The organism is Mycobacterium sp. IDUB_19 (assembly GCF_055419445.1).
In genome coordinates this window covers 1-115,343 of the sequence record NZ_JBVAXR010000002.1, presented here as the reverse complement: position 1 = coordinate 115,343, position 115,343 = coordinate 1, and the positions used below count along the sequence as shown (strand labels likewise).

At 65.8% G+C, this 115,343-nt stretch carries 100 protein-coding genes and 3 tRNA genes (1 of these 103 running past the window's edge); 44 read left to right on the top strand and 59 right to left on the bottom strand.

Features of this window, described 5'->3' with window-relative positions; genetic code table 11:
- The 8 genes from ACZY0B_RS03010 to lipQ form a co-directional block, all read right to left on the bottom strand.
- Positions 1–790, bottom strand: the 5' portion of a protein-coding gene (locus ACZY0B_RS03010) for an NAD-glutamate dehydrogenase (RefSeq protein ID WP_463762495.1). Its footprint begins 4,040 nt before the window's first position; the window shows 790 of its 4,830 coding nt (coding positions 1–790); the start codon lies at positions 788–790; its stop codon lies off the left edge, out of view.
- A 103-nt stretch (positions 791–893) separates the two neighbouring features.
- A complete protein-coding gene (gene ettA, locus ACZY0B_RS03005) occupies positions 894–2,570 on the bottom strand; it encodes an energy-dependent translational throttle protein EttA (RefSeq protein ID WP_463762493.1) in 1,677 nt (558 codons plus the stop codon).
- A gap of 91 nt (positions 2,571–2,661) precedes the next feature.
- Positions 2,662–3,141 (bottom strand): single-stranded DNA-binding protein, encoded by a 480-nt coding sequence (locus ACZY0B_RS03000; protein ID WP_463762492.1) that lies wholly within the window; start codon positions 3,139–3,141, stop codon positions 2,662–2,664.
- Between the two features lie 160 nt (positions 3,142–3,301).
- Positions 3,302–5,338, bottom strand: a complete 2,037-nt coding sequence (locus ACZY0B_RS02995; protein WP_463762490.1) for a bifunctional copper resistance protein CopD/cytochrome c oxidase assembly protein — start codon at positions 5,336–5,338, stop codon at positions 3,302–3,304.
- Between the two features lie 37 nt (positions 5,339–5,375).
- Entirely contained in the window at positions 5,376–7,730 is a 2,355-nt protein-coding gene (locus ACZY0B_RS02990; protein WP_463762489.1) for a glycerol-3-phosphate 1-O-acyltransferase, read from the bottom strand.
- Entirely contained in the window at positions 7,727–9,523 is a 1,797-nt protein-coding gene (locus tag ACZY0B_RS02985; RefSeq protein WP_463762488.1) for an HAD-IB family hydrolase, read from the bottom strand. The genes ACZY0B_RS02990 and ACZY0B_RS02985 overlap by 4 nt, the downstream gene beginning before the upstream one ends.
- Positions 9,520–10,992 (bottom strand): WS/DGAT/MGAT family O-acyltransferase, encoded by a 1,473-nt coding sequence (locus tag ACZY0B_RS02980; RefSeq protein ID WP_463762487.1) that lies wholly within the window; start codon positions 10,990–10,992, stop codon positions 9,520–9,522. The genes ACZY0B_RS02985 and ACZY0B_RS02980 overlap by 4 nt, the downstream gene beginning before the upstream one ends.
- 185 nt (positions 10,993–11,177) lie before the next feature.
- Complete coding sequence (gene lipQ, locus ACZY0B_RS02975) at positions 11,178–12,425, bottom strand: esterase LipQ (protein WP_463762486.1); 1,248 nt, start codon at positions 12,423–12,425, stop codon at positions 11,178–11,180.
- A gap of 186 nt (positions 12,426–12,611) precedes the next feature.
- On the opposite strand from lipQ, the gene ACZY0B_RS02970 reads away from it, so the two are divergent.
- Positions 12,612–12,688: transfer RNA gene (locus ACZY0B_RS02970), tRNA-Arg, on the top strand.
- A gap of 21 nt (positions 12,689–12,709) precedes the next feature.
- Here the strand turns inward: ACZY0B_RS02970 and ACZY0B_RS02965 are convergent.
- Positions 12,710–12,976 carry a hypothetical protein gene (locus tag ACZY0B_RS02965; RefSeq protein ID WP_463762484.1) on the bottom strand — a complete coding sequence of 89 codons (267 nt, stop codon included), beginning with the start codon at positions 12,974–12,976 and terminating at the stop codon, positions 12,710–12,712.
- Between the two features lie 6 nt (positions 12,977–12,982).
- Between ACZY0B_RS02965 and ACZY0B_RS02960 the strand changes: the two genes are divergently transcribed.
- From ACZY0B_RS02960 to ACZY0B_RS02945, 4 genes are all read left to right on the top strand, one after another.
- The gene (locus ACZY0B_RS02960; RefSeq protein WP_463762483.1) at positions 12,983–13,675 is read left to right on the top strand and encodes a cutinase family protein; all 693 of its coding nucleotides are present in this window, start codon (positions 12,983–12,985) and stop codon (positions 13,673–13,675) included.
- A 129-nt stretch (positions 13,676–13,804) separates the two neighbouring features.
- A complete protein-coding gene (locus ACZY0B_RS02955) occupies positions 13,805–15,424 on the top strand; it encodes a putative alpha/beta hydrolase (RefSeq protein WP_463762482.1) in 1,620 nt (539 codons plus the stop codon).
- A 97-nt stretch (positions 15,425–15,521) separates the two neighbouring features.
- Positions 15,522–15,989: a hypothetical protein gene (locus ACZY0B_RS02950; RefSeq protein ID WP_463762635.1), complete on the top strand. Its 468-nt coding sequence runs from the start codon at positions 15,522–15,524 to the stop codon at positions 15,987–15,989.
- 216 nt (positions 15,990–16,205) lie between these two features.
- Positions 16,206–17,276, top strand: coding sequence for an LmeA family phospholipid-binding protein (locus ACZY0B_RS02945; protein WP_463762481.1), 1,071 nt, complete (start codon positions 16,206–16,208; stop codon positions 17,274–17,276).
- A 3-nt stretch (positions 17,277–17,279) separates the two neighbouring features.
- Here the strand turns inward: ACZY0B_RS02945 and ACZY0B_RS02940 are convergent, their stop codons facing one another.
- The 3 genes from ACZY0B_RS02940 to ACZY0B_RS02930 form a co-directional block, all read right to left on the bottom strand.
- Complete coding sequence (locus tag ACZY0B_RS02940) at positions 17,280–17,567, bottom strand: hypothetical protein (RefSeq protein WP_463762480.1); 288 nt, start codon at positions 17,565–17,567, stop codon at positions 17,280–17,282.
- 107 nt (positions 17,568–17,674) lie between these two features.
- A complete protein-coding gene (locus ACZY0B_RS02935; RefSeq protein WP_463762479.1) occupies positions 17,675–17,944 on the bottom strand; it encodes a YdeI/OmpD-associated family protein in 270 nt (89 codons plus the stop codon).
- A 20-nt stretch (positions 17,945–17,964) separates the two neighbouring features.
- A complete protein-coding gene (locus ACZY0B_RS02930; RefSeq protein WP_463762478.1) occupies positions 17,965–18,201 on the bottom strand; it encodes a hypothetical protein in 237 nt (78 codons plus the stop codon).
- Between the two features lie 133 nt (positions 18,202–18,334).
- Here ACZY0B_RS02930 and ACZY0B_RS02925 point away from each other — a divergent pair, with 133 nt between their 5' ends.
- Positions 18,335–19,105, top strand: a complete 771-nt coding sequence (locus ACZY0B_RS02925) for an enoyl-CoA hydratase (protein ID WP_463762477.1) — start codon at positions 18,335–18,337, stop codon at positions 19,103–19,105.
- A gap of 5 nt (positions 19,106–19,110) precedes the next feature.
- Here ACZY0B_RS02925 and ACZY0B_RS02920 read toward each other — a convergent pair whose 3' ends face one another.
- From ACZY0B_RS02920 to ACZY0B_RS02890, 7 genes are all read right to left on the bottom strand, one after another.
- Positions 19,111–20,010 carry a bile acid:sodium symporter family protein gene (locus ACZY0B_RS02920; protein ID WP_463762476.1) on the bottom strand — a complete coding sequence of 300 codons (900 nt, stop codon included), beginning with the start codon at positions 20,008–20,010 and terminating at the stop codon, positions 19,111–19,113.
- 278 nt (positions 20,011–20,288) lie between these two features.
- Positions 20,289–20,714 (bottom strand): hypothetical protein, encoded by a 426-nt coding sequence (locus ACZY0B_RS02915; protein ID WP_463762475.1) that lies wholly within the window; start codon positions 20,712–20,714, stop codon positions 20,289–20,291.
- Positions 20,715–20,878: 164 nt separating this feature from the next.
- On the bottom strand, positions 20,879–21,694 hold the full coding sequence (locus ACZY0B_RS02910) for an HpcH/HpaI aldolase/citrate lyase family protein (protein ID WP_463762474.1): 816 nt from the start codon (positions 21,692–21,694) through the stop codon (positions 20,879–20,881).
- Positions 21,691–22,200: a MaoC family dehydratase gene (locus ACZY0B_RS02905; RefSeq protein ID WP_463762473.1), complete on the bottom strand. Its 510-nt coding sequence runs from the start codon at positions 22,198–22,200 to the stop codon at positions 21,691–21,693. The genes ACZY0B_RS02910 and ACZY0B_RS02905 overlap by 4 nt, the downstream gene beginning before the upstream one ends.
- On the bottom strand, positions 22,197–23,363 hold the full coding sequence (locus tag ACZY0B_RS02900) for an acyl-CoA dehydrogenase family protein (RefSeq protein ID WP_463762472.1): 1,167 nt from the start codon (positions 23,361–23,363) through the stop codon (positions 22,197–22,199). The genes ACZY0B_RS02905 and ACZY0B_RS02900 overlap by 4 nt, the downstream gene beginning before the upstream one ends.
- A 6-nt stretch (positions 23,364–23,369) precedes the next feature.
- Positions 23,370–25,355, bottom strand: a complete 1,986-nt coding sequence (locus ACZY0B_RS02895) for an acetyl/propionyl/methylcrotonyl-CoA carboxylase subunit alpha (protein ID WP_463762471.1) — start codon at positions 25,353–25,355, stop codon at positions 23,370–23,372.
- A gap of 5 nt (positions 25,356–25,360) precedes the next feature.
- The gene (locus ACZY0B_RS02890) at positions 25,361–26,947 is read right to left on the bottom strand and encodes a carboxyl transferase domain-containing protein (protein ID WP_463762470.1); all 1,587 of its coding nucleotides are present in this window, start codon (positions 26,945–26,947) and stop codon (positions 25,361–25,363) included.
- Positions 26,948–27,162: 215 nt separating this feature from the next.
- On the opposite strand from ACZY0B_RS02890, the gene ACZY0B_RS02885 reads away from it, so the two are divergent.
- Positions 27,163–27,807 (top strand): SACE_7040 family transcriptional regulator, encoded by a 645-nt coding sequence (locus tag ACZY0B_RS02885; protein WP_463762469.1) that lies wholly within the window; start codon positions 27,163–27,165, stop codon positions 27,805–27,807.
- A 69-nt stretch (positions 27,808–27,876) separates the two neighbouring features.
- Complete coding sequence (locus ACZY0B_RS02880; RefSeq protein WP_463762468.1) at positions 27,877–28,671, top strand: MmpS family transport accessory protein; 795 nt, start codon at positions 27,877–27,879, stop codon at positions 28,669–28,671.
- Here ACZY0B_RS02880 and ACZY0B_RS02875 read toward each other — a convergent pair.
- Positions 28,668–30,023: an MFS transporter gene (locus ACZY0B_RS02875; protein WP_463762467.1), complete on the bottom strand. Its 1,356-nt coding sequence runs from the start codon at positions 30,021–30,023 to the stop codon at positions 28,668–28,670. The genes ACZY0B_RS02880 and ACZY0B_RS02875 overlap by 4 nt on opposite strands.
- 100 nt (positions 30,024–30,123) lie before the next feature.
- Between ACZY0B_RS02875 and cmrA the strand changes: the two genes are divergently transcribed.
- On the top strand, positions 30,124–30,930 hold the full coding sequence (cmrA, locus tag ACZY0B_RS02870; protein WP_463762466.1) for a mycolate reductase: 807 nt from the start codon (positions 30,124–30,126) through the stop codon (positions 30,928–30,930).
- Between the two features lie 101 nt (positions 30,931–31,031).
- Here cmrA and ACZY0B_RS02865 read toward each other — a convergent pair whose 3' ends face one another.
- Positions 31,032–32,606 carry a helicase HerA-like domain-containing protein gene (locus ACZY0B_RS02865; RefSeq protein WP_463762465.1) on the bottom strand — a complete coding sequence of 525 codons (1,575 nt, stop codon included), beginning with the start codon at positions 32,604–32,606 and terminating at the stop codon, positions 31,032–31,034.
- A 96-nt stretch (positions 32,607–32,702) separates the two neighbouring features.
- Between ACZY0B_RS02865 and orn the strand changes: the two genes are divergently transcribed.
- A complete protein-coding gene (orn, locus tag ACZY0B_RS02860; protein ID WP_463762464.1) occupies positions 32,703–33,350 on the top strand; it encodes an oligoribonuclease in 648 nt (215 codons plus the stop codon).
- A gap of 37 nt (positions 33,351–33,387) precedes the next feature.
- Positions 33,388–33,463: transfer RNA gene (locus tag ACZY0B_RS02855), tRNA-His, on the top strand.
- Positions 33,464–33,927: 464 nt separating this feature from the next.
- Here ACZY0B_RS02855 and ACZY0B_RS02850 read toward each other — a convergent pair.
- A complete protein-coding gene (locus ACZY0B_RS02850; protein WP_463762463.1) occupies positions 33,928–35,124 on the bottom strand; it encodes a L,D-transpeptidase in 1,197 nt (398 codons plus the stop codon).
- A 257-nt stretch (positions 35,125–35,381) separates the two neighbouring features.
- Between ACZY0B_RS02850 and ACZY0B_RS02845 the strand changes: the two genes are divergently transcribed.
- Positions 35,382–35,457: transfer RNA gene (locus tag ACZY0B_RS02845), tRNA-Lys, on the top strand.
- Between the two features lie 5 nt (positions 35,458–35,462).
- On the opposite strand, the gene ACZY0B_RS02840 is transcribed toward ACZY0B_RS02845, so the two are convergent.
- On the bottom strand, positions 35,463–36,035 hold the full coding sequence (locus tag ACZY0B_RS02840; protein ID WP_463762462.1) for a TetR family transcriptional regulator: 573 nt from the start codon (positions 36,033–36,035) through the stop codon (positions 35,463–35,465).
- An 82-nt stretch (positions 36,036–36,117) separates the two neighbouring features.
- On the opposite strand from ACZY0B_RS02840, the gene ACZY0B_RS02835 reads away from it, so the two are divergent.
- Together ACZY0B_RS02835 and ACZY0B_RS02830 are read left to right on the top strand one after the other, a co-directional pair.
- Positions 36,118–36,972 carry a lysophospholipid acyltransferase family protein gene (locus tag ACZY0B_RS02835; protein WP_463762460.1) on the top strand — a complete coding sequence of 285 codons (855 nt, stop codon included), beginning with the start codon at positions 36,118–36,120 and terminating at the stop codon, positions 36,970–36,972.
- Between the two features lie 178 nt (positions 36,973–37,150).
- Positions 37,151–38,887, top strand: coding sequence for a DUF3556 domain-containing protein (locus tag ACZY0B_RS02830; protein ID WP_463762459.1), 1,737 nt, complete (start codon positions 37,151–37,153; stop codon positions 38,885–38,887).
- Here the strand turns inward: ACZY0B_RS02830 and ACZY0B_RS02825 are convergent.
- Positions 38,874–39,101: a DUF3618 domain-containing protein gene (locus tag ACZY0B_RS02825; RefSeq protein WP_463762458.1), complete on the bottom strand. Its 228-nt coding sequence runs from the start codon at positions 39,099–39,101 to the stop codon at positions 38,874–38,876. The genes ACZY0B_RS02830 and ACZY0B_RS02825 overlap by 14 nt on opposite strands.
- A gap of 106 nt (positions 39,102–39,207) precedes the next feature.
- Here ACZY0B_RS02825 and bcp point away from each other — a divergent pair, with 106 nt between their 5' ends.
- From bcp to ACZY0B_RS02810, 3 genes are all read left to right on the top strand, one after another.
- Positions 39,208–39,690 (top strand): thioredoxin-dependent thiol peroxidase, encoded by a 483-nt coding sequence (bcp, locus tag ACZY0B_RS02820; RefSeq protein ID WP_463762457.1) that lies wholly within the window; start codon positions 39,208–39,210, stop codon positions 39,688–39,690.
- A gap of 769 nt (positions 39,691–40,459) precedes the next feature.
- On the top strand, positions 40,460–40,927 hold the full coding sequence (locus ACZY0B_RS02815) for a cupin domain-containing protein (protein WP_463762456.1): 468 nt from the start codon (positions 40,460–40,462) through the stop codon (positions 40,925–40,927).
- Between the two features lie 161 nt (positions 40,928–41,088).
- Positions 41,089–41,532 (top strand): nitroreductase family deazaflavin-dependent oxidoreductase, encoded by a 444-nt coding sequence (locus tag ACZY0B_RS02810; RefSeq protein ID WP_463762455.1) that lies wholly within the window; start codon positions 41,089–41,091, stop codon positions 41,530–41,532.
- A gap of 157 nt (positions 41,533–41,689) precedes the next feature.
- Here ACZY0B_RS02810 and ACZY0B_RS02805 read toward each other — a convergent pair whose 3' ends face one another.
- Both ACZY0B_RS02805 and ACZY0B_RS02800 read right to left on the bottom strand, forming a co-directional pair.
- The gene (locus ACZY0B_RS02805) at positions 41,690–43,057 is read right to left on the bottom strand and encodes a cytochrome P450 (RefSeq protein WP_463762454.1); all 1,368 of its coding nucleotides are present in this window, start codon (positions 43,055–43,057) and stop codon (positions 41,690–41,692) included.
- A gap of 71 nt (positions 43,058–43,128) precedes the next feature.
- A complete protein-coding gene (locus ACZY0B_RS02800; RefSeq protein WP_463762453.1) occupies positions 43,129–43,500 on the bottom strand; it encodes an MmpS family transport accessory protein in 372 nt (123 codons plus the stop codon).
- A gap of 158 nt (positions 43,501–43,658) precedes the next feature.
- On the opposite strand from ACZY0B_RS02800, the gene ACZY0B_RS02795 reads away from it, so the two are divergent.
- Positions 43,659–44,030 carry a nuclear transport factor 2 family protein gene (locus ACZY0B_RS02795; protein ID WP_463762452.1) on the top strand — a complete coding sequence of 124 codons (372 nt, stop codon included), beginning with the start codon at positions 43,659–43,661 and terminating at the stop codon, positions 44,028–44,030.
- Between the two features lie 4 nt (positions 44,031–44,034).
- Here the strand turns inward: ACZY0B_RS02795 and ACZY0B_RS02790 are convergent, their stop codons facing one another.
- The 5 genes from ACZY0B_RS02790 to ACZY0B_RS02770 form a co-directional block, all read right to left on the bottom strand.
- Positions 44,035–45,360: a M20/M25/M40 family metallo-hydrolase gene (locus ACZY0B_RS02790; RefSeq protein ID WP_463762451.1), complete on the bottom strand. Its 1,326-nt coding sequence runs from the start codon at positions 45,358–45,360 to the stop codon at positions 44,035–44,037.
- An 18-nt stretch (positions 45,361–45,378) separates the two neighbouring features.
- On the bottom strand, positions 45,379–45,771 hold the full coding sequence (gene acpS, locus ACZY0B_RS02785) for a holo-ACP synthase AcpS (protein ID WP_463762449.1): 393 nt from the start codon (positions 45,769–45,771) through the stop codon (positions 45,379–45,381).
- A gap of 28 nt (positions 45,772–45,799) precedes the next feature.
- Positions 45,800–55,039 (bottom strand): fatty acid synthase subunit beta domain-containing protein, encoded by a 9,240-nt coding sequence (locus ACZY0B_RS02780; protein WP_463762448.1) that lies wholly within the window; start codon positions 55,037–55,039, stop codon positions 45,800–45,802.
- A gap of 572 nt (positions 55,040–55,611) precedes the next feature.
- The gene (locus ACZY0B_RS02775; protein ID WP_463762447.1) at positions 55,612–56,331 is read right to left on the bottom strand and encodes a DUF1906 domain-containing protein; all 720 of its coding nucleotides are present in this window, start codon (positions 56,329–56,331) and stop codon (positions 55,612–55,614) included.
- A 60-nt stretch (positions 56,332–56,391) separates the two neighbouring features.
- Entirely contained in the window at positions 56,392–57,276 is an 885-nt protein-coding gene (locus tag ACZY0B_RS02770; protein ID WP_463762446.1) for a MerR family transcriptional regulator, read from the bottom strand.
- A 40-nt stretch (positions 57,277–57,316) separates the two neighbouring features.
- On the opposite strand from ACZY0B_RS02770, the gene ACZY0B_RS02765 reads away from it, so the two are divergent.
- Positions 57,317–58,468: an aromatic ring-hydroxylating oxygenase subunit alpha gene (locus ACZY0B_RS02765; RefSeq protein WP_463762445.1), complete on the top strand. Its 1,152-nt coding sequence runs from the start codon at positions 57,317–57,319 to the stop codon at positions 58,466–58,468.
- Here ACZY0B_RS02765 and ACZY0B_RS02760 read toward each other — a convergent pair.
- Positions 58,451–59,803, bottom strand: coding sequence for a lipocalin-like domain-containing protein (locus ACZY0B_RS02760; RefSeq protein WP_463762444.1), 1,353 nt, complete (start codon positions 59,801–59,803; stop codon positions 58,451–58,453). The two genes, ACZY0B_RS02765 and ACZY0B_RS02760, sit on opposite strands and share 18 nt — an antisense overlap.
- Before the next feature lie 101 nt (positions 59,804–59,904).
- Between ACZY0B_RS02760 and ACZY0B_RS02755 the strand changes: the two genes are divergently transcribed.
- Positions 59,905–61,383: an aldehyde dehydrogenase gene (locus ACZY0B_RS02755; protein WP_463762443.1), complete on the top strand. Its 1,479-nt coding sequence runs from the start codon at positions 59,905–59,907 to the stop codon at positions 61,381–61,383.
- Here the strand turns inward: ACZY0B_RS02755 and ACZY0B_RS02750 are convergent.
- From ACZY0B_RS02750 to ACZY0B_RS02725, 6 genes are all read right to left on the bottom strand, one after another.
- Positions 61,378–61,917: a maleylpyruvate isomerase N-terminal domain-containing protein gene (locus ACZY0B_RS02750; RefSeq protein ID WP_463762442.1), complete on the bottom strand. Its 540-nt coding sequence runs from the start codon at positions 61,915–61,917 to the stop codon at positions 61,378–61,380. The genes ACZY0B_RS02755 and ACZY0B_RS02750 overlap by 6 nt on opposite strands.
- Entirely contained in the window at positions 61,910–62,353 is a 444-nt protein-coding gene (locus tag ACZY0B_RS02745) for a MaoC family dehydratase (protein WP_463762441.1), read from the bottom strand. Before ACZY0B_RS02745 ends, ACZY0B_RS02750 begins: the two co-directional genes overlap by 8 nt.
- Positions 62,350–62,823 carry an FAS1-like dehydratase domain-containing protein gene (locus ACZY0B_RS02740; protein WP_463762634.1) on the bottom strand — a complete coding sequence of 158 codons (474 nt, stop codon included), beginning with the start codon at positions 62,821–62,823 and terminating at the stop codon, positions 62,350–62,352. The genes ACZY0B_RS02745 and ACZY0B_RS02740 overlap by 4 nt, the downstream gene beginning before the upstream one ends.
- A 70-nt stretch (positions 62,824–62,893) precedes the next feature.
- Positions 62,894–63,319, bottom strand: coding sequence for a nuclear transport factor 2 family protein (locus ACZY0B_RS02735; RefSeq protein WP_463762440.1), 426 nt, complete (start codon positions 63,317–63,319; stop codon positions 62,894–62,896).
- Positions 63,320–63,380: 61 nt separating this feature from the next.
- Positions 63,381–64,967, bottom strand: coding sequence for an AMP-binding protein (locus tag ACZY0B_RS02730; RefSeq protein ID WP_463762439.1), 1,587 nt, complete (start codon positions 64,965–64,967; stop codon positions 63,381–63,383).
- Positions 64,968–64,977: 10 nt separating this feature from the next.
- Positions 64,978–66,087, bottom strand: a complete 1,110-nt coding sequence (locus ACZY0B_RS02725) for a Rieske 2Fe-2S domain-containing protein (RefSeq protein ID WP_463762438.1) — start codon at positions 66,085–66,087, stop codon at positions 64,978–64,980.
- A 143-nt stretch (positions 66,088–66,230) separates the two neighbouring features.
- On the opposite strand from ACZY0B_RS02725, the gene ACZY0B_RS02720 reads away from it, so the two are divergent.
- Positions 66,231–67,469, top strand: a complete 1,239-nt coding sequence (locus tag ACZY0B_RS02720; RefSeq protein ID WP_463762437.1) for a cytochrome P450 — start codon at positions 66,231–66,233, stop codon at positions 67,467–67,469.
- Position 67,470: 1 nt separating this feature from the next.
- Here the strand turns inward: ACZY0B_RS02720 and ACZY0B_RS02715 are convergent, their stop codons facing one another.
- From ACZY0B_RS02715 to ACZY0B_RS02705, 3 genes are read right to left on the bottom strand one after another with little or no spacing between them, the layout of a single operon-like run.
- Positions 67,471–67,896, bottom strand: coding sequence for a nuclear transport factor 2 family protein (locus tag ACZY0B_RS02715; RefSeq protein ID WP_463762436.1), 426 nt, complete (start codon positions 67,894–67,896; stop codon positions 67,471–67,473).
- 32 nt (positions 67,897–67,928) lie between these two features.
- Complete coding sequence (locus ACZY0B_RS02710) at positions 67,929–68,120, bottom strand: ferredoxin (protein ID WP_463762435.1); 192 nt, start codon at positions 68,118–68,120, stop codon at positions 67,929–67,931.
- 11 nt (positions 68,121–68,131) lie between these two features.
- Entirely contained in the window at positions 68,132–70,531 is a 2,400-nt protein-coding gene (locus ACZY0B_RS02705) for a CaiB/BaiF CoA-transferase family protein (protein ID WP_463762434.1), read from the bottom strand.
- Between the two features lie 124 nt (positions 70,532–70,655).
- Between ACZY0B_RS02705 and ACZY0B_RS02700 the strand changes: the two genes are divergently transcribed.
- Entirely contained in the window at positions 70,656–71,477 is an 822-nt protein-coding gene (locus ACZY0B_RS02700) for a FadR/GntR family transcriptional regulator (protein ID WP_463762433.1), read from the top strand.
- A 17-nt stretch (positions 71,478–71,494) separates the two neighbouring features.
- Positions 71,495–72,214, top strand: coding sequence for an SDR family oxidoreductase (locus tag ACZY0B_RS02695; protein ID WP_463762432.1), 720 nt, complete (start codon positions 71,495–71,497; stop codon positions 72,212–72,214).
- Here ACZY0B_RS02695 and ACZY0B_RS02690 read toward each other — a convergent pair.
- On the bottom strand, positions 72,177–73,061 hold the full coding sequence (locus tag ACZY0B_RS02690) for an LLM class flavin-dependent oxidoreductase (RefSeq protein WP_463762431.1): 885 nt from the start codon (positions 73,059–73,061) through the stop codon (positions 72,177–72,179). The genes ACZY0B_RS02695 and ACZY0B_RS02690 overlap by 38 nt on opposite strands.
- Positions 73,062–73,131: 70 nt before the next feature.
- Between ACZY0B_RS02690 and ACZY0B_RS02685 the strand changes: the two genes are divergently transcribed.
- From ACZY0B_RS02685 to ACZY0B_RS02645, 9 genes are all read left to right on the top strand, one after another.
- Positions 73,132–74,196, top strand: coding sequence for an acyl-CoA dehydrogenase family protein (locus ACZY0B_RS02685; protein ID WP_463762430.1), 1,065 nt, complete (start codon positions 73,132–73,134; stop codon positions 74,194–74,196).
- Positions 74,193–75,323, top strand: coding sequence for an acyl-CoA dehydrogenase family protein (locus ACZY0B_RS02680; RefSeq protein ID WP_463762429.1), 1,131 nt, complete (start codon positions 74,193–74,195; stop codon positions 75,321–75,323). The genes ACZY0B_RS02685 and ACZY0B_RS02680 overlap by 4 nt, the downstream gene beginning before the upstream one ends.
- A gap of 2 nt (positions 75,324–75,325) precedes the next feature.
- Positions 75,326–76,474, top strand: coding sequence for an acyl-CoA dehydrogenase family protein (locus tag ACZY0B_RS02675; RefSeq protein WP_463762428.1), 1,149 nt, complete (start codon positions 75,326–75,328; stop codon positions 76,472–76,474).
- Positions 76,471–77,412, top strand: a complete 942-nt coding sequence (locus ACZY0B_RS02670) for an acyl-CoA dehydrogenase family protein (RefSeq protein WP_463762427.1) — start codon at positions 76,471–76,473, stop codon at positions 77,410–77,412. Before ACZY0B_RS02675 ends, ACZY0B_RS02670 begins: the two co-directional genes overlap by 4 nt.
- On the top strand, positions 77,409–78,908 hold the full coding sequence (locus ACZY0B_RS02665) for a class I adenylate-forming enzyme family protein (protein WP_463762426.1): 1,500 nt from the start codon (positions 77,409–77,411) through the stop codon (positions 78,906–78,908). Before ACZY0B_RS02670 ends, ACZY0B_RS02665 begins: the two co-directional genes overlap by 4 nt.
- 174 nt (positions 78,909–79,082) lie before the next feature.
- Entirely contained in the window at positions 79,083–80,111 is a 1,029-nt protein-coding gene (locus ACZY0B_RS02660; protein WP_463762425.1) for a hotdog fold thioesterase, read from the top strand.
- Positions 80,112–80,186: 75 nt separating this feature from the next.
- Positions 80,187–81,392 (top strand): amidohydrolase family protein, encoded by a 1,206-nt coding sequence (locus ACZY0B_RS02655; RefSeq protein WP_463762424.1) that lies wholly within the window; start codon positions 80,187–80,189, stop codon positions 81,390–81,392.
- A gap of 203 nt (positions 81,393–81,595) precedes the next feature.
- A complete protein-coding gene (locus ACZY0B_RS02650; RefSeq protein WP_463762423.1) occupies positions 81,596–82,027 on the top strand; it encodes an anti-sigma factor antagonist in 432 nt (143 codons plus the stop codon).
- A gap of 174 nt (positions 82,028–82,201) precedes the next feature.
- A complete protein-coding gene (locus tag ACZY0B_RS02645) occupies positions 82,202–84,166 on the top strand; it encodes a SpoIIE family protein phosphatase (protein WP_463762422.1) in 1,965 nt (654 codons plus the stop codon).
- Here ACZY0B_RS02645 and ACZY0B_RS02640 read toward each other — a convergent pair.
- From ACZY0B_RS02640 to ACZY0B_RS02615, 6 genes are all read right to left on the bottom strand, one after another.
- Positions 84,163–85,407 carry an acyl-CoA dehydrogenase family protein gene (locus ACZY0B_RS02640; RefSeq protein WP_463762421.1) on the bottom strand — a complete coding sequence of 415 codons (1,245 nt, stop codon included), beginning with the start codon at positions 85,405–85,407 and terminating at the stop codon, positions 84,163–84,165. The two genes, ACZY0B_RS02645 and ACZY0B_RS02640, sit on opposite strands and share 4 nt — an antisense overlap.
- A complete protein-coding gene (locus ACZY0B_RS02635; RefSeq protein WP_463762419.1) occupies positions 85,404–86,561 on the bottom strand; it encodes an acyl-CoA dehydrogenase family protein in 1,158 nt (385 codons plus the stop codon). Before ACZY0B_RS02635 ends, ACZY0B_RS02640 begins: the two co-directional genes overlap by 4 nt.
- 119 nt (positions 86,562–86,680) lie before the next feature.
- Positions 86,681–87,646, bottom strand: coding sequence for an alpha/beta hydrolase (locus ACZY0B_RS02630; RefSeq protein ID WP_463762418.1), 966 nt, complete (start codon positions 87,644–87,646; stop codon positions 86,681–86,683).
- Between the two features lie 209 nt (positions 87,647–87,855).
- The gene (locus ACZY0B_RS02625; RefSeq protein ID WP_463762417.1) at positions 87,856–89,028 is read right to left on the bottom strand and encodes an amidohydrolase family protein; all 1,173 of its coding nucleotides are present in this window, start codon (positions 89,026–89,028) and stop codon (positions 87,856–87,858) included.
- A gap of 10 nt (positions 89,029–89,038) precedes the next feature.
- Entirely contained in the window at positions 89,039–90,094 is a 1,056-nt protein-coding gene (locus ACZY0B_RS02620; RefSeq protein WP_463762416.1) for an amidohydrolase family protein, read from the bottom strand.
- A complete protein-coding gene (locus ACZY0B_RS02615) occupies positions 90,091–90,450 on the bottom strand; it encodes a Rieske (2Fe-2S) protein (RefSeq protein WP_463762415.1) in 360 nt (119 codons plus the stop codon). The genes ACZY0B_RS02620 and ACZY0B_RS02615 overlap by 4 nt, the downstream gene beginning before the upstream one ends.
- A gap of 194 nt (positions 90,451–90,644) precedes the next feature.
- On the opposite strand from ACZY0B_RS02615, the gene ACZY0B_RS02610 reads away from it, so the two are divergent.
- On the top strand, positions 90,645–91,871 hold the full coding sequence (locus ACZY0B_RS02610; protein WP_463762414.1) for a cytochrome P450: 1,227 nt from the start codon (positions 90,645–90,647) through the stop codon (positions 91,869–91,871).
- Positions 91,868–93,025 (top strand): Zn-dependent alcohol dehydrogenase, encoded by a 1,158-nt coding sequence (locus ACZY0B_RS02605; RefSeq protein WP_463762413.1) that lies wholly within the window; start codon positions 91,868–91,870, stop codon positions 93,023–93,025. The genes ACZY0B_RS02610 and ACZY0B_RS02605 overlap by 4 nt, the downstream gene beginning before the upstream one ends.
- A 23-nt stretch (positions 93,026–93,048) precedes the next feature.
- Here ACZY0B_RS02605 and ACZY0B_RS02600 read toward each other — a convergent pair whose 3' ends face one another.
- The 5 genes from ACZY0B_RS02600 to ACZY0B_RS02580 all read right to left on the bottom strand — a co-directional run bounded on the left by ACZY0B_RS02600 (position 93,049) and on the right by ACZY0B_RS02580 (position 98,415).
- A complete protein-coding gene (locus ACZY0B_RS02600) occupies positions 93,049–93,795 on the bottom strand; it encodes an SDR family NAD(P)-dependent oxidoreductase (protein WP_463762412.1) in 747 nt (248 codons plus the stop codon).
- Positions 93,792–94,232, bottom strand: a complete 441-nt coding sequence (locus ACZY0B_RS02595; RefSeq protein ID WP_463762411.1) for a VOC family protein — start codon at positions 94,230–94,232, stop codon at positions 93,792–93,794. The genes ACZY0B_RS02600 and ACZY0B_RS02595 overlap by 4 nt, the downstream gene beginning before the upstream one ends.
- A 135-nt stretch (positions 94,233–94,367) precedes the next feature.
- Positions 94,368–95,981, bottom strand: a complete 1,614-nt coding sequence (gene mdlC, locus ACZY0B_RS02590) for a benzoylformate decarboxylase (RefSeq protein WP_463762410.1) — start codon at positions 95,979–95,981, stop codon at positions 94,368–94,370.
- 179 nt (positions 95,982–96,160) lie between these two features.
- Positions 96,161–97,381, bottom strand: coding sequence for a cytochrome P450 (locus ACZY0B_RS02585; RefSeq protein WP_463762633.1), 1,221 nt, complete (start codon positions 97,379–97,381; stop codon positions 96,161–96,163).
- Between the two features lie 11 nt (positions 97,382–97,392).
- The gene (locus ACZY0B_RS02580; RefSeq protein WP_463762409.1) at positions 97,393–98,415 is read right to left on the bottom strand and encodes an LLM class F420-dependent oxidoreductase; all 1,023 of its coding nucleotides are present in this window, start codon (positions 98,413–98,415) and stop codon (positions 97,393–97,395) included.
- An 86-nt stretch (positions 98,416–98,501) separates the two neighbouring features.
- On the opposite strand from ACZY0B_RS02580, the gene ACZY0B_RS02575 reads away from it, so the two are divergent.
- Positions 98,502–99,998, top strand: coding sequence for an acyl-CoA carboxylase subunit beta (locus ACZY0B_RS02575; protein ID WP_463762408.1), 1,497 nt, complete (start codon positions 98,502–98,504; stop codon positions 99,996–99,998).
- A 77-nt stretch (positions 99,999–100,075) separates the two neighbouring features.
- On the opposite strand, the gene ACZY0B_RS02570 is transcribed toward ACZY0B_RS02575, so the two are convergent.
- From ACZY0B_RS02570 to ACZY0B_RS02550, 5 genes are read right to left on the bottom strand one after another with little or no spacing between them, the layout of a single operon-like run.
- Positions 100,076–101,119 carry a TIGR03857 family LLM class F420-dependent oxidoreductase gene (locus ACZY0B_RS02570; protein WP_463762407.1) on the bottom strand — a complete coding sequence of 348 codons (1,044 nt, stop codon included), beginning with the start codon at positions 101,117–101,119 and terminating at the stop codon, positions 100,076–100,078.
- The gene (locus ACZY0B_RS02565) at positions 101,116–101,496 is read right to left on the bottom strand and encodes an ester cyclase (protein WP_463762406.1); all 381 of its coding nucleotides are present in this window, start codon (positions 101,494–101,496) and stop codon (positions 101,116–101,118) included. Before ACZY0B_RS02565 ends, ACZY0B_RS02570 begins: the two co-directional genes overlap by 4 nt.
- Positions 101,493–102,605: an alpha/beta hydrolase gene (locus tag ACZY0B_RS02560; RefSeq protein WP_463762405.1), complete on the bottom strand. Its 1,113-nt coding sequence runs from the start codon at positions 102,603–102,605 to the stop codon at positions 101,493–101,495. The genes ACZY0B_RS02565 and ACZY0B_RS02560 overlap by 4 nt, the downstream gene beginning before the upstream one ends.
- A gap of 19 nt (positions 102,606–102,624) precedes the next feature.
- The gene (locus ACZY0B_RS02555; RefSeq protein ID WP_463762404.1) at positions 102,625–104,265 is read right to left on the bottom strand and encodes a flavin-containing monooxygenase; all 1,641 of its coding nucleotides are present in this window, start codon (positions 104,263–104,265) and stop codon (positions 102,625–102,627) included.
- A complete protein-coding gene (locus tag ACZY0B_RS02550; RefSeq protein WP_463762403.1) occupies positions 104,255–104,719 on the bottom strand; it encodes a nuclear transport factor 2 family protein in 465 nt (154 codons plus the stop codon). The genes ACZY0B_RS02555 and ACZY0B_RS02550 overlap by 11 nt, the downstream gene beginning before the upstream one ends.
- A 98-nt stretch (positions 104,720–104,817) precedes the next feature.
- Between ACZY0B_RS02550 and ACZY0B_RS02545 the strand changes: the two genes are divergently transcribed.
- From ACZY0B_RS02545 to ACZY0B_RS02520, 6 genes are read left to right on the top strand one after another with little or no spacing between them, the layout of a single operon-like run.
- A complete protein-coding gene (locus tag ACZY0B_RS02545) occupies positions 104,818–105,828 on the top strand; it encodes a Rieske 2Fe-2S domain-containing protein (protein ID WP_463762402.1) in 1,011 nt (336 codons plus the stop codon).
- Positions 105,825–106,460 (top strand): cysteine hydrolase family protein, encoded by a 636-nt coding sequence (locus ACZY0B_RS02540; RefSeq protein WP_463762401.1) that lies wholly within the window; start codon positions 105,825–105,827, stop codon positions 106,458–106,460. Before ACZY0B_RS02545 ends, ACZY0B_RS02540 begins: the two co-directional genes overlap by 4 nt.
- Positions 106,457–107,086 (top strand): PaaI family thioesterase, encoded by a 630-nt coding sequence (locus ACZY0B_RS02535; protein ID WP_463762400.1) that lies wholly within the window; start codon positions 106,457–106,459, stop codon positions 107,084–107,086. The genes ACZY0B_RS02540 and ACZY0B_RS02535 overlap by 4 nt, the downstream gene beginning before the upstream one ends.
- Before the next feature lie 8 nt (positions 107,087–107,094).
- Positions 107,095–108,747 (top strand): acyl-CoA synthetase, encoded by a 1,653-nt coding sequence (locus ACZY0B_RS02530; protein WP_463762399.1) that lies wholly within the window; start codon positions 107,095–107,097, stop codon positions 108,745–108,747.
- 17 nt (positions 108,748–108,764) lie between these two features.
- Complete coding sequence (locus ACZY0B_RS02525) at positions 108,765–109,241, top strand: SRPBCC family protein (protein ID WP_463762398.1); 477 nt, start codon at positions 108,765–108,767, stop codon at positions 109,239–109,241.
- Entirely contained in the window at positions 109,238–110,065 is an 828-nt protein-coding gene (locus tag ACZY0B_RS02520) for an SDR family NAD(P)-dependent oxidoreductase (protein WP_463762397.1), read from the top strand. Before ACZY0B_RS02525 ends, ACZY0B_RS02520 begins: the two co-directional genes overlap by 4 nt.
- On the opposite strand, the gene ACZY0B_RS02515 is transcribed toward ACZY0B_RS02520, so the two are convergent.
- A complete protein-coding gene (locus ACZY0B_RS02515; RefSeq protein ID WP_463762396.1) occupies positions 110,062–111,552 on the bottom strand; it encodes a coniferyl aldehyde dehydrogenase in 1,491 nt (496 codons plus the stop codon). The genes ACZY0B_RS02520 and ACZY0B_RS02515 overlap by 4 nt on opposite strands.
- A gap of 138 nt (positions 111,553–111,690) precedes the next feature.
- Between ACZY0B_RS02515 and ACZY0B_RS02510 the strand changes: the two genes are divergently transcribed.
- The 3 genes from ACZY0B_RS02510 to ACZY0B_RS02500 all read left to right on the top strand — a co-directional run.
- Positions 111,691–112,896, top strand: a complete 1,206-nt coding sequence (locus ACZY0B_RS02510) for a cytochrome P450 (protein WP_463762394.1) — start codon at positions 111,691–111,693, stop codon at positions 112,894–112,896.
- 68 nt (positions 112,897–112,964) lie between these two features.
- A complete protein-coding gene (locus ACZY0B_RS02505; RefSeq protein ID WP_463762632.1) occupies positions 112,965–114,182 on the top strand; it encodes a CaiB/BaiF CoA transferase family protein in 1,218 nt (405 codons plus the stop codon).
- A gap of 76 nt (positions 114,183–114,258) precedes the next feature.
- Positions 114,259–115,343 (top strand): thiolase family protein (locus ACZY0B_RS02500; protein WP_463762393.1); only part of this gene is annotated, 1,085 nt, incomplete at its 3' end.

The window sequence follows — 115,343 nt, the reverse complement described above, 5'->3', positions numbered from 1 at the left end:
GGCTGCGCATCACGCCGAGATCGCTTGTCCCGTCGCCGGAGACCCGACCGTCATGCACCCGGCAACGCTGGTAGCCCAGCAGCAGGAAATTCCCGTTGCCCAGCCAGCGCAGCAGCGCCGCCACATCTTCGCGGTCGGGCGCCGAGAAGCGGCCGCCGACGTTGGTCTCGACGTCGGCGGCCAGGTTGCTCAGGGCGGCGATGATCGCTGCTGCGTCGGCGGCCACCTGCTGGACGTCGCTGAGGACTTTGGGCAGTACCCTTTCGACCTCGGCGAGCGCCTTGGTATCGACGGATGGCACGAACTGGATGTGGATCCAGGCCTCGCCCACGTATTGCGGTGTCCCGGGGGCTTTCGGCTCGATGCTGAGCAGCTCACCCGACGCGTCGCGCTGCACGTCGAACACCGGGGTCATCAGGGCCGTGTAGGAGACGCCGAGCCGGTGCAATAGCACCGTGACGGAATCCATCAGCATGCCGCCGTGGTCGGTGACGACCTGCAGCGCGGGCCCGAAGCCCGCGGGATCATCGGGCGGGTAGACGGCGACGCAGCTTTCGCCGTGCGGGCGGTGCCGGCCGAGCCGGTAGTGCGCGCCCAGCAACGCCGGGCTGACGATGGTGGCGGGGATGGTCAGGTCGACGACACCGGTTTCGAGGGTTCCGGGCTCCTTATCGTGCGGGCCGCGATAGGTCTCGATGTAGGCCTTCGGGATCCACTCGGGAATGTCCGACATTTTGGTGAATGCGGTCCACGGCGTCGTTTCCTGCTTCGGTCCGGAACCGATCGTCATGCCGTTAGCTCCCCACTCAGGACGGATGGCACTACGCCGAGTCGCCGCACTCTTCGGCGACCGAACCGGGCGCGTCGTCGCGGGGCAGCTGGCAAAGCTGACACTAGTCCCGCGTGAGCTTGCGGTGGGTTACCCGGTGCGGCCGCGCCGCGTCGGCTCCAAGTCGCTCCACCTTGTTTTCCTCATATGCGCCGAAGTTGCCTTCGAACCAGAACCACTTGGCCTCGTTGTCGTCGTCGCCCTCCCACGCCAGGATGTGCGTGCAGGTGCGGTCGAGGAACCAGCGGTCGTGCGAAATCACCACCGCGCAGCCGGGGAATTGTTCGAGCGCGTTCTCCAGCGAACCGAGTGTTTCGACGTCGAGGTCGTTGGTGGGCTCGTCGAGCAGGATCAGGTTGCCACCCTGCTTGAGCGTCAGCGCGAGGTTCAGCCGGTTGCGCTCGCCACCGGACAGCACTCCGGCGGGCTTCTGCTGATCGGGACCCTTGAATCCGAACGCCGACACGTAGGCCCGGGACGGGACTTCGGTTTGTCCGACCACGATGTAGTCCAGGCCATCCGAGACGACTTCCCAGACGTTTTTCTTCGGATCGATGCCCGCGCGGGCCTGGTCGACGTAGCTCAGCTTGACCGTCTCACCGACCTTGACCGTGCCGCTGTCCGGCTCCTCGAGCCCCACGATGGTTTTGAACAGCGTGGTCTTGCCGACGCCGTTGGGGCCGATGACGCCGACGATGCCATTGCGCGGCAAGGTGAAGGACAGGTCCTTGATCAGGGTGCGTCCGTCGAAGCCCTTGTCGAGATGTTCGACCTCGACAACCACGTTGCCCAGTCGTGGCCCGACGGGGATCTGGATCTCCTCGAAATCGAGCTTGCGCGTCTTCTCCGCCTCGGTGGCCATCTCCTCGTAGCGCTGCAGCCGGGCCTTGCTCTTCGCCTGCCGGGCCTTCGCCCCGGAGCGCACCCAGGCCAGCTCGTCTTGCAGCCGCTTTTGCAGCTTGACGTCTTTGCGCCCTTGCACCGAAAGCCGCTCGGCCTTTTTCTCCAGGTAGGTCGAGTAGTTGCCTTCGTAGGGATAAGCCCGGCCCCGGTCGAGTTCCAGGATCCATTCGGCGACGTTGTCCAGGAAGTAACGGTCGTGGGTGACGGCCAGGATCGCTCCGGCGTAGGCGGCGAGATGCGCTTCGAGCCACTGCACGCTTTCGGCGTCCAGGTGGTTGGTCGGCTCGTCGAGCAGCAGCAGGTCGGGCTTGGACAGCAGCAGCTTGCACAGCGCCACCCGGCGGCGCTCACCACCGGACAGGTTGGTCACCGGATCGTCGGGCGGCGGGCAGCGCAGCGCGTCCATCGCCTGCTCCAGCTGCGAGTCCAGGTCCCACGCGTCGGCATGGTCCAGGTCCTCTTGCAGCCGGCCCATCTCCTCCATCAACTCGTCGGAGTAGTCGGTGGCCATCAGCTCGGCAACCTCGTTGAAGCGGTCGAGCTTGACCTTGATCTCGCCCAAGCCCTCCTCCACGTTGCCGCGAACGGTCTTCTCCTCGTTGAGCGCCGGCTCCTGTTGCAGGATGCCGACCGTGGCGTCGTTGGCCAGGAATGCCTCGCCATTGTTCGGCTTGTCCAGACCGGCCATGATCCGCAAGACGCTCGACTTACCGGCGCCGTTAGGACCGACGACACCGATCTTGGCGCCCGGGAAGAAGCTCAACGTGACGTCGTCCAGGATCACTTTGTCGCCGTGCGCCTTGCGGACCTTTTTCATCGTGTAGATGAACTCAGCCATGCCGCGGTTTTGCCTTTCTGGTTCTTGAGAAGGATCTCGCGGACCATCCTAGGCATCACCGAACAGGTGGAACCGGACGCCCGACCCTCAGCTAAGCCGACAGGGATAGCGGGCTGCCGTCCGCGGCGCCGTCGCCGGACTCCGCCGAGTCGTCGTCGGCCGCCGGCTCGCCTTCGCCCACGACAGCAGCCGGCGGTTCCGCGTCGGGACCGGTGTAGCCGGGCTTCTCGATGCGCACGATCGCGCGAGACAGATCCGGGCCGACCGACGTCGCTCGCATCTCCAGCGACGAACGGCGATTGCCGTCGCGGTCCTCGTACTCGCTGGTGTAGACGTGGCCCACCACGATCACCGGTGCACCCTTGCCCAGCGCGGCACCGACCCCGGTGACCAGCTTTCCCCAGCAGTTGACGGTGATGAACAGCGAATTTCCCGGCTCCCAACTGCCGTCACCGGTGCGCCGGCGTGAATTGCTGGCCACCCGGAACTTGATGAGTTCCTGATTGCCGACCTTGCGGCGCTGCAGGTCGTTGACGATGTGACCGACGACGGTCAGCGAGGTTTCGAACATGGGCTCAATTTCCTTTCGCAGGTGTCTCAGGTAGCGCTCTTGCTTGGTGCTCATTGAGCGCCGAGGCACCGACGAGTCGTCGGCAATCCGGTCCGTTCTCAGCCGTTGCGCGGCGAGCCTGTGCAAAAAGACGCGACTGGGGATAAGCCGCTACGCGGGATCACTCCGCGGCCGGGGGACCCTGTGACGCCGGCTTCGGTCCGCCCCCGCGGGCCATTTCGGCCAGCATGGCGTTGTAAGCGGTCAGGTCGGCGTCGTCGTTTCGGTCGGCCGCCCGGTCAAGACGCCGCGCGGTTCGTGCGTCGCTGCGGGCCCACTGCACGAGCAACGCGAGCATGACGATCACGAGCGGCACTTCCCCTGCCGCCCAAGCGATTCCGCCGCCCAAGCGTTGATCACCCAGCAGATCGGTATGCCAACTCAAGCCCAGTGACCGGTAGTAGGCCTCCCCGAGCACGGTCGGGGTGCCCATCAGTTCCACACCGAAGAACGCGTGCATGGGCAGGGAGGCGAACACCACGCCCACCTTGGCGAGCGGTGGGATCGGCCGCGGGGTGGGGTCCACGCCGATCACCACCCAATAGAACAGGTAGCCGCTGACCAGGAAATGCACATTCATCGCCAGATGCCCGGCGTGACTGCCCACCGCGTTGTCGAAGATGCTTCCGAAGTACAGGCCGTAGAAGCCCGCGATGAACAACACCGTGGCCACGATCGGATTGGTCAGAACCTGCGACAGCCGGCTGTGCAGCGCGGCCAACAGCCATTCCCGCATCGCCGGCGGATCATCGCGACCGGCGGCCGGCAACGCCCGCAACGCGAGGCTGACCGGCCCGCCCAGCACCAGCAGGATCGGCACCATCATCGACAGACCCATGTGAGCGGCCATGTGCATGCTGAACATCGCCGGCATGTAGCGGCCGACCCCCGACGACGTCACGAACAGCAGGGTCAGGCAGCCCAGCAGCCACGCCGCGATGCGGCCGGACGGCCAGTGATCGCCGCGGCGGCGCAGCCGCAGCACCGCCGCCACATACAGCGCGGCCAAAACGATCGCCGCCGTGCCGAAAACCAGATCGAAGCGCCAGTCGAACAGGATGCGTGCCACCGTCGGCGGGCCGTCGAAGTCATAGCCGATCTCGGCCTCCGGAATCGACGGAAGCCGCAGCGGTGGCGGCGGCGGCGGGGTGCGGCCCAGCCCGACGGCGATACCGAACGTCACGCCGAACAGGGCAGCCTCGACGAGCGCCAGCCGTACCAGGACACTGCGCTTCTGGGGATCATCTTGCAGCGCAACGACTCCGGCGCGCCGCTGACGCCAGCCCAGGACGCCCAGTGCACACAGTGCGACGAACTTGGCCAGCACCAGCCGCCCATACGTCGTGGTCAGCAGGTCCGACGGCAACACCCGCACCAGGGCGTTCATCACACCGCTGAGCGCCATGGCGACCCAGCACCACAGGGCGATGGCCGAGAAGCGCCGGGCCGCAAGGGCGAGATGGTCGCCGCCGCGCAGCGCGTGAGCGAGCAGAGCCAGCAGCCCACCGGCCCACAGGCTGGCGGCGACGAGGTGGATCAGAAGGCTGTTGGTGGCCAGGTCGTGCGCGCCGCCGGCCGACGAGTGGCCGGTCAGCCCCAGCGGGATCAGGGTGACCACCGCCCCGGCGACCAGCAGCGGGGTCCATGACCAGCGCAGCACCGCCAAACTGGCCAGCGTCACCACCGCGGCCAGGACGGCCGTCCAGCGCCACGCCGAAGCAGTGCCGACCAGGCTGGCCAGCGACCAGAGCCGCAACGGATTGAGCTGCTCGGACAGCCGGTGACCGGATACATCGGAAATGGTCAGCGGGATCAGCAGGAAGGCGCACACGGCCCATCCGCCCGACGCGACGGTCCCCACTCGGAGGGCGCGGTAGCCGCCGGCGTCGAGCACGCCGGACTTCTGCGGCGGCACCAGGAACGCCGCGAAGAGGAACGACCCCACCGCAAGCACCGCGGCGATCTCGCCCGCCGCCCGGACGAACGGCAGGCCCAGCGTCGTCGCCGGGCCCGGATCGGGCAATCCGGTGGCGGTCAGCGCGTCGGCCAGCGATAACGCCCCGATGCCGGCCGCCGTGCAGCCGGCCAGCACCGCGACGCCGGTGAGCAGCGGCCACACCAGATCGCGGGCCTTGGCTGCGGACTGGCCAACCGTCATGCGTCCAGGGTATGGGCGGGCACCCGCACCGCCCGCGCTACCCGGCCTGGCGGGCGGTGCGCTGCTGACGCGCTTGGTATTCGCGGGCGACGAATTGGTTGCGCGCGATTTGCTCGACGTAGCTGAAATCCCGCAGAATCGCCCGCAATTCCCGCCGGAAGGCGATCCGGCGTTCGGTCAGATCCGCGGCCGGTGCGATCAGATCCTGATAGGCGACGACCTGAAGCGCGGTCGCGAACAGCAGGGTCGACACCGATTCGCTGCTGCGCACCCGGGTCTGTGCCACGTATTGCCGGCCGACCCCGAGCGCCAAATCGGTGAGTTCCTTCTGCCCGATATCCGCCGGCGCATCGCGCAACACGTCGGCGACGATCTCGTAGGCCTCGAAGAACACCCGCAGCATCGCGTCGGACATCAACGGCCGCTTGGCAAACAGCATCGCGTCGATCTCCTCGCCGCCGGCGGCGACGTGGGCTTCCCAGTCGTCATGCCACGCCATCTCTTCGGCGATGTTGTCGCGGAATGCCGCGGAATCGGCGAAGTAGAAGTCGAACTTCAGCAGATCGCGCAGCCGCATCGCCTGAGCCCAGAAAGCCTCGATGCGATCGCCTTCGGTGTGCCTGGCGTGAGCCAGGGCCAGTTCGACGATCGAGGTCTCCAAGAAGGCGTGGATGACCGAGTTCCGGTAGAACGCCGCGGCGTGCTGCTTGTCGGGCGCGATGAGCCACACCGGCTCGCGGCCACTGTCGACGCGGGTGATCGGGTGTCCGTTGGACAGTGCGTCGACGGCTGCACGCACCCCGTCGCGGGTGCGCAGCCGCAGCGCGCTCGTCGACACCGGGGTGTTCTTACGCTCGAGGTAGTCCAGTGAGTCCTGCAACGTGTGGTGCAGTTGGTCGAGGGTGAGGGCCGCGCCGCGCGTGGTGAGCAGCAACGCGCACACCAAACCCGTCGCCGTCACCGGGGTCGCGCGCAGGATCCGCCACGCGACTTCGAACGACATCTTTTGCAGCGCAAGCCGTTTAGCGTCGTTATCTTGGGCCAACGTCCCGTGCGACGGACCGAGGTACTGCCGCATCGAGACCGCTTCGGGGAAGCGGACATAGATCTTGCCGTAGTTGCGTTCGCCCTGGGCCTTGATGAAGTTGTACAGCCATAGCACGCCTTCGGGTGTCTTTTCTCCGCCGCGGGCGTAGGCGGCGTACTCGGCGGTCTCGTGCAACTGGTCGAAACCGATCGAAACCGGTTGCAGCAGAATGTCTTCGCTGCGGCCATCCAAATAGGCGTCGGCCACATAGGACATCAGACCGAGCTTGGGTGGCAGCATCTTGCCGGTGCGCGAACGAGTGCCTTCGATGGACCAGCTCAGATTGAATCGCTTCTCGACGATGTAGCCGACGTATTCGCGCAGCACGTACTTGTAGAGCGGGTTGTTGGCGATGTCGCGGCGGATGAAGATGACGCCGGAGCGCCGCAGTAACGGCCCCATCAATCCGAATGACAGGTTGATACCGGCGAACACATGCACCGGCGGCAACCGGTTTTCCTGCATCGCCACCGGCACCACCGCGCCGTCGATGTAGGACCGGTGCGAGAACAGCAGCACCGCCGGATGAACTTCCAGCCCGTTGCGCATCGCCGCGACCTGAAACGCGTCGTAGTCGATCTCCGGATCGAATCCGCGGCAAATCAGCTTGGCCAGAACGGAAACCAGGTCGACGGACACCCGGCTCCATCCGGTGGCCAATTCGTCGAGCATCTTGCCCGCTTCGTCGACGCCGGCATCCGGAATCTTCTTCAGGCCCGCGCGAAACCGGCTGGACGCCAAGATCTCCGGCTTCAGCAATCGCGGGGATTTGTACTGCGGCCCGAGGATCCGATACTCGGCGCGTTCCAACGCCAAAAGAGCACGGCGCGCGACGAACTGGGCGAAATCGCGCTCGTCCTCCCCGACGGTGGTGTCGCGCCACTGCTGGCGGAGTTCGGACACCTTGGCCGCCTCGCCGGCCACCACCCGGGCCCGGTGCCGATCCTTGCGCACGATGTGGCGCTGCCGACGTTGATTGGGGTGGTAGGGATCCCAGCCGGGAAGCAACCCTGCCAGCTTCGCGGCCCTGCCGCGATCGGGTGCCGGTAGCCAGAAGACCCTGACCGGCACAATCGATCGGTCTTCTCCGGACTCGAGCCGATCCACCAGCAGATTCAGCGCGGCCTGCGGCGCGTCGGCCGGGGGCAGTTTGAGCACGTCGAGCTTCACATCCGGATTGCGGGCTCTCTGCTGGCCGAGCCAATCCATCACCAGCTGCGTTTCGACGCCGGACTCCATGGACGCCAACACCAGCGAATCTTGCGCGGTCAGGACTGCGCTGGTAGTTGCGGCCGGTTGTGTCACGTGCGCCCTCTGGGCAGAGATGTCGACTCGGTGCTGCCGGGCTGGTCCGCGCCGGACTGCGGCGCTTCACCGTCTTTGAGCGCGACCTCGGAGTCGTTCGGATTCGGCTGGGCCGGTTGCGATTTGGCTGCGGGCTTGGACGCCGCTTTTTTGGGCCTGGCCTTCTTGGCCGCGGCCTTTTTCGCAGGGGCCTTTTTCGCCGGGGCCTTTTTCGCAGCCGGCGCCTTTTTCGCAGCCGGCGCGTTTTTCGCAGCCGGCTTGGCACGGGCTCTCTTCACCGCTTTTTCCTCGGCGTACAGGTCGACCTCGGGCAGTTCGTCGACCGGCCAATTGGCCAAAGTGTCCAGATACAGCTGGCGCACCTCCGCGATGCGATCCGGCAGCGTCTCAACTGTCCAGTCCGTCACCGGAATCGGCGGGAACACCGCGACGTCAACCGTGCCCGGGTTGATCGTGACGGAGTTTCGGGCAGCGACGATCTCCGCATTCCGAATCACGATGGGCACGATCGGGATCCCCGCCGCCATCGCGAGACGGAACGGCCCTTTCTTGAAGGGACCGACCTCGGTGGTATCGAGCCGGGTTCCTTCAGGAGCCATCAGAATCGACAGTCCGTTCTTGGCTCTCTCTTCGACGATGCGCATCGTCTCGAGCGCGGCCTCCGGATCGTCGCGGTCGATGAACACACCGTCCAACGCCTTGCCGAGCAGCGCCATGATCGGGTTCTTTTGCAGTTCCTTCTTGGCCACCGCAACCCAGTTGTCACTCACCAGCGCACCGGCGATGACGGGGTCGACCTGGTTGCGGTGGTTATAGATAAAGACGGCCGGACGTTGCGCGGTCAGATTCTCTTTCCCGACGACATTGACGTGTACTCCGGTGGTCGCGAGCACCGTCTGGGAAAAGTTGGAGGTAAAGAAGTTGGCGCCCCGCCGCCGGCTACCGGTCAGCACACCCATCGCCACTGCGCCGGCCCCGACGGGCACAATCGAGCCGAGCCCGGCAAGTGTGCGCACCTGCCGGCGGATACCGACCGGGCCGCGGCTGGAGAATCTCAGAATCGGCCAGCCGCGGCGCTTGGCGACGGCGGCCATCTTGCCTTCGGGATTGGTCGGCCGCGGATTGCCGACCAAATACATCAGCGCGACGTCCTCGTCGCCGTCAGCGTAGAAGTAGCTGTCCTTGAGATCGATGCCGTTTTCCGCTGAAAATCGTTGTACTGCAGCAGCTTTGCCCGGGCCCCAAAGGATCGGCTCCACGACACCGCCGGTGAGCAACCCGTCCTCGTTGGTCTCGAATTTGTTGGTGAGCGTGTTCGCGATTCCGAGAAAACGGGCCACCGGATTGACCTGAATGGTCAGCGCCGACGAGCTGAGCACCACGGTGTGGCCGCGCGCGACGTGCGCCCGCACCAGCTCACGCATCTCCGGGTAGATGCGTGACTCGATCCGCTGCACGAACAGCCGCTCACCGATCTCCTCCAAGTCGTCGATGAGTCGCCCGGCCAGCGCCGCGGAGGCCTTGCCGATCAGGTCTTCGAACTCGATGCGCCCGAGCGTGTGGTTCAGGCCGGCCTGAACCATGCTGAGCAGCTCCCCCACTCCCATGTCGCGCCGCCTCAACCGCTCCTGGGTGAGGATGACCGCGGTGAAGCCAGCGACCAGGGTCCCGTCCAGATCGAAAAAGGCGCCGATCTTGGAGCCGGCGGGACTGGCGAGGATCTCCGCGACCGAACCGGGCAAGCGTAAATCCTTTGCCGGCGTTGACTTCTGGCTTTCTCCGGCGCGGCTCATGAGCCCGACACCGATCGAGATGCCGCATCGGCTTGTTCGGTGAACGATGCCGGCACCGCCCGCGGCGCCGGATCACCCGCCAGCGCGAGAATCTCGTCGAAGCCCTCCAACAGACATTGGGCGAACAACGCCTCCTTCTGCACGGCCGCCCTGTCATAGCGCACGGTGATGGTGCACCACCCCCCTCGTGAAATCAGTACCACCATCATCGCCACACCAGGCAGTGGGCCAATGCCGTACTGCCGCAAAACTTTTGCACCAGCAATATAGGTATCGCCCGGATAGACCGGGACATTGCTGGCCTGCACATCGGACCCGACCACCGAGCCGGTGATCCCCTCCAGCACCGCCGACGGCAACACACTGAGCACCGGCGCCATGGATCCGATGATGTTCATCGCGGGCTCGTCACGGCGCTGGGTCATCTGGGCGCGAATCTTCTTCATCCGCGACACCGGATCGGCGGTGCCCAGCGGAGCCGCCAAGTTGACGCCGGTGAACCGATTGCCGCCGGCCGTGTCGGCATCGGCCCGCAGGCTGACCGGCACCGCCATCGGCAGCGTGCTGATCGGCACGCCGAGTGCCTGGTGGTAGCGCCGCAGGGCGCCGGACAGACCCGCCAGATACGCATCATTGATCGAACCGCCACCGGCTTTGGCCGCCCTGTGCAAATCGGAGAGCCGGATGTCGATCGCTTCGGTACGCGACGCCAGGCTGCGCCGTCGCAGCAGCGGCGAGGGCTCGGCGGCGCGGTTGATCACCCGCACACCGGAGACGGCGTAGTCCACGATCCCCGACACCGTCGACACGGGTTCCAGGATCGCCCGCCCGGCCGCGGAGACAGCCCCGGCCACCGCACCCGCGACGCCGCCGACGATCGCAAACGGCAGGCGGTTGAAGCCCTGGCGCATCAGATCGTTGGGTGACAGATCCTGCGGGATGGGCAGCGGCGGAGTCGGCCTGGCCGGCGGATCGCGCTCGAGGTCATAGATCTCGGCGAACATCTCCACACCGCCGACGCCGTCGGTGACCGCGTGGCTGACGTGCAGCAGCGTCGCGGCCTGGCCGTCGGGCAGACCCTCTACCAGTGTCGCCGTCCACAGCGGTCGCGAGATGTCCAGCGGCGACTGCAGGATCAGCTCGGCGAGATCGAACACCTCGCGCAGGGTGCCCGGCTCGGACACCTTGACCCGGCGGACGTGGAAGTCCAGGTTGAAATCGGGGTCCACCACCCAGCGCGGTGCGGCCGTCGGCAGCGTCGGCACGACGACCTTCTGCCGAAGCCGCAGCACCTTGCGCGACGCGTTCTCGAAGCGGGTCCGGAACCGGTCCCAGTCCGGGGTGGTGTCGAGCAGTTCCAGCGCCATGATCCCCGACCGGGTCCGCGGATTCGCTTCGCCTCGATGCAGCAGATAGTCGACCGGTCCGAGCTCGTCGGACAATCCGACCGCCTCAACAGACTCAGCCATGATCATCCACTCGACGCGTCAACCTCGTCACCGCCGATCAAGCCTCCTGCCTCAGCTCCGCCAACCGGATAGACACACCAACGCTAGTCGCGTTGACGCGCTGGTGAAAGGCACGATTCGGTCGCTACAGCGGGTGCACCGGCTTGGCGGACCAAAGGTTGTGGCAGGCGGTTGATCCGGGCAACTCAGCTGGCCGACGGCGCCGAGAGCGACCACAAGTCGAGCGCCGAGCTCTGCCGCCGCCCGTAAACGATGCCCAAGAAGTCGGCGACGGCGTTGGCCGCCAACCGCGATCGGGCCGTGGACAGGATGTCGAAAGCGTGGTGGGCGTTGGCGAGCTCGGCGTGCGCCACGATCGGTGCTCCGGCGGCGCGCATTGCCGTGCAGAACGTCCGGGCCTGGGTGCAGGGAACCAGCTCGTCTTTCTCACCGTGCAGCACGAAGAACGGCGGCGCCTCGTCGTGCACGTAGGAAATCGGCGATGCCGCCTCGAACCGCTCGGGTGTGTCGGCGTACCGAGCGCGCATCACGAACTGCTCGAGGAACGGCAGCATCAGTTCGTGCATGGTGTCGGCGTTGGTGAAGTCGTAGACCCCGTAGTAGGGCACCGCCGCCTGAACCGTGGTGTCGGCGTCTTCGAATCCGGGCTGAAACCGTGGGTCGTTCGGGGTCAGCGCGGCCAGCGAGGCGAGGTGTCCGCCCGCCGAGCCGCCGGTGATCGCGATGAAGCTGGGGTCGCCGCCGTAGTCGGCAATGTTTTCGCGGACCCAGGCGATCGCCTGCTTCACGTCGATGAGGTGCGCCGGAAACGTGGAGCGCGGGCTCTTGCTGTAGTCGATCGATACGCAGATCCAGCCGAGTTCCACCATCCGGCTCATCAGCGTGTAGGCCTGGCCGCGTTTGCCGTTGACGGCCCACGCCCCGCCCGGGACCTGGATCAGCACCGGCGCGCGGCGGCCCGGTGCCATGTCATGACGTCGCCAGATGTCGAGCAAATTGTCGCGACCACGCGGACCGTACGAAATGTCCGAGGTTTCAGCGGCATACCGGCGGTGTGGGCCGGGCCGGTTTAACAACCCGCTGCGCGGCGCGCCCTCCGATTCTTCGCACGCCGGATGCGAAACCTGGTCGGCGTAACCGGGCCCGAAAGAGTCCTCAAGAGCCGCGGTGAGCGTTTGCTCCGCACGCTGTCCGGCCCAGGTGGCGCCCACGCGACCGATGGACGGCGCCGAGACGCGGGACAACGCGTGCCCGGTCACCACATGCGGGGGAAATTCCGTCGTCAACCAGCCGGCAAACCAGCCCAGGGCAAATGGTGAGCCGCGCAGCAACAGGGCAGCCGCCCGGGAGGCACCCCTGGCATCAGCTACCAGGCGAAACGCTTGGGAACCCGCCCTCGCGTACCGCGCAGTCATACTCATGGCCACGCCCATTGAAACGGCACTCCTCGACGTTGTGCACACGCCTCGTTGCGGTTAACAGCCGTTTACCAGCTGATGTTGTACGTGTGTCGAGGGTCAATACACTAACTGATTTCGATAGCGGTGCAAGGCTTTTCGCGCGTGTCGTGTCGGCGAGTCGGGATGGCGCCCATTGTTGGATAGACTGACCTGCGCATTGCCTCCGTAGCTCAGGTGGATAGAGCAAGGGCCTTCTAATCCCTAGGTCGCACGTTCGAGTCGTGCCGGGGGCACCATTACCGGGCTGAGCAGCAATATCAGGCGCGCAGGGAATCGACCAGCCGGTCGATCACCGCGCCGGCGTCGTCGCGTGCTTGCTTCGGATTGTCTGCACGAGCGATGTAGAGAGTCGCCTCTCGCAGAGCTCTCAACATGGTCAATGCTGTTGCCTCGACGGGCTGCCGCGGGATGCTTCCGGACTCGATGGCGTCGGTGATCAGACTCCTCACCAACGGTGCGATGACGATCCGCCCGCGCTGTTCGCGCAACTTGGGAAGTCGGCTTCGGTTGCGATATGTCAGCATTGGAACGTGAACGCCCGCCGGCTCGTGTGTTCGTTGGGTGCCGCAGTGCTGACGATCTGCGCAACGCTGCTGGGCACACCGATCCTTGTTGCTCCCGCGTCCGCCGCGCCCTGCCCCGACGTTGAGGTGACGTTCGCCCGCGCCACCAACGAGCCAGCCGGTGTCGGTGCGGTCGGCCAGCAATTCATCGATGCACTGCACTCACAGGTCGGGGGTCGCTCCGTCGGGGTGTATCCGGTCAACTACCCCGCCGGTGAGGATTTCGCCCCGTCGGCATCCGCGGGCGGCAGCGATATACACGCCCACGTTCAGTCCATGGTCGCCAACTGCCCCAACACCAAGCTGGTGCTCGGCGGATATTCCTTGGGCGCCATGGCGATAGACCTGGCGACCATTGCCCGAATGCCGGTCGTGGGCTTGGTCCCCGACATACTCACGGCGGACGAGGCTAATCACGTTGCCGTCGTCGCCACCTTCGGGAATCCGTCGGACCGATATTTGGGGGCGCCCATGAGCGAGGTCAGCCCGTGGTACGGCGCCAAGGCGATCGACCTGTGCGCGGCCGGCGATCCCGTGTGCACGCCAGGCGGGGCCCTGGCGCTGCCTTCGCACGACGAGCTGTTTTCTCCGGTGCACCTCTCTTACGCGCAGTCCGGAATGCCCAGTCAGGCCGCGGCGTTCGCGGCAAGCCATCTCTGACGCCCGCAAGTCGATGCTGGTAGGTGGGGATCCTGTCAATGCCGGTTTGGTGCAGTCGACGATGAGCAAGTCGGCCCGCCTTGATCTGCGTGCCCAAGCCGGGGCTGACCAGCTGGCGCGAGGCCCGCGATGGACCTGAGATACATAAACATCCCGTTGCTGACTGCCCAGGCCGGTGGCGATCCTTGGGCCATCGATCGAAGTCTCCAGAGCGGTCGACCGGCCCAGATTTCTGATCTGGCCGAGGCGTTTCACGCTGCGGGGGTATGCACTGCCGAGTCCAGCAGGGCGTTCGCGGATGCCCGTGACCGCTTCGAAGCGGCCTGGAACAGGGAGAACGGCGGTCATCCGATCAATGACTCCGAGGAGGTGCAGCGGGTGAGCAAGTCCCTTGGCGCACAGTCCCTGCAGTTACCCAAGATCGGCGTCGACCTGGAAAAGATCGCTGCGGCGCTGGCCGAGGCACAAAAGGCCGCGGCCGCACGAATCGCAGCTCTTCAGACTCAGTTACACACGCTCGACGACATGATCGGCCAAGCAATAGATATGGAAAAGGATGCCCATCTCAGCGCAGCGGACAGGGACGCGCTGAATGCCTTCATCAGCACGTGTGAAGACGACGCCATCCATGACACCAAGGCCGCGCTCGGCGATCTGCAAGCGACACGCAACGGCTACTCGGCCACGCTGCACAACGCCATGGCCAGTCTGCATACCGAGGGCTACGACCTGCCGACGACCGTCGGCGACTGGGTAGAGGGCCCGTTGAACCCGGGTGATGCACGCGATCTGGGTCCAATCGCCGGCACTGGCGCCACTCCGGGCATCCCGGGGATTGGCGCAGCGGACTTGGGGGAAGTGGTTCAGCTGCCCGACGGGAGATACGTTGCGATCTTCGGGGATTCGTTCTCGGGGAGTAAGGCTTACGACGGAACGCACTACCCGTCGGTGGCCGTCCCGGTCACCTTCGACGAACAGGGTCGTCCCCATTTCGGCGAGCCACTGACTGGGCCGGACGGGAGCCCGAACGTGCTGTTCCCTGCGCCCCCGCAAGCAGCGGGGAAAAATACGCTTCCCGCTGGAAGCATCCGGATGCGCGACGGCTCCACGTACATGATGGCCACGGGTACAACCAATTTGAAGCCAGATGGCGGTTCGTGGCTAACCCGAGTCACCAATGACCCCGGTAGCGGTTGGCAACCCATCGAAGGCTCGTGGCGCGCGCCGGGAGCTGGGCCCACGCAGATCAGCGGCTTCCAGGCCGCGGACGGCAACGTGTACATCGCCGCCGACTCATTCGACCGCGGCCAAGGAGTCACGATGTACCGAGTTGACCCCGGCCATGTCGCTGACCGCTCTGCTTGGCAACCCTGGAACGGTACCGATTGGGGCAAGCCAGGAGAACTCGCCACCAGCCCCTTGACCACGCCCGGCGCCCAATTCGGTGAACTCAGTTTCCGCGAAGTCGACGGACGCCCCGTCTTATCCGGATTCAATGCGACCGCCGGCCCGGGAGCTGTACAAGTTTATGTGGGCGACGGGAATCCGACGGAGATCTTTAACAACACCCCAACCGTGGCGGCGCGCAACGACAATCTGCACACGCCCGTCTCCATCTTGCAACCTTATGGGGGCTACATCCTGCCTGGCTCAACCCTCAATGACCTCAACCTGTTCGTAAGCCAGTGGGACACTGGTGCAAATACGCCGTACGACATCCACCAGGTTCACGTCAACCCAACACGATGACCGTTCAACTCAGAGGTATTCCGTCCTCTGCCACGACTGAAGGCTATGCATGACGATCAAGACTTTGGCCGCCGGATCAGCAATGGCCGTCCTCGCCATGATCAGCGCGTGCGCGGCTCACGCCGATGGCCCATCCTTCCCCGATCTCAGCGGCTACGTACCGGTTAACGCCGCCGACTATGCCCTGACGTATCCCAACTCGGGACGACCGACGCCACTCCAGCTGGTCGCGTTCCTCACACCAGACGGCGTGACCTGTGCATTCGGAAGCCCCCCATCTGCGGGTTGCACGGGCAACAATCTTCCGGGCCTCCCCCCGGCGCCGCCATCGTCCGGTGGGGCGCCCCGACTGAACTCGATCAGTACCGGCTCGGGACCGAAACCGACGGGCACTCCCATCGACACCGATGGACAACCTCTCAAAACGCTGCCTCCGCTCCATTCGATCACTGTGGACGGTGTGATCTGCGGCGTCGACAACGCGGGTACCACCGCGTGCAAAGACCCACAAGGCCGCGGCTTCGTGCTGTCACCGCACGGGTCCGGCTGGCTGCCACACGTGTGATTGCCTGAGCTAGTTGCAGCCGCTGACCAGGCGTCTTCCACTTCGTGCAGCTGATGAGGCACAATCGCGCTGGTGACGACTCCGCAAGGGCCCCCAGGCGGCGACCCATCCGAAAGCGCTCGTCCGCCCCGACCGGGCGGCCCCGCTAATCAACCTGCACCCCCGCGGCCTCAGGGCCCTGGGCGGCCGTCCGAATCAGAGACTCGCCGGATCCCTTTGCGCGACGTTCCGCAGCAGCCACCCATCGGCAATGCGCCCCGGCCGCCGCAGCCCGGCCCTGCGCCGGGTCAGCGACCGCAGCCATCGGGGCCTCCGCCGCAACCACCGGGGCCACCGCAGGGTCGACCACCGCAACCACCGGGACGGCCACCGCAACAGCCGCCGCCCCCGCCAGGTCGACCACTGCAGCAGGGGCTTCCGCCGAACGTCCACGCGCATCTACCCGGCCCCCCGCCGCCGCAGCCCGGTTCCCCGCAGCAGGAATGGCCCACTACCCAGCTGACTACGCCGTCGCCGTCGGAGGACACACCGCCGTCGACCAAGAAGCGCGGCTTTTTCCGCAAGAAGCGGTCGATCGCCCTGATCCTGGGCATCGTGGTGGCCGTCGTGGTCGCCGCGTTGATCGGCGGCGAGTTCTATGCCCGCAACCAGGCGCGCAGCAGGGTGGCGAACGCGGTGCAATGCGAAGTACAGGACAGCGCGACCGCGTCCTTTGCCACGGCGCCGCCGGTCCTGTGGCAGTTCATCACCAAGCACTACCCCGACATCGCCGTCCAGACCGGAGGCAACCAGGTCCGGGACGCCAAGGGCATGAAGGTCAGCATCGATATTCGGAATATCCGCCTCAACCAAACGAACAACTCGGCGGGCACGATCGAGTCGTTGAACGGCACTATCACCTGGTCGTCAGACGGCATCAAGCAGTCGATCCAGGACGCCATCCCCATGATCGGCAGTTTTGTCACCGGCGAGGTGACCACCAACCCCGGCGACGGCACCGTTTCGCTGAAGGGCCTGCTGGACAGTGCCACCCTCAAGCCGCAGATCGTCAACAACGGGGTCTCGCTACAGGTGGTCAGCCTGAGCGCGCTGGGCTCCAACATGTCGACGGATAGCGTGCAAAAGAACCTGGACGACCTCACCTCGAAGGCCACCAAGAACTATCCGCTGGGCATCCACGCCGACAGCGTCAAGGTCACCGATAGCGGTATCGAAGCGACGTTCTCTACCAGCAACGCCACCATCCCGGCCGGCGGCGGCCAGGACGCCTGTTTCGCCAACTTCTGACGCCTACGGCGGCGGTGGCGGCGGGCCGGGATCCGGCGGCGGCTCGGGATAAGGCGGCGGGCCGCCCGGCACCGGGTGCGCGCAGTCGGGCAAGAAGATGAGGGTGCCCCCCACCATCGTGAAAGTAATACCGCACGCCAGCGGCACCACAGCGGGTGTATCCGCTGCCCCAATCGGGATGGCGATGATTGCGGTGATCAGCGCTGGCCGAATGAGATGGGGAACGAACTTCAACGCTCCCCCGCCCAGTATTCGGCGCATCCGGAGTCGTCTTGCGGTCGGGTCGGGCATCCCCAAGCCTGGAATAGGCCACGGCAACGCGCAACTCGAAAAAAACTCTTGGATCGCCCGCGCAGATGACTACTCGTAAACCCGTTGCCGGGCAGCCACTTTCAGACTTAGGGGCGGCCCGTGCGTTCGCGGTGCTTACACCCCGGCCAGCAGCAAGGTCGGCGCTGCCCTTCTTCCAGCTCCTCCTGAGTCCGGCGAATGCGGCGCTGTCGCGTCGCCTGTTGCTTAGCGTCCTCGACCCAGCAGATGAACTCGTTACGCGCCAGCGGCGTGATGTCCTTCCAGGCGGCCATTGCGGTCGAATTGGCGATCAGTGCCTCCCGCAGGTCTGCGGGCAGTTTGTGCACCACCCCGCCAGGTATTTGGTTGCCGCTCACCCGGCCAGATTAGCCACCGATTACGACCCCAGCGTGTATTGCCAGACCAGGCCGTGGTTCCCGTTCATCATCCGGTCGCACTTCATCATGTGCCCATCGGCGTCGCGCAAGGCCGCGTGCCGCATCGAGCATGGCTGGTCCGGCGCGGGCGGGTTGGCAGCAGCGACACCGATGCCGAGCGCCGTGAGGCCCACCGCGAACGCCGAGAATATCGCCCATCGGATCGCCTGCGATTTGGTGGAGATGGTGGTGGTCATTGGTTGCCCCCTCGTCGTGATGCCGTCCGCTGGTGTTTTCAGCATCAGCGACGGGCCTCTACGAATTCTTGGAGCGCGGCCCCCAAGTACCCTTTAGCTCGCCCGATGACGTCGCCGACCGCGGAGGTGCCCGATGGCCCAGTCCGATTTCGTCCTGTTCAGCGTGGACAATCGCGTCGCGCTCATCACCGTCAACGACCCGGATCGGCGCAACGCGCTGACGGGTGAGAGCTCGGCACAGCTGCGCGCGGCCGTCGAACGGGCCGAAGCCGATCCCGGCGTGCACGCCGTCGTGGTCACCGGGGCGGGCAAGGCGTTTTGCGCCGGCGCCGACCTGAGCGCACTGGGCGCCGCGGGTGCTGGGGCCGCGGAGTCGGGTCTGCAGCTGCTCTACGACGGCTTCATGGCAGTGGGGAGTTGCACGCTGCCCACCATCGCCGCCGTCAACGGCGCGGCGGTCGGCGCGGGCCTGAACTTGGCTCTGGCCGCCGACGTGCGCATCGCCGGGCCCGGCGCACTGTTCGACCCCCGTTTCCAGAAGCTGGGGCTACACCCCGGCGGCGGTGCGACCTGGATGCTGCAGCGGGCGGTGGGCCCGCAAGTCGCTCGCGCGGCCCTGCTGTTCGGCATGCGGTTCGACGCCGAATCCGCGGTGCGGCACGGGTTGGCGCTCAGCGTTGCCGACGACCCCGTCGCCGCGGCATTGGAGCTCGCTGCCGGACCGGCGTCGGCTCCGCGAGACGTGGTGCTGGCCACCAAGGCCAGCATGCGCGCCACGGCCAGTCCGGGGTCGCTGGACAACGAAAACCACGAATTCGCGATGCGCACCGAACTGGGGCCGCAGGTGTCCTCGATCCAGTCACCGGAGTTCGCCGACCGTCTGGCCGCTGCACGGCGCAAGTAGCGGCGCTAGACCCCCGGTTCACTCACGACGGTGTCGGGTTGGGACTTCGCACGAAACGCTGGGTCCAAGCGGCGAACTGTGACGATGAAAGTCAGGGCAATCAGAGGCGAGAGCGCACCGTAAATTGCTGGAGGAGTTGCCATTTCGGCGCTATTGAGCAGTTGTGGGCTGAGCGCCACGCTCAGCGCCACCACGGTGTTGTGCAGTCCGACCTCCAGACTGATGGCAGTCGCCTGCGGGGGACCCAGACGCATCACGCGTGGCACCAGGTAGCCGATGGTCAGGCTGACGGCGCAGAAGGACACGATCGCCCCGCTCAGCACACCGAAGTTGTGCCATAGCGTCGTTCGGCTACCGGCGATCGCGGCGACGATGGCGACGATCAGCAGCGCTGCCGCGAGTATCTTGACGGGTCTTTGTAGTCGCCGGGCCAGCCCGGGAAACCGGTGGCGTATGGCGATGCCGATCGCGGTGGGGATGAGCACCAGGGCGAAAACCGCGACGAACTTGTCCAGCTGCAGCGGGATGAACCGTCCCTCGCCGAGGAACCAGGTCATCGACGCCGCCAAGATCGCCGGCAGCGTAAAGACCGACAGCGCGGCGTTGATCGCGGAAAGCGTGAGGTTGAGCGCCAGGTCCCCGTTGAACAGGTGGCTGAGGATGTTCGCCATCGTCCCGCCCGGGGTGGCGGCCATCAGCATCAGCCCAACCGCCAGATGCGGTTCTAGATGGAAGGCTTCGGCGATCAACAAGCACAGGGTTGGCAGAACCAGGGACTGGCAGACCAGCGCAACCGCCAGCGGTCGCCGCAGGGTGACGGCCCGCTTGAAGTCGGCCACGGTGAGTGTCAGCCCGAGGGCGAGCATGATCACGGCAGCGACCAACGGGAAGTACTGGTTGCCCATAACGCTCCACGGTGTCGATGCGCGGCCGCCGTCGGAGTGAACGGCGCGTTTAGTTAGCTTGCCTTATACAGCAACCGTCCGCCCGGCGCGCAACCAGCGGGCGGACATCAAATCACCGTTTCGAGGGCGCCCGCTCGACTCCTTCCAGCGACGGTTGCGTCCGCATCGCGACAAGTCGGCTCGAATCACCGTGAGTGAATCGCGGGGCACACCCTCGAGGACAGCAGCTCAAAGCCCCTGAATCCCAAGGGTTTCAGGGGCTTTGGAGTCAGAATGCGTCAGGATGCCGATTTGATCGTGATCTGGTCGACTTGCGTGTCTCCCGGCGGCCGACCGCAGGCTCCCGTGATGTAGGTGTGTGTAGACGTGCCGGCAAGGGTGTTGGGGTCCCACGTCGTGTGAGTGCTCGTGCCGTAAAGGGTGTAACCACCGCCCACGCAACTGACGTTGCTCATGGTGTCCATGACCCATTGACCATCGACCAACCGGGCTTGGCTAGCGCCTAACCCAGCCTTTATCCAAAGGCATCCGTCACCGCAGGAGTTGACGGCCCAGCTGTTGTCGATGCTGTGGCCGCCCGGCGTCGTCACGGTCTCGGTGTAGCTGCCATTCATCGTCGGTGTGTCGGCCCACGCTGTGCCGGCCGAGCCGACAGCTAATCCGGCACAGATGACGGTTGCGGCGAAGCCCCGCGCCATGGTCATGATCTCGTTCCTTCCGTGGAGCCAGTCAGTGCAGCGAGCAGCTGTTATTGGTCAAAGATTACGACAGTTTTGCGCGCGGGGCGTTCGCAAATGTTTCTGCTCTTTTGCGATCTCGTTAAGACCCGAAAATGCGGGTAAGCAGCGCCGCAACGGCAAAAGCCGACCTAGACGGAATCTTCAGCTCGCCGGACCAGCGCAACCGCGTGCTTGAGCACCGGCGAGTCGACCATCTGCCCTTCGAACTTGAACACCCCGCGCTCGTTCTGCGCGGCCGCCAATACCCGTCGCGCCCAGTCCAGCTTCTCGTCAGTGGGCCGAAAGGCCGTGCGCACCACCGATACCTGGGTCGGATGAATACAGACCGTTCCGGCGAAGCCCAACGCCACGGCGTCTTCGGCCTCGGCCCGTAGACCATCGAGGTCGCCGATGTCCAGATGCACCGCGTCGAGCGCGACCAGGCCGAAGGCGTTTGCCGTGAGCAGTGCCGTGGACCGCACGTGATGGGCGACGTCCCGGTAGCTGCCGTCGGCCTTGCGGCTCGAGCTGCCGCCGAGCGTCGCGACGAGGTCCTCGGCGCCCCACATCAGCGCTACCGCGCCCTGCGCCGCGGCGATCTCGGTCGCGAACACCGCTCCGCGTGGCGTCTCCAGCAGCGCGATCACCTCGCGCGGCGCCAGTGCGGTCACCTGCGCCGCCGATTCGGTCTTGGACAGCATCACCGTCGTATAGGGGGTGCCGGCCAGCGCCTCGAGATCGCGGGGGTATTCCTCGGTGTCGGCCGCGTTGATCCGCACCACGGTGCGCTCCGGGTCCAGCGGGGTGTCTTGCAACGCCTTGCGGGCGGCCGGCTTGTCCGCCTCCGCAACCCCGTCCTCGAGGTCGAGGATCACCACGTCCGCAGCGGCGGCGGCCTTCGCGAAACGCTCGGGGCGATCGGCCGGGCAGAACAGCCACCCGGGGCCGGCTGCGGCCAAGTTCATCGAGGCTCCTCCCCGCTTGTTTCGGAGGCTGGTCGCTTTTGCACCAGGGTGGTGCGGACCGCGCGGGCAACGATATCGCCGTGCTGGTTGCGCCCGGTGTGCTCGAGGGTGACGATGCCTTCGCCGGGCCGGCTCTTCGACTCGCGCTTGCCGCTGCACACGGTCTCCGCGTACAGCGTGTCGCCGTGAAAGACCGGCTTGGGGAAGGACACCTCCGAGAAGCCGAGGTTGGCCACGATGGTGCCGAGCGTCAGCTGGGTAACCGACAGCCCGACCAGCGTCGAGAGGGTGAACATCGAATTCACCAGCCGCTCGCCGCGGAAGCCCGGTTGCTCGGCCGCCCAGGCCGCGTCGAGGTGCAGCGACTGGGTGTTCATGGTCAGCGTGGTGAACAACACGTTGTCCGCCTCGGTGACGGTCCGACCCGGCCGGTGCAGGTAAGTCGTGCCGATCTCGAATTCCTCAAACCACAAGCCGCGCTGGACAACCGACTTGCCTTCGGTCATGACAGCCCCAGCGACCGCGCGATGAGCATCAGCTGCACTTCGGTAGTCCCTTCGCCGATCTCGAGGATCTTGCTGTCGCGGTAGTGTCGCGCCACCGGATACTCGTTCATAAAGCCGTACCCCCCGTGGATCTGGGTGGCGTCGCGGGCGTTGTCCATCGCGGCCTCCGAGGAGATCATCTTGGCGATCGCCGCATCTTTTTTGAAAGGCTTGCCCGCCAACATCTTTGCTGCCGCATCGTAGTAGGCCGTGCGAGCGACGTGTGCCCGCGCCTCCATCCGCGCGATCTTGAAGCTGATCGCCTGGTAGGAACCGATCGGCTTGCCGAACGATTCGCGCTCCTTGGCGTACTTGACGCTCTCGTCGACACATCCCTGCGCCACCCCGGTGGCCAGTGCGGCGATCGCGATGCGGCCTTCGTCGAGGATGGACAGGAAGTTCGCGTAGCCGGTTCCGCGGGCGCCCAGCAGATTCTCCTCGGGGACGCGGGCGTCGGCGAAGGTCAGTGGGTGGGTGTCCGAGGCGTTCCAGCCGACCTTGTTGTAGACCGGCTCGACGGTGAAACCTGTTGTGCCATTGGGCACGACGATCGTGGAGATCTCTTTCTTGCTATCGCCGACGGTCCCGGTCACCGCGGTGACGGTGACCAGCGAAGTGATGTCGGTGCCGGAGTTGGTGATGAATTGCTTGGCGCCGTTGATCACCCATTCGCCGTCTTCCAGCCGGGCGGTGGTGCGCGTGCCGCCGGCGTCGGAACCCGCACCCGGCTCGGTCAGCCCGAAGCCGGCCAGCGCCCGTCCGGCCACCAGGTCAGGCAGCCACTTCTGCTTCTGCTCCTCGGTACCGAACCGGTAGATCGGCATCGCGCCCAACCCCACGCCGGCTTCCAGCGTGATCGCCACCGACTGGTCGACCTTGCCGAGCTCCTCGAGGGCCAGCGCCAGGGCGAAATAGTCGCCGCCCATGCCGCCGTACTCCTCCGGGAATGGCAGCCCGAACAGCCCCATGTCGGCCATCTTGGCGACCACTTCGTACGGAAAGCTGTGCTCCTCATCGTGTTTGGCTGACACCGGAGCCACGACCGTGCGCGCGAAATCGGCGACGGTGGCGCGAAGGTCTTCGTATTCCTTGGGTAGCGTCCCCGCGGTGATCGTTGTCGTCATGATTCTCTATTCCTTGCCTTCTTCGGAGTCTGGGACCAGGCGGGCCAGCACTTGGTCGACCGTCACCTGATCGCCGACCGACACCAGTAGTTCCACGCGACCCGAAACCGGTGCGGCCAGTGAGTGTTCCATCTTCATCGCCTCGACGACCACGACGACGTCACCCTCGGCCACCTCGGTGCCGGAGTCGACCTGTACGGCGATCACACTGCCGGGCATCGGGCTGAGGACTTCGGCCTGTCGGGCGTCGGCCGCGCGGTGAATCTTGGTCTCCTCGGCCTCGCGCAGATGCCAGGCTCCCCGCTCGTCGGCGATCCACAGGTGGCGGTCGGCCTCCGCCCAGCGGTACTCGCGGCGCAGCCCGTCCAGCGTCACGTTCATGATCTGGCGCTCGACTTCCACACTCGCCGAATGGGTTTCGCCGTCACCGACCTGCACCGTGGCGGCCGTCGGCAGGCCGGACACCGAGACCGTCTCGGTGCGCAGCGGGGTGCGCATCGCGGTGCGCACCGGCGCGGCATCTCCGCCGACGCGCCAGCCGGAGGGCTGCACCCACACGTCGCCCCGGGCGCGACGGGCCAACGCCCACTGGCGGTACAGACCGCCCGCCGCCAGCACGTCGTCGGGCGCCGGCAGCGGCGCGAAGTCGGGCAGCCGCTCCTCGAGCAGCGCGGTGTCCAGGTCACCGGCGCGCACTCGTTCGTCGGCGAGCAGAAAGCGCAGGAATTCGATGTTGGTCTGCACGCCCAGGATCGTCGTCTGCGCCAGCGCGCGGTCGAGTTCGGCGAGTGCCTCATCGCGATCCGCTCCGTGGGCGATCACCTTGCTCAGCATCGGGTCGTAGTCGCTACCCACCACGGTGCCCGCCAGCAGCGACGAGTCCACGCGCACAGCGGGACCCGAGGGTTCGAAGACGTCGAGCACCCGACCGCCGGTGGGCAGAAATCCCCGCCCCGGATCCTCCGCGTATATCCGAGCCTCGATCGCGTGCCCGCGCAGATCGATGTCGTCTTGGACGAATGCGAGCTTCTCGCCGGCGCCCACGCGCAGCTGCCACTCAACGAGGTCTAGGCCGGTGATCGCCTCGGTGACCGGGTGTTCCACCTGCAGGCGGGTGTTCATCTCCATGAAGAAGAACTCGTCGGGCCGCTCGGCGGAGACGATGAACTCGACCGTGCCGGCCCCGACGTAGTCCACGCTGCGGGCGGTGTTGCAGGCCGCGGCCCCGATCCGCGCACGCGTCTCCGGATCCAGCAATGGAGAGGGCGCTTCCTCGATGACCTTCTGATGGCGCCGCTGCAGGCTGCACTCACGCTCGCCGAGATGCACCACGTTGCCGTGGCCGTCGGCAAGCACCTGCACCTCGATATGCCTGGGCCGCAACACGAATCGCTCCAAGAACAGCGTGTCGTCGCCAAACGAGGACGCGGCCTCCCGCCGCGCGCCGACCAGCGCTTCGGGCAGCCGGGCCGGGTCCTGGACCAGCCGCATGCCCTTACCGCCCCCTCCGGCCGACGGCTTGATCAACACCGGATAGCCGACCTCGGCGGCCGCGGCGACGAGCTGGTCATCCGTCAGCCCGGATTTCGCGACACCGGGCACCACCGGCACATCGAAGGCCGCGACCGCGTTCTTGGCGGTGATCTTGTCGCCCATCACCTCGATCGCACGGGTCGGCGGACCCAGGAACACCACGCCGGCGCGCTCACACGCGGCAGCGAAATGTGCGTTCTCGGAAAGGAACCCGTAACCCGGATGGATCGCCTGTGCTCCGGTGCGCGCCGCGGCATCGAGCACCTGCGAGATATCGAGGTAGCTCTCCCGCGCGGGCGCGGGTCCCAGTCGCACCGCGGTGTCGGCCTCCTGCACGTGACGGGCGTCGGCATCGGGATCGCTGTAGACGGCCACGGATCGGATCCCCAGCCGGCGTAACGTCCGGATCACCCGGACGGCGATCTCGCCGCGGTTGGCCACCAATACGGTCTCGAACATCGCGCTCACATCCGGAAGACACCGTAGGAGACCGGCTCCAGGGGCGCCTGCGCACACACCGAAAGAGCAAGTCCGACGTACGTTCTCGTATCGGCTGGGTCGATGATGCCATCGTCCCAGAGCCGGGCCGTCGAGTAGTACGGGTTGCCCTGGTCCTCGTACTGGGCGCGAATCGGCGACTTGAACGCGTCTTCTTCGTCCGCCGACCAGGGTTTGCCCGCCGCGCTGAGCTGCTCGCCACGCACCGTCGCCAGCACGGAGGCCGCCTGCTCGCCACCCATCACCGAGATCCGGGCGTTGGGCCACATCCACAGAAAGCGTGGCGAGTAGGCCCGGCCGCACATCGAATAGTTGCCCGCGCCATAGGATCCGCCGATCACGACGGTCAGCTTGGGCACCCGGGCGCAGGCCACGGCGGTGACCATCTTGGCGCCGTGCTTGGCGATGCCGCCCGCCTCGTAGTCGCGGCCGACCATGAAGCCCGCGATATTCTGCAGGAACAACAGCGGGATCTTGCGCTTGTCGCACAACTCGATGAAATGTGCTCCCTTGAGCGCGGATTCGCTGAACAGCACACCGTTGTTGGCGATGATCCCGACAGGGTGGCCATGGATGCGCGCGAACCCGGTCACCAGCGTCTTGCCGTACTTGGCCTTGAATTCGCTGAATTCGCTGCCGTCGACCAGCCGCACGATGACCTCATGCACGTCGTAGGGCACCCGCGGGTCCGGGGGAACGACGTCGTAGAGCTCGCTCTGCGAATGCCTGGGTTCGACCGGGGCCCGCACTTCCCACGGGCTGGGCTCGCGCGGACCGAACGTCGCCGCGATCGCCCGCACGATGCGCAGTGCATGCTCGTCGTCGTCAGCGAGATGGTCGGTGACACCGGAGACGCGCGAGTGCAGGTCGCCGCCGCCGAGGTCTTCGGCCGAAACGATTTCTCCGGTAGCGGCTTTGACCAGTGGCGGGCCGCCGAGGAAGATCGTGCCCTGCTCGCGGACGATGACGGCTTCGTCGCTCATCGCCGGCACGTAGGCGCCGCCCGCGGTGCAGGAGCCGAGCACCGCGGCCACCTGAGGAATTTCCTTGGCGCTCATGGTCGCCTGGTTGTAGAAGATTCGCCCGAAGTGCTCGCGGTCGGGAAACACCTCGTCTTGGCGGGGCAAAAAGGCGCCGCCCGAGTCGACCAGATAAATGCACGGCAGGCGATTCTGCAACGCGACTTCCTGGGCGCGCAGGTGCTTCTTGACCGTGATCGGGTAGTAGGTGCCGCCCTTGACCGTGGCGTCGTTGGCGACGATCACACACTCGCGCTCCGACACCCGCCCGATGCCGGTGATGATCCCGGCGCCGGGAGATTCGTCGTCGTACATCCCGTTCGCGGCCAGCGGGGTCAGCTCCAAAAACGGACTGCCCGGGTCGAGCAGCCGGTCCACCCGTTCGCGCGGCAACAACTTGCCGCGGCTGACGTGCCGTTCCCGCGCCCGCTCATTGCCGCCCAGTGCCGCGGCCGCCAGCTTTGCGTTCAACTCTTCGACCAGCCGACGGTGCTCGTCGGCGAACGACGGCGCAGCCTGCACCGACGCACTCATGACTGCTCCCGCAGCTCGTCCATCGCCGCAGCAGCCTCCTCGTCGTCGGGGGGTAGGCACTTCAGTTAATGCTGATTAACTGGGGCAGACAATACCAGCGGGCACGTCGCCGCGTCCAGGGACGGCCGTTAGCTGGAAGTGAGTTAATCACGAATAACTCATGCTATGTTAGTGACGATTAACCGAAGCTTCCGGACACAGGTGGAGGGCCGTCTATGACAGCGTCCACTCCGGACACCTCGCCCGGTCAGTCCGAAACGCCAAATCGCCGCAGCCAGTTGAAATCCGACCGGCGATTGCAACTCCTTGCCGCTGCCGAACGGCTCTTTGCCGAGCGCGGCTTTCTCGCGGTGCGACTCGAAGACATCGGTGCCGCCACCGGGGTGAGCGGCCCGGCCATCTACCGGCACTTTCCCAACAAGGAGTCGATGCTGGTCGAGTTGCTGGTCGGGATCAGCGCCCGGCTGCTCGCCGGCGCCCGCGATGTCACCGCCGGCAGCACTGATGCGGCCGGCGCCCTGGACGGCCTGATCGATTTTCACCTCGACTTCGCGTTCGGCGAGCCCGACCTGATCCGCATCCAGGACCGCGACCTGGCACACCTGCCGGTGGCCGCGGAACGGCAGGTACGCAAGGCGCAACGCCAATACGTAGAGGTCTGGGTCGGCGTACTGCGGGAGCTGGACCCGGCGCTGGCCGAAGCCGATGCCCGGCTGGCGGCGCACGCGGCATTCGGCTTGCTGAACTCGACGCCGCACAGCATGAAGGCGGCGGAGAAGCCGGCCCGCGCGGCGCGGTCGCGCGCCGTCATGCGAGCCATGACGGTCGCCGCCCTGGGTGCCGGAGGCCGGATCAGCTGAATCGGGCGTCATCGACAGAATCCACGCCCAGCTGCTCGGCTTAGGTACCCTGCAAATTATGAGGTGGACATGAACGATCCACGTCGACCCGAGTGGTTTAGTCCCCCTCAAGCGGGATCCGAACCGACCGGGCCGATTGGCCCGCGGAACGCGCCGCTCGTTGATCCGGCCTACGCCGACCAAGCGCCCTATGTGCCTGCTTATGGCGGGTATGCACCCCAATGGGCGCCGGGTCTGAACGAGACCAACCCCACCAAACGGCTGCCGGCGTACTGGCAGCAAGACCAGCCGCCGCCGGGCGGGCTGCCTCCCGATGGCAATGCTCCCCCGCCGCCGGACGGTCCGAGATCGCCCCGATGGTTGCTCATCGGCGCCGGCGCTGCGGTGATGCTGGTCGTCGCACTGTTGATCGCGCTGATCCTCACCAACGGCGCGATCAAAACCCAGACCGCCGTGCCGCCGTTGCCCGCCATGCCGGGATCGAGTGCGCAGAGCCCGACGCCCAGCCCATCGACGCGGACGACGCCGCCGTCACGCACCTTCCTGCCGGTGCCGCCGCCCAGCGGCTCGACCGGGCCCACCGGCACCCCAGGCGCGATGCAAAACGTCGTCTACACCGTCAACGGCGACGGTCGCGCGATCAGCATCACCTACTGGGATACCGGCGACGTCATCCAGACCGAGTTCAATGTCGCGCTGCCCTGGAGCAAGCAGGTCAGCCTGTCGCAGTCGGCCACCCATCCGGCCAGCGTCACGATCATCAACATCGGCCACAACGTCACCTGCACGGTCACCGTGGACGGCGTGCAGATGCGTCAGCGCGTCGGTGCCGGCATCACCGTCTGCGACGCCGGAGGACGCTAAGACTGTTCGACCGGAGCCGGCTCGACCGCGATGGCATGCCGTGGCGGGACACGGACCACCAGCATCGCGAGCAGTCCGGCGATCAGCACCAGCGATATCCCGCCCAGCCCGGCGCGGACGGCGCCGAAGGCGTCGACAAACACCGAGAACAGCCACGGCGCCACGAATGCGACCGCCCGGCCCGTCATTGTGTACAGCCCGAACGCCACGCCTTCCCTGCCGTTGTTGGCCATCTGTAACAGCAGGGCACGCGCCGAGGACTGCGACGGCCCGATGAACAGGCACAGCATCAGCCCGCACACCCAGAAGGCCACCGGACCCGAGAGCACCATCATGGTGAGCGTGACGGCGATGATCGCCACTAGCGATGCGACGATGACCGGTTTGGATCCGATCCGGTGATCGACGAAGCCGCCCATCACCGCGCCGACGGCCGCGACCACGCTGGCCGCGACACCGAATATCAGCACGTTGGCCTGCGAAATGCCGTAGACGTTGACGCCTAACACGGCGCCGAAGGCGAATATCGCCGCAAGCCCGTCGCGAAAGAGCGCGCTGGCGCCGAGGAAGTAGACCAGGTTGCGGTCGCGCCGCCACTCCGCGGAGATTTCGGTCCACAGCTTGCGATAGCCGCCGAGCATCGTCGTCGGCTGGTACACCTCGCCGGTGTCGGGCAGCCGGTGTGCGATGAAGAGCAACGGCAACGCCAACACCGCCAGCCAGGCCGCGGCGGCCAGCATGGCCTCCCGGACATACAGCCCGTCGGCCAGGGGCACTCGCAGCAGCCCCCGCACGGCGTCCGGCCCGTCGCCGGAGCCGGCGATGAAGCCCGTGTAGATCAGCAACAGCAGCAGGACGCTGCCGAGGTAGCCAGCCGCCCAGCCCAGACCAGAAATCCGGCCCGCCGTCTGCGGGGTCGAGAGCTGACGCAGCATGGCGTTGTACGGGACGCTGGCCAGGTCGCCGCATGCGGCCGTCGCGCCCAGCAGTGCCAACCCGGCCCATAAGTAGGTGGGACGATCGTGGATCAGGAACATCGCGCAGGTCAGCGTGACCGCCATGCCGGTCAGCACGCTCAGGGCCACCCGCCGGCGATGCGGTGATTCCACCCACACGCCGACCAGCGGCGCCAGCAGCGCGACCGTCAGCCCGGCAAGCGCACCCGCGCGGCCCAGCCAACTCTCCGGCGTGGTGCTTCCGGCTATGCCGACCCCCACGCTGCTGGTCAGGTAGACGGAAAACACGAAAGTCGCCACGATCGCGTTCAGACCCGTTGACCCGCAATCCCACAGCGCCCATGCGACCACCCGGGATCGCGCGATCGTGCCCGCGCCCACTTCCGGCTGACCCATGCTCGGCACTCTATTTGTTGAGCGGACGCCCCGCCGCGCCTGGCTGCGCCGCGGTTGCGGCTGTTGTCGGAGAAATTTGGCGGCTGTCTACGATTGGCGCATGCCGGTACCCGCTCCCAGCCCCGATGCGCGCGCCGTCGTCACTGGAGCTTCGCAAAACATCGGCGAAGCGCTGGCCACGGAATTGGCCGCGCGCGGGCATCACCTGATCGTCACCGCGCGACGCGAGGAGATACTCAAGGACCTTGCCGCGCGGCTAACCGACAAGTACGGCGTCACCGTGGAGGTGCGGCCCGCCGACCTCGCCGACCCGACGGAACGGGCGAAACTGTGCGACGAGTTGGCGACCCGCAACATCTCGATCCTGTGCGCCAACGCGGGTACCGGAACGTTCGGCCCCGTTTCCGGCCTCGACCCGGCGGGCGAGAAGGCCCAGGTGCAACTGAATGCCGTGGCGGTGCACGACCTTACGTTGGCGGTGCTGCCGGGGATGGTCGAGCGCGGGGCCGGCGGCATCTTGATTTCCGGTTCGGCGGCGGGCAATTCGCCGATCCCCTACAACGCGACCTATGCCGCGTCGAAGGCGTTCGTCAACACCTTCAGCGAATCGTTGCGCGGTGAACTGCGCCGCTCGGGTGTGCACGTCACGCTGCTGGCCCCGGGACCGGTGCGCACCGACCTCCCCGACGACGCCGAAAAGTCACTGGTGGAACGGCTGGTGCCGGACTTTCTGTGGATCTCGACGGAGCACACCGCGCAAGTCTCGCTGGATGCGTTGGAGCGCAACAAGATGCGCGTCGTTCCGGGCTTGACGTCGAAGGCGATGTCGGTCGGGAGCGGGTACGCTCCCCGCGCGATCGTGGCCCCGATCGTCGGCAGCTTCTACAAGAAGCTCGGCGGCGGGTAAGCGTTACTCACGGCGGGGGCCCGCGAGCCTAACCAGGCTGCGAAAATCCGCCCGATATTTCGCAGTGCCGTTAGGCTCGCGACCAAAGGCCGCTGCCCGTGTCACTTACGGCGGCCGCGACCCGTGCCGAAGATGCTTTTCACCGCTTCGCGTATCGCGGTGTTGATGCCGCTTTTCACGGTCGGATTCTTCAGCACTTCCTCCCACATGGAGGGGCCTTGCGGCTCGGCCGGTGCGGGCATGGGCGGTATGTCGTAGGGGTCCGGATACGGCACGGGGTTGCTTTTCCCCTGCGGCGACGGGGCCTGCGGTGACGGCGGGGCCGGTTGCGGCGCTTCGGGTTCCGATGGCTGCTGGATGGTCTGACCGTATTTGGCCTGCAGCGGACTGGCTTTGGCCGCCGCGGCGATCGCGTCGGTGCCGATGGCGCCCATCAGCGACCGCGGCACCCGCATGCGTGTCCAGGCAACCGGCGTCGGCGCCCCCTTTTCCGACAGCACGGTGACGACGGCCTCGCCGATGCCCAACGACGTCAACGCCGACTCCAGGTCGTAGACATCGGTTTTGGGATAGGTACGGACGGTCTTGGACAGTGCCTTCTGGTCGTCGGGGGTGAACGCCCGCAGGGCGTGCTGGACCCGCGCGCCCAGCTGGGACAGCACATCGTTGGGCAGATCCGTGGGCAGCTGGGTGCAGAAGAACACCCCGACACCCTTGGAACGGATCAGCTTGACGGTCTGCTCGACCTGTTCGAGGAACGCTTTCGACGCGTCGGTGAACAACAGGTGCGCCTCGTCGAAGAAGAACACCAGCTTCGGTTTGTCGACGTCGCCTACCTCGGGCAGGACGGCAAACAGATCCGCCAGCACCCACATCAGGAAGGTGGAGAAGATGACCGGACGCAATGACTGGCCGCTGAATTCGAGCAGCGAGATGACGCCGTGGCCCTGGTCATCGACACGCAGCAGGTCCTGCGGGTCGAGCTTCGGCTCGCCGAAGAACGTATCGCCGCCCTCGGATTCGAGATTCAGCAGGGCCCGCAAGATGACGCCCGCCGTCGTCGACGACACCCCGCCAAGAGATTTCAGGTCGTCCTTGCCCTCGTCGCTGGCCAGGTAGCTGATGGCGGTGCGCAGATTGTTCAGCGTGACCAGCGGACGGTTACCCTCCTTCGCCCAGTGGAATATGAGCCCAAGGGTGGACTCTTGAGTCGCGTTGAGCCCCAATACCTTTGATAACAACACCGGGCCGAAGCTGGCGACCGTCGCCCGTATCGGCACCCCGACCCCGTCGGTGCCCAGCGACAAGAACTCGACGGGGAATCCGGTGGCCACCCAGTTGTCGCCGGTGTCTTTGGCGCGCGCCGCGGTCTTGTCGTTGGCTTCCCCCGGCCGGGACAGGCCCGACAGGTCGCCCTTCACGTCGGCCATCAACACCGAGACGCCTGCGGCACTGAGCTGCTCGGCGATCAGCTGCAGCGTCTTGGTCTTGCCGGTCCCGGTCGCCCCGGCCACCAGACCATGCCTGTTGACGGTGGCGAGCGGGATGCGAATCTGCGCGGTCGGGTCGACGGCGCCGTCGACGACGACGGTGCCCAATTCCAATGCCTGGCCTTCGACGGCGTAGCCGCTCGCGATCCGCCGTGCGGATCCGCCGGCCGCTGATTCGGTGGTCATCGCGCTCCGCCCCTCTCGCCTGAAAGTTGCAACGCCCAACACTACTTGCCAGGGGGAGGCAGGGGCAGGGGCTCACGTGGGCTTACGCTGAGCGCTGTGCGCGACGAACTGGTGTGGATCGACTGCGAGATGACCGGCTTGGAACTGGGCTCGGACAAGTTGATCGAAATCGCAGCCCTGGTCACCGACGCGGACCTGAACATTCTCGGGGACGGGGTCGACGTGGTGATCCACGCCGACGACGCCGCCCTGTCGTCGATGATCGACGTGGTCACCGAAATGCACACCCGCTCGGGGTTGATCGACGAAGTGCGGGCATCCACCGTCGACCTGGCGACCGCCGAGGCGATGGTGCTCGACTACATCGGCAAGCACGTCAAGCAGCCCAAGACAGCGCCGCTCGCCGGCAATTCGATCGCCACCGATCGTTCGTTCATCGCCCGCGATATGCCCGCCCTGGACGCGTTTCTGCACTACCGGATGATCGACGTCAGCTCGATCAAGGAACTCTGCCGCCGCTGGTACCCCCGCATTTACTACGGCCAGCCGGTCAAAGGCGTCACCCACCGGGCCCTGGCCGACATCCGCGAATCCATCCGCGAGCTGCAGTTCTACCGTCGTACCGCGTTCGTGCCGCTGCCGGGGCCTTCTACCAGCGAAATCGCGGCGGTGGCCGCCGATCCAGCGGGCAGGGACGGCGCGCGTGAGGAAATCGATTCGGCCGTCGAGCCACCGAACCGCTAGTATCGACAGTCGCTGCGCGTCTATGCGCGCGGCCATGGTGGGTGTAGTTCAGTTGGTAGAGCGTCAGGTTGTGATCCTGAATGTCGCGGGTTCGAGTCCCGTCACTCACCCCAACAGGTCAGAGGGCATATCTGCCCTCTGACCTTTTTGCTTACCGAGAGCTATTGCCGCTCGAGGCGCGACGGGAAACCGGCGCCCAGGGATCGCCTAGCGCGATGCTGCCGGCCGCCTATTGCGTTGTGGTGCAATGACATCACGCCGTCATCAGCTCACCTGACCGCGGGCAGCGGTTGCCGACGCCTAACCCCGCTATCGCACCGGAGTCGATATTTGCCCACGCCGCGTTTCCCAGGACGCCATGGCGTAACATCACCCCATTCGATACGTACGGAGTGGTCAATGTCCGGTCTGAAGTGCAAGGTCGTCCTCGCCCTGATCCTCGCGTTCACGGCCCCCGCAGCCTCGGGATGCACGTTTACCGTCGTCTGCGACCCACTCTTCACCTGCGCATAACCGCGTGCTACGCCAAGGCGTAGAACGACTGCGCCGCAGGGGAACTCACACGCCTCGGACGATGTCAGGTGTTGGCGTTGCCCGCTTTCCACTGCGGCCAGGGGATGTTCCAGTCGCCCAGACCCTCGGTGCCCGGAAGCGTCGACCCGACCGTGTTGACGACCTCGACGATGTCTCCGCTCTTGCTGTGGTCGTAGAACCACTCGGCGTTGCTCGGGCTCACGTTCAGGCAGCCGTGGCTGGTATTGGTGTGGCCTTGCGCACCGACCGACCACGGCGCGGAGTGCACGAAGACGCCGCTGTAGGACATCTGCGTGGCCCAGTCGACCTCGGTGCGATAACCGTTGGGCGAGTTGACCGGAACCCCGTAGGTCGACGAGTCCATGATGATGTGCCGGTATCGGCCACCGATGATGTAGAAGCCATTGGCGGTCGGGGTGCTGTCCTTACCCATCGACGTCGGCATGGTCTTCACGACTTCACCGTTGACCCGGACCGTCACGATCTTGGTGTTGTCGTCGGCGGTCGAGATGACCTCGTCGCCGATCGTGAAGTGGGTCTTGACGTTGTCCTCGCCGAACATCCCGTCGCCCAGGTCGACGCCGTAGGTGTTGACCGCCACGTCGACGCCAGTTCCAGATTTCCAGAAATGCTCTGGGCGCCAACGGACTTCCCGGTTGTTCAGCCAGTAGAACGCACCCTCGACAGGCGGGTTCGTGGTGATTTTGATGGCCTTCTGAGCCGCGGCGCGGTCCGCGATGTTCTCGTCGAACCGGATCGCCACCGGCTCGCCGATGCCCACGACCTCACCGTCGCCCGGAGCGACGTAGGGCATCGTCAGGTGCGCGGGCGAACTTGTCGCGAAGCTCATCTGACGGCTCGCCGCTCCGCCCAGCCCGAGCGCCTTCACGTTCAGCGTGTAGCGCCGGTTGTAACCGAGCTGCTCGGTGGTCGACCAGCGCAGTCCGTCGGGGCTCAGCTGGCCGTTGATCGTCCTGCCGTTGTCGTTGACCATCGTGACCGACGCCAGCACGCCATCGGCGACGTTCACCGTCACCGGCGCATCGACGGTGACGCCGACGGCACCGTCGGATACCGAGGAGGTGAGCTTGGGGACCAGCAGGTCGGCAAACGGTGTGCCCTTGTCGAAGATGACCTTCGCCGGCGCGGCAGTTGGGGTACTGCCGCAGGAAGCACCGAACACAGCAAACATGACCATGGCTACGACTAGCCACGATCGACGTCTGCGCAAAGGCGTCATCAAGTGACCTTCCAAATTATTCTGCTGATGTTCGGTCACCGATGACCTCGAATGGTTACACATATTCTAATGGGTTACGACCCGTGCTCATGGCAACTCAGCTGGTTTGGCCGGCCCGTGACCCTAAGCCAGGATCGGGCGCGTCCGCAAACGCAAAATGATCGCCCTCGATCCAGCCTCTACACTGGGACGGTCCAGGGATTTCGCTCGGCGACAGAATGCCTGTTATTGTCGCTAGCGCGGTCGCGGCCGACAAGGCGCCGTTAGCTCAGTTGGTAGAGCAGCTGACTCTTAATCAGCGGGTCCGGGGTTCGAAACCCTGACGGCGCACCAAGCTTTCACGATGCGGGGGCAACAATCCGCCGGGCCGCCTCCACGGCGGCCGCGCGGCGCGCGGCAATCACCGCACGGTCAGCCGCAGCGGCGTCGGGATGTGGCGACTGCGCCCAGGCCAAGGCGATGCCGAACAAGAGCACCAGCAAGTCCATAGGCTGCCAGACCGCGTCCACGTATCCGGCCGCCTGGGCCGCCTCGATAGTGCCGATGTCGCGGGCCGCGACGGATTCCCGACCTTCGCCGGGCGGCGGGTCCAGAACCAGCCCCTCCAATTTGGCCCAGGTCACCATTCGTACGTGCTCGGGTCGTCGACAGGCCAGATCGTAGATGTCACCCACAAATTCCGGTACCGCGTCCGCACGAAGCGTGACGGCGGCGAAGAACTCCGCCATGTCCGCGGCGACCACGCTGCGGAACAGCGCCTCCTTGTCTTTGAAGTGGGCGTAAAGCCGCTCCTTGCTGGCCTCCGCGATCCGCGCGACGCGATCGATCCGTGCCCCGGCCAGCCCGTACTGGGCGAACTCCGACCGCGCGGCCGTCAGGATCGTCTCGCGAAGTTCGGTCGTGGTTCGCATGTGAAGATCATATCCCATACGAACTAGTTCGTTTGGTACGATCACGTCATACCCCGAGTCTGAAGTTGAGGTTGCAGTGAACATGCCGATCGATATCGATGCCGTGATGAACCATCCGCGCCGCGTGCAGTTCTTGCGTAGTGCGCTGGAGAAGGTTCACGACGGCATCACGCCTCTGATAGACCTATGGCGACCATACGTCACCGGTCTCGATACGCTGCCAGCCGACGGCCGATTCCTGTTGGTAGGCAACCACACTCAATTCGTCGGCGGCGAAGTTCTGCTGATTCCGCACTTCGTGCGGCGCGCCCTGGGAGTTCGGGTGCGGCCGCTTGCGGACCGCCGGTTCGCAGAACGGCCCGGATTCGGGCACGACCTGATAAGCGCCTACGGCGGCGTTGTCGGCGCGCCGGAGACCGCACGAGAACTGATGCGGCACAACGAGACAATTCTCGTTTTCCCGGGCGGTGGCCGAGAAATCGCCAAGTTCAAGGGCGAGGAGTATCGACTCAACTGGCGCGGTCGTTCCGGGTTCGCCCGAGTCGCCGTGGAAAACGACTACCCGATCGTCCCCGTCGGCTTGGTCGGCGGTGACGACGTCTACAAGAGTTTGGTCACCCGCGCCAGCAGAATGGGCCGGCTGAGCCAGGCCATCAGCACGAAGCTGTCGGGCAACGCGGATATGGCGATGCCATTGATGCGAGGCATCGGCCCGACGCTCGTCCCCCGCCCGCAGCGAATGTATCTGAGCTTTGGTGAACCGGTCGACACCACGAAGCCGGAAACCGAACCGGCACAGAATTGGGTCGAGTCGGTACGTTCCACGACCCAGCAATCGCTCGAGGCGATACTGGAGGATCTGCTGGCGGTCCGCGCTGAGGATCCTTTCCGCGAGCTCAACCCCTTAGCCTGGCCCCATGCGGCCACGGTCGGCTGAGCCAGCCCATTCCCGTTAATCCGGCAGTGCTGCCCCGCGTTTGGTAATTGCCGTTGGCTTCGGGTTCATCGATTCCGTTGGACGGGATATCCCTACGCATTAGCGGCCAATAGCTGTACTTTCTTCGTGACGCCGGTGCCAGCACCACCGATCGGCGGCCTTTGTCGAAGGAGCTGTAATGGGGTTCATCCAGCCCAACCTGCCCGTCGTCGACGTGGCCGAGTGGAGTAAAGGCACCCGCGCGGAGCGGATCATCCCGATGACGCGCCACATCGCCGAGAACGGATTCGGTACTCCCCTGGTGATGCACGTGATGTACGGCGTGAAGATCGCGCTCTACATCTTGGGTGGCTGGTTCTTCGGGTGGTGCACGACGGGCATCGGCGGCTTCGGCGATGTCAGCGCATGGTGGTCTGAACCAATCGTGTTTCAGAAGGCCGTGCTGTTCACCATGCTGTTCGAAGTCGTCGGTCTCGGTTGTTGTTTCGGGCCGTTGGCCGGGCGCTACTTCCCGCCGATGGGATCGATCCTGTACTGGCTGCGGCCCGGCACCATCCGGTTGCCACCCTGGCCGAATCGGGTACCGCTGACCAAAGGCGTCGACCGGACCCCGTTCGACGTGTTGCTCTACGGCGCGCTGCTCCTCTTGCTCGCGACGGCGCTGGTGTCCGACGGCTCCGGCCCAATTCCGGCTCTGGGCACGGCGATCGGCGTGCTACCGCGGTGGCAGACCGTCGCGGTCCTCGCGGTCCTGGCCGCGATCAGCTTGCGCGACAAGGTGATCTTCCTGGCCGCTCGCGCCGAGGTGTACGGGCCACTGACGCTGGCGTTCCTGTTCGCCGGGGCCGACATCGTCATCGGGGCCAAACTCGTTTTCATGGTGATCTGGCTGGGCGCGGCCACGTCAAAGCTCAACCGCCACTTCCCTTTTGTGATCTCGACGATGCTGGCCAATAACCCGTTCATCCCGTCGGGGGTGCTCAAGCGGTCGCTGTTCAAGCACTATCCGGACGACCTGAGGCCCAGCGCCCTGTCGGGCTTCATCGCGCACTTCTCCACCGCGATCGAAGGTCTGGTGCCGCTGGCGCTGCTCTTCTCACACGGCGGCTGGCCGACGACGATCGCCGCGTTCGTGATGATCGTGTTTCACCTGAACATCCTGTTGGCCTTCCCGATGGGCGTCCCGCTGGAGTGGAACGTCTTCATGATCTTCGGGGTGCTGTGGCTGTTCGTGTCGCACGCCCCCATTGGGCTGTCGGATCTGACCAGCCCCTGGCCCCTCGTGCTATTCGCGGTCATCACGACCGTCGTCGTGCTGGGAAACCTCTACCCGCGCAAGGTTTCGTTCCTGCCCGGTATGCGCTACTACGCCGGCAACTGGGACACCACGGTGTGGTGCGTCAAGCCGTCGGTCGACGAGAAGTTCCGCACCGGCTCGCGTGCGCTGGGCCCGATGCAGCACCTGCAACTCGAGCGGTTGTACAAGACCAAAGAGGAAACGCTGATCCCCCTGCACCTGGCTCTGGCGTTCCGCGGCATGAACACCCATGGGCGCGCGCTGCTCACGCTGGTGCACCGCGCACTGGCCGGCTACGACGAGGACGACTACAACCTGTGCGAGGGCGAGGTCCTTTGCTCCATGGTCCTCGGGTGGAACTTCGGCGACGGGCACATGCACAACGAATGCCTCATCGAGGCATTACAAGAGCGCTGCGGGTTCGCGCCGGGCGACGTGCGGGTCGTGATTCTCGACGCGCAGCCCATCCAGAAGCAGCGGCAGGAGTATCGGCTTGTGGATGCGGCGACGGGCGAATTCGAGCGAGGTTACGTCGTCGTCGACGACATGGTTACCGCCCAGCCGTGGGCGGACGACCTGCCGGTGCACGTCGAGAGCAGTCGGGTCAGCGGTTCCTGACCCGGCGCACGACCACCACGACGACCAGGGCACCGACTCCGGCCAGCGAGGCGGCCACTGCGGGTTTCGTGACGAAGGCGATCACGTGGGCCTTGATGTCGTCGGCGAGGCGGCGCGGATTGGCACGCTCGGCAAGCGAGTCGACGGTGGCCGCGAGCTGGTCGCGGGCCGCATCGATCTCCTGCTTGATGGCGTCGGGGTCCCGGTCCACCACGTGTCTGCCCTCCAAGTCGCCCGCTATCCGGCTGATGCACCTGCCCGCACTACCCTAGATCAGCTGGCGCTCATCCCCACGCGCCGGTGAAGAGAAAGGGACCGAGTTGAGCGAGACCACGCGGCTAGCACCGGGCGACAAAGCGCCCACCTTCAGCCTTCTCGACGCCGACGGCACCAAGGTGTCGCTGGCCGACTACAAGGGCCGCCGCGTCGTCGTGTACTTCTACCCGGCGGCCTCCACGCCGGGGTGTACCAAACAGGCCTGCGACTTCCGCGACAGCCTGAGCGAGCTCAACGAGGCCGGACTCGACGTCGTCGGGATCTCCCCCGACAAGCCGGAGAAGCTGGCCAAATTCCGTGACGCGGAAGGGCTGACGTTCCCGCTGCTGTCCGATCCCGACCGCAAGGTGCTGACGGCCTACGGCGCCTACGGCGAAAAACAGATGTACGGCAAGACCGTCACCGGGGTCATCCGCTCCACGTTCGTGGTCGACGAAAAGGGCAAGATCGCCGTCGCCCAGTACAACGTCAAGGCTGCACATACGACAACAAAGATCAAGCAGATCATCGCCCAAGTGGCGTCCTAAGCGAGCTCCGAGCTAACAATCGAGGCGGTGTTGAACCCGGTCGGTCCCTGCACCAGTTTGAGATCGGTAGCCGCGAGCGAACGCCAGACTTTCGCAAGTGGTTCGCCGTAACGTGCGGCGCGCTTGGCGGAAAGGACCTTCCGATGAATACACCTCGCAACTTAGGCCGGATCATCGCGGGTGCGCTGGTTTCCGGCGGCGTAGCGATAGCCGGTCTGGGCTTGGCCGCACCCGCCGAAGCTGGCCCGTCCTATTGGCACTACTGCCCGGGGCAAAAATGGGGATACACCGTTCCAATACCACCACAATTCGACTTGAGCGTTTGCCACTGGTTTGCCGTTACCGTCACTAAAGGCCCTTCGGGCCCGGTGTACAACTTTGCGGAAGCTGATCCGTCCCAAGTACCCCCACCGGCGCCCGGCTTCCCTTGGCCATGAATCCCTCCACTTTCAGTGGTCGCGGGCCGTTGCACTGGCGATTCGCAAGCTGCGAACAACCTCGCTCTCCCGTTGGTCAGGCACAACCGAACACGAACACCCTGTGGTCAGGTGCAACGTGAAGGCTGCACATGCGACAACAAATATCCAGAAGATTCTTGCTCGGGTAGCAACAGCTACCGAGTGAATCCAACGGCTACGGCTGGAGCGTTGAAACCGTTAGCCCGCCGATACGCAATGCGCGTTATTCTCGACACCCGACATTGAAGTCACCCAACTGACCCACTCCGGAGGAAGTTGGTGCTCCCGCCGACAACGAAGAGGGATGACTCATGAGTATGGCGTACCTGGCGCAACCTGAGCAGCAGCAACAACTGGAATGGCTCGACGGCGGCACACTGGCAATCTTGCTCGACGGCAAGGCCACAGATGGCCAGTTGATGATCGGACGCTTTGATGTGAGCGAAGGCGAAGCCCCGCCGTACCACAAACACACGCGGGAAGACGAAGTGTTCATGTTGATCAAAGGAACCGCGCTGGTCTGGGTAGACGACCAAGAGACGGAGTTGGCGGAAGGCGGGATTGTGTTCTTGCCCAAGAACATTCCACACGCCTATCGCATCACGTCAAAGACCGCAGATCTACTGATGATCAACACACCGGCAGGAATTGAAGGAATGTTCCGCTACTCCGGTCGCGACAAGGCGACACCACGTCCGGAAGGCTTTGAAATTCCGCCCTCGCGTTTGGTCGAGGGAGCGGACAAGTTCGGACAGGTCATTCTCGGCCCCCCGCGCTGACCGCCGCTCATGTCGATCGCGTCTAGCCAGCGCTTCTCGCGGCGGTCACGCAGACACCTCTTGCCTGCCGCTGCGAGCGCCTTCGGCCTGAGGCAGGCACGGCGTACAACGCGGCACGCTCCGCGAGGAATAGACGGCGCGGCCAAGTAGCTTCGTCCAAAGTGACTCAAAAACCCGATTCCGAGACGCTCAAGGCAATCAACAACAACATCACGGACGAGTTCCGCGCCAACGCCGGCAAGGTCGGCGGACGATTCGAAGGCAACCAGCTGTTGCTACTCACTACGAAGGGCGCGAAGTCCGGCGAGCCGCGCGTCGCGCCGCTGGTGGTCTTCCGTATCGACGGCAAGCTGCTGATCGTCGCCGGTTACGGCGGCGCCGACGTCAACCCGGCGTGGGTGCACAACCTGCGGGTCAACCCGCGGGCGCACGTGGAAGTCGCCACCGACTCGTTCGACGTTGTCGCGCACGAGCTCGACTCGTCCGAACGTGAGGCGATCATCCCCAAGATCAACGCGACCGTACCCGCGTTCGCTTTCGCGAATTACCAGTCAAAAACTAAGCGCACCATCCCGATATTCGAGCTGCAGGCGGACGATTCATGACCGCCTGGAATGGCTCTCGTCCTGGCCGCGGTGTCAGCGGTGGTAGACCGCGGGGCAGTTAGCCGAACAACGTTGTCCGGTACCTCCGAACAACGTGAAGGCCACCGGTCACGTCGCCAAGCTGCGCCGCGACCTGCCGGTCTAGGCGCGAAACGCGTCAGGCGCCGATGACGGCGGCCTCCTTGTACTCGGTGATGGGCCGTGCGATCCCCTGTTCGTCGCAGACCCGCTGCAGCTTCTCCAGCGTCTCGTCGATCCCCGGTCCAAGCCGCCTGCCGGGGGTGAAGGTGGCCGGAAGGTGCTGCATGCCCTGGATCACCCCGATGGTCTGATAGTGCACGGTGCCCTCCGGATCGCAGCGATAGTCGGGCATCCGATCGAGCACCGCCGTGAGCATCGACTTGAACACGACGCGCGCGACATTAGAGCCGATGCAGCGGTGGATGCCGAGCCCGAAGCTGAAGTGCCGGTTGTTCTTACGGCCGAGGTCCAGTTGATTCGGATCGGGAAACACCGCGGGGTCGCGGTTGGCCATCGCCCAGGACAACCACAGGCGATCGCCCTCCTTGAACTGCGTGCCCGCGATTTCGAGGTCGGCGGCGATCGTGCGACCGTCGCCGGGAGCAGGCGTGAAGTAACGCAGGAATTCCTCGGTCGCCGAGTCGAGCAGCGTTTCCGATTCGCGCCGCAGCAGGTCGCGCTGCTCGGGATTTTCGCCGAGCCATTCGAGTGCGTGCGCCGTCAGCGCCGTCGTCGTGTCGAAACCTCCGCCGATGATCAAGCCGAGCATTCCGAGCAGTTCGCTATCGGGGGCGGGTTCGCCAGCGATCTGGAGTCTTGCCAACGCGTCCACCAAGCCGGGGCGCGGGTTCTCGCGGATCTCGACGAGGTGGTTGAACAGGTCCATGCCCATCGCCAGCGTCTGCTCCAAAACCTTTGGGGCTTCCGGGGAATCGGCGGGGGTGTAGACGCCGGCGTGGGCCGGCTCGCAATAGAGCTGCCACTTCTTCAGCGGAACGCCCATCATCGCCAGAGTCAGCACGGCGGGCACGACGTTGGCGAGATCGTCGACGAAGTCGATGCGCCCGACTTCGATTTTCTCGTCGATGCTCGCCCGCACGATCTCGTCGACAAACGGCGACCAGCGCTTGACGGCTGCCGGCGACAGGTACGGGTTGAGGATGCTGCGGTAGGCACCGTGCTCGGGTTCATCCATCTCGAGCATGCCGCCACGGACGCCGGTGCCCTGCTTCAGCGTGGGAATTGTGATGCCCTTATAGCCGGTGCCTTCGCCGGTCACGTCGTGGTCGTTGGACACGTGCGGGCATCGAGCGAGCTCGAAGACCTCCCGGCTGCCCGCGGCCACCCAGTGCCCGTCGTAGGTGTCGGTCCATGCGACCGGGCACCGAGCGTGCATCTCCTCGGTGATCGCGGTGAACCGCTCGCGGTACTCCGGGGTGTGGCGATCAAAGTGGTAACGGCTGGTCTTGCCGGCGTTGCCGGTCAGAGTGTCTTCCGTGGTCACCGCGGCGTCTCCTGCGACGAGTGGCTGCTTGTAGCAAGCAGTATGCGACGCGACGCTCGATCTACCTAGGCCTAAGGGTTACCTATTGTTGAGCACTGGACCATGTTGTCTTCACCCGCGCCGGTGCCGGACTTTGTGTCCTTGACCGTTCCATTGACGCTGACCGTGCATGTCGTCTTCTGGCCGGTCGGATTCGCGGTCACGACCAGCATCGATGTCGGACTAGCGTCCTTGTTGGTAAACGAGAAGGACCACGGAACCGCCTGATTGGTCAGCCTCTGCATGACCCCCGTTGCGTCGTAGTACGTCACCACGGCCAGCGGGGCGTCCGAGGTCACTGTGTATGTGACCGAATCGCCCACGGCGGCCGCCGCAACCGGCGCGTTGATCAGGGCCGCTCCCACTACTAGAGCAGCGGCTGCAGCAAACTGTGTCCTACCCATCGGTGCTCCTTTGTCGCCCCCGCTCATGGGTACTCTGCACCTGTTTTGGCGTTTCGACAAATCCAACGCCAGCAGTCGCGTAATGAGCGGGCAAACGGTACCTGTCGCATCAATTCGCTGACTGAAATAGAAGCGGACCATAGTCCGTTTGAACCGACATGACTACGAACGATCGCACCATCGAACTTCTCCAGCGGAACCTCCAGGAGGTCTTCGGGCAGGGCGATCCAGCCCGTCGGCGCGCGGCCATCGAAGAGCTCTACACGGACGACTGTGTGCTCTACGTTCCGGACGCCGTCCTCGTCGGGCAGGACGCGGTCGACAAATTCGCCGGCGACCTACGCGCCACCCATCCCCACTTTGTGTACACACACCAGGGCGAGCCGCAGGCACTCCATAACGGGGGCATCGTCGCGTGGGGAGCGGGCCCGAAGGGCGAGCCAGCCGAGTACACCGGGCTGGACGTCGTTCTTGTCCGCGACGGCAAGATCGCGGCCCTCTACGTCTTTCTCAATCCGAAACTCTCGTAGCCGCTCAGGCCAGGTTTGCCAGCAGCAGCGCTTCGGCAATTGCCGCACGCTCCAGCACGCCCAGATGCAGGCTCTCGTTGATGCTATGAGCCTGCGTCGCGGGATCTTCCACACCGGTGACGAGGATTTTCGCCTGCGGGAACGCCTCGGCGAACTCGGCGATGAACGGGATCGATCCGCCCATGCCCATGTCGATCGCGTCGGTCTCCCACGCCTGCCGGAATGCCGCCCGCGCGGCGTCGTAGACGCTGCCGGTGGCGTCGATGGCGTAGGGCTCGCCGACGTCGCCGCGGGTGACGCTGACCTGCGCACCCCACGGCGCATGCTTTTGCAGGTGAGCGGTCAGCGCGTCCAGGTGCGCCGCGGCATCACCGCCGGGCGCGACGCGCATGCTGATCTTGGCGCGGGCCCGCGGGATCAGCGTGTTCGATGCCTTCTCGATGGGTGTGGTGTCGATACCGATCACCGTGATCGCGGGTTTGGCCCACAGCCGCTGCGGCGCCGAACCCGACCCGATCTCGGACACCCCGTCCAGCAGCCCGGAGTCGGCCCGCACCCGCTCGGGCGGGTAATCCACTGCGGCGGCAGTACTTTCGTGCAGACCGGCGACGGCCACGTTCCCGTCGTCGTCGTGCAGGCTGGCCAGCAGTCGCACCAGCACACTCAGCGCGTCGGGCACCACGCCGCCCCAAATGCCCGAGTGCAGCCCGTGGTCGAGCGTGGCGACCTCGACGACGCAGTCGACCAGGCCGCGCAGCGTCACCGTCAGCGCCGGGATCTCGGTGCTCCAGTTGTCCGAGTCGGCGATGACGATCACGTCGGCGGCAAGCGCGTCGCGGTGGGCGGCCAGCAGCCGGCCCAGCGACGGCGACCCGGATTCCTCTTCCCCTTCGACGAAGACCGTCACTCCGACCGGCGGTTGGCCGCCGTGCGCTCGAAACGCGGCTAAATGCGTTGCGATACCGGCCTTGTCGTCGGCGCTGCCGCGCCCGTAGAGCCGTCCGTTGCGCTCGGTCGGCTCGAAGGGCGGCGACGCCCACTGATCGCGGTCGCCCTCGGGCTGTACATCGTGGTGGGCGTACAGCAGCACCGTAGGCGCGCCGGCGGGCGCTGGATGCTGCGCGATGACGGCCGGTGCGCCGCCCTCGCTGACGATGCGGACGTCGCCAAAACCGGCCTGCGACAACAGATCCGCCACGGCCTGCGCACTGCGATGCACCTCGTCGCGGCGGCCGGGGTCGGCCCACACCGATTGGATGCGCACCAGGTCCTCGAGATCGCGGCGCACCGACGGCAACACGTCGCGGACGCGCTCAACCAGATCGCTCATGTCCTCGAGGCTAGGCCTTCACGCAGTCTCGAGGATGGCCACCGCGGCCGCGGTATCCCCTTCATGAGTCAGCGACACGTGGATCGTCACGTCGGCCAGATGCTTGGCGATGTCGCCCGTCAACCGCACCCGCGGTCGTCCCCACATGTCGGTGACGACTTCGATGTCGCGGTGGATGTCCTCCGGCAGCACCGGCCGCTGGGCGAACCGTGATCCGGACCAGGCCTTGATCACGGCTTCCTTCGCGGCCCAGCGCGCCGCCAAGTGACGTGCCGCCGACGAACTCTTGTCCGAGGCGTCGCGACGCTCACCGGGCGTAAACGTCTCGGAGAAGACGGTTCCCGGCTGGTCGACCTGCTCGGCGAAATCAGGAATGGAGACGAGGTCTATCCCCACACCGACGATGCCCATGGCTGGCCAGGTTAACCGATGACCGAAGTCACCCGACGTAGGCCTCGTCATCGCCCAGTCGCGCGTCCGCATTCAGCAGCATCGCAGCCTCCTGAGGCTTCTCCGGCGAACCGTGGTCGAAGCGACGGTCCGGCGGCCGCTGGTACATCGGCTCGCCGCCGGCGATGGCCGACACCAGCCGGCGCTGACCGGCCAGCAGGCGGGCGTCGGCGCGCTGCTGGTAGTCCGCGCGCTGCTCCGGGTCCAGCGAGGCGACGAACGCCTGCGGGTGCACCAACGCGACGAGGCCGGACACGTGGCCGAACCCGAGACTGGTCAGCATCCCGGCCTTGAGTGGGAACTTCCCGGCGAGCCGCAGCGTGTCGCGCACCCAGACGAAGTGCGCGGAGCCGGCCAGTTCGTCGTCGACGCAGTCCAGACTGCGGTTGGGCGGGATGACCCCGTCGCGCAGCATCTGGCACAGCCCCATCATCTGGAAGACCGCCGCGCCGCCCTTGGCGTGTCCGGTGAGGCTCTTCTGCGACACGACGAACAGCGGAGCACCCTCGGAGCGGCCCAGCGAGTCAGCCAGCCGCTCGTGCAGCTCGGTCTCGTTGGGGTCGTTGGCCAATGTCGAGGTGTCGTGCTTGGAGATCACCGCGATGTCGTCGGCGCCGACACCCAGCTTGGCCAACGCATGAGCCAGCGCCGAATCCTTGCCGCCGCGCCCGGCTCCCAGCGCACCCAGGCCCGGGGCCGGGATCGAGGTGTGCACACCATCGGCGAACGACTGCGCGTAGGCCACCACCGCCAGCACCGGCAGACCCATCTTGAGCGCCAAGTCGCCGCGCGCCAGCAGGATGGTGCCACCACCCTGCGCTTCGACGAAGCCCAGCCGGCGTCGGTCGTTGGGCCGAGAGAACTTCGAGTCGTGGATGCCCCGGCCGCGCATCATCGAGGTGTCGGCGGTGGCCGCCATGTCACCGAAACCGATGATGGCCTCCAGCGTCAGGTCGTCCAGGCCACCGGCCACCACCAGTTCGGCCTTACCCAGCCGAATCTTGTCGACGCCCTCCTCGACCGACACCGCTGCGGTCGCGCAGGCCGCGACCGGGTGGATCATCGAGCCGTAGCTACCGACGTAGGACTGAACCACATGCGCGGCAACAACATTCGGCAGCACTTCCTGCAGGATGTCGTTCGGCTTGCTCCGGCCCAACAGGTTGCCGTGGTACATGGTCTGCATCGACGTCATGCCGCCCATACCGGTGCCCTGGGTGCTGGCGACCAGGCTCGGATGCACGTAGCGCATCACTTCGGCCGGGCTGAAGCCGGCGGACAGGAACGCGTCGACGGTCGCGACGATGTTCCATAAGGCCACCCGGTCGATCGAGGTCGCCATGTCGGGGCCGATGCCCCATACCGTCGGGTCAAACCCGGTTGGGATCTGCGCCCCGACCGTCCGCGACAGCTTGGTCTTGCGTGGCACCCGAATCTCGGTGCCGGCCTTGCGGATTACCTGCCAGTCACTGGAGTCGGGCACCGGCCGGATCACCGTGTGCTCCGGGTCGAACTCGGCGAACCCGCGGGCATCGGCCTCCGAGGACACCACGAACGCGAAGTCCTTGTCCAGGAACACCGAAACCAGCAGCGGCGACGCGTGGTCGGGGTCGATGGCGCCGTCGTCGACGAACTCACGGATGCCGACGCGCTCCACCACGGTGTCGTGGTAACGCTCCACCAGCTCGGCCTCGTCGACCAGGTCACCGGATTGCGTGTCGTACCAACCCGGTTGGGGGTCGTCCTCCCAGCGAATCAGCCCGGTGGTCCAGGCCAGCTCGAGGACACCGGCGGCCGACAGCTCGTTGTCGACCTCCATCTCGAAGCGGGTGCGCGACGAGCCGTACGGGCCGAGTTCGGCACCGCCGACGATCACCACCAGATCGGCCGGGTCGACGTCGAGGTCTGCCCATTCCGGCGGCGGTGCCGGGGTGTACCCGCGCGGCGGGGAAGGCAGCGCTGCGATGGTGCCCTCGGCCGGCTCGTCGTCCGCGTCCTCGCTCGCAGCTGCCTGCTCGCGCGCTTTGGCGGCCAACTCGGCCATGTCGAGTTCGATGTCGCCGAGGCCGCCGGTCAGGTCGGCCTTGATCGGCTCGCCGGCCGCGGCCACCTTCGACTCCACATCGCAGAGGTCCAGCAGCATGCCGGCCATCTCGTCGGTGGAGTAGGTGGTGACGCCGGCCTCCTCGACCGCGGTGACGATGGCGTCGTTGTGACCCATCAGCCCGGTGCCGCGGGTCCAGCCAATCAGCGCGTGCGCCAGGCTGACTCGAGCCGCCCACGAGGATTCGGCGTGCCAGCGACTGACCAGGGCGTCCAGCGCCGACTTGGCCTCACCGTAAGCGCCGTCACCGCCGAACATTCCACGGTTGGGCGAGCCGGGCAGCACCACGTGCAACCGCGACGCGATGTCGCGCTCGGCGCCGATCTTCGACAGACCGCCGATCAGTCGCTGCACGGCCCACAGCAAAACCTTCATCTCCATCTCGGAGCGCGAACCGGCCTCCGACAGGTCGCCGACCACGCGCGGCGCCGCGAACGGGAACAGCAGCGTCGGGGTCTGCGCGTCCTTGATGTGAATCGACTGCGGCCCAAGGCTTTCGCTCTGCTCGGCACCGACCCACTCAACCAGGGCGTCGATGTCGGAGTAGGACGCCATGTTGGCCGCGACCACCCACAGCGACGCACCGAAACGGGCGTGATCGCGGTACAGCGTGCGGTAGAACGCCAGCCGGTCATCGTCGAGCTTGGACGTCGTCGCGATGACGGTGGCACCGCCGTCGAGCAGTCGCGCCACGACCGACGCGGCGATCGAACCCTTCGAAGCCCCAGTCACCACCGCGACTTCGCTGTCGTAGGGACCCGGATCCGGGTTCTCGGCACCCGCGGCGATCCGGCCGAACAGCGATGCGTGAATCTGGCGGCCCGCCGCCAGCGCCTTGCCCTGCCACCAGGTGGCCTGAGTGGCGACAATATGGCCGGCGCCCTCGAACCGCTCGGAGAGCCGCACCCAGTCGGCGTCGATGTCGCCCTCGTCGGTCAGCCACAGCTTGACCAGGTCCTCGCGGGCGCTGGCCCAGCGGTCGTCGAACACGACGGCCTTCTTGGCCTCGAACACCGGTGCCACCAAACGTGGCCATTCCGAACCCAATTCAGCTGTGACCAAGTCGATGAGCTCGGCGTCGGTGGCCACCGGCGAGGCGCTGACGGTGTCGTCCAGACCCAGCTGGCCGAGCACCAGGCGGGCTGCCGAAGCGAGCACGCCGTCACGACCGGTGATCTGGTCGGTGAACTCGCTCAGTGCGGCCACGTCGACGGTCGCGCCGCCGCCACCGCCCGTTGAGGGCAGCGCCACCGAAACACCTTGGCGTGCGGCCACCGAAGCGACCGCGGCATCGATGGCCTTGTCGACGGAAGCGGCGTCGGCCAGCGCGCCCTCGTGCAGGTGCCCCATGGCACCGCCGCGCACGCTGGTGCCCTCGCGGGTTCCCAGCGCCACCTCGACGGTGATGTGCTTGGCCCAGCCCTCGCCGAGCTCCCAGGTCTTGGTGACCCGCTCGGTGATGGCCGCCGGCCGCTTACCGGACGGCCCGAGGACCGTGCGGAGCTGGTCGTTGATCGCGTCGGAAAGCACTGGGCCGAAAGGCTTGTAGGTGCGCGCCAGCTTGGTCACCTGGGACCGCAGTCCGGCCAGATCGGCCTCGGCGGCGCCGTCGATGGCGCCCAGGTTCAACTCCGAACCCAGGTCCACCAGCAGCTGGTTGCGCCGCGAAGACGCACCGTCGGTGATGGACTCGATGGAGTCCAGCTCCTCGATCTGGTCGATGCGCATCTTCGCCGACAGCGCGATCAGCGCGAGCGTCGCGTCGGCGGCGTCGAACCCGATGTCATCGGGACGCGGAGCGCCGGAGGGCGCTGTGGGCGCCGGTGCGGGCGCGGCGCCTTCGGGCGCTGATGCGGCTTCTTCCGGTGCGGCCGACTCAGCCGGCTCTTCGGCCTCCGGCTCGGGGTCGGTGTCGTTGGCGAACAGCACCGCAGCGTCGCGCTCGGCGTTGAGCACTTCGACTGTGCTGTGCGCATATTCGGGCAGCTTGAGGGTGTTGGCGGCCAGTCCGGCGACTGTCGGCGCGGACTTCACGCCGATCTCGACGAACCGTTCCACGCCCATACCGCCGGCGGCCTCCTCGGTGAACAGCAGGTCCTGGGTTTCGATCCAGCGCACCGGGCTGGCGAACTGCCAGGCCAGCAGTTCGATGACAACCGTGCGGGCCATCTCGCGCGGCCGCTCGGCAAGCCAGGTGTCGTAATCGGCGAGGATCTCGTCGAGCGGCTCGGCCGGCACCAGATCACGGATCTCCTGGATGAAGTCGCGGTCCAGGGTGAACGGACGCGGCACCAGGTTCGGGATGTAGCGCCCGATGATGAGGTCGGGATCCGCGTCGCGCGGCATGACCCGTTCCAGCGAACGGCGGAAGTCGGCGACCCCGACCCGCAACACCCGCGAGTGGAACGGCACGTCGATACCCGGCACCAGGATGAACGAGCGCTTGCCGCCACTGATCTCGCGGCGCCGCTCCACTTCTTCCTCGAGGGCCTCGAGACCGCGCACCGTGCCGGCGATCGCGTACTGCGAGCCGCGCAGGTTGAAGTTCACGATCTCCAGAAATTCCCCGGTGCGCTCGGCGATTTCGGCGACGAACGTCGTAACCTCGTCGTCCGGCAGATCGATCTGCGACGGCCGGATCGCCGCCAACCGGTAGTTGGAGCGGCCCATCTCGTCGCGCGGCACGATGTCGTGCATGTTCGACCCGCGATGAAACACCGTTTCCAGCAAGGCTTCCAGCTGATAGATGCCCAATACGCAGGCCAGCGCAGTGTATTCACCGACCGAGTGGCCGCAGGCGATGGCGCCCTCGACGAATGCACCCTGCTCGCGCATCTCGGCGACCTGTGCGGCCGCGACGGTTGCCATCGCGACCTGAGTGAACTGCGTCAGGTACAGCACACCGTCGGGGTGGTGGTAGTGCACGCCGCTGGCAATCAGGCTGGTCGGGTTGTCGCGCACCACGTGCAGCACCGAGAAGCCCAGGGTGTCGCGGGTGAACTTGTCCGCGTCGTCCCACACCTTGCGGGCCGCCTTGGACCGGGCGCGGACCTCCATGCCCATGCCCTTGTGCTGGATGCCCTGGCCGGGGAACGCGTAGACCGTGTTGGGTGCGGCCAGTCGCGCGGTCGCCGACATCACCAGATCCGATCCGATGCGCGCGGCTACTTCCAAAACCTCGGCGCCCTGGTCGATTCCGACGCGGTCGACACGGAAATCGACCTCGTCACCAGGACGCACCATGCCAAGGAACCGCGCGGTCCAGCCAACCAGCCGAGCCGGCGGACGGGCTTGACCATCGGCGGCGGTCACCGTGTGCTGTGCGGCAGCCGACAACCACATGCCGTGCACGATGGGCGATTCCAGTCCGGCCAGCAGCGCGGCCGCCCGGTCCGTGTGGATCGGGTTGTGGTCACCGGAGACCACCGCGAACGGACGCATGTCGACGGGCGCGGCCATGGTGACATCGCGGTGACGGCGCCGCGGAGTATCGGTCGCGTTCTCGGACACCGCACCGCCGGCCCGGGCCGGGTCGGTGAGTTCGGCGGCACCGGTGCGCCCGAGGATCGCGAAACGCTCCTTGAGGGAGGCGATCGGTGCACCGTCGGGACCGGCCACAGTCACCGAGACGGGGACGACACGGCCCATTTCCGTGTCGATGGCCGCCGAAGCCGTTGCGGTAACCGTCAATTCAGCCGGATCCGCGGGCAGCTTGCCGAGCACGTGCGCGGCGTGGTCCAGGTGCACCAGGCTCAACAGGCCCTCGACAACCGGAACACCGGCCTCGGTGACCGCAGCGCCGATCGTCGCGAAAACCGCGGGCCAGCACAGGCCCACCAGCGCGTCGGGCACGGCATTGAGGCTGGGCGCCAGCCGCTCGCCGAAAGTGGCCGTGACGCCGGTGTGGTCGGCAACCCGCTCCGGATCCCAGTCCACCGTCACGGTAGCGGTGCCGTCGGTCACCCGCGGGAGCAACTCCGGCCCGTCGACACCGGCCGCGATCGCCAGCACCGCGCGCATCGCGGCGGCGGCGTCTTCGGTGGAGACCACCGGTGCACCACCGTCAATGGTGTTGGTGTGCAACGTGAATGGGATGTCGATCCAGACACCGGACACCGGGATACTCAGAACGACCCGCTCGTTGCCAGCCCCGCCGTCGGACTTGACCTGCAGGCGAGCTCCGGTGGACGAGTGCGTGGCACGCTGACCATCGGATCCATCGTGAACCAGCCAGTCGGCCGGGTCGGCGATGCGATGAACCGGGTTGGTGGCGGTGCGCCCGGCCCACAGCACATCCGGGGCGTCGAGCACGACGGCCAGCGGCCCGGTCACATCCGGACGGCCAAGCCTGCGCGACCTGACGGCGTTCGCCTCGGCGCCGGTGCCCAGCACCTCGTCGATGGCGGCCTGCTCGAAGCGGTCGAGCAGTTCACCGACGGGCTCGTCCATCCGGGTGATGCCGGCGACGGCGGCGGTGCCGGGGATGATGCACACCTGGTCGGCGTCGTAGCGGGCGTCATGCGCCTGCCACAGCGAGTCACTGCGCCACCAGCGGCGCACGTCTTTGTCGATGACCGGCACGAAGTTGACCGGCTTGCCCAGCGTCTTGCACAGCGTGACGAAGAACGGCACGTCGGCCGGGTGCAGCTGCACGCTTTCGGCGTCGGGGTAGCCGGCAAGCAGCTGTTCGATCGCCGCCTGCGGGTTGTCCAGCAGCGCCTCGTCGTTGGAACCAGAAAATAACGTCTCGATCGCGCCGTGGTCCTGCTGGTGCAGACGCGCCTCGGCACGCTGCAGCATCTGCTGGAAACGGTCGCGCCAGGTGTCGGCCAGCCACGGGCTGCCGGGCGACGCTGTGTCAGCGGTCGAGTTGCCCTCGCCGATGGCGAGTTCGACGTAGCGCTGCAGCCACTGCAGGTAAGTCATTTCACAGACGTCACCGAAGTACGGCTTGGCGGTGCCGGCCATCGCGGCGATGATCTCGTCGCGGCGCTCGGCAACGGCGTCGGCATCGCCGGCGACCTCGTCGAGCAGCCGGCCGCAGCGCGAGGCGGAGTTGTCGATCTCATGGATGTCCGCGCCGAGCTGGCTGCGGCTGGAAGCCATGCCGCCCTGGGCTTTTCCGGCGCCGATCCAGTGGTCGGTGCCATCGGTCTCGACCAGCATCCGCTTGACCGACGGCGACGTGGTCGATTCCAGGGTCGCCATCGCCGCGGTGCCGACCAGGATCCCGTCGATGGGCATCGACGGGAAGCCGTAGGACTGCGACCACCGGCCGGACAGGTATTCGGCGGCCCGCTCCGGTGTGCCGATCCCGCCTCCGACGCAGACGGTGATGTTGGAGCGCGACCGCAACTCCGAGTAGGTCGCCAGCAGCAGGTCGTCGAGGTCTTCCCACGAGTGGTGGCCACCGGCGCGCCCGCCCTCGATGTGCACGATCACCGCTTTGGTGGGCGCCTCGGTCGCGATGCGAATAACCGAGCGGATCTGCTCGATGGTGCCGGGCTTGAACACGACGTGGCTGATGCCGATGTCGTTGAGCTCGTGGATCAGCTCGACGGCTTCCTCGAGGTCCGGGATGCCGGCGCTGACGACCAGGCCGTCGATCGCGGCACCGGACTGGCGGGCCTTCTGCACCAGGCGCTTGCCGCCGACCTGCAGCTTCCACAGGTAGGGGTCGAGGAACAGGGTGTTGAACTGGTAGGTACGGCCCGGCTCGAGCAGTCCGGCCAGCTCGTCGATACGGGCGCCGAAGATTTCCTCGGTCACCTGCCCGCCACCGGCCAGCTCGGCCCAGTGTCCGGCGTTGGCCGCGGCGGCGACGATCTTGGCGTCGACGGTGGTCGGGGTCATGCCGGCCAGCAGAATCGGCGAGCGCCCGGTCAGCCGGGTGAACTTCGTCGACAGCTTGACCCGGCCGTCGGGCAGGGTCACGACGGCCGGCGCGTAGCTCGACCAGGGCCGTGCCACCTCGGGGGTGGCCCCGACGGTGAAGAGGTTGCGCTGACCACCGCGGGTCGCGGCCGGCACGATGCCAACGCCCAGACCGCGGATCACCGGTGCGGTCAGGCGGGTCAGGATGTCGCCGGGACCCAGGTCGAGAATCCAGCGCGCGCCGGCGTCGTGCACCCGGGTGATCTCCTCAACCCAGTCGACCCGGCTCACCAGGATGGCCTCGGTCAGTTGGCGGGCCAGCGCGACGTCGAGGCCGACCTTCTCGGCCCAGCCACCGACGACGTCGATGCCGTCGGCCAGCCGCGGGGTGTGAAAACCCACCTCGACGCGGACCGGGTCGAAGACCGGCGCGAAGACGTCGCCGCCGCGGAGCTTGTTCTTGCGGTCGGCCTCTTCTTTCTCGGAGATCTGCTTGCAGTACAGCTCGAAGCGGGACAGTTGCTCCGGCGTGCCGGTGATGACGACCGAACGCCGGCCGTTGCGGATGGACAGCACCGGGGGCAGCACGGTCCGAACGTCCTGGGAGAACTCGTCGAGCAGCCGCAGAATCCGCTCGGGATCGGCGTTGGTGACCGACACCATCGGCGCGCGGTCACCGAGCACGGAGATGCCGCGGCGACGGGCGACCAGCGTCCCGGCCGCGCCGATCAGCTGTGCCAGGGCCAGCAGCTCCACGTCGCGAGTGCCGTCGGCTTTGAACGCCTCGACGGCCAGCACGCCTTGCGAATGTCCGGCAACGGCTACCGGCGGGGTCGCCGTCCAGTCCATGCCCTGTCGCGCCAGGGCACGCCCGGCCGCGATCTGAGTGAGCAGCACACCGGGTATCGACACCGCGGCCGAGGTCAGGTGCTTGTCCGAGGGGACCGGGTCCTCGGCCGCCAGCGCGCGTACCCATTGCAGCGGCTCGAAGCCGATCGGACGCACCACGACCAGCTCTTTTGCCACCGGCTCCAGCAGCAGTTCGGCCTCGCCGACCAGCGTTGCGATATCGGTCTCGATGCCTGCCGAGGACAACAGTTCTTCGAGGGTTTCCAACCAGGCGCTGCCCTGACCGCCGAACGCGACAGCGTACGGCTCGCCAGCCGTGAGACGGTCGACCAGAGCATGGGTGCTGTGCGGGCCATTGCCGTCGCGGTCAGCGGACACCCGGTCGTGCTCGTGGATCGTCACCTTGTGTATCTCCCTGTATGCGTCTTCATGCGTCTTCACGTATCGGTCCCTTCGGCCGGCCGCGAGCCCCGCGAACGGGGCCCCAACCGGCGCTGGGTCGATTCCGCTTTGAATCGCAGCCCGAAAAGCAGCTGACCGGTGTGTTGTCGGCGGGCCACTGAGGTGGACCGAGCGGCGCGGCGGACTGCATCGGCTGTACTAAGAGTGTCATAAGGATTCGGGTCGTTTTTCTGCGCAGATCGGTTACTGATGAGTTCTACGCACGGGTAACCGTGTTGTGGGTAACACCCGGATTAACCGGCCTCGCGGGTATCCAGAACAAACGTCCTGCATGCAGGTGGTTACGGTCGAGTAGCTATAACTGCGCTGTTCAAGGCGGCATTGTTATCAAATCGTTATGTTAAGAATTTGCGCTGCGTGCCGCCCGTCGCATGGCCGGGGTTGAGCCGTCTGGCGCCCACCGCCGACTGAGCCGCGCGACAAACAGCGAACGAGTGTTTGCTGGAGCAGAGTTGCGCAAGCGCGGGCGGATCGGCTAGAGGGTCAGAAATCTTTGCACGGCGGCGCGGTTGCTAGGCCCACTGCCCGAATTGCGGTTTGAGGATCTCGTTGATGTCCACTCCAACACCGCCCACGCTGCGCTTATCGATCTCGACTTGGTGCAAGTTCGCCGCCGGGTGGGCGTAGCCCTTGGGTGAGCCCCAGTTGTGCTGCCAGAAGCAGCAGCCCAAGCCGTCGTGCAGCGCCCAATCGATCGTCTTCGAGTTAGCGTAAACGCCCGTCCGCTGGTGTCCGATCACCGACTCCCAGGACCGCAGGTACGGAGCTACCTGGCTTTTGTACTGCTCATAGGACGGGTCGTCGTCGATCGACGCGTAAATGGGCGCGTCGGCCGGACCGCCGGCGGCGGCGTGCAGCTCCATCCCCCGCTTGGCGTGCTCCAGCCCGGCGTTGGCGCCGCCCAGCCAGTCGGCGGAATTGCCCTTGCCGTACTGATAGCACGAGACAATTTTGAGCCCGTTGCTGTGCAGATCGCGCGCTTCGGCCACCTGGATCGGCTTACCCAGCATCCAGTTACCGCCCGGCCGACGGTCGGAGACGTACCGGATCGACCCCACGGCGCCGGCAGCCCGGATCTGGCTGGCCGGGATCACGCCCGCGGCGTAGTCCAATAGGGTGCCCAGCGATGCCGACGCCGGCGCGGCGCATAACGATGACGCCGCAACGCCCAGGCCCGCTAAGGCCGGGGTTGCGGCCGCGAGTTTGAGCACGTCACGGCGCGAAATCGACACATCGGTCAGGGTACGACACAAACACCATTAGACACATCAATCACACTGGTCACATCTCAATTACATCTCGCGCATTCCAGGTTTAGCCGTCGGCAGCACGATGACGCTCACGGCTTCCAGGCCGCGCTGCGCCGTCTGTGCGGCAATCTCTTCGAGGAAGAGCGCAGCCGCCGGGTTGATCGATCGCGCCCAGGCCCGAAATCCCTGCACGATCACCAGATCATGTTCCAACAGCGGCTGCACGTCCCGCAGCACAGTGACCACGTCGTCGGGCAGCGGATCGGCCAGCTGTTGTGCAATCCAGGAACGCGCAAGTTCTGTTGCAGCCAAGAGATTCTCGCCCAGAGCAATCACATCGCCCGCGAGGCTGCGCAACCGGTCGAACAGCACCCGTCGTCCCGGTGTCTCGGCGAGCTGCTCCAGCAATGTGCTGGCCGCCGGCGGCAGCACCATCTGGCCGAACAATGGGGGAACCGGCAACTCCCACTCGTTGAACAGGTCGGCATACATCGCGGCAACGGGCGCGGACAACGGGGCGCTGAGCCTCCCGAAGACTCCGATGCTGTCGCGGTGCGTGGTCGCCAGCGTGCGCAGGATCTGTTCGTTGACACCCGCGGCACCGCAATCGGTGGCGGCATCGATGGCCGCGATCAATTGGTCCAGCCGGTCCCGCTGATGCATCAGCAACGTGCGGTGCTCGTCCAGAAGGTCAGCCAAAGTGGTCTGACCCCCGTCGACCAGCCGTTGGATGTCGTTGATGCTGACGCCGAGGCTTCGCATCAGGTCGATGCGTAACAGGTCGAGGACCTGCTCGACGTCGAAGACCCGGTAGCCGTTGCTCAGATGCTGCGCGCGCAGCAGCCCGATTTTCTCGTAATGGCGGATCCGGCCCGAAGCGATGCCGGTCAAGGCCGTGACGTCGCCGATCAGCAACTGCTCAGCCACTTCTTGACCTTACAACTGTCGCAAGGTCTGTACTGGGCAGATGGACCGTGACCAGCTGATCGACCTGACCCGACGGGCTTTGAAGTTGGCGCACGACAAGACGACCGACCTCGCGCCCCGGCAGCATACGGTCGACGCGAGCGATTACACCTCGCTCGAGCGCCACCACAGTGACAGAGCCTTGCTGCTGGCCAGCCCGCAACTGGTCGGCTACGTCTCGGAGCTCCCCGACCCCGGGGCGTACTGCACTAAGACGGTAATGGGGCGGTCGATCCTGCTGACCCGAACGTCTGACGGGTCGGTCCACGCGTTCGAGAATGTCTGCCTGCACCGGCAGTCGCAGGTGGTGACGGGGTGCGGCACGGCGAAACGGTTCACCTGCCCGTATCACGCCTGGACCTACGACAACACCGGCAAGCTAGTCGGCCTGCCGGGCCGCGAGGGCTTCCCCCATATGGCGGTGAAATCCGACTCGTTGACCGAACTCCCGGCCGCCGAATTCGCCGGATTCCTCTGGGTGGCGCTAGACCCGGGCGCAACGCTCGACGTCGCCGCCCACCTGGGACCGCTGGCCGATGAGCTCGACTCGTGGGGCATCGGGCGGTGGTCTCCGCTGGGCGAGAAGGTGCTCGACGTCCCCATCAACTGGAAGCTGGCCGTCGACACGTTCGCGGAGAACTACCATTTCGCCACCGTGCACCGGCAGACCTTCGCGACCATGGCCCGCAGCAACTGCACGGTGTTCGATTCGTACGGGCCGCACCATCGGTTGATCTTCCCGCTCAACGCGATCCTCGAGCTGGAGAATGTTCCCGAGGAGCAGTGGGACCCGTTCCACAACATGGTGGTGATCTACGCGCTGTTCCCCAACATCGTGCTGTCGGTGACGATCGCCAACGGTGAGCTGTTCCGGATCTACCCGGGCGACGAACCCGGCAGGTCGATCACCGTGCACCAGAACTCGACACCGCTGGACCTCTCTGAGGAGTCGATCGCGGCCGGCGCTCAAGCCGTCTTCGAATACGCGCACGCCACGGTCCGCGACGAGGACTACCGGCTAGTCCAGGGGCTGCAGGCCAACCTTGCCTCGGGCGCTCGCGATCACTTGGTGTTCGGCCGCAACGAGCCGGGGCTGCAGCACCGCCACGTCGCCTGGGCCGAGGCTCTCGCCGGGTCAGCTACCGTCGGCTGACTCCTTATCGGACAGCACGGCGATCAGATCGTCGAGAAGGGTTGCAAGCGTGCCGTTTTGCGCGGGCAGCACGCCGGTCAGCAGTTCAACGGCCGCGCCGCGACGGCCCGCGGCCACCAACGGCACCAGCTGATCGACCACCGACTGCAGGTCGGGATCGACGTCGGCAACCGTGGTAGCCAACACTTCGACCAGCTCCCAGTCCCGATATAGGGCCAACGATCGTTCGTTGAACGCGAAGCCGCTCACCGGTTTACCCCAGAGCGTCCCCTGGTAGCGGTATGGGCCTTCCATGTACTCGATCGGCAGGCCATGCGCCGGCGCGGGCACCAGCGGTTCCCCGACGAGGTCCAGTTGCAGTGTGGCGCAGGTAATCCGGTGCCGGTCGGGCATGTACCGCGCCTGCGCCAGCGGTCGCACCAGGGGTCGTATCGTAGTCGGCCACCGCACGTAGCTGCTGACGGTGACCTCCACGTCTTCGGCACACTCCGGCGCGATAGCGGGGTCGGGATGACTCGTCGTCACGCCGGTAAAGGGTTGCAATGCATTGCCATTCGTGCGGTCGAACTGCCGCCAGATGCTCAGGTCGACGCCATTGTCGAAATTGATCGTGCGCCATTCGTGCGACTTGGCCCGCGGGTCACCTGCGGTTCCGCCACCGCCGGCATACTTCGGGAACCACTGCCGATCGACATGTCCGCTGCTACCGGAAACCTGCTCGACCGTCTCGCCCCAGCGCAGCGTTCCGGTCATCGACATACCGGTCTGGAAATACGAGTATGTGTCATTTTGACCGAAGCAGACGATCTTCCCGTTGTAGGTCGACGCTCCCACCGGTGTCGGTGCGCGCGTTGGAGTTACGACCAAGTCCAGCCGCATGGACCGCCCCTGATGGTCCTGGCCCACCAGGCTGACTCGATACGTATAGGGCAGCAGTTCTCCGTCACCGTCACGACACGTGGTCCACGACGCGGTGCCGGCACTGCTGTGGTAGCTGATGTCGAGATAACCTGCGGCCATGGCCAATTTGCGCTGCGCCCCTGGCTCCATATTGGCCGGCGGCATGTCGTAGTCGGTATAGGTGCCGTAGTCACCGGTGTCGAGGTCGAACAGCGCCATCGTGTAGAAGTCGGCGACGATCGTTCCCCCGGGTTGGTTCTTGTTGAAGATGGTCAAGAACGCAAACGACCGGTCGCTCTCGACAGCCTGCAGTTGGCCGGCGATGAACCACGTGTCGGACTCCTGGTCCGGGTGTTCACCCTCGGCGGCGGGAAAATCCAGCTGGCTGTCGCCGGGTACCAGCTGATACGGGTACCTGCGCCAATCACTATTCATGTCGGCTTCCTTGCCACGGCGCCATCCTTCTTTTTTGCTATGTTAGCGTCAATAGCGAAGTTACGGTCACGACCTCATCCCCTTCGCAAGGAAGTGCCCCGATGACAGAAAAATCCGACCATCGGACCTATGCCGAACTGTTCATCGGGGGGCAGTGGCGCAAGCCCGCCAACCCGAGCCAGCTCGCCGTGATCTCCCCGCATACCGAAGAGCCGATCGGCCACGTCCAAGTCGCCGGGCCCGAGGATGTCGACGCCGCGGTCGCCGCCGCGCGACAGGCTTTCGACCATGGCCCGTGGCCACGGTTGACCCATGCCGAGCGGATGGCCAAGGTTGAAGAGCTCGCCGCGATCTACGGCAACCACGTCAACGAGATGGCCGACCTGATCACCGACGAGATGGGGTCCCCGCGCACTTTCAGCCGGATGGGCCAGGGGGCGGCCGCAGCGGGGCTGATCCACCTCACGCTGGCTGCCGCCCGCGACTTCCCCTGGGCGGAACGCCGCCAAGGTGTGCTCGGCGAAGTGCACCTCCGCCGGGCGCCGGTCGGGGTGGTCGGGGCGATCGTGCCGTGGAACGTGCCGCAATTCCTGATCATGCCCAAGCTCATTCCGGCCCTGATCGCCGGCTGCACGGTCATCATCAAGCCCGCGCCGGAAACACCTTTGGACGCTTTGTGGTTGGCCGAAATGATCGAGCAGATCGGCTTGCCAGAGGGCGTGGTGTCCGTGCTGCCCGGCGGTACCGACGTCGGTGAGGCGCTGGTGCGCCATCCCGGCGTGGACAAGATCTCCTTCACCGGTTCCAGCGCCGTCGGACGCCGCATCGCCACGCTCTGCGGGGAGCAGCTCAAACGGGTGAGCCTGGAACTGGGCGGCAAGTCGGCGGCGATCATCCTGGACGACGCCGATATCTCGAAGACGGTGGCCGGGCTGAAGTCGGCCAGCCTGATGAACAACGGACAGGCATGCGTCGCGCAGACCCGCCTTTTGGTCAGCGAACGACGACACGATGAGTTCGTCGACGCGCTCGCCGAGATGATGTCGGATCTCAACGTCGGAGACCCGACCGACGAGGCGACCGACATCGGGCCTCTGTTCGCTCAACGGCATCAGCGCCAAGTGCAGGAGTACATCCAGTCCGGACAAAGCGAGGGTGCCCGCATCGTGCTCGGTGGCCTCAATACCGCACAAGACAGTCCGGCCGAGCGCGGCTGGTATGTGCGGCCAACGCTTTTCGTCGACGCGACCAACGACATGCGCATCGCCCGCGAGGAGATTTTCGGCCCGGTGTTGACCGTGCTGCGCTATCGCGACGAATCCGACGCGGTCCGGATCGCCAACGAGAGCGACTACGGTCTGGCCGGTTCGGTGTGGACCGCGGACATCGCCCACGGCCTGGACGTCGCCGCCAGTGTGCGCGCGGGCACGTACGGCATCAACATGTACACGCTCGACATCGGCAGTCCATTCGGCGGTTTCAAGCACTCGGGAATCGGCCGCGAGTTCGGGCCGGAAGGCCTCGATGAATATGTCGAGCTGCAGACGGTGATCGCCAAGGGGCAGATGCCGCCGCTATGAGCTAGTGCGCTCCGGCCGCCATGCGGGATCACGGCCAAGGCGCGCAAGGAGTTTGGCCTGCACATCACGGTCGCCACTGACGGTGACCGCAGCATCGAACATTCCCGATGCAACCAGAGCGTCGGGATCGGTCGGCAGGCCGGCGTAGCAGAGCTCGCACCACCGGGTATCCAAGCGATCGTCGGCGCCGACCGCTCGAGCGAGATCCCAGCAGTGCACCAAGACGTCGCGTGTCAGGTTCGGCATCAGCCGGTACGCATCCAGTTGTGTCGCTGCGCGGGATTCAAGAGCCTTTGTCAGCGACTCATAGGTCAACCGCCACCGCACCTGCAGATCGTCTCGCGGTCGGTCGGGCTTTAATCCCATGGGCCGCAAGAGAAGTACGTCATGAAAACCGATAACGTGCTCGAGCACGCCCCGGGCGTCCCAGGCATCGCACGGGGTGCGACGATCCCATTTGCCCTCGGCCGACGCCACCGCCTCGCCGAACCGTCGACACACCGCCAGATGCAGCTCGGCTATGCCGTCATCCACAGCACAACTGCAGGGTGAGCTCGACCGGGCAGCACAGGACGCCATGCTGGTTGGTCACTTCGATCGCGATGTCGACCAGGCAGCGCGGTGGGTCCACCGAGGTGTCGCGCCGCTTGGTCACCGCCCGGCCCCGGCCGATCATCGTGTCGCCGGCATAGATCGAACCGGCCAGGCGCAACGAGCGGCGCACCACCCGGCTGCTCGGGCCGGCCCAGTCGGTGGCGACCCGATCGGCGAATCCGGCCAGGTGCATGGTGTTGAGGTAAATCGTTGGGTTGCCCTGGCTTTGGGCATATTCGGGATCGAAGTGGCCCGGGAAATAGTCCCACGTCGCTCCGGCGTTCTCCACCACCCGCTGGTAGCTGATCTCGTCGACCACTTCCGGTAGCTCGACGGGAACGGTGATCTCGTTCCAGTTCAGATCCGCGCCGGTCACGCCGGCGCTCCTGGCGTGAAGCGGAACAACGTATTCCGTGATCGGGCGACGACGGTCCCGTCCTGACGGCGATAGGTCTCCAGCGTCTCGATGAAATGGCCGACACCCAGCCGGGTCTGCTTTTCCGGTGACACCGACACCAATTCCTCGACGGAGCTGAGTATGTCGCCCTCGACGATGGGGTCTAGAAACTCAACGTCGTTGGCGGCGTTGATGAATGTGGTGCCCGGCAACGGCACCCGCAAGATCAGCGACGCCGCCGGCCGCCGGCCGCCGGGCTCCCATGGCGGAGGTATCAGCCACCCCATCAACAGGCCCGGCGGAGCCAGCAGGCCTCCCCATTGCTCCCGTGCGAATTCCGCATCCCAGTAAGAACGGTTGCCGTCGTGAATCATGGAGGCGAACAACTGAATTCGCGCACCGCTGATGGGCGCCATCGCGGTTCGCGGCTCGCTCGCCGCGCCCACCATCTGCAGCGCGTCCTCGTAGGTGCCGAAGGCTAGCTGATAGCTGAGATCGGAATCCACGTATCGGTGCCGCTCACATGACAAGCGGGTGCCGGCTCGGCACCAGATCCCAGGAGAGATTGCGCGACGTGTAGTACCAACCGCCGCGCTCGTAGATCAGCTCATCCCGGTACGTCCCGGTGGCGCGCAGCGTGGTGTCGCCGTAGGAAGCGGAGTAAAGCACGGCGACACAACGCTGCATCGCGTGGACGCCCTCCACGGCGATCTCGTGATCGACGGTCACCAAGCGTTGCCCATCACCGCCGTCGAATGCGGAACGCAGGTCGGCGAACAATTCGCCTTCGCGAACGAAGCTGGCACCGGAGTGACGAAACGTCGCGATCCAGGTGTCACGGTCGCCGTCCGAGTAGGCGCGATTGTGCCGCGCGTTCAGATTCAAGATCGCGTCGCGGCCGGTCGCAGCTTGCAGGAACTGTTCCTGCTGGTAGGTCATGGTCATTTCTACTCGCCAGCCTCTCCCCGAAGGAAAAAAGAAAAGATCTACGTAACATCGACTTTACTTACCGCTTAACAATATATCCGTATTCTTCTCGATCCCAGACCCCCGATGTCAAACCTTTGGCTCGCAATAAATCTTTACGCACCCGTCCGATAATGTTCTTCGGGAGTTCGTTGACCTGCTCGATGTATCGGGGGACGCAGAAGTACGGCATCCTGGCCGCACAGAAGTCGAGCAACTCTGCGCAGTCCAGTGTGGCGTCGGAGCGCAACGTCACAACCAGCAGAATGTCGTCCTCGCCCAATTCGCTGGGCACCCCGATGACCGCGGCTTCGGCCACCGCGGGATGTTGGGCGACTATGCGTTCCACTTCGACCGAGGAGATGTTCTCACCACGCCTGCGCAGCGAATCCTTGATCCGATCCAGATACGTCAGGTTCTGATCGGCGTCGAGTCGGCCCAGGTCACCGGTGCGGAACCATTCCGGGTGCGGGTCCAGCTGCGCGCCCTGGTCCAGATAGCCTTCGCTCATCACGTGCGGGTGCCTTGGTCGGCAGGCGATCTCCCCGACGGTGCCGGCGGGCAGCGGGTTGCCGTCGTCGTCGACGATGCGCACGTCGAAATTGGGATTCGGCTTGCCCGACGTTCCGGGTACGCCCTCGTCGGCCACGCCCTTGACCGCGATCGGAAAGGCTTCGGTCATCCCGTACATCGTGACAATCCGGCAGCCGTAACGCTTTTCGATGTCGTGGTGGGAACTCGCGTCGATCGGCGCGGCGGAGATGAACCGCAGCGGCAGCTGGGCGTCGCGCGCGTCGGCGGGCAGGTTGTGCAGCATCGACACCATTGCGCCGGCTCCGGCAAAACCGACGGCGCCGTGGGCGCGGATGTCATCCCACACCCGGCCGGGATGGAACGCCTCGGCCAGCACGGTCGTCCCACCCACCAGCATCGGGACCAGCACGCTCGGCGCCGCGCTCAGGTGGAACAACGGCATCGCCGTCCACAACGCCTCCCCCGCCTGCAACTTCCAGGCCGACGCGACGGTCGCGGCGACCGAGAACAGGTAATTCCAGCTCGCGGCAACGGCTTTCGACGGCCCGGTGGTGCCCGACGTGTAGAACAGCGCCCCCACCTCGTCGGCGTCCGCGGGGTCGTCGGCCCCGCTGCGGCCACCTTCGTGCACGAGCCGGCGGCGCAGCGAATCGTCTTGCACCACAATGTCGGTCACCGTGTCCAACCGGTCGGCAACCTCGTCGACGCGGGGCCGGCGCTCGGCGTCGGTGAGAATCACCTTGGCCCGCGACAGCCGCAGGGTGTGCAGCAGGAAGTCTCCCTTGTTCGCGGCGTTTACCGCCGCGCTCACGGCTCCGATGCGTGCCGCGCCAAGCCAGAAGTAAACCCATTCCGGGCAGGTGCCGGTGAACAGGGCCACGCCATCGCCGCGGCCCACACCCAACGACGCCAGCAGATCGGCCGCCGCGCAGGAGCGCAGCCGCATCTGCTCGAACGTCACCTCGGTGCCGGCGATCGACATCATCACCCGGTCGGGGTACTCCTGGGCCCGGCGATCCAGCACCGCCGAGACGGTGAAACTGTCCACGCCGAAATCGGAGGGCCCGAGGGGCTTACTCCGAACCGAATGCATCAGGCGCCACTTAGGCTTTCGCGGCAGCCGGGTCGGGCTCGCCTTCGGCGGTGTATCCGAAGTCGATAGCCGAGGGCTCCTCGCCCGGGTAGAAACGGTGCGCCCAGCGGCGCAGCGCCGCATAGTCGTGCGCCTCTTCGGGAGCCAGGTTCGGCTTCTCCAGGTACTTCATGTTCTCCCAGGTGAAGAAGTCCTGTTTGATGACCTGTTGCTGCAGGTCCAGGAACTTGGCGGCGCGCCCGGTGGGCACGTCGCCAGTGTCGCCCGGCTCGCGGATCGACGCCTGGGTATAGAAGTAGTCGGTGTAGTCCTCGTCGACCGGTGTTTGCCCGGTGACCTCGATCGTCGCCACCAGGTCACTCGGGAAGCGGACGAGCCCCAGCCCAAGCGAGTAGTTGTCGTAGATGATCTTCGCGTCGACCGGCCCGTTCGGCGTCAGCCACGTCTTGGCCCGGCCCCCACCGAAGTGGGCGTTGACGGTGGCGTGCAGGTGATATCCCGCTACCTCGAACGACGCCGTATTGGCGGGGTTGGCGGCCTTGTGCACGTATTGCACGTGGTAGGGGTCGGCCGCGTTCTCGATGATCATCTGCGCGTGCACCTTGACCCGGTTGAGCATCCGGCTGTGCGGGTGCAGCGGGTAGTACTCGCCGGTTTCCAGTTCCGGCAGCGCCGGCGGCTGCCAGTACGGCGCACGCCCGTGGCGTTCGTGCCAGACCAGGATGAAGCCGTACCACTCCATGCAGGGATAGGTGCGGATCCGGACGTTGTTCTTGCAGCCGATCTTGCTGTACGGGATCAACGCGTTGGTGCCGTCACCACGCCACTGCCAGCCGTGCCAGGGGCAGACGACGTTCTCGTCTTCGACCGTGCCACCGACGCCCATGTTGGCGCCGAGGTGCTGGCAGTACGCGTCCAGCACGTTGACCTTGCCGGAAGCGGTGCGGAACAGCACCAGCTCCTCACCGAAGTAATGCAGGCGCTTGACGTCGCCGGGCGCCACGTCGCTGGCGAAGGCGACGATGAACCACCCCGTCGGGAACCGATAGGTGGACAGCGCAATGCCGGACTGTCCGAACTCACGTTCCGACGGGTCGGACTCTGAAATCGTATTCGTCACGAGAACTCCGTTTCCCACGCGGCTGGGCCGCTCTTACTTCACCGCGTTTCGACGACTAAAGTCTATTTTTACTATTTTAAGCATAGAACGTCAACGCGGGACCAGCCGGTAGCCGCGTGGTGGGAGAGCGAGCGGGGTTGCGCATGACTGCTGCTGCGGTGGACCTATCCGATTTCGCCTTGTGGCGTAACGGTTTTCCCGATGAATTGTTCGCCGAGTTGCGGCGCACCAGGCCACTTTTCCGACACGGCCTCACGCCGGGCGTGGCACAGACCGTGCACCGTGATTTCTGGGTGGCGACCAAACACCGGCACGCGGTGCGCCTGCATCGCGACACCGAGTCGTTCACCGCTGCCGACGGCCCGCTCATTCAGCCGGTCGCCATGTTCTCGTCGTACCCAACCATCATCACGTTGGACCCGCCGGACCTGAACAAGCGCCGCAAACTGATTTCCAACGCTTTCAACCCGCGTGCCATCGCCAAACTCGAAGACGGCATCCGGGCGCGTGCGGCGCGGATGATCGACGCGCTGCTCGCCGAGGGCGGCGGAGATTGGATCGACGACGTCGCCGACGCGTTGCCGATGACGGTGATCGGCGACATCATCGGCATCCCGGACGAGGACCGGCCGCGAATATTCGACATCTTCGACCGCATCCTCAAGGCGCTTGCGCCCGAGGCGAGCCCGAGCGGGCAGGTGGAACTCGAGCTCTTTGCCTCGGTCTTCGGGTACGCGATGGAGCTCACCGCCGACAAGCGGGGCGATCCCACCGACGACATCTGGAGCACGCTGGCGTCCGCGGTGATCACCGGGGACGACGGCGAGCAGTTCAGCCTGCCCGAAAACGAGCTGGAGTTCTTCTTCTTCGTCCTGGCGTTCGCCGGCAGTGACACCACCAAGAACGCACTGGCCATGGGGCTGCAGGCGTTCGTCGCGAACCCAGAGCAGATCGAACGCTATCGCGAGGATGAAGCGCTGCGGCCCGGCGCCGTCGAGGAGGTGCTGCGCTGGGCGTCACCGGTGGCGTACTGGACGCGCACCGCGAAGGTCGACGTGGAGATGGACGGCCAGCACATTCCCGCGGGCGACCGGGTGGTGTCGATGCTGCGTTCGGCCAACCGCGACGAGGAGGTCTTCGAGTCCCCGTTCACCTTTGACATCGGTCGGCAGCCCAACCCGCATGTCGCTTTCGGCGGCGGCGGCCCGCACCACTGCCTGGGTGCGATGCTGGCGCGCGCGGAGCTGCGGGCGGTGCTCGACGAGCTGCTGCTGCGCTGCGATCGCATCGAAATCGGGCCGGCCAAGGTGTCGTATCCGAACCTGACCACCAACATGTCGATCTATGACGAGATGGCGATCTCGGTGGCCGAGCGACGCTGAATCAGTAGGGGGCCGGCCCGTCGCCGAACGCGGCGAACACCGCCAGCGGATCCAGGTAATCGCGCCAGTGCACGATCTTTCGGCCCTCGATCGTGATAACCGAGACGAATCGGTTGACGTACGGCGCGCCCGTGCTCACCACCGTGCCGTGCATCGTGTACTCGAGAACCACCGTGGACTTCTCGGGGTCGTAGTAGCGGTGCACGTCGCTGCTGTGGCTCTGGACGATCGAATCCCCGTAATCGGCATACAGTTCGGCCAGCGTCCCTCGCCCGACGATTCGCCTCGGGTAGGTCGGGACGGTGATGATGAACTCGACCACCACATTCTCGGCGTGGATATCGAAAAAGTCGGTCCCATCGACCAAACCGTCGAGGGACCCGACGACAAGCTCGAAGTAGGGCCGCATTGCGGCGTACTTCGCCATGTCTCGCGATGACATGGATGCCTCGGAATTTCTCAGTCCTGCAACCGCAGTGCGGCTTTCGGGCACTGCTCCACCGCGGCGCGGACGTCGATTTCCCGATCTGGCGGAACCGGGCCGTCCGCGATCTGCACCACATCCTCGTCGCCCAGTTCGAACACGTCCGGGGCGAGCGATTCACAAAAGCCGTTGGCCTCACACAAGTTCTCGTCGACGGTCACGCGCATCAGATGCCTCCTCATAGACCCTTGGGACGGGTTCCGATCACCCCGCTGGCCGCGAGGTTCGTCAATTCTTGGTCGGTCAGCCCCAACCGATCGCGCAGTACTTCCCCATTGTGCTCGCCCAGCAGCGGCGGCGGGCGCAACAGCCAGCGGTCCTGGCCGGACAGGGATGCGAACGGCGGGCACGGATACATCGCTGACCCGATGCTCGAATGTTGCAACGTCTCGAAGAAACCCCGGTCGCGCAGCTGGGGGTTCTCGGTCACCAGCGACGGCGAGACTACGGGAGCGGCGGGCACCCCCGCGCCGGCCAGCCGCTCCACCGTTGATTCCAGTGGCTGCTCGGCGAACCATTCCTGCAGCCGGTGATCGATGTCGTCGGCTCGTTCGCGCCGGCCGTCGGCCGTGGCCAAACCCCGGTCGCACCAGGCCGGCCGCCCAATCAGGTCGACGAGTGCACGCCACTGCTGGTCGTCGCGCACGGTGATCGCGATCCAATCGTCTTTTTCTGGCGCCCCGGCACATCGGTAGATGTTCTGGATCAACCCACCGTGACCGCGATTGCCGCGGCGGCTCAACGTCGTTCCGAAGACCTCCGATTCGATCGCCTGTATCGCGGTGGCGTTCAGCACCGTTTCGAGCATCGGCAGCTCGACCTGCTGACCGGTTCCGGTGCGTTCGGTGAAGTTCAGCGCGGCCAGCACGGCGAACGCGGCGTGCACCCCGGCCAGCGGATCGCAGGCTCCACGCGGCGTCACCGGCGGGGCATCCGGCAGTCCGGTCACCCAGGCCAGTCCGGCAAGCTGCTCCATGGTGGGGGCGAACCCGACCCGTTCGCGCCACGGGCCGTCGAGCCCGAACGCGGGCATGCGGGCGACGACGAGTTCGGGATTGACCTCGAGCAGCACATCGGCGGTCAGCCCGAACTGGTCCATCACGCGCGGTGAGAAGTTCTCGATCACCACATCGGCGTCGGCCGCCAGCTTCTTGAACAGGCGGCGCCCCTCCTCGGAGCCCAAATCCAGTGTGACCGAACGCTTGTTGGTGTTCATCGCGTGGAAAACCCAGCCGTACTCCCACCAGTCGTCCACGTCTTTGCGCATACCGCCGGAGTACCGAATGCCGTCGGGGCGCTGGATCGACTCCACCTTGATCACCTCCGCGCCGAACGCCGCCAGGAGGTGGGTTGCCGCCGGCCCGGCCCAGAAGGCGGTCAGATCGACGATCCGGACGCCTTCCAGCGGGCGCGCTCGCGGCACCGGATCGCCTTCGGGTTTGCTTGTGCGCCAGGGCGACTCGTCGTTGTCCGCACCCGGGCCGGTGGTGTCGCCGACCGGAGCCGCCGCGCACTCCGACATCAGCCACGGCGGACGGGGCTGGTGAAAGCCGGCGGGGTTTTCCACGAATACCCCACGCTCGGTGACGTATTCCACCTCGCGGATGGTGGCGCCGTTGCCCAGCGACGCGATCGGCAGCCGGAACAGCTGCCCGAGCTCGACGATCTCCGCGACGGTCCGTTCGGCCAGCCACGGGCCGATCTGCTCGCGGATCAGGTCGCGGTAGCCCCAGCGGCCGATCTGAAAACGCAGCTGCTCAATCTCTTCGAGCTGCGGGCACTCGACCATCGCCAAAAAGTCGAGCCATTGCTGGCCGGTGACCATCGTGATCCCGACGTAGCCGTCCTTGGCCGGCTCGATCGAAGGGACTTCGGTGGTGCGGCTGACCGGCGGCACCCGCAGCAACTGCGAATGCAGCCATTCGCTGCTCTGCATCAACGTCATCGCCTCGAGCATGGACAGGTCGAGATGCTCGCCGGGACCGCCGTGCTCGACGCGGCGGCGCACGGCCAGCGCACCGAACGCGGCGAACACACCACCCATGTACTCCCCCAGGTCGCCGCCGATCGAAATCGGGGGCCCGGCCGGATCACCGCGGAAACCGGGCGAGCCCGCCCAGGCCTGCAAGGTGAACTCGCTGGCGGCGCGATCTGCATACGGTCCGGTCCAGCCGAAGTCGGAGATCGTGACGACGACCGCCCGCGGCGAGTCGGCCAGCAGCTGACGCGGATCGATGCCCAGCGCGGCGGCACGCGACGGGCCGGCGGTGAGGATGATCACGTCGGCGCCCGCCAATTCGGCCCGCAGCCGCTCGGAGTCGGGCGCGAAGGTCATGCTGCGTTTGCCGGCGTTGAGGTAGCTGTAAAACGGCGACGCCTGGCCATCCGGCACCGGCGAACAGCTCGCGGAGTAACGCCGCAGCCAATCTCCTTGCGGCGGTTCGATTTTGCGCACCTGCGCTCCGGCGTCGACCAGCAACTTCCCGCAGTAGCTGCCAGCTATCCGGTCGCTGATCTCGACGACACGCAACTCGTGCAGCGGTGTCGGACGGTCATCAGACCCCTGGCTCAATTGCATCCGTCCTTCCGATCGACACGCGACCAGAGATGCTATTTATATCATTACTGCTAAAATAGCTAAGCCAGCCGAGTGCGCGCGCAACATGCCGCGCCACTCTCCCCGATGCTCCTGCGAGGATTGGATGACCGCCCTGGGAATTGGTCCCGATGCCCGTCGCCGGTTGTCGGCGCCGAGGATCGCCGAAATCGTAGCCGACGAATTGCGCCGGCAAATTATCGACGGCGAGCTTGCCGACGGCGATTTGTTGCCGCGACAGGAAGTGCTGGTCGAACAGTTCAACGTCAGTCTGGTCTCGTTGCGAGAAGCCCTGCGCATCCTGGAAACCGAGGGGCTGGTCTCGGTACGACGGGGTAACCGTGGCGGCGCCGTCGTGCATGCACCGGCCAAGACCAGTGCGGCCTACATGCTGGGGCTGTTGCTGCAGAGCGAGTCCGTTGAGGTCGCCGACCTGGGCATGGCTTTGCAGGAACTCGAGCCCGCCTGCGCCGCATTGGCGGCCCAGCGGCCGGACCGGGCGGACACCCTCGTTCCGGAACTCAAGCAGGTCAACGACTCCATGGCCGAGAACCTCGAGGACGGCCGGCTGTTCACCGAAATCGGCCGTGAATTCCACGATCTCATCGTGCAGGGGTGCGGAAATCACACCATCATCGCCGTCGTCGGCAGTCTCGAGACACTGTGGGGCAGCCACGAACGCCAGTGGGCCGACGAGAGCGCGGCGCGTGGTACCTATCCGTCACTGACCCAGCGACGCGCGGTCCTCAACACTCATACCAAGCTGGCCGAGACCATTGCGGAGGGCGACGTCGACCGGGCTCGGCGCATCGCGGGTCGTCACCTCGCCGACACACAGACCTATGTGCTGGCCGGTCGGCCCACGCAACGGATCTATGCACTTTCGCCGCAGGCGTTGTCACGCCCGCGGGATCTCCGGCACTCCTGAGGGAGCCTCACATCGCCATGCGAACCGCGTTGGTCACCGGCGGCAGCGGCGGCATCGGGATGGGATGCGCCCGCAAGCTGGCCGAGCTGGGTTATGACGTCGTGCTGGTAGCCCGGCGCGAGGGCCCATTACGCGCGGCCGCCGAGGAGATCGGGGCCCGTCACATCGTGGCCGACGCATCCGATCCGCACGGATTCGCCGCTGCGATAAGCATTTTGGAATCGATCGACCTGGTCGTCCACGCCGCGGGCACGCTGGGCGGAACCTATGCGCGCAAGCAGACCTTCGAGCAGTGGCAGACCATCATCTCGGCCAACCTGGATTCGTGCTTCGTGGTGACCTCCGCGGTGCTGCCGCGGATGCGCGCCGGCTCACGCTTCGTGTTCATCTCGTCGTCGGCGGCGCACGAGCCGATGATGGCCCGCACCGCCTACTCCGCGTCGAAAGCCGGCATGAACGCGTTCGCCCGGGCCTTGGCGCTCGAAGTCGATCGGGACGGTATCGCGGTGCACATCGTGACGCCGGGCCCGGTGGAAACCGAGATGCTGCAGGACGTTCCCTTCGAGATGTATGCGATTCGGATCTCCGACGTGGCCGCGGCGGTCGCCTGGTTGGACACCGTGGACCCGTCGGTCGATCTGCCGGAGATCCGGCTTTCCGCGGTGCAGCGGGGTCCGTATGCCCGACCGCCGGTCGTCCCTAACGAAGCCCGCCGCCGGCGCCAGGGAACGTCTTGATCACCGTCTCGCCGAACTCGTGCAGGGATTCCGGCTTCGCGAAATCGGCGAACCACACGTAGCAGCGCTCGACACCCTGGGCGGCCAGACCCGCAAAGTGCTGGGTCAGCTCGTCGGCGTCGCCGCACACCAGCCCGGGCCCGAGGTTGCCGAATCGGCGCGTGCTCATCTCGCGCACGGCGTCGGGGTCGTCACCCGACCGGGCGAAGCCGATCATCTGTTGAACCGAAATGCGGGCGCTTCCCGCCGTTGCGGCCAGCTTGGGCAACCGGTCGAGGTGGTTGGCCTGCAGGTTCCACCAATCCGCGTAATTGCGAACGAGTTCCATCATGCGCGGTCCGCTGCCACCCAGAACCAGCGGTATCGGATGGTTGCGTCTCGGTAACTGAACCGCGCCGTCCTCGTCGCTGGCCTCTTTGGTTTCATCGCCCCAGTACTGCCTGATCAGGGCCAGGTGACGGCCGAGCTGCCGGACGCGGGCCACCGGATCCTGCTGACCGACATCAAATCTGGCGAATTCCGCGGGCCAGGATCCTGAGCCGAGGCCCAGATCGAATCTGCCGCCGGACGCTTCGGACAGGGTGACAGCTTGTTTGGCGAGCACGGCGGGATGCCGAAAGGCGTCGCACAGCACCAAATGACCGATCCGCAGCCGCTCGGTCTTGGCTGCCACCCAGTTGGCGACGGCCATTGCCTCCCAGATGCTTTCGCCGGGCAACCCGGGAGCCTCGAGGTGATCGATGAAGGCCATGCCGTCGAAGCCACTGGCCTCGGCATGGCGGGCCCGCTCCGTGATATCGCCCACCGACAGCCGCACTTGCGGCAGGAACAGATACCACTCCACCATGCGCCCACCTATGCTCGTGCCGATTGCAACCGGGTCGCTAGTTTACTATCTTTATTATGTTAGGGGTCTTATGGATGTCGGACTGACTTCGGATCAGTTGTCGCTGCGCGACACCGTGCGCGACATCTTGCGCACCGAATGTCCTCCCGATGCCGCCCGCCAGGCCCTGACGGATCCGGAGCGCTGGCGCGCTGTGTGGAAGACGGTAGTCGACCTCGGTTGGACCGAACTGGCCGCACCCGGTGTCGGCGACTACGGGCCCGTCGAACTGGCCGTGGTTCTCGAGGAGTGCGGCGCGGCCCTCGCGCCGATTCCGTTGCTCAGCAGCGTCGGGCTGGCCGCGGGTGTCCTGCGCGCGGCCGGGCTGGACTCGTTGCTCACCGAGATCGCCGGTGGCGCCGTTGCCACGTTGGCGGTGCACGCCAAGGGATCTCGGACGGCCGGCGCGCCGATGACGCTGCGCCACGGACGGGTGCGCGGTCGCGCGGTCGCGGTCCCCAATGTGTCTCGGGCAGAGCTGATCGTGGCGCTGGCCAAATCCATCGACGGGTACGTCGCCGTCGTCGTCCGCGGCGGCGACGGCGTGACGATCATTGCGGGCGAGTCGACCGATCCTGCCCAACCGGTGGCCGACGTCGAGATCGACGCCGAGCCCGTGGCCTCCGCACCGGTCAACCTTGAATCGGCGCTGACGGCACCGTTGGTCGCCGTCGCCGCGGATCTGGTCGGAGTGGCCGGCGCCGCCCTGCACCGCTCCGTCGAGCACGCCAAGGCACGCCGTCAGTTCGGCACGGCGATCGGGGCATTCCAGGGAATCAAGCACGCGCTGGCCGACAACTACGTCGGCGTGGAGCGCGCCCGCAGCCTCACCTATGTTGCCGCGGCCCGCCTCGCCGATCCGGGCACCGCACCCGCGGATGCCTGGACCGCCGCGGCGCTGGCCAAGGCGGCGGCCGGCGACGCCGCGGCCGGCTGTGCGCGCACCGCGGTCCAGGTGCACGGCGCGCTCGCGCAGACCTGGGAGCACGACATGCACCTCTACGTCCGGCACGCCTGGCAGGGCGCGGCGCTGTTGGGAGACAGTCGCGCGCTCTACCACGAGGTGGGCTGCCGCTTCGCCGGAGGCGCCGCATGACCAGCGCCACGACTCCATCCGAGGCCGTCGCCGAGTTCATCGACTGGTTGGCGGCGTTCCTGCCGAACGACTACTACGAGAACTACCGCCAATATCGCTGGGATATCCCGCTGCGCCGCGACTATCAGCGGGCCGCATTCGAGGGCGGGTGGCTTCAGCCCACCTGGCCCCGCGAGCATGGCGGCCGATCGTTGGGCCTGCGCGACGCGATGGAGATCCGGATCGAGGGCGCGCTGCGGTCGGCGCCCAAGCTGCCCAACATTCAGGGCCCAGGCGTCGCCGCACCCGGCATCCGGCAGTTCGGCACACCCGAACAGATCGAGCGCCTGCTGGTGCCGCTGCTGCGCGGCGATGAGTGGTGGGCGCTGGGCATGTCCGAGCCGGAGGCCGGGTCGGATTTCGCCGGCCTGCGCACCCGCGCCGAGCGCGACGGAGACGCCTTCCGGGTCAACGGTCACAAGATCTGGACCACCCAGGCCCACGAATCGCGATGGTGCACGTTGTATGCACGCACCGATCCGGATGCGCCGAAACATCGTGGCATCTCGTGTTTGATCCTCGACCTGCACTCCCCCGGCGTGCGCATCGAACCCATCCGGATGTCGTCGATCTCCGACGAGACGTTCTGCGAGGTCTTCCTCGACGACGTCGAAATCCCCGTCGAAAACCTGCTGGGGCCGGTGAACGGCGGCTGGAACGTCGCGCTGTCGTCGCTGCACCACGAACGCCAGATGATCTGGATCATGAACTGGGTCGAAATCAAACGCGGACTCGACGCCGTGCGCAACGCAAGTAAGGGTGCCCCCGACGGCGGCCAGGATCTGTGCGCCGAGCTGGGATCGTTGCTTGCCGACGCCGAGGCGCTGCGGGCCACCGGATATCGCGCGCTGGCCAACGAACTGGCCGGCCGGCCCAGCCCGGAAGCCGACACTATGAAGCTACTCGGATCGGTTACCTTGCAAAGGGTTTGGGAACTCGCGGCCGCCGCCGAAGGACCGCACTCGGCCAGCGACCCGGATCTGCTGTTCGAACGCCAGGACGCGCTCGCCGCCACCATCTACGGCGGAACGTCGGAGGTGCAGCGCAACATCATCGCCGAGCGACTGCTCGGGCTGCCGAAGGGATGACGATGGACTACGACCTCGGTGACGACGCCGTCGAACTGCGACACCGCCTGCGGGAGTTGATCGCCCACCATGTCCCGCCCGATTTCCTCGGCGCCTGCACGGAGGATCCGCAAGACCTGGCCACCACCGAGACGTTCTGCAAGCTGCTGGCCTCCGAGGGATTGCTGGCGCTGGCCTGGCCGAAAGAGCATGGCGGCGGCGGTGGTTCGGTGTGGCAGCAGACGGTGCTGCGCGAGGAGATGTGGGCCCAGCACGAGCCCCGTGGTCCGCAATACATGGGGATCAACTGGGTCGGCCCGGCATTGATGCGTTACGGCACCGCCGAGCAGAAGGCCAAGCACCTGGCGGCCATTGCCTCCGGTGATGTGATCTGGTGCCAAGGCTTTTCCGAGCCGGAAGCCGGGTCGGATCTCGTGTCGTTGCGCACCCGAGCCGTGCCGGACGGGGATGGTTGGCGGATCACCGGCCAGAAGGTGTGGACGTCGTATGCGCAGATGGCGTCATGGTGCGTGCTTGCGACGTGCACCGACCCCGATGCCCCAAAACACAAGCGGCTCACGCTTTTTCTGATCCCGATGGACCGGGCCGGTTTCACGGTGCGGGGAATCCCGTCGATGCTGGGGCCGCATCACCTCAACGAGATGTTCCTGGACGATGTGCAGGCGTTCCCGGGTGATGTTCTCGGCGAGCCGGGTGACGGCTGGCGGGTGATGCGCGAAGCGCTCGCGTTCGAGCGCGTGGGTATCGCGCGCTACGCGCGTTGCGAGTCGCTGCTGCATCGAATCCAGAACGAGCTCGGCGACCAGTGGGACCAGCTGCCCGAATCGCTGCGGGCTCGGTGGGTTCGCGCACTTGTCGATTTACGGGTAGCCAGGCTGCTGGCCTACCGCGCCGTGTCGCTGCAGGACGACCCGTCGGCGGGTGCGGCGGCCAGCGCCGCCCGCATCGCGACCACCACCTGCGATCAGCAGGTGGCCGAGCTGCTTTTCGACGTGCTGGGCCCGGTCGCGCTGGACAGCGGCGCGTCGGCGGCACTGCACGGGGCGGTCGAAGACCATTGGCGCTATGCGCAAGCGGCCACCGTGGCATCGGGCACCATCGAGGTGCAGCGCATGCTGGTGGCACGAGAAGCTCTGGGAGGAAGCCGGTGAAAACCGCACTGCCACAAGATATTAGCGACTTCGCGGCGGTCGCCGCCAAGCGGTTCGATCGGCTGGGCGGCCCGCAGGCCGCGCTGCGGGCCGAGACCGACGACAGCGTTCGGGACGCGGCGCGCACCGCGCTGGGCGAACTCGGCGCGTTCGAGCTCGATATTCGGTCCGGCCCCGACGACCTGCTGGCCGCGGCGGTGCTCTGCCAAACCGCCGGTGCGCACGCGCTGCCTTATCCCCTCGTCGAGGAACTACTGGCCATCGACGGCGCCCGGCTGGCCCTGGTCAATCCCGAGGCACCGCGCATCGACCACGGCGATCTGCCCGGCGACTGGATCGCCGCGGACCTCGATGGCAACCGGTACCAGCTGCAGCTGGCATCGCGAACGAACGCCAAACTGGGGCCCTTCCTGGTGCCGGCCTCGTTGAGCGCACCCGACGGGACAGTTCCGGACCGCGACGTTAATCTTCATCTCGTGCTGGGATCATGGCGGATTCTGGGAGCAATGCAGCGCTCGCTGCAGATCGTCACCGACCACGTGCAGGCCCGGATCCAGTTCGGCAAACCGCTGGCCGACTTCCAGGCCGTCCGGTTCGCCGTCGCGGATGCCTCGGTCGCGGTCCGCGGACTGCACGAGCTCGCGAAATACACCATTTGCCGCCCGGAATCGCTGCCGGTGCAGGTGCATTCCGCCGACGCGCTGGTGCTCAGGTTCAAAGCCACCGACACCGCACGGCAAGTGCTGCGTGCCTCACACCAGCTGCTCGGCGCGCTGGGCTTCTGCGACGAGTCCGACGTCAGCGTGCTCGACCGGCACACCCAGCCGCTGATCCGGTTGCCGCTGGGCGCCGAGGCGCTCGGGCTGCGGCTGATCTCCGACGTCCGCGACGGCTCCCTGGAGACCCTGTTCAGCGAGCCGGTGTCGGAGCCTGCATGACGACCGAGTCCGCGACTGCCGGTGCGACGCCCAACCCGCTGGACGACGGCATCCCATTCGGAACCAAACTGCAAGAGCTCGCCCGCGAGCACCCTGACAAGACCGGGGTCACCGTCGTCGCCCTCGACGGCACCGCCCAGAGCCTGACCTTCGGCGAACTCGACGCCCGCGCCAACCAATGGGGACGGGCGCTGGCCGCCAGCGGTGCGCAAACGGGTTCTCTTGTCGCGCTTGCCATCCCGAACTCTCAACACCTCATGCTGGCCACGCTGGGGTGTTGGAAGATCGGCGCGGTTCCCGTTCCTATGCACTGGGACCTGCCCGACTGGGAACGAAACCGGGTGCGTGAGGTGATCGACCCCGCCGTCGTCGTCGATGAGAACACCCGCTGGGCGTTGGATGCTCGTGCCGCCGGCGAGTCCACCAGCCCCCTGCCCGCGGCCATCTCCCCCAATGCCAACGGAATCTGCAGCAGTGGGTCGACCGGCGTACCCAAGGTGATCCTCAGCTTGGCGCCGTCGGTCTGGACTCCGCAGCACGGCGAGCCGTTCTTGTCGAACTGGACACCGGTGGCGCAGCCACAGACCATCATGGTGCCCGCACCGATGTATCACACCAACGGCTTCGCCACCTTCTTCTTCCTGCTGGCCGGTGACCACCTGGTCGTGCTTGAAAAGTTCGACGCTGCACTGGTTTTAGACGTGATCGAACGCTTTGAGATCACCAACTTCACGGCCACCCCCACGATGCTGGCGCGCATCGCGGCCCGGCCCGACGTCCGGCAGCGGGACTTGTCCAGCATCGTTTTCATCCTGCAGGGCGCCGCGGTGATGCCGCCGTCGCTGATGCACACCTGGTGCGAGCTGCTCAGCCCGGAGCGGATCGTGACGGCGTACGGCATGACGGAGAACCTCGGGCTCACCGCGTTGCGCGGCGACGAGTGGCTGGCTCACCCGGGCAGTGTCGGCCGCGGCTTCCGGGACACCGAGATCCGGATTCTCGACGCCGGCTACAGACCGCTTGGACCCGGTGAACACGGCGAGATCTACCTGCGCGCACCGATGAGCGCGGGATCCCGCTATCTGGGCGGCGCGCCGCCGCTACCGTCGACCGACGACGGCTTCCGTTCCGCCGGTGACATCGGGTACCTGGACGAGGACGGCTTCCTCTATATCGTCGACCGCCGCGCCGACATGATCGTCAGCGGCGGTGCCAATGTCTTTCCCGCCGAAGTAGAGTCCGCACTTGCGGGCCACCCCGGCATCGCCGACGTCGTCGTCATCGGACTCACCGACTCGCAGTGGGGACGCCGGGTGCACGCGGTGGTTCAGCTCGCAGAGGGTGCGCCGCTCACCGAACAACAGGTGATCGACTACGCCAAGAGTCGCCTGGCGCACTACAAGGCTCCCAAGACCGTCGAGTTCGTCGAGGCGATTCCCCGCACGGCGGCGACCAAGGTCAATCGCTCGGCGATGATCGCCGCCCGCGAAGGGTGAGGGTCGCGGCTAGATGTGGTGGCCGAACCCCTAGACCCCGGACTAGGGATCGGCCCGAACCCACGGCGGCGCCCGGGACGGGCCGTCCCGGCCGGTCCCGCACGGCGCGATGGTCCGCGCGGTAACCTCATTCTCGATGCGCACGCATGCGCAACGGAAGGGGACCTAGCGCTGATGACCGCCCCCAGTGATGAAGCCGAAGTGACGCGCGGCGACCGCTTCATCAAGACGGCCGTGGAGATCCTGCGGGAGACCGGACGCACCGACTTCACCGTGCAGGAGATCGTCGCCCGCTCCAAGACCTCGCTGCGAGCCTTCTACCAGCACTTCAGCAGCAAGGACGAACTGCTGCTCGCGCTGTTCGACAGGACGATTTCGCAGTCGGTGCTTACCTGGCGCGCCGAGACCGCCGGCCTGGACAGCACCTCCGCATTGAAGTTGTTGATCGACCGCATCAGCCAGCAACCGGAATCGAGCACCCAGGACAGCCTCAACCGGGCGCTGGGGCTCTACAACCAGCATCTGGCCGAGACGCGTCCCCGCGAGTACGCCCGCGTGCTGTCCCCGTTGCATCAACTCATTCGCGACATCGTCGGGCACGGCATCACCGAGGGAGTGTTCAACCCGGGCCTCGATGTCGCGGCGGCGGCCGCGATCGTCATGCAGACGGTGGTGGGAGCCCAGCGGTTGCATTGGCTGGGTACCGAATTGAACGGAAAGCCGGTCGACGCGGGCCAGCTGTACGACTTCCTCAGCCGTGCGTTGGGCATCCGCGACACCGACGACGAAACGAGCACACCGACGCTGGCCGAGCTATTCGCCCAAATCGGCATGCGCGCGGCATCACGCAATGGCGAATTCGCGATGACGATGCCCGTAAGTCCGCATGTAACAAACACTTCCGGTGCGTTGCAGGGCGGCCTGATCGCCACACTTGTCGACGTGGCGGGCGGCCAGTTCGGGCTGGATTTTCTGCAGCCGGGCACCACCATGACGACAGCGGATCTGTTCGTCCGCTACCTGCGGCCGATCCGGCAGGGCGCCGCGCTGGCGGTGCCCAGGATGCTGCGAGCCGGCCGGCGGGCGATGGTCATGCAGATCGATATCTACGGCGACGGCGACGACGAAGTCGCCGCAACGGCGACCGTCAATTTCGCCATCATCAACGGCGCGACACCGAAGGGTCTCCGGGCGGACACCTAGGCCGGTATATGTTGTTGGGCAGAAGTGGTAACGTCATTACCACCCAAAGAGAATCCAGCCTTCAAGGAGATCGCCATGCCGTCTCGCGAGCTTTCCTTTCCGGTGTTCGACGCCGACAACCACATGTACGAGCCGCAGGAAGCGCTGACGAAGTTCCTGCCGGAGAAGCGCAAGAACGTCATCGACTACGTGCAGGTCCGCGGTCGGACCAAGATCGTTGTGCGCGGCCACATCAGCGAGTACATCCCGAACCCGACCTTCGAGAAGGTCGCCAAGCCCGGCGCCCAGGAGGACTACTTCCGCAACGGCGCACAGGGCAAGACCTACCGCGAGATCCTGGGCGAGCCGATGAAGGCCATCCCCGCCTTCCGCGAACCGGGCGCGCGGCTCGAGGTCATGGACGAGCTCGGCATCGACTACGCGCTGATGTTCCCGACGCTGGCCAGCCTGGTCGAAGAGCGGATGAAGGACGACCCGGAGATGACCCACGACGTCATCCACGCGCTCAACGAGTGGATGCACGAGCAGTGGTCGTTCAACTACCAAGAGCGCATCTTCGCCACCCCGGTGATCACGCTGCCTATCGTCGAGCGCGCGCTCGAAGAACTTGAGTGGTGTCTGGAGCGCGGCGCCCGCACCGTGCTGGTCCGCCCGGCGCCGGTGCCCGGTTACAAGGGCAGCCGGTCGTTCGGCCTCGAGGAATTCGACCCGTTCTGGCAGGCCTGCGTCAAGGCCGGCATCCCGGTCTCGATGCACGCATCGGACAGTGGTTACTCCGAATTCGCGAATGTGTGGGAGCCTGGCGACGAGTTCCTGCCGTTCAAGCCGACCGCCTTCCGGAGCTTTGCGATGGGCCATCGGCCGATCCTGGACGCGATGGGTGCGTTGGTCTGTCACGGCGCCTTGTCCCGCAACCCCGAGCTGCGGATCCTGTCCATCGAAAACGGCGCCGACTGGGTGCCCGACCTGTTCAAAGGCCTCAAGGGCGTCTACAAGAAGATGCCGCAGTCGTTCAGCGAGGACCCGGTCGAGGCGTTCAAGCGGTGCGTCTACATCACCCCGTTCTGGGAGGACCGGTTCACCGAGATCGTCAACATGGTCGGCACCGACCGGGTGATGTTCGGCTCCGACTGGCCGCATCCTGAGGGCCTCAAGGACCCGATCACCTTCGTCGATGAGCTCGCCGATTTCAGCGACGAGGACATCGCCAAGATCATGGGCGGCAACCTGATGGAGCTCATGAAGGTTTCCAAACCGGCCAAGAAGCCGGTCTCCGCCTGATCCAGCGCTGAGCATCGCCCGCCTCCGAGCGACATATCGCAGAGTTGTCGCTCGGAGGCGGGCATCTTTATATGTCCTGGTCCCCGGCGCGGCTATAGACGCGGCCTTCCGCCTTGCTATAGAAAAGAAGCTTCCCTCCGAACAAGGGTGTCGCCACCGGCATCTAGCACGGTCTCGTTGACGCGACCGGTTAGGAGTGCACGATGAACCCGACTCCGGTCGAGTCCGCTGTGACCAGGGTGACGCTCAGCCCCCGGCTGGTTTCCGAACTCGGCGATCCGCACAGCACATTGAGGGCAGCGACCCAGCGCAGCGGCGCGGTGGTCATCATTCGCGCGGGCGGTGAGGTCGATGCCTCCAACGAGCACACCTGGCGTCGGCTGGTCGAAGAAGCGGCCGCGGCCGCCAACCCCCCGGGCCCATTCATCGTCGACATCAATGGCCTGGATTTCATGGGCTGCTGCGCGTTCGCCGTGCTGGCCGCCGAATCCGAGCTGTGCCGCCGTCGCGGCGTCACATTGCGGCTGGTCAGCTGCGATCCCGGCGTCGCCCGCGTCATCCAGGCGTGCAATCTCGGCGCAGCATTGCCCCTGCATCCGACCATCGACACCGCGCTGGCCACGACGGTGACATGAGTACGCGCCCCTCGCTCGTGGACAAGCTCACCGGCCGTTAGCAAACTGATGCACGAGGCACCGGCCAACCATTGCTAATCTGATAACTTGCGTGTGTCGAATAGGGCTGCGCATTGTTGGATTTCTCGGTCACTAGAAAGGCCCGCAGGGAGGCTCCGTAGGAGGGACGGCCAGATGGTGGCCGAAAAGGACTGGGACAAAATTGTCGGTGCGGCTGACGACGTGCGCCGTATCTTCGAGAAGGTCCCCGCGATGCTGATCGGCCTGGAAGGGCCCGAGCATCGCTTCGTCGCGGCCAACGCGGCCTATCGTGCCTTGAATCCGGCGTTCAACCCGGTGGGAATGCTGGCGCGCGAGGTCTATCCCGAGCTGGAGAGCCAGCAGATTTTTCAGATGCTCGATCGGGTCTATGAGACCGGTGAGCGCCAATCCGGGGCGGAGTGGCGGCTGCAGGCCGACTTCGAGGGTTCGGGAGTCGAAGAGAGGTACTTCGACTTCCTGGTCACTGCGCGTCGCGGATCGGGCGGATCCATCGAGGGTGTGCAGATCATCTTCGACGACGTCACGGACCGCGTGCAGGCACGCTTGGCCACGGAGGCGCGCATCGAGGAGCTCTCCGAGCGCTATCGCAACGTCCGCGATTCCGCCATCGTCATGCAGCAGGCGCTGCTGGCCTCGTCAGTGCCGGTCGTTCCCGGCGCCGACATCACCGCGCAGTATCTGGTCGCCACGGAGGACACCGCGGCCGGCGGTGACTGGTTCGACGCGATACCCCTGGGGGACCGGTTGGTGCTCGTTGTCGGCGACGTCGTCGGCCACGGCGTCGAAGCCGCTGCCGTCATGTCGCAACTGCGCACCGCGCTGCGCATGCAGATATCGCAGGGCTACAGCATCACCGAAGCACTCGAGGCGGTCGATCGCTTCCACGAGCATGTACCGGGATCGAATTCAGCCACCTTGTGCGTCGGCTCGCTGGACTACGCCACGGGCGAATTCCAGTACTGCACCGCCGGCCATCCGCCGCCGTTGTTGGTGGCCGCCAACGCGACCGCGCGGTACGTGGAACCCTCTGGCGGGGGTCCACTTGGCAGCCACGTCGGATTTCCGGTTCGCACCGAGATGCTCGACATCGGCGACTCAGTCCTGTTCTATTCCGACGGCCTGATCGAACGCCCCGGCCGGCCGCTGGGCGCGAGCACCGCGGAATTCGCCGACCTGGCCGCCAACATCGCCGCCGGCATCGGCGGGTTCGTCATCGACGCACCGGCGCGAACGATCGACCGTATCTGTTCGGAGACACTCGAATTACTGCTCCGGTCAACCGGTTACAGCGATGACGTCACACTGCTCGCGGCACAACGGCGCACTCCCCTGGCGCCGCTGCACATGACGCTGGACGCCACGATCCACGCCGCCCGCACCGTGCGCTCCCGGCTACGCACCTGGCTCTCGGAGATCGGCGCCGACGCCGACGACATCTCCGACGTGGTGCACGCGATCTCGGAGTTCGTCGAGAACGCGGTCGAACATGGTTACACCACGGAGGTTTCCGACGGTGTCGTCGTCGAGGCATCGCTGTCCGGCGATGGCAACCTGCGTGCCGCGGTGATCGACCGCGGACAGTGGAAGGATCACCGTGAAGGCGAACAGGGTCGTGGGCGCGGACTTGCGATGGCCGAGGCTTTGGTTTCCCAGGCGCTCATCACGCGTAGCGACCATGGAACGACGGCCAGCGTGACACACCGTCTGTCGCGACCGGCCAACTTCGTCACCGACACGATCGTCAGCCGATCCACCTACCGGCGGGCCACCGACAACGAATTCGTCTCGACGGTCCGCGATGCCGGCCACATCGTGGTCAGCGGTGACGTCGACTCCAACACCGCGTCCACGCTGGACCGCCTGATCGCGGTCGAAAGCCGCTCGGGCATAGCACCTTTGACGATCGACCTCGGCGCCGTCACCCACCTGGGGTCTGCGGGCGTCAGCGCGTTGGCCGCTGCCCGTGACCGGGCCCGCAGACAGGGCGGCGAATGCGTTCTGATCGCCCCGCCGGGAAGCCCCGCGCACCACATCTTGTCGATGGTCCAGATACCCGTCGAAACCGGCGATAGCGAGAACGTCTTCGCGCAGGACTAACGCGGCAGAGCGCGTTCACCGTGCCGCACCTGATTGAACGGCACCCCGCGGTCGGCGGCGTATTCGCGTGGGAAACCCAGCACCCGCTCCCCGATCACGTTACGGGCCATTTCCGTTGTGCCACCACCGATGGCGACATTTTGCCGAGACAGGTAGCGCAGTCCGGTCTCTAGGCCTTCACCGATCTCGCCCACCACGCCGACGGCTCCCCCGACCGCCATCGCGGTGTCCATGTCCAGCGTCACGGTCTCGGAATGGAACAATCGGATGAGCGTGCCGGCCGCCGGGGGCAGCACACCGTCGCGGACATTGCGGTACACGTGATCGATCAATTGCTCGGCCACCGCACGGTGCACCAGCGCCCGGCCGGCCATCTCGCGTACGCGTTCGTTGTCGGCCTGACCCGTTTTTTCGGCAAGGCCAACGTAGTCAACGGGACTCGTATGGCCGCCCTCGCTGCCACTACCGCTGGAAAACTCCGAACCCTGCCCGACCGCCCGGCGCTCGTGATACAGCTGTCGCGACGCCACTGCCCAACCACCGTTGACCTCGCCCACCACGGCGTCGACGCCCACATCCACCCCGTCGAGGAACTCCTCGCAAAACTCCTTGGAGCCACTGAGCATCGTGATATGCCGCAGCGTGACTCCCGGATGACCGATCGGCACCAGGAACATGGTGAGCCCTTCGTGCTTGGGCACATCCCAATCGGTGCGGGCCAGGCACAGTCCATAGTCGGCGGCGAACGCACTCGTGCTCCAGGTCTTGGCGCCGTTGATGATCCAGCGGTCGCCCTGGCGTTCGGCGCGGGTGATGACGCCGGCCAGATCTGATCCGCCGCTGGGTTCGCTCAACAGCTGCACCAGTACCTCGTCGCCGCGCAGTGCCGCGGCGATGTGCTGTTTCTTCTGCTCTTCCGTACCGGTGTCGAGCAGCGTGGCGCAGCAGATGGTGAACGTCGGAGTGTTGAGGATCAACGGCATCTCGTAGCGCCGGGATTCGGAGTCGAATGCCTTCTGGTAGGCGTAATCCAGACCCAGGCCGCCGTACTCGCGCGGAAAGCAAATACCGGCGAATCCGCCTTCGTAGAGCCGCTTTTGCAGTTCTCGGGCCCGTTTCCAGGCGTCCTCGTCGTCGCGCGGCGCGGGCGGCGGCGCCTCGGGGTCGATGGCCGGCATGTTGTCCGCCAACCACGCCCTGGCGCGGGCGGCGAATTCGGCAACTGATTCCGTCGGCGTCATCTGGTCTTACCTCCGGCCGCGGAACGTCCGGCTTTCTCTGATTCATACACCCGCAAGTTGTGCTCCTCCGGCGTGCCGAACAAGGAGCGGTACAACGTAACCCGCCTCAGGTAGAGGTGCAGGTCGTGCTCCCAGGTGACGCCGATGCCGCCGTGCATCTGTACGCAACCCTGGACGATCCGCCCCGCCATCTCGCCGACGTAGGACTTGGCGATGCTGGCCGACAAGCCCGCCTCGGGTGAGCGATCGGCAAGGTCGGCAACCGCGGCGCTCGTGGTGGCGCGGCATGCCTCCAGCCACAGCTTCATGTCGGCGAAGCCGTGTTTGAGTGCTTGATACGACGCCAGCGGGCGGCCGAACGTGTGCCGGTCGAGCGCCCACTGGACGGTGAAGTCGAACACCGTCTGCACGACGCCGACCACCTCGGCGCACTGCAACACCTGAGCGATCTGGCTCTGCCGGTCGATCAGCGCGGCGGTCTCGGCGGCGGTGCCAACGGCCGCGGACGAGTCCACCACCACGCCGTCGAAGTGCACCCGCGCATATTGCTTGACCAAGTCGACGGACTGCTGCGGCTCGACCCGAACGCCCGGCGCGTCCGTCGGTACCAGGAACTGACGGATATCGTCGCCGCATCGCGCCACCACGAGCAGCAGCGCGCTCTGGGCCCCTGCCTCGACGCGGTCCTTGGTGCCGTCGATGCGATAGCCGGAGTCGGTCTGGATGGCCGTCACCGACGGGTCCAGCGGCGCCCAGCCGCGGCCGGGTTCCGAGACTGCCCAGGACGCCACGGTTTCGCCGGAGATCAGCGACTCGATGACGGCGGCGTGCGCTTGCGCGTCGGCGCATTCGGCCAGGGCGGTCAGCACGACGCTGACCGGATACAGCGGTCCGGGTGCCACGGTCTTGCCGAGTAGTTCGGCGACCGTGGCCAGATCCGCGAGACCGCTCTCCGACACGCTGCCGCCGCCCAACTCCTCCGGAACGAGCAGGCCGGTCCAGCCGAGTTCCGCGGCGCGCCGCCACCAGGCCGGATCGAAGGAAACCCCCGCCGCGTGCAGCTCACGGACGCGACCGAGCGGCGCCTCCTTCTGCAGAAAGGATTGGGTTGTCGAGACGAAGAGTGCCTTTTCAGGCGAGTCCACGGCGGTCATGATGCCGACCGACCCTTCCGCGACATTCGGTCGCCGCCGCCAAGAATCACGTTCTCGATATTAGCAAACGTCAATACCGTAAGAGATCCCGGAGTTCAGTCGATAACCCGATCGAGCTGCTACATCGCGAACACTCGGCGCACCGACTGTGCGTGCAAGGCCCGGTTCTCCTGAGAGACAACCCAATCCGGCACCATCGAGTCGAAGCCGTTGAATGTCGCTGCGATGACGTGCAATTCGGTGTGGACGAAAGCATGAAGGAGCCGGTTCGCATAGTCGATGGCTTCGTCGCGGCACGGGTCGATCTCGGAGCAACTGATGAACGTGGGCGGCAGCCCCTCCAGGTTCGCCCGGTGCGCCGGAACGTGTTGGCCGGTGGCGCTGGTCGGGCCGAGATAGTGGCCCCACGCGCGGCTCACCGCGGGGCCGTTGAGCCCCGGCGTGCGCTGAAACTCCCGCCGCGACGGCGTGGCGTCGCTGTCGAGCATCGGCTGGTGCAGGATCTGCATCCGGATCTGTGGACCCTCGTTGTCGAACATGCGCTGCGCCAGGCTCGCGACCAGGGCGGCACCCGCGTCGCGGCCCATCACGGCGATGCGGCTCGGATCGACATCGAGCTCGGCGCAGTTGCGGATGGCGTAGTAAAGGCCCGCCTCGACGTCGTCGAGTGCCGCGGGGGCAGGGTTCTCCGGCGACAGCCGGTAGTCGACCGAAACCACCAGACAGCCGCCGTCGCGAGCCAGCTCCACGCACTCCGCGTGGTCGGTGTCGAGGTTGCCGCTCACGAAACCACCGCCGTGGGCGTACACAAGCAACGGCGCTCCCGAGTCACCTTCGATGCCGCCCCGGTAGAAGCGGAGGTTCAGCTGCTGGCCACCCGGACCGGAGATCGAGCGCGATTCGACGGCCACGCCCTCGGTGTCGACCGCCGCGGCACGCTGGGCGGCCAATCGGTTGGCCTGCTCCCGTTCGTCGGCCAGTGTCTCGGCACGGAATTCGACGATGCCCAGCTCGCTCGCGGCGTCGCGCAGCACCGGGTCGAGGCGGTTAATACCTTGCGGGCGGGTCAGATCCGTTTGTGTCATACCCTCTCAACTTCCGGGCTCATGGTGGGGGGTGTCGTGCGGGCTTGGCGGGAGGCCATGTCGGAAAACATATTTAAGGTAGACCTGATCGGCCGCGAGCCGTCACACTCCGCTTCTCGGCCACGGCCGCGGCATCGAGCGACGACCATTTCTTGTCGTATTTGCTGATCAGTGGCCTCAGCGCGGCGGGGAGACCGGGCCCGGGCGATTCAGCTTTCCGGGGTGACGGCGGCTTGCCGCTCACCGGGGAGCGCCTTGACGGTTGCCGGCAGCCCATACAAAGCCGTCGCATTCCCGCGCATGATCCGCTCCCGCTGGTCGGCGGGGAACCGGTTGATGGCGTAGGTCGGCGAGTCATAGCTCCAGTGCGGATAGTCCGTCGAGAACATGAGATTGTCTCCCAGGTCCATCATTTCCAGATACTCGCGAAACTCTACGGTGCCGGCGTCTTCCAGAGGCTGGGTAGTGAAGCGAACATGTTCGCGCACGTAGTCCGACGGACGGCGCCGCACGTGCGGCAAGTCGCCACGGCGGGCTTCCCAGATCCGGTCCATTCGTGACATCACCGGCATCGCCCAGGTGAAGCCGCCCTCGATGAACACCACCCGCAGGTCCGGATGCCGGTCGAACGCGCCGTCGAAGACCAGGCTCATCAGATGCGACACATACAGCAGCGGCCAGGACGCGAAGAAGTCGTGCCAGTGCGCGGGATTGCCGACCGGATAGAGCGGGATCAATTCGAACGGCGTCTGACCCATCAGGTGCGTGGAAATCGGCAGCCCGTTGCGCGACGCGGCTTCGTAGAGCGGGTCGAAATGCGGGTTACCGAACGGGATTCCGCGTGTCTGCGGAGTCATCAGCACCTGGGCCATGTAGGGATGTCCCGCCCAGCGCTCGACCTCACGCGCCGCCTGCTCCGGTGTCTGCGCGCTGACGCTGATCGACCCGCGCCAGCGGCCGTGCCCGTTGTGCTTGTCCAGCCAGACGTCCGCGAGCCAGTCGTTGTAGGTGGACTTGAGCACGTGTTCGGCCTGGGGTAGCTGCGCGTCGCACATCGGCTCCAGCGACGCGATGCTGACGCCCGCGTCGACCAGCAGCTGCTGGGCGGCGAAGTCCGGGTCGCTGCCGGCGACTCCGCCGTTGGGCGGCCACGAGTCCATGCGCAGCGACGACGTCTTGAACGAATCCGGGGTGTCGTAGAAGTACGACATCGGGCTCACCGCATTCCCGGTCGGCCAGATCTTGTCCACCCACTCGGCCGGTGCGTACGACTTGAGCACCTCGGTCGAGACCGGCAACGGATGCACGTCGGTGTCCACGATGGTCACCGCGATGTGGTCGTCGTGCTCTGTCGACGACTCGACCCGCTCGATCGTGGTCATGGCACTCTCCTTATCCCGGCCGAGCCTCAGCTCGCGCCGTAAGCCCATAGAGGTCACTCGCGTTTCGCCACAACACCTGGTCGCGCTGCGGCCCGTCGAGCCCCGCCGCCGCCACATCCGGCGACGACGTCGACCAGTGCGGGTAGCTCGATCCGTACATCAGCAAGTCGGTTTTGCCGCTGAACTCCATCCAGCGCTGCGTCTGGCCGGGCTCGAGCGCCCCGTCGAATGCCGACGAGCAGAACCGGACATGGCCGGGCAGGTATTCGCTGGGATAGCGATCGACCCACGGCGTCTGGTCGCGCATGGACAACCAGAAGGTGTCCAGCCGCCACATCAGCGGAGTAAGGATGTCGTAGCCGCCGTCGGCGAAAACGAATTTCAGGCCGGTTAGCCGGCCGAACACGCCCTCGATGATCAGCGTGGCGAGATGCACGAAGTAGTTCAGCGGCATGAAGGCCGCATATCCCGGGTACGTGTGCGCGTGCCCGGCGAAGGTCGGCGCATGGTCGACGCCGTTGCCGCCGTTGATGTGCACCGCCACCGGGAGCCCATGGGCGGCCGCGGCCTCCCAGATGGGCTCGAACATCGGCTTGCCGTACGGCTCGCGCGACTGCATCGGAATGCCGACCTGCACCAGCTTCGGGTGACCGGCGAGGCGCTCGATCTCGGCGACCGCGGCGCGGGGATCTTCCGGGTTGACGCGGATGGTGCCCCGGAATCGGCCGGTGGTGTCGGGCTCGAGCCACCGGTCCAGCAGCCAGTCGTTGACCGCCGCGCAGATCCTGCTGTTGAGCAGGTAATCGGCGATGTTGCCGCGAGTCAGCGGGTTGAGGATCGCGAAGTCGACCCCCATGTCATCGAACAGGTGGCGGCTGACGGTGTCGGGATCCGAACCCGGGTACAGGTCGGCGTCGTAAAGGTCTTGCCGGTAGTCGCCGCCGGGGGCCTGGTACCACTGCTGCTCCACGTCGGGGATCGACCGCAGTTGGTGGGCAGCCGGGAGGTAACGCCGGATCTCGGCGTTGTAGCGGAAGTGCGGTTGGACGTTGGTGTCGATGATCATGCGGTCAGGTACACCTCCCCGTCGGTGACGTCGACTTGGTAGGTACGGATGCGGCGACGCGGATCAGCGATGTTGCGACCCGTGGTGACATCGAATTCCCAGTTGTGCCAAGGGCATCGGACGATCTGTCCGTCGCGCACCCGGCGTATCCCGCCGGGCTCGTCCGGCGCCGATTCGGTGGTGCCCCCGAGCAAGCCAAGGCATAGCGGGGCACCTTCGTGCGAGCAGTAATTCACGATCGCGTAGAACGCGCCGTGCACGTTGTACACGCCGACGCCGAACTTGCCGACGTCGACCAGCTTCATCCCGCCGGGCGGCAGCTCGTCGAGGGAGCACACGAAACGCCGCTGGGACACTTGCCAATCACCGCCTCGTTGACCTATCCAGACCAATACTGAGCCCGTTACGGTAACCATCACAAGCCGTTGGGCTTCGTTGCTATTTATACTATGATAGCGACATTCCGCTCGGACACACCCGCCGAAGTCGCTGGGGGCGGTCACGACCGACCCGCGACAACGGCCTTACTGGTTGCTCAGGAGGAGCGCTGATGCCGTTAAGCACCGACCCCGTCGGCCAGCCCGTCACACTCGATTTCACCGGTGAAACCAGCCCCTATCCGTTCTTCGAATACATGCGGCGTACCGATCCGGTCTGGCACGGCGCTCTCGGGGACCACTCTCAGATGCCGGAGGAGCTGCGACCGAACGACGAGTGGGTGCTGTTCGGCTATGACGGTGTGTTTCAAGCGTTCCGCGACGACCGGATCTTCACTTCGGCCGCCTACGAGAAGACCATCGGCCTGGTCATGGGGCACACGATCCTGGCGATGGGCGGCAAGGAACACCACGACCACCGCAGCCTGGTGGCCAAGGCCTTCCGGGCCACCGCGCTCGAGCGCTGGGAGCCGTCCGTCATCGGGCCGGTGTGCGATCAGCTGATCGACGAAATCAAACATGACTGTCACGCCGACCTGGTGAAGGCCCTGACGTTCGAGTTTCCGACCCGGATCATCTCGGTCCTGCTCGGGCTCCCCCCCGAGGATCTCGACATGTTCCGGCGGCTGTCGCTCGACCTCATCTCGATTCCGACCGACATCATGGCGGGGCTCAACGCGGCGAGCGAGTTGCACGGCTACTTCCTCGAGCAGGTCGAGCAGCGGCGCCGCAAGCTCACCAACGACATCATCGGCGACCTGGTCGCCGCCGAGATCGACGGCGAGAAACTCACCGACGACGCCATCATCGCGTTCTTGCGCTTGCTACTGCCCGCCGGACTGGAGACCACCTACCGTTCGTCGGGCAACCTGTTGTACCTGCTGCTGACCCATCCTGAGCAACTCGAGATGGTTCGGCAGGACCGGTCACTGATCCCCGCCGCCATCGAAGAGGGCCTCCGCGTCGAGACGCCACTGACCATGGTCATGCGGACCACCACCGAAGAAGTCGTAATCGGCGGCAAGACAATCCCCGCGGACGCACAGATCGACATGTGCATGGGCTCGGCCAACCGCGACGAAAGTCGTTGGCCCGACGCCAATCGCTTCGACATCCACCGGCCGCGCCAATCACACATCGCGTTCGCCGGCGGCATCCATATGTGCCTCGGCATGCATCTGGCCCGGCTGGAAACCCGAGTCATGCTGAACAGCCTGCTCAACCGTGTCTCGAACCTGGCTTTCGTACCCGACGACGGCACCGGCGAGGAGTCGCGGATCATCGGCCTCACCTTCCGGTCGCCGAACAAGCTGCCCGTCACGTTCACCCCAACCGCATGAAAAGCCGGGCGGCGATCCTGCACGATGTCGGCGGGCCGTGGTCAGTCGAGGATTTCGAACTGGACGCACCGCGAGCCGGCGAGGTGTTGGTCGAGATGGCCGCGGCCGGACTGTGCCACTCCGACGATCACATCCTCAAAGGCGACATGGCGGCGCCAAACGAGATGTTGCGGAAGCTCGGGCTGCCAACCATGTTCCCGACCATCGGCGGCCACGAGGGCTCTGGAACGGTGCGCGAAGTCGGGGACGGCGTAACCGAATTCGCACCGGGCGACCACGTCGTTATGTCGTTCGTCGCGGTATGCGGACAGTGCCGATGGTGCGCGAGCGGGATGGAGTACATCTGCGACATGGGGGCCAGCGTCATGACTCCCGGGATGCCGACCGACGGCACCTTCCGCCATCACACCGCCGACGGCAAACCACTGGGCCACATAGCCAAAGTGGGAGCCTTCGCGAAACACACTGTGGTGTCGACGAATTCGCTCGTCAAGATCGAGCCGCACCTGCCGCTGGCGCCCAGCGCGCTGCTGTCTTGCGCGATTCCGACCGGATTCGGCTCGGTGGCCAACCGCTCCAACATGCGGGTTGGCGACACGGTCGTCGTGGTCGGCGTCGGCGGAATCGGTACGGGCGCGATCCAGGGCGCCCGGGTCGGCGGTGCCGCCTACATCGTGGCGGTCGATCCGGTGGAGTTCAAGCAGAAGTCGGCCTTACAGTTCGGCGCCACCCACACCGCCGCAACGGCGGTCGATGCAATGGATTTGGTGCGCGAGCTGACCTACGGTGTGATGGCCGACGCCGTCGTGGTCTCGCCGTCGCTGATCACCGCCGAGGATGTCCGCGATGCGCTGCGGCTCACCCGTAAGGGCGGGACCTGTGTGCTGACCGGGATGACCTCGCAGTTGACCAGCTCAGTCAAGATCGATCTGCAGGATTTCATCCTGATGAACAAGTCGCTCGCCGGCACCGTATTCGGTTCGTGTAACCCGAAATCCGACATCTTCCGGCTGGCCAGGCTGTACCAGACCGGGCAGCTCCAGCTCGACGAGATGATCACCCGGCGTTACCGTCTCGACGACATCAACGAGGCTTACGACGATCTGCGGAACGGCAAAATCGTCCGGGGCATCATCGATTTCGGGATCGAGTAGATTTACGCCACGCTCGCCGGTCGTCATCCGTCCGTCCTTTTCTTGTGCGCCATCAGCCACTGCACCTGGCCGTATGCATCGATGGGACTGTGCAGTGCCAGACCACCGTCGGCGTGCACGATCTGGCCTGTCACCCAGGGTAATTCGAGCACACCCACGATGGCGCCGGCCACGTCGGCGGCTTGTCCCAGGCCGCCGAGCGCTGTCCGCTCGGACATGCCTTCCACCCAGCCGGGCAGTGCTTCCGGGTTGGCCAGCATCGGCGTCCGGGTGACCCCGGGCCCCACGGCGTTCACCCGGATGTCGTGCGTCCCCCACTCCACGGCGGCGACCTTGACCAGCATGTCCACGCCGGCCTTCGACACGCAATAGGCGCCCATGTCCCGATCGGGGATCGAGCCGCTGATGCTGGACACCGCGACGATCGATCCACCCGCACCCGCGTCGATCATCGCCCGCGCAGCCGCGCGGATCGTCAGCCAGGTGCCGGTGAGGTTCACCGCAAGCACCCGTTCCCATTCCGCGGGCGACTGTTTGAGCAGCACGCCCGCCGCTCCGATTGCGGCGCAGGTCACTACCCGGGTGGGCACACCGTGCTCGCGCACGGTTCGTTCCATCGCCGCCGACACCGCATCGGGATCGCTGATATCGCAAGCGATGTCGGCGTCCGAGAGGTCCCACACCACGACGTCGTGGCCCGCGTCGCGAAGCCGTCCGGCGACTTCGTACCCGATGCCGGACGCGCCGCCCGTTACCAGTGCGACGCTCATTTCGCTCGCCCGATCAACTCGACGAGTACGCCGTCCGGCGCGCTGATCACCGCCATGGCGACGGTCTTTCCGTCCGGGGCCACGACATCGATGCGGCGAACACCCTCGGTGAATCCCAATGCCGCCAAGGCGGAGAGCGTCTCGTCGACTTCACGCTGCAGCGAGAGCAAGAAGAATCCGTGCCGTGGCGCCCCGGACCCGGGTAGTGCCCGTTCGGAGCCTGCCAGCTCCACGAGTTCAACAATCCCGCTGCCCGGTGTTTGCGGATCGCCAAGAAAGATCGACCGCAGCCGGTCCGTCTTGGCGCCGAACAGTTGTGGCCAATCGCCGGTGAAGTGATAGTCCATCAACTGGCTCATGCCCAGGCCGTCACGCCAGAATCGAAGCGAGCGTTCGACATCGGAGGTACAAATCGCTGAGTGGTGGACACCGAGCACGAATACCTCCTGCGCTTGCTTTCTAGGTGACCTCGGCCAGGGTGCGATCGCACAGTCATTGCCTAGTCCTCCACGGGGGAGTGTATCGACCCCGTGTTAAGCGGCTTGCTCAACGGCGCGCGTGTTCGAACCGGGTCAGCCCAGATGCGCTAGCTGCGGTTTGGTCCGCACCACGATGACCGTGGGCCCGGCGACCGTCAGCGCCGTGGTGAACTCTTCGGCGAGCCTTGCGGTGGAGTCGACATTGACCGCTCGGCAGCCGAAACCCCTTGCCAACGAGGCAATGTCAAGACCCGGCAGATCGAGCCCGGGCACGTTCGGTGTCTTCTCCAGCAATGCGAACGCCTTGAGCACCGAGTACTCCTCGTTGCGCATCACGACGAACACGATGGGCAGCCGGTGCTGGGCGGCGGTGTAGATCGCCTGGATCGAATATTGAAACGAACCGTCGCCGATGGTGGCGATCACGGTGCGCTTGACCCCGCGTGCTCGATCGCCAAGTGCGACGCCCACCGCCCCCGGAACACCCCAGCCGATCCCACCGCTGGCGGTCGCGAAGAACGAACCCGGACGGGTGGTGGGCAACCAGTGCAGCTGCTGAGCCATCGTCGACGTCGACTCCGTGACTACTGGGGAGTCTGCGGGCTTGACGGTGGCCAACGTGGACCACACCGCATCCGGGGTTAGTGGCGACGAGTCCGCGTCGACAATTTCGATCTTCGACGCCGACGCGGCAGGAGCCGACGCGGCGTCGCGGCCAGCTATCAAACCCACCAGCTGTTCGAGCGCCAACCGGGTATCACTGATCAGGCTGTCGCCGACCGGCGCGGCTCCGGCGAGCGCGGGATCGGCGGTGATCTGTAGCAATTCGCTGCCCTCGGGCAGGTACTCGCCTGCCACATAGGGGTAATACCGGAAGACCTGCGCTCCGATCACCACCACCAAGTCGTGACCGCGCAGCACCTCGGCCACACCGGCGATGGTCAACGGCAGCATGCCCTCGTACAGCGGGTGGTTCTCCGGAAACGACGCCCGGTCGGGCAGCGGGCCGCTGCGTACCGGTGCACCCAGCTTCTCTGCGAACGCCACCCCGGCGTCCCACCCACCACTGCGATCGACTTCCGGACCGAAGACCAGCAAGGGCCGCTGAGCGCGGTTGATCCGGTCAGCGAAGTGGCGTAACCGGTCGGCATCGGGTGCCACCCGATGGCTCACCGTCCTGACCACCGCCGGGCCCAGGGCCGGCTTTTCCCAATCATCAAGCGGTATCGACAGATAAACCGGCCCAGCCGGTGGCTGCAAAGCCACGGCGTAGGCGCGCATGAACGCCGCCGGTACATCCTCGGCGCGCTTAGGTTCGTACGCCCACTTCACCCAGGGCAACGGGAGCAGCGTTTCATCGGGGTTGGTCAAATACGGTTCGCACAACACCATTTCCCGGGTCTGCTGACCGGCCGTGACGATGAGTGGGGTGTTGCCGCGATACGCGGCTATCAGGCTGCCCATCGCGTTGCCGGTTCCGGCGCTGGTGTGCAGGTTAACCAGCGTGGGTTTGCCGGTGGATTGCGCGAATCCGTCGGCCATGGCCAGCACCGAGGCTTCCTGCAGCCCAAGGATATAGGTGAAATCGTCTGGGAAGTTTTTCAGAAATGTTTGCTCGGTGGAGCCCGGGTTACCGAATACCGTGGTAAGGCCCAACTCACGAAGCAGGTCGTAAGTGACTTCGTGAACCGTTTTCGCGTTTGCCATGAGCTGCCCCAACTTTCTGTACCCAAGCGGTAATCAACACCACCGCAGTGCGCCGAGATTCAGTCTCGCCGATGAGTGCGGCGCTGTCGATGTGCTCGCGCACAGCGTTGGGTGCAGTCCGGTGTGCCCAAACACAACGGCATCGAAAGGCGATCTCCAGGAGTGCCGGCGGAGCCGACTCAGACCAGCGAGTAGCGCACCGGCAGGTGCTTGAGGCCGCCGACGAACGTCGTCGCCACCAACTCCGGATCACCGTTCAGCTCAATCGATTTGAGCCTGGGCAGCAGCTCGGAGAAAAAGCTGTTGACTTCCATCCGGGCCAGGGCCGCACCCATGCAGAAGTGCACGCCGTAACCGAAGGCGAGGTGCTTGTTGGGGTCTCGCCCGACGTCGAAGCGGAACGGGTCGGAGAAGACATCCTCGTCGCGGTTGGCCGACACATAGGACAGCAGCAGGGAATCCCCCGCCGCGATAGGTACCCCGCGCACGGTGGTGTCCTCGTTGGCAGTCCGCATGAACTCCTTGACCGGGGTGACCCAACGGATCATCTCCTCGGTGGCCAACGGCATCAGGTCGAGATTGTCCCGCAGGCGCTCGAGCTGGTCCGGATTATCGATGAGTGCCTGCAGGCCACCGGAGATGGTCGCACTGGTGGTGTCATGACCGGCGGTGGCCACGATCAGGTAATAGGACACGGTGTCGATGTCGGACAGCGGTTCGCCGTCGACGCGGGCATTGGCGATCGCCGAGGCGAGATCCTCGGTCGGATGCTCACGGCGCGCCTCGGTCACGCCGTTGAAATACTGAAACATGTCGAGCAACGCGGGGATCTGATCCTCATTCGAGCTGCCGCGTTTGAATTCGGAGTCGTCGCTGCCGAACAGCTCCTGGGTGAGCTTGAGCATGCGAGCGAAGTCGGCTTCCGGGATGCCCAGCAGCGACATGATCACGTACAGCGGGTAGTTCACCGCGACCTGCTGGACGAAGTCGCATTCGGGGCCGACGGCCAGCATCTTGTCGACGTAGATTTTGGCGAGTTCGTCGACTCGCATCTTCAACGCGCGCATGGCCTTTGGGCGAAACCAGTCGGATCCGATCGCACGCACGACCCGGTGTTGCGGGTCGTCCAGGTGGATCAATGTGCGCACGCCGGCGGCGGCCTGCAGCTCGTCGCCCTCGACCGTGGTGAGCACCGGCCGCGGCCAGTTGGTGAAGAGCATGTTCTCGCGTTCGATGTCCATGATGTCGGCGTGTTTGGTGATCGCCCAGAACGGCTTGTAGTCCGGCACCTCGACCCGTGACACCGGTGCGGTGGCGCGCAGGTGAGCCAGCGCCGCGTGCAGCCGCTTCTCGTCGGTGTACGCCAACGGATCTGCCAACAACCTTCCGGCGTCGTCCATCGTCGTTGTGCTCACTGGCGAAACTCCTTCATTGCGGCGGTAACACAGGGCTGGGAGGCGTTGAAAAATATCGGCAGCACGCGGTCGACCACGCCCTCGCAACGGTCTTTGAGGGCGGCACCGACTTTGTCCACGGGGCCGACGACCGCGAAAGCCGCGAGGATTTCGTCGTCGATCAGCGATCCCATGGCGTCCCATTCGCCCTGCTTGGACAGCCGATTCAGCTCGGTGTGCAGGTCGCCCCAACCGTGCAGGTCGAGCACTTTGCGGTAAGCGGGCGTGGATCCGTAGAAGGCGATCTGCTTGCGCGTGGCCGTCATTGCGGCCGCGACCTCGGCGTCGTTCTCGCCGGTCGCCACCATTACCTCACACGAGACCTCGAAGTCGGCGCGGTCGCGGCCGCTGCGCCCCATGCCGCGCAGCAGTGCCGGCATCGTCACCTCGTTGAGGTAGCGCTTCGAGACCATCGGATGGCCCAGGTGGCCGTCGGCGACCTCGCCACACATCTCGGTCATCACTTCGCCGACCGCGGCGATGAACACCTTCGGCACGGAGTACGGGTGCGGCTCCGGGCTGAACATCGGCGTCATGATCTTGTGCGTGTAGAAGTCGCCCTCGAAACTCAGCTTGGCGTCGCCGTTCCAGGCGGACCAGATGGCATGCAACGCGGAGACGAATTCGCGCATCCGGGGCGCCGGATGACTCCACGGCATGCTGAATCGCTTCTCGATGTGGGGCTGGATCTGGGTGCCGAGGCCGAGGATGAAGCGGCCTTGTGAATACGCCTGCAAGTCCCAGGCGACATTGGCCACGATCATCGGATTGCGCGCGAACGCCACCGCGATGTTGGTGCCGAGTTCGAGTCGCGTCGTGTGTTCGGCGGCCAGCAGCAGCGGCAGAAACGGGTCGTGACTGGTTTCGGCCGTCCAGCCGCCGTCGTATCCGTGTTGTTCCAGGTTGCCGACTGCGTCAACGACGCGTTCGAGTCGATTCGGGATGCCGCCGTCGATCTTGAGGCGGGGGCCGTTACCCATGCGGGTAACTTTACAGTAAGCAATCCAGTATGTGACCCTGCTGGTCTGGGCGCGCGACCATCTCCGCACGAAGGTAGGAAAGAAGCATGACAAAACCCCCGGATTGGGAGGAGACGCTCGAGGACCTCGACCGTCGCCGTCAGCACGCGTGGGGCATGGGTGGTCCCGAGCGGCTCGACAAACACCGCGGCAAGGGCAAGCTCGACGCCCGCACGCGCATTGCACGACTCCTCGATCCGGGCACCTTCCGCGAAATCGGCACGCTCGTCGGCGGCGACATCGCGGCCGACGGGCTCGTCGTCGGTTCCGGTTCGATCAACGGTTCGCCGGTGATGTTGGGCGCGGAGGACTTCACCACCCTGGCCGGCAGCATCGGTCCCGGCGGCAACTCCAAGCGATACCGCATCGCCGAACTGGCGCTTCGGGACAAGGTCCCGCTGGTGATGCTGCTAGAGGGTGCCGGCTTCCGTCCCGGCGGCGGGCACTACGGTCGCACGCCCACCGACCTGCTCGCCCAGGCACAGTGCTCGGGCAAGGTGCCGACCGTCGCCGCGGTACTCGGCCCCTCGGCCGGACATGGCGCCCTGGTGGCGCCCGTGTGCGACTTCCGGATCATGAGCCGGCAGGGCGCGATCTTCACCGCAGGGCCTCCCGTCGTCAAAGAGTCGACCGGAGAGGACATTTCGAAGGAAGACCTCGGGGGCCCCGTCACCGCACTGCCGAGTGGGGTGATCCACAACGTCGCCGAAGACGACGAAGCGGTGATCGCCGACATCCGCCGCTACCTGTCCTACTTTCCGCCCAGCGCGTGGTCGTACCCGGCAGCATTGCCGCAGGACGAGGACAGTGACCCGCGTGCGACACCGGAGCTGCTCGACATCGTGTCCCGCGACAACCGCCGCGTCTACGACATGCGCGCCGTGCTCGACGTGGTCTTCGATCGGCCCGACTGGTTCGAAGTCCAGCCGCAGTACGGCAAGGCGATCATCTGCGCGCTGGCCCACCTCGGTGGCCACCCCGTGGCGGTTGTCGCGAATCAGCCCAACGTGCTCGCCGGCTCGATCGACGCCGACGCCGCGGACAAAGCGGCGCACTTCATCATGGTGGCCGACTCATTCCACCTGCCCATCGTCTTCTTCGCAGACAATCCCGGCATGCTGCCCGGCAGCCGGTCCGAGCGCAGCGGGGTGCTGCGCGCCGGCGCGCGAATGTTCGCCGCCCAAACCGCGGCCACCACGGTGAAGCTGCACGTGACGTTGCGCAAGGCGTACGGGTTCGGCTCGATGGTCATGTCGCTGCTGGGTTTCGACAGCCAGTCGGCGACCTTCGCCTACCCGGGCGCCACGATGGGTGCCATGAGCGCGGCCGCGCTGGGCCGGGCGACGCACGCCGGCGAGGACGTCACAGCGAAGTTGCGTGACGCCGAGTTGCAGGCTTCCTATCGCTCGGCCGAACACATGGGATTCGACGAACTCATCGATCCGCGCGAGACGCGCGACGCCTTACTGGCTTCGCTGCTTCGCAGTCTGTCGGCACGGCAGGCCGTCGCCGAGCCGGTGAGCCGGACCCTGATTTTGCCGTGATTCGTGCCGCGAAAGTGTAACTAGCGACGGCGCTTCTCGGGAAATACGTCGGTAGTTGCACTCTCGCGCGTTAGGAGCTAATCCCCCGCCCGGTAGGCCGCGACGACCGGCTCCAGCTCGTCGGGGGTCGCGCCGTGCATGATCACCGCGTCGGCCCCGTACTCGAATTCCTTGCGGATGCGATCCGCACACTGCTGGGACGAGCCGGTGGCCGACGGCGCCAGCCACTCGTCGGGAATCAGCGTCGCGATGTGCTCGATCTGCGCTGGCGTGGCCTTGTGATCGATGCCGCCGGCGATCGAGGTCACCACCGAGTCTGCCCGGAAGCGTTCCAGCACAGCGGGATCCCAGTTGTTGGTCTTCACCATCAGATCGCCGTACCCCTGCAGATAGGTGGCCAGCCGGGCGACGGTCTTCTTCAGGCGCAACTCTTCGGGAAGGTGGTCGCCGACCGTGGCGAAGCACGACCACACCCGCACACTGTCGGGGTCGCGGCCCGCTTTCTCCGCCGCGGATTTGACGGTTTTGACGCAGCGCTGCAACGTCTCCGGCGTGAAGTAGGTGTGCAGGATGACGTCGTCGAACGCTCGGCCACCGAGTTCGAGGGTGTTGGGCCCGAACGCCACCAGCGCCAATCGAATGTCTTCGTTGAAGGCTGGGTCGAGAAACAGGATGGGGTATTTGCCCATCGGGCCCTCGTGGTTGAAGATCACTTCGCCGTGCCACAGTCGGCGCATGACGTCGGCCCAGTCCTCCATCTGTGCGGTCGTAACGGCCGGTATGCCGAAGGCGCCGTAGATCGCGGCGATGCCACGCCCGATGCCCAGCGTGAACCGCCCCCGGGAGAGCCGGTGCATCGTGGTCGCCCACGATCCGGTGATCAGCGGGTGCCGGGTGTTGTGATTGGTTGCGGCGGTGGCGATCTGCATCCGGCTGGTCACCGCGCAGGCCGCGCCGACGAGAGACGACGCTTCCTTGACGTTCCAGCGCTCGGAGATGAACGCGGTGCCGAAGCCCAGCTCCTCGCCGCGGCGAGCCTCATCCATCAACGTCGCCGGGCCCTCCCCGCCGGCCCCGGCCAGCAGGTAGTAGCCCAATTCGTCGAGCACGCGATCAGTCAATTCCAAACTCCCTGGTGGTAGCCGCAATTCCAGACTTCGGTGATCCGGCCGGCAACGACACGGAACACTTCGATGCTGGCGATGTGAGTTTCGCTGCCATCGCCGGTAGTGATGGTCGAGTCGTAGACGATGGCGACATGCTCGCCGTCCTCGTTCGCAATGACGACGTTCAGGTCGAAGTGCAGTGACTGCACTTGCTGCCACATATCCGAAACCCGGGCAACGGCCTGGGCGTGGGTCAGCGTTCGCGCCTCACCGACCTCGTGCCGGATAACCTTGTCCCCCAACAACTCCTCGGCCAGTTCGATGTTGCATTCATTCCAGACCACGAGGTTGTACAGTTCGACGACTTCGCGCGCCGTCCGGGTGGCCATCATGGCGAGGTCACCTCGCGCAGGAATCGCTCGGATACTTTCTGTACGCGGCGGGAGAAGATGTGGCCCACGTGGCTGCCGTCATACCAGTACAGTTGCCCGCCCCAGCGCTCCTGCAACGCGTCGGTGGGCTCGCGCATGGCCATGCGATCGTGCCACGCCCCAACGATGAGCCGGTGCTGCGGCGGCGGCGCCGGGTCGACCTTCAGCGGATCGATCACCGACGTCAGCTGTGCGACCACCGGGGATCCCAGCAGATCCCGGAAGGCGTCGCGCGCCGACCCCCAACGCGACAGGTGCCGAGCGATCATCGCGTTGAGACCCAGAATCGGCGTGTACAGCGCAACCGCGTCGATTTGCCGCTCCAGGTGCGAAACCAGCGCGGCGACCGGAGTGCCCATCGAAATGCCGGACACCACAACGGCACTGGCTTGTGGCTGCGCCCAGCGCACCACGGCGCGCACCTCCGACACCGAGCGCATCATGCCCGCGACGTTGCCCAGTGGATCCATGTCCGGATAGGCCGGCCATTCGCGGCGCCGGCACCCGTGGCCCGGCTGCACCGGCATCGCGACGTTGAACCCCAGCGTGTGGTGGATATGCCCGATGCGAGACAGCAACAGATCTTCGGTGCCACCCTGGCCGGCTCCGTGCACCCAGATCAGCCACGGCCGGGGACCGTCGCGGTGGCGGCACAGGTGCACCACGGCCCTGGCCGGGCCGCTCAGGCCTGCGGCCGCCAGCGTCTCCGGCAGCTGCGGGTCGTGCTCGAACGTCATCCGCTCGTAGGCCAGTCGACCGATACGGTGGCGCCGTATCGACGTCGCCTGCAAGGGCTTTGGCGCGGCGTGCGCGCCGTCGATGCCCAGCGCCGACAATTGCTCGGCGGCCGGCGCGCAGGCGTCCAGCGGCCGCACATCTTTGGTCAGGTTCCCGCTCAGCAGCGAAAAGCCGCTCAGGACAAGTTCGTCGAGCATGACCTCGCCGAACTGGCGCACTCCCCGTGGTGACGCCGGGACCCAGCCCGTCGACTCGTTGAGGCCGGCCACCGTGCGCGGCAGCACCATGCCGAGTTCACGGCCGATATCCAACCCGCGCGTCGCCAATGACATGCCGCTCACCTTAAACCAGTTAGGCCAGCTTGAAGCCGGTGTATCCGCCGGCGGCGATTTCGTCGCAGCGGCGCCGATATTCGGGGATTCCACCGGTATAGCCCATGTACATCCGCTTCTTGCCAGGCACATTGCCCCCGTTGTACCAAGAGTTGCAAGACGAGTGAACCAGCACGGTCGCTGCGACGAGCGACGTGGCGTGATCGATCCACTCCTGTTGCGCGGTGGCCACCGCCTCGATGGTGCGGAATCCGTTGTCGCGCAGATACGTGATGCAATCGCTGATCCACTCCACATGCTGCTCCAGCGCAGCGACGAAGTTGCTGGCGGGGCTCGGGCCGCCCGGTCCCTGGATGGTGAACAAGTTCGGGAAGCCGGCAACAGCCAACCCCAGATAGGACAGCGGCCCCTCGCTGGCCCAGAACTCGCCAAGCGACATCGCGTTGCGACCGCGGACATCGATACGGCTCAGCGCGCCGGTCATCGCATCGAACCCGGTTGCGTAGACGATCACGTCGAGTTCGTACTCATCGCATTGGGTGCGGATGCCGGTCGGTGTCACCTCGCGGATCGGCGACTTCCGCAGGTCGACGAGAGTGACGTTGTCCCGGTTGAACGTCTCGTAGTAACCCTGGTCGATGATCGGTCGCTTACACGCAAACGGATGGACGGGCACCAGCGAAGCCGCTGTTTCCGGATCTTTGACAATCCGGGCCACCGCTTCGCCGTACAGCTTGGCGGCCATCCGATTGGCTTCGATGTCGAAGAAGATATCGCCCCAACTCAATGCGCCCAATATGCCGTTCTCCTCGATCGCGCGCAATTGTTCTTCGCGCGAGGCCGACTTCAGGGCCGGCTTGCCGAGCATCTCCAGCAGTACCGAGAACGCGCTCAGTCGGGCCGCCCCGATCGGGTGTTCGCGCTGGGCCGCTCGGATCTCGCTGTAGCGGCCTTTCATCTCGTCGAGCTCGCCGGGCTCGAATTGGTGCACCCGCCACGGCAGGGTGTACGTCGGTGAGCGCTGAAACACCGCGAGCTGCAAGGCTTCCTGGGCCACGACCGGAATCAACTGAACTCCGGTGGAGCCGGTGCCGATGACACCGACCCGCTTTCCGGTGAGGTCGAAGCCCCCCTTCGGCCAGCGACTGGTGAACAGCGACGCCCCGGCGAATGTCGCCATTCCCGGGATGTCCGGCTCCAGCGGCACCGACAGGATGCCGGAGGCGGCGACGACGAACGGGGCCCGGAAAGTCTGCGAGGTCTCGCCGGATTCGGTGCGCACCAGCCAGACCGCGGCCTCTTCGTCGAACTCCATCGCGACGACCTTGGTGTGGAACGCAATATCGCGACGCAGGTCCAACCGGTCCGCGACGAAATTCAGGTACGCCTCGATCTCGGGTTGGGCGGGCATCGACTCCGTCCAGACCCATTCCTGCTGAATCTCTTCGGAGAAGCTGTAGGAGTACTCGATACTTTCGATATCACATCGCGCACCGGGGTAACGGTTGAACAGCCAGGTGCCCCCGACGTTTTCGGCCATCTCCAGCACTCGGGTCCGTATTCCCAGCCATCGCAGCCGATGCAGCATGTACAGGCCGGAGAATCCGGCGCCGATCACCAGCGCGTCGAAATGTGTTGCTTCATCACCGTCAATCGCCATTGCTACCGCTTATCCTCAGGATCGTTCGTGTCAGGTGCAGGCTCTTGATCCGCCAGGAGCCGTCTTTCTTGTCGTAGATCTCGTGGTAGTGACCCGCGCCGTGCATCTCGCGGCCGTCACCGAAGATGAGTAGGTCCTCCATCGCCCAGATGCCGGTGGCGGTGGTGGCTGAGGTGAGGGTCAGCTCCGGGGTGTGGCAATGGTGCATGGTCGCCACCCCCACCAGACCACCGAGCACGGTGGGGACGAAGTTGTCGACACCCTCGATCGGCGGAGCCGTCATCGGGTCGGCGCCGCCCGCAGAAACCGCCATGTCCAGGGTGACCACCACGTCGGCGGTGAACACGCCGCGCCAGGATTCGACGTCTTTGGTGTCCAGAAATCGGCAGTAACGCGCCTTCAGTTTCCGAAGCTCTTCCAGCTCATCAGCCACCGAGACAACCGCTTGCGTCATCACGCTCCTTGCCGCGCCCTGGACGAACTTCAGACGACCTGCTGAAATCTATACTGTAACGGACTTAGTATGAGCGAAACTACTACGGGAGGGCAGGCGTGAGGGTCCCTTTCACCTGGAAAGTCACCGGATGGTTCATGGTCGGGTGGTCGCCGGAATTCCCCATGGGCGAGGTCCGGCCCCTGCAGTATTTCGGTGAGGATCTCGTCGCCTATCGCGACGAGTCCGGCGAGCTGCACGTTCTGGAAGCACACTGCAAACACCTCGGCGCCCACATCGGCCACGGCGGCAGGGTGGTCGGCGACTGCGTCGAGTGCCCCTTCCACGGCTGGCGCTGGGGCCCGGACGGCACCAACCGGTACATCCCCTATCAGCCGGACCGCCCCAACCGGGCGCTACGGCTGAGGTCGTATCCCGTCCAGGAGCAATACGACTGCGTGTTCATCTGGCATCACCCCGACGGCAAGGAGCCGCAGTGGGAGATGCCGGACATCTTCAGAAAGTTCCCGCAGTTCGAGACCGATCCGGCGAGCTACTACCGGGCGTATCCGGAGTTCTCCCGGCGCGCGGAGCGCGAACCCGTGCATCCCCAGATCGTGGCGGAAAACGCCCCCGACAGCGCCCATTTCGAGTACGTCCACCACGCGACCGTGACGCCGCGGGTGCTGGACTGGAAGATCGTCGACCAAGAATGGCAATTCATCGCGGGCTGGCCGGATGCGCGCAGCGACAATCCAGAAGACCTCGCGCTGCGGTTCCACAGCCATCTGTTCGGACTCGGCGGGGCGATCAGCGTCTTCGAGGGCGCGCAGAACCACCGCCTGATCTTCACGTGCACACCGGTCGACGACGAGTGCTCGGACCTGTTTTATTCGATCTGGTGGCCACGAATCCCCGGCGACGACTCCGACGTGCCCGACGGCAAGCTGCGCGACCTGATCGAAAAGCAGTTCCTGTCCACCGTCTTCGACGACCTGGAAATCTGGCGCTACCAGAAGTACGTGGAACGCCCGGCACTGTCCAAAGTCGACGCGAAAGGCTATATGGCACTGCGAAAATGGGCGACGCAGTTCTATGACGTCCCACCCGAAGTCACCGCGTCTGCATGAATCCCAAACTTGCCGGCATCGTGGCGCCCGAGCACACCGCGATCATCACCCAGGAATGCCAGGGCGCGGTCATCGGCCCGCACGCGGGATTGGCGGCACTGGCCGAGGAAGCCCGCCGGGAGGCGCTGCCCAACATCGTGCGGCTGTTGCCGGCGGCGCGGGCGGCCGGCGTCCATGTGGTGCACTGCCTGGTGCAGCGGCGCCCCGACGGACTCGGCTCCAACCACAATGCCAAGATCTTCGCGCTCGGACGCGGTGAGGTCGACATCCTTCCCGGCACACCCGGAGCGACGCTGCTGCCCGAGTTAGGCCCTGCGCCAACAGATCTGGTGCTGAGCAGATGGCACGGCGTAGGACCGATGGGCGGCACCGACCTGGACGCGGTGCTGCGTAACCTCGGGGTGTCAACGGTCGTCGTGGTCGGTGTGTCGCTGAACATCGCGATACCCAACGTCGTGATGGATGCGGTCAACGCCGCCTATCGCGTTGTCATCCCCTCCGATGCCGTAGCGGGCATCCCCACCGAGTACGGTGCAGCGATGATCGCCAACACGCTTTCGCTGCTGGCAACGATCACCACGACCGACGATCTGCTCCAGACGTGGCAACAGCAGGCGCAAGGATCCCCATGACCGACACCGCCGACGCGGCGCCCGGAACCCGCGGCGGGTTCCCGCAAGTCTCTCCGGTCGAAAACGCGCCTCCCGAACTGGGCCGTTTCGCCGCCGCGATGCGCCGTTTGCAGGACCTCACGGTGTCCACCAACCCGGACAGCTCGATATGGGCGACGGCCGCCCAGCACGTCGAAAATGCCTGCGCTTTACTCGACGGCCACCAGGCTGCAGAGCACGTGGCACCCGCCGGCCGCGTCCTCGAACTGCCCGGACTGGGCCATCCCTTATTGCCCCCGTGGACCCTGACGGAACCCGGGCCAGACGGCGTCACGATGGAAGGACACTTCACCCGATCCCACGTGGGCGGCAACAACGCCGTGCACGGCGGCATGATCCCGCTGTTCTACGACTGGCTGTTAGGGATGGTGGTTTCCACCGCGGGCATTCGCCCGACCCGCACCGCCTACCTACACGTCGACTACCGCAAGATCACCCCGATCGACGAACCATTGGTCGCGAAAGGCCGCATCACCAATGCCGACGGCAGGAAAGTCTTCATCTCCGCGACGATGACCGCGGCCGACGGATCGCTGCTCAGCGAAGCCAACGGTCTGATGGTCCGTCTACTCCCCCACCAGCCGTGAGAGGCGCAATGTCAGACACCGCAACACAATTCACGGTCCCCGCCGTCGCCCAGGCCGTCGCGGCCACGATCGGCGACCGGGACCTGCTGGTCCAGGGTGATCAGCGATTCAGCTACGCGCGGATCATCGAGCGGTCTAACCGTCTCGCCGCATACCTGCACTCCCGGGGACTCGGCTGCCACACCGAACGCTCCGCCCTCGCCGGCCATGAGGTGGGCCAGGACCTGCTCGGGCTGTACGCCTACAACGGAAACGAATTCGTCGAGTCGTTGCTCGGCGCGTTCCAGGCGAGAGTGGCTCCCTTCAACGTCAACTTCCGCTACGTCAAAAGCGAGCTGCAGTATCTGCTCGCGGATTCGGGTGCGACCGCGCTGGTCTACCACGCCGCGTTCGCACCGCGGGTGGCCGAAGTCCTGCCCGAGCTTCCGCGGCTGCGCGTGTTGATCCAGATCGCCGACGACTCCGGCAACGACTTAGTCCACGGCGCAGTCGATTACGACCGCATCATCGGTTCCAGTCCGTCGCAGCCGCCAGCGGTGCAGCACTCCCCCGACGACCTGTATGTCCTGTACACGGGTGGCACCACGGGAATGCCGAAGGGTGTGCTGTGGCGCCAGCACGACATCTTCATGACATCCTTCGGCGGCCGTAATCTGATGACCGGCGAGCCCTCCAGCTCGGTCGACGAGATCGCGGCGCGGGTCGCCGACAGCGTCGGCACCAAGTTGATGATCTTGCCGCCGCTGATCCACGGTGCGGCGCAGTGGAGTGTGATGACCGCGCTGACCACCGGGCAAACCGTCGTCTTCCCTTCGGTCGTCGACCATTTGGACGCCGAGGACGTGGTCCGCACCATCGAGCGCGAGCGGGTATCCGTGGTGACGGTGGTCGGCGACGCGATGGCCCGCCCGTTACTCGCCGCCATCGAGAAGGGCATCGCCGACGTGTCGTCGCTGGCCGTGATCGCCAACGGCGGCGCGTTGCTGACCCCGTTCGTCAAGCAGCGCTTGATCGAAGCCCTGCCGAATGCCGTCGTCGTCGACGGAGTCGGATCCTCGGAGACCGGGGCGCAGATGCATCACATGTCGGCGTCCGGGGCGGTGTCGACCGGCACCTTCAACGCCGGCCCGGACACGTTTGTGGCAGCCGAGGATCTGACGTCGATCCTGCCGCCGGGCCACGACGGAATGGGCTGGCTGGCCCAGCGCGGCTACGTTCCGCTCGGGTACAAAGGCGATGCGGCCAAGACCGCCGCGACATTCCCGGTCATCGGCGACGTGCGGTACGCGGTGCCCGGCGATCGGGCCCGGCATCGCGAGGACGGCAGCATCGAATTGCTGGGCCGCGATTCGGTGACGATCAACTCCGGCGGCGAGAAGATCTTCGTCGAGGAGGTCGAAACCGCGCTCGCGTCGCATCCCGCGGTGGCCGATGTAGTGGTCGCGGGACGGCCCAGCGAGCGTTGGGGTCAGGAGGTCGTCGCCGTCGTCGCGCTCGCCGAAGGAGCGCACGCCGACACCGATGACCTGATTGCCCACGCCGCGCAATCGCTGGCTCGCTACAAACTTCCGAAGGCGATCGTGTTTCGCCCCGTCATCGAGCGCAGTCCGTCGGGCAAAGCCGATTACCGGTGGGCCCGCGAGCAAGCCGTGAGCGACTGACACCGCAGGGGCACCAGATGGCACTGCTGGCTAAGGACGAGACGCTGAGCGCGTCGATCGAACTGCGAGCCTCCGCCGAGGAGATCTACACGGTCATCTCGGACGTCACGCGGATCCCTGAATGGAGCCCGGAGACCCGCCGCGCCCAGTGGTTGGGGCCGGACCGTTTTCAGGCATGGAACCGCCGCCGGCTTGGCCGCTGGCGCACGGATGCCAATGTCGTCGACGCCATTCCGGGACAGAGGTTTTCGTTCGTGGTTCAGGTCCTGGGCGGGGACTGGACACAGTGGACATATGTGATCGAACCGGGCACTACGGCCGAGACAACGCGTCTGACCGAGGTGTTCACCATGTGCGTTGCATTGCCTTTCTCAGTCGCGCTTTTCGAACGTCTCGCCCTGTTCGTGTGGGACCGCCGGACCGACCTGCAACGCAACCTTGAAATCTCAGTCGACCGGATCCGCAGCATCGTCGAAGCGGGAGTAAGAGCGTGAAGTACCAGGATCGTATCGCCGTCGTCACCGGTGCCGGGTCCGGAATCGGCCGGGCCCTGACTCACGCCCTGACTCAGGACGGGGCGCACGTCGCGGCGTCCGACATCGACAAGACGAGTCTGGCCGAAACCCAAGCAATGTGCCGGTCCGGCCAGGTGACCACCTATCAAGTCGACGTCGCCGACCGCGAGGCGGTATGCGGGTACGCCGACGACGTACGCCGCGACCTTGGGCCCGCCTCGATGCTGTTCAACAACGCCGGGGTCGACCTGTTCGCCAGCGTGGCAGACATGTCCTGGAAAGACTTTGACTGGCTCGTCGGCATCAACATCGGTGGCGTGGTCAGCGGGACCAAGGCCTTCCTGCCGCAGCTGATCGAGTCCGGCTCTCGGGACCGGCCCGCGCGGTTGGTCAATCTTTCCAGTGCGTTCGGTCTGATCGCGGTCCCCTACCAAGGCGCTTACAGCACTTCGAAATTCGCGGTGCGCGGCTTCACCGAGGCACTGCGCCAGGAGATGATCATGGAGCGGCATCCGGTGACCGTGCATTGCGTGCACCCGGGGGTCGTGCGCACCAACTTCGGGACGAACATGCGCACCGCGGACACCGAGGATCCCGAAGTCGCGGCGAAATACTTTGGCCGGATGGCACTCACGTCGCCCGAAAAAGCCGCTCGGGCCATACTGCGGGGAGCCGAGAAAAACCGCCCCAGAATCCTCATCGGGCCGGACGGGCGTGCGATGGCGGCGATGCCCCGTCTCCTGGGTGTCCGATACACCGACATGATGGCGTACGCGGCGAGGCTGAATCCCAACGCCCGCTAGGCGACCGGGCCGCCCTTGAGCCGGCGACGGGTACGAGCCCGCGTCATGCGCATCATCGCGTCGGCGTACATCCGCATCGACTTCCCGAACGGCGGGGCAGCGCTGCCGGTGACGCTGAACGGCAGGTCGCTTCCCACCACCGAGCGGTGATGGCTGAACGCGTCGAAGCCGGCCTTGCCGTGATAGGCGCCCATCCCGCTGCGACCCACACCCCCGAATGGCGCGGCCGACGGAATCATCTGCGCGGCAAAGTCGTTGCGGGCGACGCCACCGCTGCGGGTGTTACCGATGAAGTTGCGGAAGTCGGCGTCGTCGGGTCCAAACCAGTAGGCCACCAGCGGCGCCGGCCGCTGATTGATGTAGTCGATGGCCTCGCCCAGGCGGGAATATCCCTTGACGACCAGGACCGGTCCGAAGATTTCTTCGCTGGCGATCCTCATCCGGTCGTCGATGTCGCGGACGATGGTGGGCGCGATCTTGCGGGTACCGCGGTCGGGCAATAGCTCCCCTTCCGGCGCAACGGTTTCCACGGTGGCGCCGTTGACCCGCGCGTCTTCGATCAGACCCACGACCCGGTCGAAATTGGCCTGATTGACACTCGAGCAGTAGTCGTTGTTGGCAACGATGTTGGGGAACATGTCGCGCAGCGTCTCGCGCGCGACGCCGACGAACGTGTCGATCTGGTCGTCGGGCACGAAGACGTAGTCGGGGCACACGCATACCTGTCCCCCGTTGACCATCCGGCCCTGCGCGATCCGGGCGGCGGATCGGCGGATGTTGGCAGCGGGTGCGACGACGACCGGGTTCTTGCCGCCGAGCTCCAGCGTCACCGGAACCAGGTTCTGCGCGGCCGCCCGTTGCACCAAGGCGCCGACCGAGGGTGATCCGGTGAAGAACAGATGATCGAACGGCAGCGTCGAGAAGACCGCGGCAACGTCCGGGCCGCCGGTGACGATGGCGAGTTCGTCGCGATCGAAGTAGTTCGGCGCGGTCGCCTTCATCAACTCGGCGGTGTGGGAGGTGATCTCGGACATCTTGATCATCACCCGGTTGCCCGCGGCGAACGCGGTCGCGGCCGGCAAGATCACCAGATTGAGCGGGAAGTTCCACGGGCCGATGATTCCCACCACGCCGAGCGGCGACGGCTGAACCTCGGCACGCAGCCCGAACAGCCCCGCCGCGCGCATCAGCTTGGTCGCCCGCATCCATTGAGCTACATGAGATCTCGTGTGCTCGATCACCGAGATCATGCCGATGACCTCGGTGAACAATGTTGCCGCCTTGGACCGGGTGCCAAAATCGGTGGCCATGGCGTCGATAAACGCGTCGGTGTTGTCGAGAACGAGCGCCATCAGCCGGTCGATGCGGTTGCGTCGCAGCGCCAGGGACGGTAGTCCGTCGGCGACGAAGGCCCGGCGCTGCCCGGCCAGGATCGCGCCCAAGTCCGCCCGTTGCTGTTCGACCGTGCGTTCATCGAGTGTGCTCATTGTGACCTCGCTAGACGCCCGCTGCTTCTCACGACGGTGCTGATGGTAAACCCATATTGTCTACTGTAATAATTACAGTACGATCTTACGTAAAGACCGCCCGTTCGTGCTGAGATGCGGAAGATGCTGGAGATTTAGGTGACGACCAACGTTCACACCGCCGGCACCGGCGACCAAACCGTCGATCTGCGTGACCCGTACCCGTACTTCGCGCACAAGCGTCGCCAGTCGGGCGTCTTCCGCGGGACGGTGATGGATTACACCAAGACGCCCGAGGCCATGCTGCCCAAGAACGAGTTCTCCGCGGTGTCGTTCAACGCGGTCAACACGGTGTTCCGCGAAGGGCGGGTATTCAGCTCCAAGCCGTACGACAAGACCATCGGCCTGTTCATGGGTCCAACCATCCTGGCGATGGAGGGCAAGAAGCACCGCGAGCACCGCAACCTGGTGTCGGCGGCATTCAAATCCAAGGCGCTGGCACGGTGGGAGCCGGCCATCGTGCGGCCGATCTGCAACGCGTTGATCGACGAGTTCATCGAGACCGGCCGAGCGGACCTGGTCCGGAACTTCACCTTCGAATTCCCCACTCGGGTCATCGCCCGGCTATTGGGGCTGCCGGACGAAGACGTGCCGATGTTCCACAAGCGGGCCGTGCAGTTGATCAGCTACCACGTGAACTACGAGAAAGCGTTCGAGGCGTCGGCGGCGCTGAAGGACTACTTCGTCGAGCAGATTGAGCAGCGCAAGTCCAAGCCCACCGAGGACATCATCGGCGATCTGGTCAGCGCCGAGATCGATGGCGAAAAGCTCAGCGACGAAGCCATCTACTCGTTCCTGCGGCTGCTGCTGCCCGCCGGACTGGAAACCACCTACCGGTCCTCGGGGAACCTGCTGTATCTGTTGCTCACTCATCCCGAACAGTTCGCCGCGGTACAGGCCGACCACCAGCTGATCGGTCAGGCGATCGAGGAAGGCCTGCGCTTCGAGACGCCGCTGACCACCGTGCAGCGATTCACCACCGAGGACACCGAACTGGAAGGCGTGACGATTCCGGCGCGCTCCGTGGTCGGCGTGTGCATCGGGTCCGCCAATCGCGACGAGGCGCGCTGGGAGCGGTCGGAAGAGTTCGACATCTTCCGCAAGTCCACGCCGCACATTTCTTTCGCCGCCGGTGAGCACACCTGCCTGGGTCTGCACCTGGCGCGGCTGGAGACTCGCGTCGCGACCGAAAGCCTGCTCAGCCGATTGACCAACTTCAACCTGCTCACCGATGACGACCCGCACATCCATGGTCAGCCCTTCCGATCGCCGACCGCGCTTCCCGTGACGTTCGACGCCAAGTAGCGTCCGCGGTAGTTCTTCAAACATGCGGCCGGAAAAAGACGGAGTTGGTGGGAGAAATGGTCAAGGTAATGCAGGGCTTTCGAGTCCTCGAGCTTGCGCAGTTCACGTTCGTCCCGGCGGCGGGCGCGATCCTCGCCGACTGGGGCGCGGACGTCATCAAGGTCGAACACCCCGCGCGCGGTGACACCCAGCGTGGCTTCCTGAACATGGGAGGTATCCAGGTCAATCCGGACCGACACCCGCTGATGGAGCATCCCAACCGGGGCAAGCGCAGCGTGGGGATCGACGTATCCACGCCCGGCGGCCAGGAAGTGATCTACGAACTCGCTAAGACTTCGGATGTCTTTCTGACCAACTACAAGCCCGACCAGCGACAAAAGCACAAGTTCGACGTGGAGCACATTCGTGCGGTGAATCCGAACATCGTCTACGCCCGCGGCTCGGCTTACGGCGACAAAGGCGCCGAGCGCAACGTCGGCGGCTACGACGGCACAGCGTTCTGGACACGCAGCGGCATCGGGTACGCACTGACCCCGGAAGAGCTGGGTGGCGCACTGGGACAAGGAATTCCCGCGTTCGGCGATTCCATCGGTGGCATGTTCATCGCCGGCGGCATCTCGGCCGCGTTATTGCATCGCGAGCGCACCGGGGAGGCAGTCGAACTCGACGTGTCGCTGTTGAGCACCGCCTGGTGGGCCGCGGGCGCCAGCATGACGCAGGGCATGGAGACCGGCGAGGTCATGCGCAGCCCGATGCCGGGTTCCGCCACCGCGATGTCGGTGAATCCGTTCATGGGCAATTACGAAACCTCAGATGGCGGCACGATCAACCTGTGCATCATCAGCCCGACGGGCCTGATCCGCGACACCTTCGAGCACCTCGGCATCCCCGAGGCCGCCGACGATCCTCGCTTCTCCGAGGTGCTCCCATTGATCCAGAATGCCAATGCGGCCGCCGAGTTGATCGCGAAAGCCTTCGCCGCCAAGCCCTTTGAGTACTGGCGTCAGCACCTGAAGTCGATGAAGGGTCAGTGGGCGCCGTTCCAGAGCCTGATCGACCTGGCGAACGACGAACAGGCCATCGCCAACGACATGATCGTCGAAGTCGAGGTTGCTGCGGGTGGTGCACCGTTCAAAGTCGTCCGCGGTCCGGTCCAGTTCAACCACGAGCCGCTGGTGACAACGCGGGCGCCGCAGGCGTCCGAGCACACCGAGATCGTCTTGATGGAGATCGGCATGGATTGGGACCGCATCGAAGAACTCAAGAACGCAGGAGCCATTGCATGAATCGCGCCGGCGACGATGCAGAGCAGGGAAGCGATGTGGGGGCACCTCCCGCTTGCGGGGGAGAGGAGTGGCGCGCATGAATGACGTCGCGATCATCGGAGTGGGTTTGCACCCCTTCGGCCGGTTCGAGGGCAAGTCAGCGATGCAGATGGGCGTCGACGCCATCCTCGCCGCGGTCGCCGACGCCGGTATCGCCTGGCAGGACGTCCAGTTCGCGACCGGTGGTAGCTGGACGGTGGCCAACCCGGACGCCATCGTCGGCATGGTGGGACTGACCGGTATCCCGTTCACCAACGTGTTCAACGCGTGCGCCACGGCGGCCAGTGCGGTCAAGGCCTGTGCCGACGGAATCCGGTTGGGCGACTACGACATCGGCATCGCCATCGGCTTGGACAAACATCCCCGCGGGGCGTTCACCGAAGACCCGGCGCTGGTGGGCATGCCGCGCTGGTATGCGGAGAACGGGCAATACCTGACCACCCAGTTCTTCGGCATGAAAGCCAACCGATACCTGCACGACCACAACATTTCGCACGAGACGCTGGCCAAGGTCGCCGCCAAGAACTTCCGCAACGGAGCCCTCAATCCCAATGCATTCCGGCGTAAGCCGATCTCCGAAGAAGACATCCTCAACTCGACCATGCTCAACTACCCGCTGACTCAGTACATGTTCTGCGCACCCGACGAAGGCGCCGCGGCGGCGGTGATGTGCCGTGCCGACATCGCGCACCGCTACAACTCCAAACCCGTGTATCTGCGGGCGGTGGAGGTCCGCACCCGGCGCTACGGCGCGTACGAGGTCAACACCACCTGCGCGCCGGTCGAAGAGGATGTGGCGCCAACGGTTTACGCCGCCCATACCGCGTTCGAGAAGGCCGGTGTGGCCCCCGGCGACGTCGACGTGATCCAGTTGCAGGACACCGATGCCGGTGCCGAGATCATTCACATGGCCGAGTGCGGATTCTGCGCGGACGGCGACCAGGAGAAGCTACTCGCCGACGGCGCCACCGAGATCAGCGGCCCGATGCCGGTCAACACCGACGGCGGGCTGATCGCCAACGGCGAGCCCATCGGCGCGTCCGGGCTGCGGCAGATCCACGAAATCGTTCGCCAACTGCGCGGTGAAGCCGGCGATCGCCAGGTGCCCGGGAGCCCGAAGGT

Bases quoted from the DNA above. Each gene is read 5' to 3' on its own strand.
- lipQ (WP_463762486.1), bottom strand. From the start codon at position 12,425: ATGGGCGTGGCCATGAGTATGACTGCGCGGTACGCGAGGGCGGGTTCC.
- ACZY0B_RS02695 (WP_463762432.1), top strand. From the start codon at position 71,495: ATGCGAACCGCGTTGGTCACCGGCGGCAGCGGCGGCATCGGGATGGGA.
- ACZY0B_RS02980 (WP_463762487.1), bottom strand. From the start codon at position 10,992: ATGGCTGAGTCTGTTGAGGCGGTCGGATTGTCCGACGAGCTCGGACCG.
- ACZY0B_RS02610 (WP_463762414.1), top strand. From the start codon at position 90,645: ATGCCGTTAAGCACCGACCCCGTCGGCCAGCCCGTCACACTCGATTTC.
- ACZY0B_RS02950 (WP_463762635.1), top strand. From the start codon at position 15,522: ATGATCAGCGCGTGCGCGGCTCACGCCGATGGCCCATCCTTCCCCGAT.
- ACZY0B_RS02755 (WP_463762443.1), top strand. From the start codon at position 59,905: ATGACAGAAAAATCCGACCATCGGACCTATGCCGAACTGTTCATCGGG.
- ACZY0B_RS02565 (WP_463762406.1), bottom strand. From the start codon at position 101,496: ATGATGGCCACCCGGACGGCGCGCGAAGTCGTCGAACTGTACAACCTC.
- ACZY0B_RS02650 (WP_463762423.1), top strand. From the start codon at position 81,596: ATGAACCCGACTCCGGTCGAGTCCGCTGTGACCAGGGTGACGCTCAGC.
- ACZY0B_RS02685 (WP_463762430.1), top strand. From the start codon at position 73,132: ATGGATGTCGGACTGACTTCGGATCAGTTGTCGCTGCGCGACACCGTG.
- mdlC (WP_463762410.1), bottom strand. From the start codon at position 95,981: ATGGCAAACGCGAAAACGGTTCACGAAGTCACTTACGACCTGCTTCGT.
- ACZY0B_RS02515 (WP_463762396.1), bottom strand. From the start codon at position 111,552: ATGAGCACACTCGATGAACGCACGGTCGAACAGCAACGGGCGGACTTG.
- ACZY0B_RS02920 (WP_463762476.1), bottom strand. From the start codon at position 20,010: ATGGGCAACCAGTACTTCCCGTTGGTCGCTGCCGTGATCATGCTCGCC.
- ACZY0B_RS02890 (WP_463762470.1), bottom strand. From the start codon at position 26,947: ATGAGTGCGTCGGTGCAGGCTGCGCCGTCGTTCGCCGACGAGCACCGT.
- ACZY0B_RS02905 (WP_463762473.1), bottom strand. From the start codon at position 22,200: ATGACCGAAGGCAAGTCGGTTGTCCAGCGCGGCTTGTGGTTTGAGGAA.
- ACZY0B_RS02505 (WP_463762632.1), top strand. From the start codon at position 112,965: ATGCAGGGCTTTCGAGTCCTCGAGCTTGCGCAGTTCACGTTCGTCCCG.
- ACZY0B_RS02740 (WP_463762634.1), bottom strand. From the start codon at position 62,823: ATGGTGGGCGCGGCGAGCGAGCCGCGAACCGCGATGGCGCCCATCAGC.
- ACZY0B_RS02625 (WP_463762417.1), bottom strand. From the start codon at position 89,028: ATGACCACGATCGAGCGGGTCGAGTCGTCGACAGAGCACGACGACCAC.
- ACZY0B_RS02880 (WP_463762468.1), top strand. From the start codon at position 27,877: ATGAACGATCCACGTCGACCCGAGTGGTTTAGTCCCCCTCAAGCGGGA.
- ACZY0B_RS02600 (WP_463762412.1), bottom strand. From the start codon at position 93,795: ATGAGCGTCGCACTGGTAACGGGCGGCGCGTCCGGCATCGGGTACGAA.
- ACZY0B_RS02875 (WP_463762467.1), bottom strand. From the start codon at position 30,023: ATGGGTCAGCCGGAAGTGGGCGCGGGCACGATCGCGCGATCCCGGGTG.
- ACZY0B_RS02900 (WP_463762472.1), bottom strand. From the start codon at position 23,363: ATGACGACAACGATCACCGCGGGGACGCTACCCAAGGAATACGAAGAC.
- ACZY0B_RS02690 (WP_463762431.1), bottom strand. From the start codon at position 73,061: ATGGTGGAGTGGTATCTGTTCCTGCCGCAAGTGCGGCTGTCGGTGGGC.
- ACZY0B_RS02525 (WP_463762398.1), top strand. From the start codon at position 108,765: ATGGCACTGCTGGCTAAGGACGAGACGCTGAGCGCGTCGATCGAACTG.
- ACZY0B_RS02925 (WP_463762477.1), top strand. From the start codon at position 18,335: ATGGCCCAGTCCGATTTCGTCCTGTTCAGCGTGGACAATCGCGTCGCG.
- ACZY0B_RS02840 (WP_463762462.1), bottom strand. From the start codon at position 36,035: ATGCGAACCACGACCGAACTTCGCGAGACGATCCTGACGGCCGCGCGG.
- ACZY0B_RS02790 (WP_463762451.1), bottom strand. From the start codon at position 45,360: ATGAGCGATCTGGTTGAGCGCGTCCGCGACGTGTTGCCGTCGGTGCGC.
- ACZY0B_RS02715 (WP_463762436.1), bottom strand. From the start codon at position 67,896: ATGGCGAAGTACGCCGCAATGCGGCCCTACTTCGAGCTTGTCGTCGGG.
- ACZY0B_RS02645 (WP_463762422.1), top strand. From the start codon at position 82,202: ATGGTGGCCGAAAAGGACTGGGACAAAATTGTCGGTGCGGCTGACGAC.
- cmrA (WP_463762466.1), top strand. From the start codon at position 30,124: ATGCCGGTACCCGCTCCCAGCCCCGATGCGCGCGCCGTCGTCACTGGA.
- ACZY0B_RS02550 (WP_463762403.1), bottom strand. From the start codon at position 104,719: ATGACGCAAGCGGTTGTCTCGGTGGCTGATGAGCTGGAAGAGCTTCGG.
- ACZY0B_RS02730 (WP_463762439.1), bottom strand. From the start codon at position 64,967: ATGCATTCGGTTCGGAGTAAGCCCCTCGGGCCCTCCGATTTCGGCGTG.
- ACZY0B_RS02705 (WP_463762434.1), bottom strand. From the start codon at position 70,531: ATGCAATTGAGCCAGGGGTCTGATGACCGTCCGACACCGCTGCACGAG.
- ACZY0B_RS02865 (WP_463762465.1), bottom strand. From the start codon at position 32,606: ATGACCACCGAATCAGCGGCCGGCGGATCCGCACGGCGGATCGCGAGC.
- ACZY0B_RS02680 (WP_463762429.1), top strand. From the start codon at position 74,193: ATGACCAGCGCCACGACTCCATCCGAGGCCGTCGCCGAGTTCATCGAC.
- ACZY0B_RS02575 (WP_463762408.1), top strand. From the start codon at position 98,502: ATGACAAAACCCCCGGATTGGGAGGAGACGCTCGAGGACCTCGACCGT.
- ACZY0B_RS02605 (WP_463762413.1), top strand. From the start codon at position 91,868: ATGAAAAGCCGGGCGGCGATCCTGCACGATGTCGGCGGGCCGTGGTCA.
- ACZY0B_RS02955 (WP_463762482.1), top strand. From the start codon at position 13,805: ATGGACCTGAGATACATAAACATCCCGTTGCTGACTGCCCAGGCCGGT.
- ACZY0B_RS02765 (WP_463762445.1), top strand. From the start codon at position 57,317: ATGGACCGTGACCAGCTGATCGACCTGACCCGACGGGCTTTGAAGTTG.
- ACZY0B_RS02530 (WP_463762399.1), top strand. From the start codon at position 107,095: ATGTCAGACACCGCAACACAATTCACGGTCCCCGCCGTCGCCCAGGCC.
- ACZY0B_RS02930 (WP_463762478.1), bottom strand. From the start codon at position 18,201: ATGACCACCACCATCTCCACCAAATCGCAGGCGATCCGATGGGCGATA.
- ACZY0B_RS02640 (WP_463762421.1), bottom strand. From the start codon at position 85,407: ATGACGCCGACGGAATCAGTTGCCGAATTCGCCGCCCGCGCCAGGGCG.
- ACZY0B_RS02540 (WP_463762401.1), top strand. From the start codon at position 105,825: ATGAATCCCAAACTTGCCGGCATCGTGGCGCCCGAGCACACCGCGATC.
- ACZY0B_RS02710 (WP_463762435.1), bottom strand. From the start codon at position 68,120: ATGCGCGTGACCGTCGACGAGAACTTGTGTGAGGCCAACGGCTTTTGT.
- ACZY0B_RS02655 (WP_463762424.1), top strand. From the start codon at position 80,187: ATGCCGTCTCGCGAGCTTTCCTTTCCGGTGTTCGACGCCGACAACCAC.
- ACZY0B_RS02995 (WP_463762490.1), bottom strand. From the start codon at position 5,338: ATGACGGTTGGCCAGTCCGCAGCCAAGGCCCGCGATCTGGTGTGGCCG.
- ACZY0B_RS02835 (WP_463762460.1), top strand. From the start codon at position 36,118: ATGCCGATCGATATCGATGCCGTGATGAACCATCCGCGCCGCGTGCAG.
- ACZY0B_RS02620 (WP_463762416.1), bottom strand. From the start codon at position 90,094: ATGATCATCGACACCAACGTCCAACCGCACTTCCGCTACAACGCCGAG.
- ACZY0B_RS02660 (WP_463762425.1), top strand. From the start codon at position 79,083: ATGACCGCCCCCAGTGATGAAGCCGAAGTGACGCGCGGCGACCGCTTC.
- ACZY0B_RS02760 (WP_463762444.1), bottom strand. From the start codon at position 59,803: ATGAATAGTGATTGGCGCAGGTACCCGTATCAGCTGGTACCCGGCGAC.
- ACZY0B_RS02985 (WP_463762488.1), bottom strand. From the start codon at position 9,523: ATGAGCCGCGCCGGAGAAAGCCAGAAGTCAACGCCGGCAAAGGATTTA.
- ACZY0B_RS02795 (WP_463762452.1), top strand. From the start codon at position 43,659: ATGACTACGAACGATCGCACCATCGAACTTCTCCAGCGGAACCTCCAG.
- ACZY0B_RS02850 (WP_463762463.1), bottom strand. From the start codon at position 35,124: ATGACGCCTTTGCGCAGACGTCGATCGTGGCTAGTCGTAGCCATGGTC.
- ACZY0B_RS02885 (WP_463762469.1), top strand. From the start codon at position 27,163: ATGACAGCGTCCACTCCGGACACCTCGCCCGGTCAGTCCGAAACGCCA.
- ACZY0B_RS02735 (WP_463762440.1), bottom strand. From the start codon at position 63,319: ATGACCATGACCTACCAGCAGGAACAGTTCCTGCAAGCTGCGACCGGC.
- ACZY0B_RS02675 (WP_463762428.1), top strand. From the start codon at position 75,326: ATGGACTACGACCTCGGTGACGACGCCGTCGAACTGCGACACCGCCTG.
- ACZY0B_RS02560 (WP_463762405.1), bottom strand. From the start codon at position 102,605: ATGTCATTGGCGACGCGCGGGTTGGATATCGGCCGTGAACTCGGCATG.
- ACZY0B_RS02555 (WP_463762404.1), bottom strand. From the start codon at position 104,265: ATGGCGATTGACGGTGATGAAGCAACACATTTCGACGCGCTGGTGATC.
- ACZY0B_RS02635 (WP_463762419.1), bottom strand. From the start codon at position 86,561: ATGACCGCCGTGGACTCGCCTGAAAAGGCACTCTTCGTCTCGACAACC.
- ACZY0B_RS02630 (WP_463762418.1), bottom strand. From the start codon at position 87,646: ATGACACAAACGGATCTGACCCGCCCGCAAGGTATTAACCGCCTCGAC.
- ACZY0B_RS02580 (WP_463762409.1), bottom strand. From the start codon at position 98,415: ATGGGTAACGGCCCCCGCCTCAAGATCGACGGCGGCATCCCGAATCGA.
- ACZY0B_RS02965 (WP_463762484.1), bottom strand. From the start codon at position 12,976: ATGCTGACATATCGCAACCGAAGCCGACTTCCCAAGTTGCGCGAACAG.
- ACZY0B_RS02940 (WP_463762480.1), bottom strand. From the start codon at position 17,567: ATGCCCGACCCGACCGCAAGACGACTCCGGATGCGCCGAATACTGGGC.
- ACZY0B_RS02665 (WP_463762426.1), top strand. From the start codon at position 77,409: ATGACGACCGAGTCCGCGACTGCCGGTGCGACGCCCAACCCGCTGGAC.
- ACZY0B_RS02535 (WP_463762400.1), top strand. From the start codon at position 106,457: ATGACCGACACCGCCGACGCGGCGCCCGGAACCCGCGGCGGGTTCCCG.
- ACZY0B_RS02895 (WP_463762471.1), bottom strand. From the start codon at position 25,355: ATGTTCGAGACCGTATTGGTGGCCAACCGCGGCGAGATCGCCGTCCGG.
- acpS (WP_463762449.1), bottom strand. From the start codon at position 45,771: ATGGGCATCGTCGGTGTGGGGATAGACCTCGTCTCCATTCCTGATTTC.
- ACZY0B_RS02800 (WP_463762453.1), bottom strand. From the start codon at position 43,500: ATGGGTAGGACACAGTTTGCTGCAGCCGCTGCTCTAGTAGTGGGAGCG.
- ettA (WP_463762493.1), bottom strand. From the start codon at position 2,570: ATGGCTGAGTTCATCTACACGATGAAAAAGGTCCGCAAGGCGCACGGC.
- ACZY0B_RS02585 (WP_463762633.1), bottom strand. From the start codon at position 97,381: ATGGACGACGCCGGAAGGTTGTTGGCAGATCCGTTGGCGTACACCGAC.
- ACZY0B_RS02720 (WP_463762437.1), top strand. From the start codon at position 66,231: ATGACTGCTGCTGCGGTGGACCTATCCGATTTCGCCTTGTGGCGTAAC.
- ACZY0B_RS02915 (WP_463762475.1), bottom strand. From the start codon at position 20,714: ATGACCATGGCGCGGGGCTTCGCCGCAACCGTCATCTGTGCCGGATTA.
- ACZY0B_RS02815 (WP_463762456.1), top strand. From the start codon at position 40,460: ATGAGTATGGCGTACCTGGCGCAACCTGAGCAGCAGCAACAACTGGAA.
- ACZY0B_RS02830 (WP_463762459.1), top strand. From the start codon at position 37,151: ATGGGGTTCATCCAGCCCAACCTGCCCGTCGTCGACGTGGCCGAGTGG.
- ACZY0B_RS03000 (WP_463762492.1), bottom strand. From the start codon at position 3,141: ATGTTCGAAACCTCGCTGACCGTCGTCGGTCACATCGTCAACGACCTG.
- ACZY0B_RS02910 (WP_463762474.1), bottom strand. From the start codon at position 21,694: ATGAACTTGGCCGCAGCCGGCCCCGGGTGGCTGTTCTGCCCGGCCGAT.
- ACZY0B_RS02700 (WP_463762433.1), top strand. From the start codon at position 70,656: ATGACCGCCCTGGGAATTGGTCCCGATGCCCGTCGCCGGTTGTCGGCG.